Origin of the sequence: Mycobacterium sp. DBP42, assembly GCF_005924235.1 — a bacterium.
GTDB classification, from domain to species: Bacteria; Actinomycetota; Actinomycetes; order Mycobacteriales; family Mycobacteriaceae; genus Mycobacterium; species Mycobacterium syngnathidarum.
Genome location: NZ_VCMY01000011.1, coordinates 1 through 111121, shown reverse-complemented (window position 1 = coordinate 111121; position 111121 = coordinate 1). Strand labels below are relative to the sequence as shown.

The window sequence follows — 111121 nt, the reverse complement described above, 5'->3', positions numbered from 1 at the left end:
GCCTCGGTATCCCCACCGTGGCCACGGTGCCGTGGACCACAGATCGGCTGCTCAATGTGCTGACCAGAGAGACCGAGACCACCAAGTGGCGGGATCCGTCGGGCAATGTGGGCGTCGCCGAACTTCCGCTGCACCAGGATTGGGCCGGGCACCTGGTCACCGACCTGGAAGCGGCCACGGGTGGGCGGGTGGCCTTCATGATCCGGTTCGGCAACGGCTATCTGCCCGAACCGAAAACCGTGATCCAGGCCGGCGACCAGGTGTACGTGGCCGCGGTGTCCGGGCACATCGCCGAGGCACTGGCCATCGCGGCGCTGCCGCCGAGCGAGGACCTCGGATCCGAATGACAGCCATCATCCCTGCCAACGACGATTCTCAGGAGATGTCGCGCCGATGAAAGTTGCCATCGCCGGGGCCGGGGCGGTCGGTCGCTCGATCGCCCGCGAGTTGCTCGACAGCGATCACGACGTGACGCTGCTGGAGCGCAATCCCGACCACATCGACGTCGACGCCATACCGGCCGCGCACTGGCTGCTCGGTGATGCCTGTGAGCTCACCCTGATGGAATCGGTCAAGCTCGAAGAGTTCGACGTGGTGATCGCGGCGACCGGTGACGACAAGGTCAATGTCGTGGTCAGCCTGCTGGCCAAGACCGAATTCGCGGTACCCAGGGTGGTGGCACGCGTCAACGATCCGCGCAACGAGTGGCTGTTCGACGAGAACTGGGGCGTGGATGTCGCGGTGTCGACGCCGCGCATGCTGGCCTCACTGGTCGAGGAGGCCGTTGCCGTCGGCGATCTGGTGCGCCTGATGGAGTTCCGGAAGGGACAGGCCAACCTGGTCGAGATCACCCTTCCCGACGACACCCCGTGGGGCGGACGTCCGGTCAAACGCCTCGAGCTGCCACGTGACACCGCTCTGGTGACGATCCTGCGCGGGGCCAGGGTGATCGTGCCCGAATCCGACGAGCCACTGGAGGGTGGCGACGAGTTGTTGTTCGTCGCTGTCACCGAGTCCGAGGACGAACTGCGCGAACTGCTGCTGCGTCCGGAGCCGCGCTAGCCCGGCGCACGCCGCTCAGTCGTCCAGGCTGCGGCTGGAGTCCTCGGCGTGTACGGCGCGTTGTGCGGCCCGGATGGCCAGATAGGTCACCAGCGCCGCGACGGCGGTCAGCGGCCAGCCCATCGCGATCCGCGCGAAGCCCAGCCAACCCGTCTGATCGGAGTCATAGAGGTACTGCTGCACCAGGAACCGCGACGCGAACACCGCGACCCAGGTGAGCGTGGCGACGTCGAACGCCAGCACTGCTTTACGGACGTCGCGCCAGGCCCGGTCGTGGGTGTTGACCCAGCCCCAGATGTAGCCGACCACCGGACGGCGGATCACCACCGAGACCGCGAACAACACGGCGTACAACAGTGAGCTCCAGATACCAAGCAGGAAATAGCCTTTCGACTCCCCCACCAGGTAGGCGATGAGCGCACTGACGCCGACGGCGAAGAATCCCGACACCGCGGGCTGCACGGATTCCCGGCGGACCAGCCGCCAGATCAGGATCAGTGTCGCCACGCCGAGCGCGGCAGCGATCGCGGGCACCAGCCCGAACATCGTCGACACCGGAACGAACACCACCACCGGCAGGGACGAGTAGATCAGCCCGCTGACGCCGCCCATCTGCTCGAGCACCGCCCGGCCGCCTCGGTGGGCAGGGGGCGACGCCGGATCACTCTCGGGGGATTGAGGGGCGCTGCCGGTGTCGTTTTCGGCCTGGCTCACTTCTGGATTTCGTAGCGGGGGTTGTAAATCGCCTTGGCGCCGTTCTCCAGCTTGCCGACCCGGCCGTGCACCCGCAGGGTGCAGCCCGACTCGATACCCGGAATGCGGCGCTGCCCGAGCCACACCAACATCACCGTGTCGGTTCCGTCGAACAGTTCGGCTTTGATGCCGCCGGAACACCCCTTGCCATTACATTCGACGCTGCGCAGGGTGCCGACCATCGTCACTTCCTGGCCGCGCTGGGCGTCGATCGCCTTGAGCGCGCCGGTATTGACGGCTTCGTCACTGAGCTCTTCGACATCGAGCTGTTCGGGGTCTTCCGTCAGGCGTCGCGTAAGCCGGCGCAGATACCCTTCGGCCGTAGCCATGGCCTCTCCTGACCTTCTGCGGATCCACTGTGAATCCGCCCAACCAACGCCACGGTAGACCTCTTGTTGACCGAATGCCACGTGGGGTACGGGTCGGCACGCCGACGATTTGACGGGGCAGGCACGATCATGTGATGAGCGTCATCCTTCGCGGTGTCCCAACCGTTTTGCTGCCCGGTACCGGATCCGACGACGACTACGTCTACCGGGCTTTTTCGGATGCGCTGCACGGCGCCGACGCACTCGTGGTGACCCCGCCGCCGACCCCGGAACGACTTGTCGCCGGTTACCTGCACGCCCTCGACGACGCGGCCCGGTCGGGGCCGATCGCGGTGGGCGGGGTGTCCATCGGCGCCGTCGTGGCGGCACGGTGGGCGTTGGACCATCCCAGCCGAACCGTGGCGGTGCTGGCCGCCTTGCCGCCATGGACGGGATCTTCTCAGCACGCCCCGGCCGCACTGTTGGCGCGGCACTCCGCCGAGCTGCTGCGCCGGGACGGGTTGGCGGCCACAGTTGCGCAGATGCGCGCCTCCAGCCCGCCGTGGCTGGCCGATGAGCTGGCCCGCTCCTGGGTGGGCCAGTGGCCGACGCTGCCGGATGCGCTGGAGGAAGCCGCCGGTTACCGCGCGCCCGGCAGTGCCGAGCTCGAACGACTCGGGGTGCCCATGGGCGTCGCGGTGGCCACCGATGATCCCGTGCATCCGGCCGAAGTCGGATACGAGTGGGTGGCCGCAGCCCCTCGATCGGCGCTGCGGTCGGTCACGCTGGACCAGATGGGGCTCGACACCGGCGTGTTGGGCGCGGCCTGTCTGGCGGCGCTGCAGGAGGCCGCCAGCGACACCGTGGCGGGTTGAGGGACTACTACCCGCCGGTGATGGTCCGCAGCTGCTGCATCGCCGAGCCCTGCACGCTTCGGCGCGCCACCGGGTCGGCCGGTGGCTCATCCTGCGGAGGCATCTGCGCCGCGGTGGTGAGCTGCTGGGCGGCCTGCTGCATCGCGGCCTGCTGCGCTGCAGCCCGCAGTTGGGCAGCCATCGGCTCGGGCAGCTGCACCTGCAGCGGTGTGCGCACCGGCATCGGCGTATCGCCGCGACGAATCACGCTGTCGGCCAACGAGGTCCGTGCCTCGTCGGCGAGGGCGTCGATGGTTTCGGGGGAACCGTTGACCACACAGCGCACCATCCAGCGGTAGCCGTCGACACCGATGAAGCGCACCACGCCGCCGTTACCCGCACCGACCACCTCGCGGCCCCACGGACCGTCCTGGATGTTCACCGAGCTGGCGTCCTTGCGCAGTGATTCGGCGAGTTCGCCCGCCACCTCACGCCACAGGCCCGCACTCTTGGGTGCGGCGTAGGCGGCGATGGTGAACCGCCCGTTCGGGGTCACCACCCACACCGCGCTGGGCGCACCGGCCTCGTTGAGCTCGACCTGGACCTGTCCACCGTCGGGCATCGGGATCAGGACCGAACCGAGATCCAGCCTGCCCTGCGTCGCCACCTCCGGATCGTCGAAGTCCTCGATGTCGAACGGGCCGTCGTCGGAACCCTCGTCGAAATCGGCCGGCTCCGCTGCGTCCGGTTGGTCGACGACCTGCTCGTCGTCGCTCTGACGAACCGGCTCGTCCGCCGATTCCTTGCTCTTGCGTTTTCCGAATGCCATCACAAACTCGCATGTCCGCCGGAGGAACCGTGGCCACCGTCGCCACGGGAGGTGTCGGCCAGGCCGGCCTCGTCGAACGAGGTCACCTCGACCAACTCGGGCAGTTCTACCCGCTGTACCAACAACTGGGCAATCCGGTCACCGCGCTTGACCACGATCGGCGTGCCGGGATCGAGGTTGATCAGCGAAATCTTGATCTCGCCGCGGTAACCGGCGTCTATCGTGCCCGGACTGTTGACGATCGAAAGCCCCACGCGGGCAGCCAGACCCGAGCGCGGATGGATCAGTCCCACCATTCCGTGCGGAATGGCCACGGCGACACCGGTGGGCACGAGCTCGCGTTGCCCGGGTGCCAGTTCGACATCGCGCGCGCTGTAGAGGTCTACGCCCGCGTCCCCATCGTGCGCCCGGCTGGGCATCGGTAGTTCGCGGTCCAATCGGACGACCGCCAGAGAGGTGGACACGACGTCACAGATTACTCTGAGCCGCGTGTCAGACACGCGCGCAACCACCCGAAGCGTTCCATACCGCGAACGGTTGTGGGTGCCTTGGTGGTGGTCACTGCCGGCTGCGGTGCTGGCAGGGGTGATCGCGTTCGAGGTCGGCCTGGCTGCCCCGGCCATTCCGGCATGGTTGCCGTACGTGTTGCTCTTCGGCGTGGCGGCGGCCGTGCTGATGTGGTTCAGCAAGACCGAATTGAAGGTGGTGCGTGACAGCGCCGGCGACACCGAGTTGTGGATCGGCGACGCGCACCTGCCGACGAGTGTGATCTCCCGGACCGCGGAAGTGCCGCGGTCAGCCAAGTCGGCTGCGTTGGGCCGTCAGCTCGATCCCGCTGCCTTCGTCGTGCACCGGGCCTGGATTGGCCCGATGGTGCTGGTTGTGCTCGACGATCCCGATGACCCCACCCCGTATTGGCTCATCAGTTCTCGTCGTCCGGATCGTGTCCTCGCAGCGCTGGGCGGCTGAAGCGGCTGAACCGCAAATCACCGCCGCAGCGGTCGTACCGCCGTCAGGCGGCGCAGTCGGTGCAGATCATCACGCCGTTCTTCTCGCTTGCCAGCCGGCTCCGGTGGTGCACCAGAAAGCAGCTGGAGCAGGTGAACTCGTCGGCCTGCTTCGGGACCACCCGCACCGACAGTTCCTCGCCGGACAGATCCGCGCCCGGCAGCTCGAACGACTCGGCCGATTCAGATTCGTCGACATCCACCACGGCGGATTGCGCCTCGTTGCGACGTGCCTTGAGCTCCTCGAGCGAATCCTCGGAAACCTCGTCTGCCTCGGAGCGTCGTGGAGCGTCGTAGTCGGTAGCCATCGTCTTTGTCCCCTCCCTTACCTTGCAGCAGAGCTTTGTACCAGCGTCGAACGCATTCCCCAAATGATTCGTGCCCGTATTGCCACACGTTTCAGTGTGATTTACATCACACTACCGTCTGAGCTCTGATGCATCAGCGAACACGTTTGCCCTTAGAGTGCACATGTGGTCGCGCAAATCACCGATGGCACAGCTTTCGACCGGCACGGTCGACCGTTCCGTCGGCGCAGTTTCGTTCCCGGCATCGTGCTCTTCGCCACGCTGGCGGTGGTGACGATGGTCGTCTGGATCGTCGCGCTCAGCCAGCCGACGGATGTGCATGAAGCCACGGTCTGCAACAACCCACCGCCGGCCACCGATCCGGCAGCACCCAAGCTCGGTGAGCAGGTCGCCAGCTCGGCGATGACAGACGTCACGCCGGCTCCGCTGGCCGAGACCCGGATCAGGGTGCTCAACGCCAGCGGACAGGGCGGCCAGGCCGGTGAGGTCGCCGGCGCGTTGCGCGATCTCGGCTTCGCCCAACCCGAGGCGGCGAACGACCCGATCTACTCCACCACGCGCCTGGAATGCCAGGGCCAGATCCGGTTCGGCCCATCGGGCCGGACTGCGGCCGCCGCGGTGTGGCTGGTGGCTCCGTGCACCGAACTGTTCCAGGACGAAAGGCCGGACGCCACAGTCGATCTGGCCCTGGGCACCGAGTTCAGCGAACTCGCCAGCAATGACGACATCAAGGCCGTGCTGGCCAGCCTGCGGCCCGACGCCACTGCTCCGTCGGATTCCGCGCTGCTGTCAAAGATCCACACCGGCACCTGCTAGCGCGTCGCACAGGGCGTCGGCAACGCCCGGCGCCGACGCAACCACCTGCTCGGAATCGGGTGTGGTGGGCAACCGCACCGTCGCCCCCGCCTCGGCGGCGATCAACGCCGCCGCGGCCCAATCCCAGACCTGAACGCCCTCCTCGTAATAGGCGTCCAACCGGCCCGCTGCGACCATGCACAGGTCCAGCGCGCACGAACCGATACGACGCACATCACGCACCGCGGGCAGTAGCTGGGCCATGACTCTGGCCTGCCGAGCGCGACGGCCGGGGTCATAGGCGAAGCCGGTACCCAGCAGCGCCATGGACAGATCCCGGACAGCGCTGCACCGCAGCGCTGTCCGCACCCCGTCACGCACCACCGCCGCACCATGGCCCAGGGCAGCCGAGTACACCTCACCGCCGGGCACGTCCGCCACGGCTCCGGCCACCGATCGCCCGTCGTACTGCACGGCCACCGACACCGCGTAGGCCGGGATCCCGTAGACGAAGTTGACCGTGCCGTCGATCGGGTCGAGCACCCAGCTCAATCCGGGGCGATCATCGCGCCGACCGCCCTCCTCTTCTCCGAGGATCGGCTCTGAGGGCCGCAACACCGCCAGCCGCTCACGTAACCACCGCTCGGTCTCGGTGTCGACGATGGTGACGGGGTCGGTCGGTGTGCTCTTCGATCTGACGGTCCGCACGTCGTCACGTACCGCGACTCCGTCGGAGCTGAACACCTCGGCGCGCCGGCGCGCGACGAAGGCGGCGGCCTCGGTAGCCAGCTGCTCGGCCACGACCCGCAAGGCGGGAGCATCGAAACTGTTGTCGGTCACTGCCCTATCGCAACATCTTCGGCCCGAAAAGTCGCTGTGCGACGGCGGGCCGGACCACACGCGGGTGCGATGTTCAGCGACTAGGGTGGGGCGCGCCTTGGTTTGTCCCTCGCCCCGTCCGACAGCGCACCGCCTGTCCCACAAAGGAGCACCCCATGACCGCAGCCGATGCACCAACGGCAGATCCGGTTCCGGCCGTCGAAGTCCAACGCCGAGGATTCGGCGTCGACGTCGGCGGCAGCGGGATCAAGGGCGGCATCGTCGACCTCGACACCGGGCTCCTCGTCGGCGAGCGTTTCAAGCTCGACACGCCGCAGCCGTCCACACCGGAAGCGGTCACGAAAACGGTGGCTGCGGTGGTGGCCGAGTTCGGTTGGACGGGCAGTGTGGGCGTCACCTACCCGGGCGTCGTGACCGAAGGCATCGTGCGCACCGCGGCCAATGTCGACAAAGGGTGGATCGGCGTGAACGCCGCCGAGGTGATCAGCACCGCACTCGGCGGGCGGCCGGTGCGTGTGCTCAACGATGCCGACGCGGCAGGTCTGGCCGAGGAGCACTACGGGGCGGGTAAGGACAACTCCGGTGTCGTGGTGCTGCTGACCTTCGGCACCGGTATCGGCTCCGCGGTCATTCACAACGGAGTGTTGTTGCCCAACACCGAATTTGGGCACTTGGAGGTGGACGGCAAGGAGGCCGAACACCGCGCTGCGTCCTCGGTGAAGGAGCGCAAGGACTGGAGTTACGCGCGGTGGAGCGAAGAGGTGAACAAGGTTCTGGTGACGATCGAGAACGCGATCTGGCCCGATCTGTTCATCGCCGGCGGCGGGATCAGCCGCAAGTCCGAGAAGTGGCTGCCACTGCTCAAGATCCGCACCCCGATCGTCCCCGCGGCGTTGCTCAACACCGCGGGCATCGTCGGCGCCGCCATGGCCAGCCAGCTTCCCGGCACCACCAACCCGCAAGCTACCGCCGGGTAACTTCGCTGAGTCTGCCGGGCGACGTGCCGAAATTTGCCGCTCGCGACGGTGAACACCCACAGTGTCGTTACAATGGTCCTCGGCGGCCGCCTACCGAATAGCGGTGAATATCCCAGCCGATAAGAACGCCAACATTCGATAGCAGACGCTTTCGGTGGAGTATGCCCATGCCCACCGTGAAATTTCGTGAGACCGAAAGGGTGTACGTGGCAGCGACAAAGGCAAGCCCGGCGACCGACGAGCCGGTGAAGCGCACCGCTACCAAGACTCCCGCCAAGAAGGCCCCGGCCAAGCGGGCAGCCAAGAGCACCGCGGGCAAGACTGAGGGCGGCACCGCCACCAAGCGCGCCCCCGCCAAGAAGGCGCCCGCCAAGAAGGCAGCCAAGGCCGCGGCGAGCAAGCCCGAAGACGTCAACGACGATCTTGAGACCACCGACGACCTGGAATCGGGCCCCGGCGACGATCTCGACGTCGAGGACACCGATCTCGAGCTCGACGACGATCTCGAGTCCGATGACGACGTCGAGGACTCAGCCGAGGACGAGGACGAGGACGAGGCGGAGTCCGGGGAAGGCAAGAACGCCAAGGCCGCCGCGCCGGCCAAAGAGGCGAAGGCCGACGAGGAGCACCCCGAGCCGTCGGAGAAGGACAAGGCCTCCGGCGACTTCGTGTGGGACGAGGAAGAGTCCGAGGCACTGCGGCAGGCACGCAAAGACGCCGAGCTGACGGCCTCGGCCGACTCGGTCCGCGCGTACCTGAAGCAGATCGGCAAGGTCGCCCTGCTCAACGCCGAGGAAGAGGTCGAGCTCGCCAAGCGCATCGAGGCCGGGCTGTTCGCCACCCAGAAGATGGCCGAGTTCGCCGAGAAGGGCGAGAAGCTCACCACCCAGGTGCGGCGCGACTACCAGTGGATCTGCCGTGACGGCGATCGCGCGAAAAACCATCTGCTGGAAGCCAACCTGCGCCTGGTCGTCTCGCTGGCCAAGCGCTACACCGGCCGCGGCATGGCGTTTCTCGACCTCATCCAGGAAGGCAACCTGGGCTTGATCCGCGCGGTCGAGAAGTTCGACTACACCAAGGGCTACAAGTTCTCCACCTACGCCACGTGGTGGATCCGCCAGGCCATCACCCGCGCCATGGCCGACCAGGCCCGCACCATCCGTATCCCGGTGCACATGGTCGAGGTGATCAACAAGCTGGGCCGTATCCAGCGTGAGCTCCTGCAGGACCTGGGTCGCGAGCCCACGCCCGAAGAGCTGGCCAAGGAAATGGACATCACGCCGGAGAAGGTGCTGGAGATCCAGCAGTACGCGCGTGAACCCATCTCGCTGGACCAGACCATCGGCGACGAGGGCGACAGCCAGCTCGGTGACTTCATCGAGGACTCCGAGGCCGTGGTGGCCGTCGACGCCGTGTCCTTCACCCTGCTGCAGGATCAGCTGCAGTCCGTGCTGGAGACCCTCTCCGAGCGCGAGGCCGGCGTGGTCCGGCTGCGCTTCGGCCTGACCGACGGCCAGCCGCGCACGCTCGACGAGATCGGCCAGGTCTACGGCGTGACCCGTGAGCGCATCCGCCAGATCGAGTCCAAGACCATGAGCAAGCTCCGTCACCCGAGCCGCTCGCAGGTACTGCGGGACTACCTGGACTAGACGCAGCCCCTCCTTCCGAAATCGGCACCGAGACCCAGCCCGGGTCCCGGTGCCGTTTTGTTGCGGGTCGCAACAGCTTGCGCCCAAGCTGAATTCGCCATCGCACCCCACATCGATACCGCTTCACCGCCGGATCTCCGGTGGACGGAGCGCCCCCAGCCAGTTAGTCGTACTCACCATTCACCGGCAGTCTCATTGAGCGGAACCGGCACTTCGGAGCCGCCCCGTTCGTGGCAGCGTGGACCTCCGGCGCGCGTGCCTGTGTTGCACATCACATATCGGCGCCATCCAGACGCACCGCAATGTGAATGAGGAGAGTCGGCATGGCCACAGTGGGACGGCGCCGTGATCAGTTCTGACACGGCAACCAAACCGGTCCGCGCGATCGGCGGCTTTTATGCGATGGCCCTGGACACGTTCGTGCTCATGTTCCAGCCACCGTTCGCTTGGCGGGAATTCCTGCTGCAGACGTGGTTTGTCGCCCGCGTGTCGATCGTGCCGACGTTGATGCTGTCCATCCCGTTCACGGTGCTCACCACCTTCACGCTCAACATCCTGCTGGTCGAGTTCGGTGCGGCCGACTTTTCCGGCACCGGCGCCGCACTGGGCGCCGTCACCCAGATCGGCCCGATCGTCACGGTGCTCGTCGTGGCCGGCGCCGGCGCCACCGCCATGTGCGCCGACCTGGGCGCACGCACCATCCGCGAAGAACTCGACGCGCTGCGGGTACTCGGTATCAACCCGGTGCAGGCCCTCGTGGTGCCGCGGGTACTCGCGGCCACCGTGGTGGCCTTCCTACTGTCGGGCTTGGTCACGATCGTCGGCCTGGCAGGCGGTTTCGTGTTCTCGGTGTTCATCCAGCACGTGACCCCGGGCGCGTTCGCCGCGGGTCTGACGCTGCTGGTCGGCTTGCCCGAGGTGCTGATCTCGTTGATCAAGTCGGCGATATTCGGCATCGCGGCAAGCCTGATCGCTTGCTACAAGGGCATTTCCGTTGACGGCGGACCCGCCGGCGTCGGCAACGCGGTCAACGAGACGGTCGTGTTCTCCTTCATCGCGCTGTTCGTGATCAACGTCATCGCGACGGCCGTCGGAGTGAAGGCCACCGCATGAGCAACCCGGTCGCAAAAATCCCCTTCCCGCGTGTTCGCCGCACAGTCTCATCTTGGGTCGACGAGTGGAACAAGGTCGGCCGACAGTCGCAGTTCTACGCCAAGACCATCGCGTCCATCGGCGAGGCGTTCGTCCACTACAAGCTCGAGATGGTACGGCTGATCGCCCAGATGAGCCTGGGCACAGGTGCTCTCGCGGTAATCGGTGGCACCGTGGTGGTGGTCGGGTTCCTCACCCTGTCCGGCGGTGCGCTGATCGCCGTGCAGGGATACAACTCCCTGGCCGGTATCGGTGTCGAAGCCCTGACCGGATTCACCTCCGCCTACCTGAACGTGCGCCTCATCGCACCGCTCAACGCGGGTATCGGCCTAGCGGCCACGATCGGCGCCGGCGCCACCGCCCAGCTGGGCGCAATGCGGATCGCCGAAGAGATCGACGCCCTCGAGGTGATGGGTATCCGATCGGTGACGTACCTGGCCTCCACCCGTGTGGTAGCCGGCGTGGTCGTGGTGATTCCGCTGTATTGCGTTGCGGTCCTTGCCTCTTTCGCTGCCGCACGCATCGGGACCACCGCCGTCTACGGCCAGTCGACCGGAGTTTACGACCATTACTTCAACACATTCCTGAACCCGACCGACCTCATCTGGTCGTTCTTCCAGGCCATCACGATGGCGATCGTGGTGATGCTGGTGCACACCTACTACGGATTCACCGCGAGCGGCGGTCCCGCAGGCGTCGGTGAGGCCGTCGGCCGGGCGGTCCGCACCTCCCTGGTCTCAGCCGTGTTCGTGACCTTGTTCGTCTCTCTGGCCATCTACGGCCAGTCCGGCAACTTCAACCTGTCCGGGTAGCGGCATGCAGAACAGACCTGGCGAATATCGCCTTCACCCCGCGTGGTGGACCGCAATCCTGATCGCCGCGATCGTCGCGATGATCTTCGTGACCATGTCCCTGTTCTCCGGATCGTTCCGGACCTATGTCCCCGTGACGGTCACGTCCGACCGCGCCGGCCTGGTGATGGAGAGCGGCGGCAAGGTCAAGATGCGTGGTGTCCAGGTCGGGCGGGTCGAACGGATCAGCAGTTCCACCGATCAGGTGAGCCTGCGCCTGCAAATCGAGCCCGACCAGATCAAGTTCATCCCGTCCAACGTCGAGGCGCAGATCAGGGCCACCAGCGTGTTCGGCGCCAAGTACGTCGATCTCGTCTACCCGGACCAGCCCAGCTCGTCGCGGCTGGCCGCCGGCGCCGTACTGCGATCACGCAACGTCACCACCGAGGTGAACACCGTCTTCGGCAACCTCGTCGACCTGCTCCACCAGATCGACCCGGCCAAACTCAACGCGGTCCTGACGGCCCTGGCCGACGGCGTGCGGGGCCAGGGCGAGCGGATCGGTCAGGCCACTACCGACGCGAATACCGTGCTGGCCGAGCTCAACCCACGCAACGAGACGCTACGCACGGACTGGCAGTCGCTCCAGGCGTTCTCCGACACCTACGGCGCAGCCGCCGCCGACATCGTCTCCACCCTGGATGCGGTGAGTACCTCCAGCGCCACGATCAGCAGCCACCCCGACGCGCTGGATGCATTGCTGCTCAACACGATCGGGCTCTCGAAGTCAGGGACGGCGCTGCTCGAACCCAACAGGCAGAACTTTGTCGACGGGATCAACACACTGGAACCGACCACCACCCTGCTGCACAAGTACAACCCCGAGTACACCTGCATGCTGGTGGGCGCCAAGTGGTATCTGGACAATGGCGGCTACGACGGGGCCGGTGGCATCGACGGTCGCTCCACAATCCTGGACACCGGCCTGCTGCTCGGCTCCGATCAGTACCGCTACCCGGACAATCTGCCGATCGTCAATGCCAAGGGCGGGCCCGGCGGTAAGCCCGGTTGCGGATCGCTACCGATCGTCGACAAGAACTTCCCGGTGCGCTATCTGGTCACCGACACCGGCTGGGGCACCGGCCTGGACATGCGGCCCAATCCGGGTATCGGGCATCCCTGGTGGATCAACTACTTCCCGGTGACCCGCGCCGCACCTGAACCTCCCGGCGTGCTCGGCATCGGCCCGCCCGCGATCGGCCCGGTCCCCCACCCGGACGCGCCGCCCTACGGCGCACCGCAGTACGGACCGGACGGCGCACCCCTGTATCCGGGCGTACCACCGGCCCCGGCACCTGAACCCCCACCCGCTCCGTAGAACCGCGACAGCAGAGGACCACGTTCGTGAAAGACAACCTGTCAGGCGCCGTCTGGCGCCTGGTCATCTTCGTGACCGTGTGTGTGCTCGGACTGGTGGCACTGCTGGCGGTGTTCGCCCAGCTGCGATTCCAGGACGAGAAGACCTACAACGCACTGTTCACCAATGCCACCGGGTTGGCGAACGGCAACTTCGTACGGATCGCCGGAGTGGAGGTCGGCAAGGTCAAGAAGCTGACCGTCCGGGACGACAACCTGGTCACCGTGGAGTTCTCCGCGGACGACACCGTGGTGCTGACCGAAGGCACCCGCGCCTCGGTGCGCTACGACAACCTGATCGGCGGGCGCTTTCTGGCGCTCGAGGAGGGCGCCGGTGACGTGACCCGACTCGAGCCGGGCGACACAATCCCCGTCGACCAGACCCAGCCGGCGCTCGACCTGGACGCCCTGATCGGCGGCTTCCGCCCGCTGTTTCGCGCTTTGGACCCCGAGCAGGTCAACGCGCTGAGTGGGCAGTTGATCAGCGCACTACAGGGCCAGGGCGGCACCGTCGGCTCGTTTCTCACCCAGACCGCTGCGCTGACAAGCACTTTGGCCGACCGCGATCAGTTGATCGGCGAGGTGATCACGAATCTGAACACCGTGCTCGGTTCGCTGGGCGAGCAGAGCGGGCAGTTCTCGGAGGCCGTGGACTCCCTGTCGCAACTTGTCGCCGCTCTGGCTGAACGCAAGACCGACGTCGGCAGCGCGGTCCACAACATCGACGACGCGACGGGTTCGATCACCGACCTGTTGGCCCGCTCTCGCGCGCCGTTCGGCAAGACGGTGCGAGAGGCCGACCGCGCCGCCGGAATCGTGGTCGCCGATCACGAATATCTCGACAACTTCCTCAACACCCTGCCCGACACGTTCCAGATGCTGGGGCGCCAGGGCATCTACGGCGACTACTTCAGCTTCTACCTCTGCGACATCGTGCTGAAGCTGAACGGTAAAGGTGGCCAACCGGTTTACGTGAAGATGGCCGGCCAGTCCTCGGGACGGTGCACACCCAAATGAAGACTTTCAGCGAGCGCAACCCCCTGGTGATCGGCGCAGCCGGCATCGCCACGACCGCGGGCCTGGTCATCGGCGCGATGCAGTATGACAAGTTGCCATTCCTGTCCGCCGGTGAGAGCTACTCGGCATACTTCGCCGAAGCGGGCGGACTGGCGTCGGGCGCAGCGGTGCAGGTGTCAGGTGTCCAGGTCGGTGAGGTGTCCGGGATCGAACTCGACGGGGCCCGGGTTCTGGTTTCCTTCCAGGTGGCCGACGACATCCGCCTCGGCGACCGCTCCGAGGCGGCGATCAAGACGAAAAGTCTGTTGGGCACAAAGGTCCTGGAGGTGACCCCGCGCGGCGACGGCCGGTTGCGCGACACCATCCCGCTGGATCGGACCATCTCCCCCTATCAGCTGCCCGACGCCCTCGGCGACCTGTCGGCCACCATCAGTGGACTCGACACCACCAAGGTCTCCGACGCGTTGTCAACGCTGTCGGAGACCTTCCACGACACCCCTCCGGCGCTCAGCGCGACCCTCAAAGGCGTTGCGCGGTTCTCCGATACGCTCAATCGCCGCGACGAGAGCCTGCGCACCCTGCTCGACAACGCGAAGAAGTCGACCGCCGTGCTGGCCGAACGTAGCGATCAGGTGGTGGGCCTGATCGCGAACAGCAACGCCCTGCTGGCCGAGCTGCAGGGCCAGAGCGCTGCCCTCGACCAGATCGCCACCAACATCTCGTCGCTGTCCCAACAGCTCTCGGCGTTCGTCGCGGAGAATCGCACTCAGCTCAAGCCGGCACTGGACAAGGTCAACGGCGTGCTGGCGATCGTGGACAACCGCAAGGACCGGGTACAGAAGTCCATCAAGCTGCTGAACGCGTACGCGATGTCCCTGGGCGAATCGGTGTCGTCCGGGCCGTTTTTCAAGGCTTACGTGTCCAATCTGCTGCCCGGACAGTTCCTGCAGCCATTCATCGATGCGGCGTTCTCCGATCTCGGCCTCGACCCGAACGTGCTGCCGCCCTCCGAGCTCACCGATCCCCCGACCGGCCAGCCCGGAATCCCGGCGATGCCGGTGCCGTTCCCGCGAACCGGCCAGGGCGGCGAGCCCCATCTGACGCTTCCCGACGCGATCACCGGCAATCCTGGCGACCCCCGGTACCCATACCGCGAACCACTGCCCGCACCGCCGCCGGGCGGCCCGCCACCGGGCCCACCCGCCCCGGCGCCGCCGGGCCTGGAATCTGTGCCGACGCCGTCCGGCGTGCACGTCAGCGACCCACTACCGGAGGCCGGACGATGACCGCTTCAGCACGGATGCGGATCGCGCTCAGTGCGCTGCTGGTGGGCTGCCTGATCGCTGGTGCTGTTGCGGTGCTGAGGATTTCGCCGAGCCTGAACCAGATCCACGTGGTCGGCTACTTCGACAACACCAACGGCATGTTCGTCGGCGACGAGGTGCGGATCCTCGGGGTGCCGGTCGGCACGATCGACAAGATCGAGGCCGAGCCCCACCGGGTCAAGGTCAGTTTCTCCTACGCTGCCAAGTACCGGGTGCCTGCCGACGCCAACGCCGCGATCCTGTCACCGTCGCTGGTGACCTCCCGCGCCATACAGCTCACCCCGGCCTACACCGGTGGTCCGGTGCTGGCGGACAATGCCGTGATCCCGCAGGAGCGCACCGCGGTTCCGGTGGAGTGGGACGACTTTCGCGTACAGCTGGAGAAACTCACCGAAAGTCTCAAACCCACCGGGCCCGGCGGGCTCAGCACGTTGGGCGAGCTGGTCAGTACCGGCGCGGACAATCTGCGCGGCGAGGGCGGCAATGTCCGCGACACGCTGATCAAGATGTCGCAGGCGTTCTCGGCACTCGGCGACCACAGCGAAGATCTGTTCTCATCGGTGCGCAACCTGGCCACCCTGGTTTCGGCGTTGCAGTCGAGCACCGACCTGATGAGTCGGCTCAACCGCAACTTCGCGGGGGTCACGGCGCTACTGGCCAACGACCCCGACGAGATCGGGAACTCCATGCGCGATCTCAACGTGGCGGTGGCCGACGTGCAGGGCTTCCTGGCCGAGAACCGCGAAACCCTCGGCACCACCTCGGACAAGCTGGCCTCGGTGAGTCAGGCTTTGAACGACAGCCTCGACGACATCAAGCAGACTCTGCACATCGCGCCGACATCGCTGGCCAACTTCCTCAACATCTACAACCCGGCGCAGAACGCACTGACGGGAATGCTCGCGGTGAGCAACTTCAACAATCCGGTGAGTTTCCTGTGCGGTGCGATCCAGGCGGCGTCGCGGCTGGGCGCAGAACAGTCGGCGAAGCTGTGCGTGCAGTATCTGGCGCCGATCATCAAGAACCGCCAGTACAACTTCCTGCCGTTCGGAATGAACCCCATCGTCGGCACACAGGCCAGGCCGAACGAGATCACCTACAGCGAGGACTGGATGCGTCCTGATCACGTGCCCGCGGCGGGCGCTCCGGAAACGCCGCGGGCCGCAACCGAACCCGCCCAACCTCAGCCGGGTGGCCCGCTGCCCGCCGAAGCCGTGTCCACCGACCCGGGCGCCGGTCTGTCCGGCCTGATGGTGCCGCCGACCGGAGCCGGCTCGTGAACCGGATCCGGCGGCGATGCACCGCCGCTGCGGTGCTCGCGTTGTCGGTCGCCACTTCGGCATCGGGTTGCGGATGGAAGGGGCTGAACTCGATACCGCTACCCGGCACTGCCGGCCAGGGCCCCGGGGCATACACCATCACCGCGCAGATGCCCGATGTCACGAATATTCAACAGAATTCGCGGGTACGCGTCGGTGACGTCACGGTCGGCAACGTCACCAAGATCGAGCGGCAGGGCTGGCATGCGTTGCTGACCATGCGCATAGACGGTGACGTGAACCTACCGGCCAACACGACCGCCAAGATCGGCCAGACCAGCCTGCTCGGCTCGCTGCATGTCGAGCTCGCATCACCGGACGGCGCTGCGCCCGCGGGCCGGCTCCACGAGGGCTCACAGATCCCGCTGACCAGTGCCGGCGCCTACCCCTCGACCGAGCAGACCCTGGCCGCGGCGTCGATGCTGCTCAACGGCGGCGGTATCGGCCAGATCCAGGAGATCACCAAGGCATTCAGCACTGCCTTCGCCGGCCGGGAGCACGATCTGCGCAGCCTGATACAGCAACTGGACACGTTCATCGCGTCTGCGAACGACCAGACCGACGACATCATCGCGGCGACCGAGGGCTTCAACAACATGATGAGCCAGTTCGCCTCGCAGAAGCCGGTTCTCGACCGTGCGCTGACCACGATCCCCGAAGCACTGACCGTTCTGAAGGACCAGCGCAACAATCTCGTCGAGGTACTCGATCGACTCGGCCGGTTCAGCAGCATCGCCGCCGGAGCGGTCGAGGAGTCCAAAGAAGCACTGATCAAGGAGTTCTCAGATCTGGGACCGGTGCTGGAATCGCTGGCCAACGCCGGTCCCGCGCTGACCCGGTCCCTGAGTTTCCTGGCCACCTTCCCGTGGCCGAAAGAGACGTTGGACAAGTGGGTTCGCGGCGACTACGCGAACCTGACGGCCGTGATCGACATGACACTGAGCCGCCTCGACTCGTCGTTGTTCACCGGCACTCGCTGGGAAGGCGACCTCACCGAGCTGGAAATGCAATGGGGCCGGACCATCGGCCAGATGCCCAGCCCATACACCGCGGGCAACCCGCTGGTGGTGCCATATCACCTGGATCAGGGGCCCTGACATGCATCTGAATAGACGAATCAAGATCCAGTTGGCGATCTTCGGTCTGGTCGCGATCGTGGCCGGTTCACTCATGGTGTTCGGCTACATGCGGTTGCCCTGGCTGATGTTCAATGCGGGTCACTACACGGTCCGCATGGAACTACCGCACACCGGTGGTCTGTACAAGAGCGGCAACGTCACCTACCGCGGTACCGAGGTGGGCCGGGTGATGGCGGTCAACCTCACCGACTCCGGCGTCGAGGCGGTGCTCTCGCTGCAATCCGACATCGCGATACCTTCCGACCTCGATGCCGAGGTACACAGTCAGAGCGCCGTCGGCGAACAGTTCATTGCCCTGGTGCCGCGCGACGCCCATGCCCGGCCGCTGCGCGACGGGGACGTGATTCCGTCGGACCGCACCTCGATACCGCCGGACATCAACACCCTGCTCGATGCGACGAACGCGGGTCTGAAGGCGATTCCGAACGACGACCTCAAGACCGTGATCGACGAAAGCTACACGGCGGTCGGTGGTCTCGGTCCGGAGATCTCGCGGTTCGTGAAAGGTTCCACGGCGCTGGCCATCGACGCCCGCGAGAACCTGGATCCGCTGACGGCGCTGGTGGACCAGAGCGCACCCGTGCTGGATTCACAGTCGAACACCAGCGATTCGATCCAGGCCTGGGCCGCCAATCTCGCGACGATCACCAAACAACTGCAGGCCAACGACGAAGCCGTGGCCGGAGTACTCAAGAACGGCGCGCCCGCCGCCGGCGAGGCCCGGGCGCTGTTCGAACGCCTGCAACCGACCCTGCCGGTGGTACTGGCGAACCTGGTCAGCACCGGAAAGGTGGCGGTCACCTATCAGCCCGCCATCGAACAGCTGCTGGTGCTGCTCCCACAGGGCACCGCCATCATGCAGGCGATCGGTGTACCCAACCGCAACATCGACTCTCCGTACCGCGGCGCCTACCTGAGCTTCAAGCTCAACTTCAACTTGCCGCCGCCATGCACCACGGGATACCTGCCCGCCCAGCAGCAGCGGGTCGCGACGTTCGAGGACTACCCGGACCGCCCGGCGGGCGATCTGTACTGCCGCGTGCCACAGGATTCCATGTTCAATGTGCGTGGCGCACGCAACATTCCGTGTATGACGGTGCCCGGCAAGCGCGCTCCCACCGTGAAGATGTGTGAGAGCGACGAGCAATACGTACCGCTCAACGACGGGCTCAGTTGGAAGGGCGACCCGAACGCCACCCTGTCCGGCCAGGATATCCCGCAGCTCCCGCCGGGCTCGCCACCACAACAGGCACCGGCGCCTCCCCCACCGATCACCGTCGCCGAATACGACCCCGCCACAGGCACATACGTGGCGCCGGACGGAAAGGTCTACACCCAGGCAGACCTGGGTCAGAATGCAGACAAGGAGCAGACGTGGCAGTCGATGATGATGCCTCCCACGGCGAACTGAACGAACACGGGCCCGACGGAGCCGAACCGGAGCACACCGAATCGCCAGGCACCGAACCGGACCGAGCCGATGCCGGGAAATCCGCGAAGGCCGATGCCACCCCTGACGCTTCGGCCACGCCCGGTGCCCGATCCGGACTGCGCACCGCGCTGGTCGCCGGCGCGGCCACCGTGGTGGCGCTGACAGGTGTGTCGGGCTGGCTGGGGTTCCGGTCGTACGAAACACATCAGGCCGACCAGCAGCGCGAGCTGTTCCTGTCGGTCGGCCGGCAGGGGGCGCTGAATCTGACGACGCTCAAGCACACCGAGATCGAGGCCGATGTGCAACGCATCCTCGACGCCGCAACCGGCGGGTTTCACGACGACTTTCAGAAGCGGGCTCCCGCATTCGTCGAGGTCGTCAAGAAGGCTCAGTCCACCTCGGAGGGCACCATCACCGAGGCGGGATTGGAATCACAGACGCCCGACAGCGCCCAGGTGCTCGTCGCGGTGTCGGTGAAAACCTCCAATGCCGGTGCACCCGAGCAGGATCCGCGCGCGTGGCGGATGCGGATCGGGGTCCAGAAGGTCGGCGACGAAACCAAAGTATCGAATGTGGAGTTTGTACCGTGACCCAGCTCGACGTCACCCCGCAAGATCTCGCTGTTGTCGACGACGACATCACTGAGCACGACACGACCGGCACCACCAACGATGCGACCGCCGTAGATCGGCCCGGGACAACCGGAACCGACAGACGGTGGCCTAAGCGGCCCATCGCCTGGAGCCGGCTCGTCGCCTTCGGCGTGCTACCCGGCGCCGCGCTGACGCTGACGCTGGGCGCGGCATATCTGAAGTACCAAGATGATTCGAACCGGCGCACAGATGCCGCACGCGTCGAATCGGTCCAGGCAGCGACACAGAACACCATCAAAATGCTGTCGTATCGCGCCGACAACGTGGCGCAGGACCTTGAATCGGCGAAGGACAACCTCACCGGTGAATTCCGGGACTCCTACACATCGCTGATCCACGACGTGGTGATCCCGGGTGCGAGACAGAAGCAGATCTCTGCGGTGGCGACCGTTCCGGCCGCGTCGCCGGTGTCCGTCGCGCCCGATCACGCCGTGGTGCTGGTGTACGTGAACCAGTCGATCATCATGGGTGCCGAGCCACCCACCAGCACGGCGTCCAGTGTGCGGGTGACCCTCGACCAAGTCGACGGCCGCTGGCTCACCTCCGAATTCGACCCGGTCTGATCTGTCACCCTGCGTGGACTCACGATCTGGCCGGTACCCGCGTCAGCGAAAGGCGGTAGCACCACAAGTGACAACGGTTTCCAGCGGACGCCGAACGCCCGTCCTGCTATTGGCCTCCTGCGCGGTGGCCGGGGCGTTGGGCTTGGCCCTCGCGCCCCCCGCGGCGCGAGCCGACGCAGTGGCCTACCTGGTGAACGTCACGGTGCGACCGGGTTACAACTTCGCCGGCGCCGACCACGCCCTGGCCTACGGGCGCGGCATCTGCGGCAAGGTCAACGCCGGGCTGCCCTACGGCGACCTCATGCAGGATGTCAAGCACGATTTCGGCAACCCCGACGAATATCAGGCCGGGTACCTGATCAATCAGGCCGTCAACGAACTATGCCCGGCAGCGATCTGGCAGCTGCGCAACTCGGCTGTCGGTTACCGGGCACGGCCCAACTGAACGGGACTGACCGAATGGACGACGATATGGCCAAGTGGCACAAGGTGAAGCGCCGGGTGAGCCAATACAGCGTGGCGTGTTTGGTTCCCGCCGCATTGATCACCATGGCACCGGTGGTACATGCGGACAACAAGCGGTTCAACAAGAGTGTGGAGTCCAACGTCTTCACCATCAGGCGCCAGGCCGGCTGCCCGGTCGACATCAAGGCCGACCCGCAGCTGCGCCTGGCCGCCCAGTGGCACACCAACGATGTACTGAACCACCGCGAACTCGACGGGGACATCGGCTCAGACGGCTCCACACCCCAGGACCGCGCCGAGGCAGCGGGCTTTGGCGGCCGAGTCGCCGAGACCGTGGCGATCAACCCCGCCATGGCGATGAGCGGAATCGAGTTGATGAACCGGTGGTTCCACAACCCCGCGTACCTGGCGATCATGCGGGACTGTGCCAACACCAAGATCGGGGTCTGGTCGGAGAACAGCCTGGACCGAACCGTGGTGGTCGCCGTGTACGGGCAAGCCGGATAAGCCGATATGGACGTCGATCCCGAAATCGCAGCACTGCTCCCGGCTCTGAACACCGGATTTCCCGCCGTCGAGACGATGAGCGGCGCCGAGGCGCGGGCTGCCGTACGGGCGCGGTACCGGCCCGCGGAGCGGCCGCAACCCATCGGGGCGGTCGAGAACCGCGTGATTCCCGGCGACATCCCGGTGCGGATCTACCGGCCGGCACCGGAATCGGCGTTGCCGGACTCCGGAAGAGCGCTGCCGATCGTCGTGTTCGCGCACGGCGGTGGATTCGTCTTCTGCGATCTGGACACCCACGACGACCTGTGCCGGTCGATGAGCAACGGGGTCGGCGCGGTGGTGATCGCCGTCGACTACCGGCTCGCACCGGAGTTCCGGTGGCCCACCGCGGCCGAGGACATCTACTCCGCACTGTGCTGGGCCGCGGCGTCGGCACGAGACCTCGGCGGTGACGCGACCAGGATCGTCGTCGCCGGCGACAGCGCCGGCGGCAACCTCGCCGCGGTCACCACGATCCTGGCCCGTGATCGTGGCGGTCCGCAGATCGCCTGCCAGGCATTGCTGTACCCGGTGATCGCCGCGGACTTCGGCACCGAGTCGTACCGCCGGTTCGAGACCGGGTTCTACAACACTCGTGCCGCCATGGCCTGGTACTGGGATCAGTACGTACCGGACGTCGCCGACCGCGGCCATCCCCACGCCTCGCCACTGCAGGCGAAGCTGGGTGGGCTACCACCGGCAGTGGTGGTCACCGCGGGTTTGGACCCACTGCACTCCGAAGGCTCGGCTTACGCCGAAGCACTTGTGGCCCAGGGGGTGCCGGTGGCGTACCGCGACTACGCCGGCGCCATCCACGGGTTCATGACGATGCCGTCGCTGACGCTGGCCGGCAAGGCCACACGTCAGCTGTGCTCCGATATCCGCAGCGCGCTCGGCCGCTAGGCCGGCAGATCCTGGTGAATGTCGAAGCCCTTGTAGCCGGCCGCTGCGACGTCGGCGATGATCTCGCCGTAGACGCCGAAACCGCCGACGAACGGCATGAATACCCGCGGTTTGCCTGGGATGTTCGCCCCGAGGTACCACGAATTGGCCTGAGGCATGAGCGTTGCAGCGGCACGTCGAGTGCATTCGGCCACCCACTCGGCCGCGGAGTCCTCGCGTGCCTCGATCGCGGGCGCGCCCTGGGCATCGAGGTAAGCGATCGCGTCAGCCACCCAGTTCAAGTGCAATTCGGAGTGCAGCACCATGTTGGCCAGCACCGAAGGGGCGCCGGGGCCTGCAATGTTGAACAGGTTCGGAAAGCCCGGGACACCGAGACCCAGGTACGTCACCGGACCTTCACCCCACGCCTCGTTCAGGGTCCGGCCGGCACGGCCCACGATGTTGAGCTTCTGGACCGATCCGGTCATCGCGTCGAACCCGGTGGCCAGCACGAGTGCGTCCAGGTCGTAGTGCGCGTCGGCGGTGTCGATACCCGAAGGGTCGATCCGCTCGATCGGCGTGGCCCGCAGATTCACCAACGCAACATTGTCTCGGTTGAAGGTCTGAAAGTAGTTGTCGTCAGTGCAGATTCGCTTTGCGCCGATCGGATGGTCCTTCGGGATCAACACGTCGGCGACCGCGGGATCGTCGATCACGGCTCGCACCTTCTGCTCCCAGAACCGTCGCGCGGTGTCGTTGGCCTCGAGGGTCACCAACTGGTCCGGGAAGGCCTTGGAGAACAACACGCCGCCCAGTTCCCAGCGGCGTTCGTAGGTCTGTTGCAGTTCCTCGGCCGAAACCTCAAGGGCGGACTTGGGATGCGGCTGGTGCGGTGAACCGCCGCCGCTGAGCATCGAGAGCCTGCGCCGCTCGGCGTAGCCCGCCTTCTGCGCGGCCCGCGTCTCGTCGTCGAGCGGGATGTTTCCGGCCGGCACGCTGTAGTTCGGGGTCCGCTGGAAGACGAAGAGTTGTTCGGCTTCCTTGGCGATGCAGGGGATCGCCTGGATACCAGAGGACCCGGTACCGATCACCCCTACCCGCTTGCCCGTGAAATCGACGCCTTCGTGCGGCCAGTGCGCGGTGTGGTAGACCTCGCCCGCGAACGAATCGAGGCCCTCTATCGCCGGGATGTTCGCGTTCGACAGCGGGCCGACCGCCAGGATGCAGAAGCGTGCGGACACCGCGTCGCCACGGTCGGTGCGGACCTGCCAGCGCAGCGTCTTCTCGTCCAGCACCATATCGGTCACGCGAGTCTCGAACGATATGTCGCGCCGCAGGTCGAACCGGTCGGCGACGTGGTTGAGGTAGGCCAGGATCTCCGGCTGGGTGGCGTACTTCTCGGTCCAGTTCCACTCCTGCTCAAGATCGGAGTCGAACGAATACGAGTAGTCGACACTCTCGACGTCGCACCGGGCACCGGGATACCGGTTCCAGTACCAGACACCGCCCACCCCGGCGGCGGCCTCGAACACCCGCACCGAAAGCCCTTGCTGCCGCATGCGATGCAATGCGTATAGCCCGGCGAATCCGGCCCCCACCACAACCACGTCCACCGTGGCGGTGGTTTTTCCGGCGGTACCTGACGGAGCTTGCTGGGCTGTCACTGTCGATGCCTTTCGCTTCAATGTTCGGTGCGTCACGTTACGAACGACCGCATGAAGCGAACACCGGGTGTCTCACTCACCGGTACGAGGCTGACGGTCCGGAGCGGCGCGGCAGCGATTCGTGCCCTTCGCCCCCGGCGCGGCGGAGTCGCGTCGACCGCACCTGGCGTGCCTCGACCCTAACCACCAGCCGGCCATTCGAACTGGATATCTGCGACCGCTCCTCGACAGCCGTTCCGCTGAAGCGATCGCCCGGCGGCGGATACATCCTGCTGAGTGAGACTCACACCCGAACGTCCGCCGCCGGGATTATCGTTGCGGTCACACCACGGCAACGCTGCGGCTGGATCGACGCTGGCCCCAGCCCGGCTTCACCTCGAAAGGAAGTTGTTGGGATGCAAGAAGATTCGGATAGCTTGTCTGACGTCGTAGCGATCGTGACCGGCGGCGCACGCGGCCTCGGCGCGTCGTTCGCTCAGCACATCGTCAGGCGCGGCGGCAAAGTGGTGGTCTCCGACGTGCTCGACGACGACGGCGCGGCGCTGGCCGCCGAGCTGGGTGACAACGCCCGCTACGTCCATCTCGACGTGACCGACGCGGCGCAGTGGAAATCCGCTGTCGAGCTGACGCTCTCCGAATTCGGCAAGCTGAACGGCCTGGTGAACAACGCGGGCATCTCGACCGGCCAGTTCATCGAGCACGAACCGCTCGATCACTTCCGCACCGTGCTCGAGATCAACCTGGTCGGCGTCTTCAACGGCCTTCAGGCGGCCATCGCACCGATGCGCGCCACAGGGGGAGGTTCCATCGTCAACATCTCCTCGGCCGCCGGCCTGATGGGCCTGGCACTGACCGCCGGATACGGCGCGTCCAAATGGGGTGTGCGCGGGCTGAGCAAGATCGCCGCGGTCGAACTCGGTCCGGACCGCATCCGGGTGAACTCGGTGCATCCCGGCATGACCTACACGCCGATGACCGCCCAGATCGGCATCCAACAGGGTGAGGGCAACTACCCCAACACCCCGATGGGCCGCGTCGGTGAGGCCGACGAGATCGCGGGTGCGGTGTGCTACCTGCTGTCCGGCGCCTCCAGCTACGTCACCGGCTCCGAGATCGCCGTCGACGGCGGATGGACGGCCGGTCCGACCGTGAAATACGTGATGGGACAGTGATTGTGAGCAATAGGCTGCAAGGGCGCCGGATCCTGGTGACCGGCGCGGGTTCGGGCATCGGGCAGGCCACCGCACTGCGACTGCTCGACGAGGGGGCGGTCGTGATGGGCGCCGACATCTCCGTCGAGGGCCTGGAATCCACAAAACAGAACGCCCGGCAGGCCGACACGGCAGACCGGCTCAACGCGGTGACGATGGACATCGGTGACGAGTCATCGGTGGTGGCCGGCGTGCGAAACTCGGTCGAGACACTCGGCGGCCTCGATGCGGTGGTCAATGCCGCGGGCATGCTGCGCGCGGTGCACACACACGAGATGAGCCTGCAGCAGTGGAACCAGATCATCGGGGTGAACCTCACCGGAACGTTCTTGGTGATCCGCGAGACGCTGCCGGCGCTGCTGCAGAATCCGCGGAGCGCGATCGTGAACTTCAGTTCCACGTCGGCCGCATTCGCTCATCCGTACATGGCGGCCTACGCGGCGAGCAAGGGCGGCATCCAGTCGATGACCCATGCACTGGCCCTGGAGTACGGCAAGCAGGGGCTGCGGGCGGTCAGCGTCGCGCCGGGCAGCATCAAGTCCGGAATCACCGACGCCACACCGGGACTCGTTCCCTCCGACGCCGACTGGTCGTTGTTCGCCAAGCTGTCGCCCATCATGCCGACCGACCTGAGCTCCGGCGGCGCGGGCATGGGTGACCCGTCCGCCGTCGCGGGCGTGATCGCGATGCTGGTATCCGACGACGGCGCCTTCATCAGCGGCACCGAGATCCGTATCGACGGCGGCACCCACGCCTGAGGGGCCTAGGGAGCCACGGTCTTCGACTCGCCCACCACCATCGCAAACCCGACGTGGGCATCCCGCCAGAAGCGCTGCAGCGGACTCGTCCGGTGCAGCGCTTCGACACTCGACTGGCACACGATCTCGTCGACCGCACGCACCGCGCGGCGCGCCGCGGCTATCTGGTCGCGGCGCGCCCGCGCGCGCATACCCGGGTCGATCGGGCCGTCCAGAACCCGGTTGAACGATGCGGTCAGTGTGTCGAGCAACGCCAGCCGCGACGCCCTGATCTCGGCGGCGGCGTGTTCCTCGACCGGACCTTCGACGCCGATCGCCTCGACATGGTGGGCCAGTGCGCCTTCGGCCATCCCGATCACCGCAGCCGTGATCCCGAGCGGCGCAATGGTACTCAGCGGAATGTGGTAGATCGGATTGCGCAACCCGGCGTGCCCCGCGGCGGTGCCGTCGACAATGCTGTTGTGGTTGAGCAACCGATGCCCCGGGATGAACGCGTCATCGATCGTGATGCTCTTGCTTCCGGCGCCGATCAGCCCGATCGCATCACCGGATTCCTCGATGATGTGCAGATCAGCCCGTGGCACAAGCGAATACCCGAGTCCGTCGGCGTCGCCGGTACCGACCACGCGGGCACCGACGACAACCCACTCGCAGTGGTCGATCGCCGCGACCGAGCGCCACTCGCCAGAGAGGCGGTAGCCACCGTCGACGGGCAGCAACACCCCGGCCGGCGTGTGCGCCGACGCGATCCAGACGTCAGAGTCGGCCTCCCACACCTCGTCGCGCAGACGCCGGTCAGCCGAGGCCAACGCCCACGGCGGCACGCCGACCGAACCGGCCACCCAACCCGCGGCCCCGTCCAGGCGGGATATTTCCAGGACAGCCTCGGCGAAGTCGCCGGGATGAGTCTCGATGCCGCCGAACTCCGCAGGCTGCAACATGTGCATCACCCCGGACTCACGCAGCGCGTCGACCGTCCGGATGTCGAGCCGGCCCAGCGTCTCGTTGACGAGTCCGAGCGCCTGCAGCCGTTCGGCATTCTCGTCGATGCCGTCCAGAACGTCCCCGGTCATCTCCACACCACGCATCGAAAACTCCCTTGTCGCGCATATCGCGTGCCGACCACCATGGTCGGACACGTGCCCAAGTGGTTGCGGCAGCATCCCGCTGAGTGAGATCGTGAGTGCTTCAATGTCCGACGTCCCAGGGGGCGCAGGTGCCGACATCCGCCAGCAAGGCGACATCCCGACCGAGTGCCGAACAACGCGACACGGCTGTGTCGATGGTGGATCGCGTGGCCTTGATCCTCAATGTCTTCGACGAACCCGGCAAACACCTACGGTTGGATCAGATCGCGGGACGCACGGGTCTGCCCCGGTCTTCGGTACACCGGATTCTCAAACAGTTGCACCGCGCCGGGCTCCTGCAACACCGCCCCGACGGCTACGCACTGGCCGCCTCTCCGCTGCCCGTGACCAGGATGGTCGACCACTCGCAACTGCGCAGCGTGGCATCGCCGACCCTGTCCCGTCTGCATGCCGACACCGGACTGGTGGTGCACCTGGGGGTGCTCTTCGGGGGCGACGTGGTTTATCTCGACAAGGTGGCCGGCCGTAACAGCGCCGTGGTACCCACCCGCGTCGCCGGGCACTCGCCCGCGCATGCCAGCGCGCTCGGAAAGACCATGCTGGCCCAACTCCCGGCCGAGGAGGTGGATGCCGTGCTGGGACCCAAACTGACCCGGTCCACCCGGTCGACCATCAGCGATCTGGAAACCCTGCACCGGGAACTGGCCCGGATCCGGTCCCGGCATGGCCTCGCCTACGACAACGAGGAATTGGCGATCGGGCTGACCAGCGTGGCGGCCCCGCTGCGGTCGACCGACGGCGAGGTGGCGGGCCTGTCCCTGACGGGCGCGGTGCCGTTGCACCGGTTGCAGCGAACTGCCCCGTTCGTGATCCGAGCCGCCCGGCATATCTCCGAGCAGTTGGGCACCGGACGCGATACCGCCTCGGCCTCCCCGGCTCACGCGCAGGCAACCGACAACCTGTTGTCCCGTGTGTTGCGCACGCTGACCTCAGACGCCTGGGTCTGAATCCGGCGGCTACCAAACTATCTCGTCGACCTCCATGCCGAACGAGTGGCGGCCGACCAGGGCCAGCACCTGTTCCACGTTGCTGGCGACGTGCGTCTGCGCAGTCTGGACATCACGCCACACCCGTTCCACCAGGAGGTCCTCGGCGTCGCGGCCGTCCGAGTGGGCGATGAACGTCCGGATCGCCGCGACCGCACGTTCGGAGGCCAGCACCTGGTCGCGCCGCGACCGCAGCACCAGATCGGTGTCTGCGGCCTGCCCGGCGCCCGCGCATGCCATGAGATCGCCGAGATTGCGGTCGATCTGGGCGATCGACAACTCAAGATCACTGCACGCCATGGCAACCGGATCCGCCGACGAGGTGGCCTTCGGCCGCAATACCGAAAGGATGTTCTGGGCGGCACCGAGCAGAGGAGCCGTTCCGGTGTGGGTGTACATCGTCGGTTGCGGCAGTCGGTACAGCGGCGCCAGCCTGCCCAGCTGATCGTCACTGACCCAGCCGAACGTGCGATACCGCGGTACCACCGCACCGGAGACGACGACGTCGTGCGCGCCGATACCGCGTAATCCCACGCTGTCCCAACTCGATTCCACGACATAGTCGGCCCGCGGCACCAGTGCCACCAGGAAATCCTGGGCGGCACCGTCCTCACCTACCAGCACCGCGGCGGCCATGAGCCACGACGAGTGCAGGATGCCGGTGCACCGGCTCCACCTGCCGGACAACCGGAAGTCGTCTCCGACACGTTCGAGGCGGCCCGTCGGGGCGTACGACTCGCAGAGCAAGGTCCGCCGATCCTGCCCCCACACGTCGCGCTGGGCGCGCTCGTCGAACAACGACAGATGCCAGGTGTTGACCCCCAACCACCCGGCCAGCCAGCCGGTGGAGGTACACGCCGCAGAAAGGTCGCGGGTGACGGCGAGATACTCGGCCGGGTCTACCTCGATGCCGCCGAACGCCTTGGGTTGCAGCATCGCAAAGAAACCCGCCTCGTGCAGGCCGGCGATCACCGCGGGATCGACGGCCCCGCCGCGGTCGACGTCGGCGGCGGCTTCGGCGATCGCCGGCAGTGCCTGGCGCACCGCGGCGCGCACATTCTGCGTCATCAGTGCCGCCCTATCCTGCCCGTCGGGTATGTCACCATCGTGGATACCATCCGTCGCCCCTCTCAGGAGGTCATATGGCCGAGCCGCCCGGTGCACCCGGCGTCGATCCCGGTGTCTCGGTTGCTGAATCGATTGCCGTCCGTAGCGATCCGTCGTTCCGGTTGTTGCAGCCGGTCCGCTGCGGCGGGCGTGCGGTGACCGGATCAAGCTCGGAGGCAGTCGATTTCGTCGCCGCGGTGGCCGCGCTCGCCGAGCGCGACGGGTCGGGCGGGTGGTTGGCCGCGGCGGTCAACACCGCGGCTCACCTGGTTGCGGGCCTGGGCGACAGCGCCGCCGAGCGGGTGTGGGGCGCCGATGCCGGTGCACTGGTCACCACCGGCGAGGAGCACACGGGTGTACTGACGGCCGACCGCGGGAGCTTCCGATTGACCGGTCACTGGCAGGCGGTATCCGGCGCCCTTTTCGCGGACTGGCTGCTGGTGAACGCCCTGGACGGCGATTCGGTCCGGCACGTGCTCGTCCCCCGGGGTGCGGTGCGACTCGACCGCCGCACCGGCCCGCGTGGCCTGGATGCGGCCGGGATCGCCGACGTCACGGCCTCCGGCGCGCTCGTCGACGCGCAGGACGTGTTCCCGGTCCCGGCCGACGGTTCGGGTGACACTGCCGATTCCGGCAAGACCCGGCCGCCCTACGAGGTCCTCGCCGGTGCCGGGCAGGCCGCCGCCGTGGTCGGTGCCGCCGCAGGTGTGTGGCGGGCGCATGTCGGCCAGGTCCGGCAGCGGCTGGCCACGTCGTACGGAAGCGAGGACACCACCGAGCTGACATCGTCGGCGGTGCTGGTGGCCAGGGCGGAATCGGACATCGACGCCGCACGGCTTCAACTTCTGACGTCTGTGAGCACCGATGGACCCGCCGCGGCGACCGCCCAATTCCAGGCCGTGACCCGCGCCCGCAACGCCGCCGACCAACTTCTCAGCAGCGGCAACCGTCACGCGCTCGATGCCACGGATCCCGTGGCCCGCCTCTGGTTCGACGTGCTAGCCGGATACCGATTGACGATCCGACGCGTCGCGCACCCCACCGCCGGCTGAATCCGCCCGAGCCGCAAGCTCGGCCAGTGCCCGCGGTACCCGGTCGGCGATGCCGTACGGATCAGACACCTGGTCACCACAGGTGAGCACACAGATCGCCATCTGATCGCGGTAGCTCCAGCCGGTGAAGTTCAGCCCCATCGGGAACACGATCGGTCCCGACGAGATGAGCTGCTCGATTGGGGCCCCGCCCCAATACAGCGTGCTCTGCGGCCCGCGCATGTTCGACGCGATCAGGCTGAACATCGGGCGGCGCTTCATCTTCGCACCAAGGATCGGCAACACCCGCGAGTACAGCCAGAACAGCGGCCAATACTCCATCCAGTCGTGCTGCAGCCAGGCGTCGCGCTCAGTCTGCACCTCGCGCGCGGTGCGGGTCGCCGAGGCTACCGCGGTCAACCGCTCCACCGGATCGGCGATGTGCGTCGCGAGGTCGACGTTCCAGCGGGCAACCTTGTTACCCCACTCGGCCTCGGTCTCGGCCGGGCGCATCGAGACCGGCACCACCGCGGTCATGCTTTCGTCGCCGAGCTTGCCGTTCTCGGCCAGGTAGTCGCGCAGCGCGCCACCGCAGATCGTGAGGAAGACATCGTTGACGGTGACGCCGAAAGCCTTTGAGACACGCCTGATCTCCGTCACATCGCAGCGGCGGTAGGCGAATCGGCGGCGGGCCGAGAACGGCTCGTTGAACGGCATGGCCGGCGCGGCGAACGCTTCTGCGTACCCCGGCTTCCCGGCCTTCTGCCTGCGTCGGATCACCCTGGTGACCGCCACGGTGCGAGCGATGATGCTCGGGAATCGGGCCAGTGCGGCGATCTGGTGACGCAGGACCAGCGGCCACCAGATCCATGGTGCCGGGCGTCGCTCGTTCGGCAGCGGTGACGAGAGTGGCTGCGGCAGCGGGGTCTGCGGATCGGAGCTGTACAGGGTTTCCAGCAGCCGCAGCGATGCGGTGCCGTCGGCGACCGCGTGGTGAATCTTGAGAACCAGTGCGATGCGGCCGTCAGCCAGCCCCTCGACGAACCACAACTGCCAGGCCGGACGGTCGCGGTCCAGCCCGACTTCGAAGATCTCACCGATCGTCGCGGCCAGCTCGTCGTCGCCACCGGGCGCGGGCGCAGTGGTCCGCTGCAGGTGGTACTGCATGTCGACCTGTGGCCGCGAAACCCACCACGGCCGGCCGAAGCCCACCCGCGGGGACAGCAGCTGCCACTGCAACGGCTCGATGTGATCGACCCAGCCCTGCACGGCCGACTTGAGCCGGTCGAATGAGAGTGGCTCGGACATCTGGCTCGGATCGAGCACGACGGCCTTCATCGTGTGCTGTGGTTGCACCGAGCTCTCCCACGCCAGGAAGCTGTTGTCCTCGCCCTTCAAACGCCGCATTTCCAACCTCGCTTGTCCTCACCGCCGTTACGGCACTGTCTGTGGCTGTCATCACTCTTATCCGACCGTGTGTCCCAAGAGACAAGCTGTCCCAATCAGCGAGACTCAACGGTCCGCAGCAGGCTCGACGGCCCCTACGGTTTGCGCCATGAAGCGAGCCATTCCGCGCCCTGCCAGCCTCGTAGCCACGGCCAATCGGTTCCGGGTGATCGCCCGCAGCATCGCCGTGCTTCGCGAGTCTGGCCTGTCCGGTGGAGCGGCCGACGGCATCCGCCAGGCCAAGCTGGTCCGCCAGTTCGGGGGGTTCGCCGCCGTCATCGAAAGCGCCGCCAACCGTGACCCCAACGCCATCGCCATCACCGACGAATGGGGCGACGTGACGTTCGTCCAGCTCAACGACCGGGTCAATGCCCTGGCCAGGGCCTGGAACTCGCGGGGAATCGGCGCGGGTTCGGTCATCGCCGCCCTGTGCCGCGATCATCGCGGGTTGGTCACCATCTTGGCCGCGGCCGGCAAGGTCGGGGCCCAACTGCTGCTGATGAACACGGGCTTCGCCAAGCCGCAGCTGGCCGATGTCGCGGCCCGCGAAAAGGTGAACGTGCTCATCTACGACGAGGAGTTCGCCGACCTGGTCGGTGCCATCGATCCCGGTGTACGGCGCTTCCTGGCGTGGACCGACGAACGCTCAGCCGCTGATGTCGAAGGTTCGCTGGAAGGCCTGATCGCGCACACTTCCCCCGCGCCGATGGCCGCTCCGGCCAATCCCGGCGGCATGACCCTGCTCACCAGCGGTACCACCGGCACCCCCAAGGGTGCCCCGCGCGGCAAGACCTCTCCCCTGTTCTCGGCACAGCTGCTCGACCGAGTGCCGCGCCGCCGCGGTCAGACCTGCATGCTGGCCGCGCCGATGTTCCACGGCACGGGACTCGGCCAGGCGGTGCTGTCGCTGGCGCTGGGCAACCGCCTGGTGCTGCGACGCAAGTTCAACCCCGAGGAAACCCTGCGCTCGGTCCAGAATCACGGCTGCGACGTGCTGGTGGTCGTACCGACCATGCTGCAGCGAATCCTCGCCCTGCCCAAGGACGTTCGTGACAAATACGACACCTCGTCACTCAAGATCGTCTTCGTTTCCGGCTCGGCCATGCCACCCGACCTGGTCGAGCGGACCCTGGCCGAATTCGGTCCGGTGCTCTACAACCTCTACGGCTCAACCGAACTCGCGGTCATGACCGTGGCGATGCCCGAGGATCTGCTCCACGATCCGCGGACCGCGGGCCGGGCACCGGTCGGATGCGTGGTGCGCCTCTACGACGATGCGGGCAAACAGATCACCGAACCGGGCGTGATCGGCCGGGTCTTCGCCGGCAGCGACGTGAGCTTCGCCGGCTACACCGACGGCCGCACCAAGGAGTCCATCGACGGATTGCAGAGCAGCGGCGACGTCGGCCACTTCGACGAGACCGGCCGGCTCTACATCGACGGCCGTGACGACGACATGGTGATCTGCGGCGGCGAGAACGTCTATCCGCTGGAGGTCGAAAACCTGATCACCAGCCATCCCGAGGTCGACGAGGTGGCCGTGATCGGGGTCAGCGACAACGATTTCGGCCAACGGCTCAACGCCTATGTGGTGCTGGTCGACGGAGCCACCCTGGCCCCCGACGACATCAAGGACTACGTACGGGCCAACCTGGCCCGCTACAAGATCCCCCGCGACGTCGAGTTCCTGACCAAGCTGCCCCGCAACGCCACCGGCAAGGTGCTGCGCGGCGAGCTGACCGGGGGTGCGCGGTGAGCGATCACGAGTCGATGAAGCGCGAGGTCGCCGGCCGGATGGGCGATGCGTTCGCACCGATCCTGTCCAGTGACCTCGACCCCATCGCCGCCGCGGCCGAGGTCCGGGCCCGGCTCAAGGCCAGCCGCCGACCGGCTCAGCCGGTAGCAGTGGCCAAGGTCGAAAACCGCGCCATCCCAGGTCCCGCCGGTGAGGTTCCGGTGCGGATCTACCACCCGCTGGACACCGAGGCCGACACCTGCCTGCCTGTGCTGATCTATTTCCACGGCGGCGGATTTGTCCTGTGCGACCTGGACTCACATGACTCGTGCTGCCGCCGCCTCGCCAACGGCATCGGTGCAATAGTGGTTTCCGTCGACTATCGGCTGGCGCCCGAGCATCCGTATCCCGCCGCGGTCGAAGATGCCTGGGCGGCAACGCAATGGGTGGCCGACCATGCCGGCGAGTTCGGTGGCGACCCGGCCCGGCTCGTGGTCGCAGGCGACAGCGCGGGTGGCAACCTGGCGGCAGTTGTCGCGATGTCGGCACGGGACCGCAATGGCCCACCGATCGCATTCCAAGTGCTGATCTACCCGGTCGTCGACCAGCGCCGCAAGTCATCGCTGTCCAGCCCGCACACCCGCAGCGGGGTGCTGACCGCCGAGCACATGCAGTGGTTCACCGCGCAGTACCTCGGGGCCGGCGGCGCCCATGCCGACGTGTCCGCCTCGCCGATTCTCGGTGACATGACCGGACTTCCGGATGGGCACGTGCTCACCGGGGCCTTGGATCCGCTGTGCGAGGAAGGCGAGGAGTACGCCCGCAGGCTCGCCGCCGGCGGCGCGAACGTCAGCGTCCGGCGCTACGAGCGCGGCTTCCACGGATTCTTCAACCTCGCCGACCATCTCCCCGCTGCCGCAGAGGCCACCGAAGACGTGTGCGCCGTCGTGCGCGACGCCCTGAACTCCACCACTGCATCCCAAAATCAATGAAAGGCAACCCATGAAGCTTCGGAACACCCGCGCTCTGGTCACCGGCGCGAGCCGCGGACTGGGCAAGAGCATCGCCGAGGTGCTGGCCGCACGAGGCGTCGATGTTGCCGTGGTGGCGCGCGACGCCGAGTCTCTCAACCTGCTTGCCAAGCAGGTTGAAGGCAAGGCCTACCCGACCGACCTGTGTGAGCCGGAGGCCGTGGAAGGCCTCATCGACCGCGTCGAGGCCGACGGACCCATCGACATCGTGATCAACAACGCCGGTATCGACCACGTCGGCCGGTTCCACCAGGTCAGCCCGGAGCAGATTCGGAACCTGCTGCAAGTCAACCTCGCTGCGCCGATGGACATCTGCCGCCAGGTGATACCGCGGATGGTGCAGCGCGGTCGCGGCCACATCGTCAACGTGTCATCGATGGGCGCGATCTCGCAGGGGCCGGGACTGACCCTCTACGGCACGTCGAAGGCCGGATTGAGCCATTTCACCGCAGGCATTCGCGGCGAGTTGCGGGGCAAGCCGGTCGGCACCACGCTGGTGCAGATCGGCGAGGTCAAAACCGACATGATCGACCACATTCGCGCGTTCGGGCCGGCCAGGCGCACCATCGAGCGCTCGATCCGGTGGCGGATGATCCCGCGCGAGTCGCTGGAACCGGTGGACGTTTCCGTGGCCATCGCCGAGGCCATCGAGCACAACCGCCGCCACGTCATCCTGCCGCGCAACATCGTTCCGATGGCGAAGTTCACCGAGTTCCCCCGCCGCATATCCGAACTCATGCTCACCGGCATCGACCAGGACAACGACTGATGGCCGGCGTCGACCTGTCCGGCAAGGTCGCGATCGTCACCGGTGCCGCCCGCGGCCAGGGTGAAGCCGAGGCGCGGTTGTTCGCGGCCCTCGGTGCCCAGGTGGTGTTGACCGACGTACTCGTCGAGGATGGTGAGCGGGTCGCCGCGTCCATCGGCCCCGCGGCCCGCTTTGTACGTCACGACGTCGGCAGCGAAAATGATTGGCGCGCAACGGTTGACACTGCCATGGCGGAGTTCGGCCGGATCGATGCGCTGGTCAACAACGCCGCGATCTGCAGGGTGGTGCCGCTTGCCGAGCAGGACCCTGCGGGGTTCGAGCAGATGCTGCGGGTCAACCTGATCGGCGCCTTCCTGGGCATGCAGGCCGTCACCGAACCGATGAAGGCCGGCGGGGGTGGGTCGATCGTCAACATCTCGTCGCAGGCCGGCGTGCAGGGACTCGCCGGCTACACCGCCTACGGCGCCTCCAAGTGGGGTTTGCGCGGCATGTCGAAGGTGGCGGCCATCGAGCTGGGCCCCTTGGGCATCCGCGTGAACACGGTCTATCCGGGCATGATCGACACTCCGATGATCGCTCATCTGGAGGTGGAGCGCGGTCTCGGGGGCCACCCCGGTGCCCCGCTCACCCGGGTCGGCACTCCCGAAGAAGTCGCCGAAGTCGTCGCATTCCTGGCCTCGGACGCGTCGTCGTACATCACCGGCGCGGACCTGACCGTCGACGGCGGAGCCAGCGCCGGGCGGATCCCGGTGACACCGGTCCACGCCGACTGAGCGCAGTGCCCAAGCGTGCGGTGCCCTGCTGCTGCAGGGCACCGCGCACCCGCCACAACCTCACCGCCCGGGCAGCACCAGGATCTTGACGTGCGCCTCGGGGTCACGCAGTGCCTCGAAAGCGTCGTCGAGACCGTCGAGTCCGACCCGGCCCGTGATGATCGACTCGGCATCGATGTCGCCTGCCGCCAGCCGCGCCAGCACCTTCTCGTAGGCCTGGTCGTAGGGTCCGTGGCCGAAGTTGATTGCGATCTGCCGCATCTGGGCCACCACCGGGATGATGGTCTCCTCGGCGAACGGCGAGGCCACCACCTGGATGCGCGAACCCCACGGCAGGGTATGGGTCAGCGTGTTCAAGGTGCCCACCCGGCCGCTGCACTCGTAGGCGATCAGGAGGCCGCCACCGGTCTTGCCGCTGCCCAGCAGCTCGTTGTACAGCGCGATCGGATCCTGATCGTTGGGGTCGACGACGATGTCGGCGCCCATCTTGGCGGCCAGCTCACGGCGTTTGGGTGACGGCTCTGAGGCGATGACGGTGTGCGCGCCTGCCGCCTTCGCGGCCAGGATCGTGCCCAGCCCGATCGATCCACACCCGATCACCAGCGCTGTGTCTGCAGGCGTGAGGCCGGACTGCTGCATGTGCATCTCACCGACATGGAGTGGCTCGGCCAGCGCGGCGTGCTCCAGGGACAGGCCGTCGGGCACGTGCCGGACCCAGAAGGCATCGACGAGGATGAATTCGCCGAAGGCCCCGTGATATCGGTTCGAGTAGCCGATGATCGTCGGCAGTCCGGTGTCTTGCTCGGTGGTGATGCCAAGCCCGGTGACCCGGTCGCCTTCAGCGAAATCCTCGACGCCCGGACCGGTTTCGACGACGGTGCCGGCCCACTCGTGACCGAGTACCACTGGGCGGCCGGCGTCGAACACCGCGAACGGGTAGCCCGCACCGGCGGCCACTTCCACGAACCGGCACGGGTCTTTCGACATGCTCAGATCACTGCCGCAGATGCCGCAGACCGCGACCTTGATGCGCAGTTGGCCCGGTCCGGTCACCGGCGGTTCGGTCACGTCGGCGACGGTGAACTGACCCTCGAAGTACTCCGCAGCACGCATCAGGCCTCCTGCCCGGCGAGCTGCTCGGCAGGCCGGCCGTAATAGTCGGTGTGCGCCTTGGTGATCGCACCGATGAGGCCGCCGAGTAGGTACTGGCTGTTGTCCTCGGCGAATTGCAGGCTGGCCTGCCGGCCCACGTTGCGTTTCTTGAAGTGCGGCACGACTTCGGAGGCGAACAGTTCGTAGCTACGCAAGGTCTCCTCCCAACCGGCCATGTCTACGTGCAGGATCAGCAGGGTGCCGAATCCGCCGGTCTTCTCGATGAGCCGCTCGATCTGCGCGATCGCATCCTCGGGGGTGCCGATGATCACCTGGCCGAATTCGCCCAGGTTGTCGGTGCGCCACTGGTTGATGATGCCCTCGGGAGTCTGCGCCCACTCGGGGTTGATGCCCTGCTGCCGGTTGACGTATTCGGCGATGGCATGGATCCGGCGACTGACGGCGCGTTCGGCCTCGGCCCGGGTCTCGGCGATGAACATCGGATTGACCAGGCGCCAGGTGGAGCGGTCGGCCTGATGGCCGTGTTCGGCCGAAACCTGTTCGTAGACACCCCAGTTTCGGTCGAGCACGTCGAATCCCGTCGGCGAGCTGGCCGCAAGTGACAGCAGTGACAACCCGTGCGTGCCGGCCAGGACCGAGCCGTTCGGTGAGATGGTCGATGCAGTCGCGACCTCGATACCTGCCGGATCGTAGGTGGGCAATTGGGCGCGGGCATCACGCAGGGTGAACCAGTCGGTCTCCATGTTGACGACTTCGCCACGCAGCAGCCGAAGGACAGCCTCCAGCGCCTCGCCCTGCATCCGGCGCTGGTCGAGGGGATCGATTCCCATCATGTGCGCGTCCAGCGGGATCTTGCCCGGCCCGGTGCCCACGATCAGCCGACCTCGGGTCTGCAGATCGAGTTGGGTGATGCGGTCGGCGGTGACCAGCGGATGGTGGTACGGCAACGACATCACGCCGGTGCCGAACCGGATCCGTTCGGTGCGCTCGGCCGCCGCGGCGATGAACACATCTGGCGCCGGGACGATTTCGGATCCGGTCGAATGGTGCTCGCCCATCCAGGCCTCGTCGAATCCGAGATGGTCGAGGTGGCACATCAGGTCGATGTCGCGGCGCAGCTGCAGCGCTGGGTCGGCGTTGAGGGGGTGATAGGGGGCCAGGAACGCCCCGAACTTGATCGAGCTCGAATTCCACATGCCGGGGACGCTATCTGGATCGAATGATTGGATCAAGTGATCCATAAATTAGGCCTGCAAAGGCTCCCGCTGGGTGGGACGGATCCGTCAGGAACCGAGCAGGCGATCGACCCCGCCGACGACGAAACGCACCAGGTCGTCGTAGAAGTCACGCAGTTCGGTCTCGCCCAGCCGGCTGCCGTTACGGCGCCATTCGTCGGCTCGGCTCAGCGCCTGGATGAAGTTCATGATCGAGATCGCCCAGCGCAGTTCCAGACGCGCCGGATCGGAGTCGGGAAAGGCCCGCTGCACCTGGGCGAAAAGTTCGTCGGGCAGATGCTGCTCGGTGTCCAGCAGAACCGGATTGTCCTCTTGCGAGATCTGCGCGATGATCTTGATCCAGCGCATGCCGCGGACCCGGTGACGCAGTAGCAGTTTCAGATACGGCTCGGTGACCGCGCGGACCAGGGCGTCGGGTCCCGGCGCGACCGGATCGGCCGCGAGCACCGCCACGTTGGCCGCGATCTCGTCGCGCACCGGTGCGCCGATGTCGGTGAGCACCGCCCGCAACAGCTCGTCTTTGGATCCGAAGTGATAGTGCACCGAGGCCGCGCCCAGGCCCGCGGCGGCGTTGACTGCCCGCACCGACACCGCATCCACCCCTTGGGCGGCGAACAATCGTTCGGCAGCCTTCACCAGGCGCAGCCGGGTGGCCGCGCCCTGCCGATTCTGGGCTGCGCCGGACACCTGACGAGCATGTCACGCGCCGCGCCGGGCTGCCGACCTGCGCTCTACCCCGACGGCGTGTCGCCGACCAGCGGCGCGAACCGGCCCTGATCGTCGGGCACATAGGGCGCGGTGGCCGTCACAGCGGTCAGCGGCAGCGGGCCGTACAGATGCGGGAAGAGCATCGCGTCGGGATCCGTCGGGACCCCCGGCTCCCAGCGCACCGGATCGGTCAGCTTTTCCGGGTCGATGTGCAACAGAACCAGGTCGCCACGTCCGGAGTAGAGCCGGTTGGCCGGCAGATGCACCTGTTCGGGAGCCGAGAGGTGGACGAAGCCCTGCACACCGAGCGAGTCCGGACGATGTTCGCCGCTACGCTGGGCCCGGCGCCAGTCCTCGACGCTGCACAGGTGAACCAGGACACGCGGCGACGGGTGCATACCGTCAGCTTGCCGGTCCAGCAACGCTGCGGCCAAGTGAGACACGACACACCGGTGAACCCTTGGGGAACAAGGCCGGAATCCAAAACGTCTGACAGAGTAGACATACGCAATCGAGGCGCCTTTGCCGAGATGCGCAGAGCAGAAGACGGAGGAGCCATGAACGCAACTCTGACAAGCCCGGAGCTAACCAGAGCCGATCGCTGCGATCGCTGCGGCGCGGCCGCACGCGTGCGCGCGAAGCTGCCCTCAGGGGCCGAGCTGCTCTTCTGCCAGCACCATGCCAACGAGCACGAAGCCAAGCTGGTCGAGCTGGCCGCGGTGTTGGAAACCAGCACGGCAGAGGTCTAACGGCTGCTGTCGCGCACCCTTCACGGCCTCCGACACCACCCGCCTGGGCAGGAGCACGTTTCGTCAGTAATGCTTGACTGGTCATGACTGGCCAGCCGCTTCCAGTACCACCATCACGCCACCACATCTGGCATATCACTCGACGCACATTGTCGAAGAGCTGGGACGACTCCATCTTCTCGGAGTCGGCACAGGCGGCGTTCTGGTGCGCGTTGTCATTGCCTCCCCTACTACTGGGGATGCTCGGCAGCCTGGCCTACATCGCACCGTTGTTCGGGCCGGACACTCTGCCGACGATCCAGGATCAACTGATCAACGCGGCGAACAGCTTCTTTTCACCCAACGTCGTCAACGAGATCATCGAGCCGACGATCCGCGACATCGTCAGGGGCGCCCGGGGCGAGGTGGTGTCGGTGGGCTTCGTGATCTCGTTGTGGGCCGGCTCGTCGGCGGTCTCGGCGTTCGTGGACTCGATCGTGGAGGCCCACGGCCAAACTCCGTTACGGCATCCGGTGCGCCAGCGTTTCTATGCGCTCGGGCTCTACGTGATCATGCTGGTGTTCGCGATCGCGGTCGCGCCGCTGGTGGCGCTGGGGCCCCGGGCGGTCGCCGAGCACATTCCGGACAGCTGGGACAACGTACTGCGCTACGGCTACTACCCGGCGCTGTTCCTGGCGGTTTTCGTCGGGGTGACCATCCTCTACCGGGTCTCGCTGCCGGCACCGATCCCGACCCACCGCCTGGTGCTCGGAGCGGTCCTGGCCACCGTGGTGTTCCTGGTCGCCACCTTCGGGCTGCGGATCTACCTGACCTGGATCACCAGCACCGGCTACACCTACGGTGCACTGGCAACACCGATCGCTTTCCTGCTGTTCGCGTTCTTCCTGGGTTTTGCCGTCATGTTCGGCGCCGAACTCAATGCGGCCATACAAGAGGAGTGGCCCGCGGCGGACACCCACACCAGGAGACTGCGGGAATGGCTTGAGTACAAAGCCCTCAACGCCGGCTTCAGCGGCGGCGCCCCGGCACCGGCCGAAAGCCGTGTGCCCGAGCACGTCGAACCGCCGGTACCGCCACCTACTTCTTGAGCTGCTCGTAGATCTTCTTGCAGTCCGGGCACACCGGAGAACCCGGCTTGGGCGACTTGGTCACCGGAAACACCTCGCCGCACAGCGCGACGACATGCGTGCCCATGACGGCGCTTTCGGCGATCTTGTCCTTCTTGACGTAGTGGAAGAACTTGGGGGTGTCGTCGTCGGTCCCGTCGTCGACGCGTTCGTCGGTGTCCGGGCGCTCGATGGTCTGGGTCTGCATGTTCTCATTGTGCCTGGGTGCGGGCCATAGGGAAATCCACCTGCCACCACCGGCGCCAGGTGTGGAACAGTAGAGGCATGAAACAAAGCCACGAGCTGAGTTTCGACGGCGATTTCGGCGACGATTTCGGCAAGGAAGCCCGCCCGGTTCTCATCACCAAAGCCGCACCCGCATACGAAGTGCAGCATCGCCAACGTGTCCGCAAGTACCTGACGTTGATGGCCTTCCGTATTCCGGCGCTCATCCTGGCGGCCGTCGCCTACAACATCTGGCAGAACGGCCTCATCTCGCTCGCGATCATCGTGGCGTCGATACCGCTGCCCTGGATGGCGGTTCTGATCGCCAACGACCGTCCCCCGCGTAGCGCCGAGGAACCGCGACGCTACGCCGGCCGCGGCGAGCGGATACCCCTGTTCCCCACCGCGGAGCGCCCGGCGTTACAGCCGGCGTTACAGAAGGAGCCGAACGTGGCACCGCAACCGGAGTCAGCGCGGCCGGGCGATGATGCTCCCAGCTGAGCGGCTTCTTTAGCCATTCTTAGGACATTCTCAGGTCGGTCCGGAAAAACTGCAGCTCAACGGGCATGAATCTCCAGATCGGCGGGAACTCTCATGGGGTCTACGACGTTGTACTTCATGACAGTTCGAGCCGATCAGGAGGCCGTCATGGCAAATGCCACCACAAGCCGCGTCGACAGTGATCTGGACGCCCAGAGCCCTGCCGCCGACCTCGTGCGCGTGTATCTGAACGGCATCGGCAAAACGGCGTTGCTCAACGCCGCCGATGAGGTAGAGCTCGCAAAGCGCATCGAGGCAGGCTTGTACGCCCAGCACATGCTGGACACCAAGAAGCGTCTCGGCGAGAACCGCAAACGCGACCTGGCTGCCGTCGTCCGCGATGGTGAGGCCGCCCGCAGGCACCTGCTGGAAGCCAACCTGCGCCTGGTCGTGTCGCTGGCCAAGCGCTACACCGGCCGCGGCATGCCGCTGCTGGACCTGATCCAGGAAGGCAACCTGGGCCTGATCCGCGCGATGGAGAAGTTCGACTACACCAAGGGCTTCAAGTTCTCCACGTACGCCACGTGGTGGATCCGCCAGGCCATCACCCGAGGGATGGCGGACCAGAGCCGCACCATCCGCCTGCCCGTCCATCTGGTCGAGCAGGTCAACAAGCTGGCCCGGATCAAGCGTGAGATGCACCAGCACCTGGGCCGCGAGGCCACCGACGAGGAACTGGCCGAAGAGTCCGGTATTCCGGTCGAGAAGATCAACGATCTGCTGGAGCACAGCCGCGACCCGGTGAGCCTGGACATGCCGGTCGGCACCGACGAGGAAGCCCCGCTCGGCGACTTCATCGAGGATTCCGAGGCGATGTCGGCCGAGAACGCCGTCATCTCCGAGCTGCTGCACACCGACATCCGCCACGTGCTGGCCACGCTCGACGAGCGCGAGCAGCAGGTGATCCGGTTGCGGTTCGGCCTCGACGACGGCCAGCCCCGCACCCTGGACCAGATCGGCAAGCTGTTCGGGCTGTCCCGCGAGCGTGTCCGCCAGATCGAGCGTGAGGTGATGGCCAAGCTACGCAACGGCGAGCGTGCCGATCGGCTCCGCTCCTACGCCAGCTAGTCCTCCTGTCGATGTGCCCCGCCGGTTTCCGGCGGGGCACATCGCTTTGGCCTGGCGTTTTACCTCGCGGTGTGAGGTGCCCGACGCCCCGATGTTGCGCCGCAGTTCAAGAGCCGGAAACGGTAGACTGTGCGGTGACGTTTGGGCTGGGAAGGCGCGCATGAACGATCTGGTCGACACCACCGAGATGTACCTGCGGACGATCTACGACCTCGAAGAAGAGGGCGTGGTGCCGCTGCGTGCCCGCATTGCCGAACGGCTCGACCAGAGCGGTCCGACGGTCAGCCAGACCGTGTCGCGCATGGAGCGCGACGGCCTGCTGCACGTGGCCGGTGACCGCCACCTGGAGCTGACCGACAAGGGCCGCGCCCTCGCGGTCGCCGTGATGCGCAAGCACCGGCTGGCCGAACGGTTGCTCGTCGATGTGATCGGGCTGCCGTGGGAGGACGTCCACGCCGAGGCATGCCGCTGGGAACACGTGATGAGCGAGGACGTGGAGCGGCGCCTGGTCCAGGTGCTCGACAACCCCACCACCTCACCGTTCGGCAACCCGATCCCGGGCCTGGGCGATCTCGGCGTAGGAGCGACGGGCTACGACGATGTCAGCCTGGTCCGGCTGACCGAGCTCCCGGTCGGATTGCCGGTGGCGGTGGTGGTGCGTCAGCTCACCGAACACGTCCAGGGCGACACCGAACTCATCGGCCGGCTCAAGGACGCCGGGGTGGTGCCGAACGCGCGCGTCACCGTCGAGGCCAACGACCACGGCGGCGTGATGATCGTGATCCCGGGGCACGAGCAGGTCGAGCTGCCCCATCACATGGCGCACGCCGTCCGCGTCGAGAAGGTCTAGCCGGCTCAACTGGCCCTACGCCCCCACGGCTTTCGCCGTGGCAACTGCACGCCCAGCTGCTGCGCCAGCCGGTACCCGGTGCCCGCCAGTTCGCGGATCCGCTCGGGGTGCATCCCCGATTGCAGTGCGGTGTCGAGCATGCCGGCCATCCGGTGCGTCGGCCGCGCCTGCAGGGCCGCATCAAGCGACACCCCTGCCAGCGGCCCGTCGCCGCGTGCGTACGCCGAAAATGCCAGCAGGACAAGCGCTTCCACGCGCCACGGGTCAGGGAGCGTGCGGGCCAGCAGCGCCCACAGGGCTTCGGCTTGCTCGGCGCACTCCCCCGCCGCCAGCGCGTAGAGCGTGTCACGCACCCGCGGGTCGGCCAAACCCACGGCCAGCCGCGCCAACTCAGGGTGGCCGGGCAGCGTTCCCTCGGCCAACTGCAGGGCCGCCGTCATCGCGGCTTCGACGTCGCTGCGCACCTCGGCGTCGGGGCGGGGATCCGGGCATCCGGGCCGCTGCGACGCGAGCGCCAACCGCCGTTGTGTCGAGTCGACGGTTACCGGATCCGGCCGGATCACCGCGAGCAGTTCGTCACGGCTGGCGTAGAGCCGGCGGCCGTCCAGTACCGCGGCTGCCGCCAGCGGCGACGCACCCGGATCATCCACCCAACCCTGCTCGCCGCAGCTGTCGGCGCAATGCCAGAACCCGCCGGCAGCCACCTTGTCCACGACATGCGCTGCATACAGTTCGATGTCCTCGACAGCAAGCGCCTGGTCCAGCACCGATGCCAGGTCGCGGTAGCGGTCATCGCACGCCCGGCAGTCCCTACTGTGGTCATCCACCATCACGGCGATCGCCGCGTCCGCGCCGGCGGTGGCCGCGAGGCTGACCAGATGCGCGACGCGTTCGGTCATGTCGTCGGCCAGATCAGCACGCATGACGCAGCCCAGCTCACCGTGGTTGACGGTGACCAGGACGAGGCTGAATTCCGGGACGAACCCGAGCACGGCGGGAAGTGCGGCGATCAGCGCACCGGGACGGTTGAGATGGAAGTCGAACTCTGACGAGGATGGCGATGGCGTGGTCATGGTCTGACCGTGCCAACCGGAGCCGTCAGGAACCGTCGCCCGAACCAGCCCGCCGCCGGTGGTTGGGGATGGATTCTGCGCTGGGGATAACCCGGTCGCCCTTGTTCACCGCGTATTCGGCGTCAGCCGCATGTGCCAGACGGCAACGATCAGCAGTCGGAGGCGAGGGCCTCGGGCGCCGCGTCGCCGGGTCCGCCCGCCTCCGCCCGGACCAGCAGCCGGGCGATGCGGTCATCGAAAACCGGCGAGTAGGACACGTCGTCATCGCATCCGCCTCCGTCGAGGCCACCGACCAACCCGGTCACCGTGGACCCCGACACCCACGGAGCGCCGCTGAAACCGTCGGTCAGGCCGCCACAAGCCAGGGACGGGAATCCTTGCGACGACGTTGCCGTGCCCCGGCAGGCCAGCGCGCCGCCTCCCTCGCCCATCTGGTAGCCCGTCACGGTCACCGAGCTTCCCGGCGCAGGCGCCGAACCCAGGGTCAGCCCACCCTCGGCCTCCGCGAGCAGCCCGGCGCCTTTCCCGCCCGCGACCCGCACGATGGCGTAGTCGGCCCGCGGATCCTGGTCGGCGATCCAGCGCGGGTCCAGATACACGGCCTCGACGTGCCAGGCATCACCACCGCCTTCGCCGAAGCCGGGAACGAAGGCGGCGTCCACCCCGTCGAGCAGACAGTGCGCAGCCGTCAGGATGAGGTCGCCGGTTGTGCTGGCCAGGACCGAACCGCTGCAGGTGTGCGTCGTGGTGTCACCGAGGAAAAGTGCCCCCACCCGCGGGTCCGGGGTCACGGACTCGGCGCCCGCCTGCGACAAGGGGCGGGCGGAGTCCCGTGCGCTGGTCGGCGGGACCGTGGTGGGGCCGGCTGTCCCGGAGCCGGCCGCGTCGCCCGGCCCGGTGCAGGCCGCGACCGCGGCCGTCGTCAACGCCGCCGCGAGTGTGAGCTTCACCATCCGGGCCACCTGCACCATCACGATTTTGCCTGATCGCGCGGACCATGGCCGGAATGCCGACCGCACCCCGGCGCGTTCGCACGCACAAGCGGGGCGGAACCAACCCGCGGTGCGGGTATGCGAGACACTAGACAGAACGGTGGTAGGCCGTCACAGCGTGCTACCGCAGCGAGGAGACGAAGCGAGATGACCGACAGCAGCGATACCCCCGAGCAGCACTACCAGCCCGACCAGAGCGGCATGTACGAGCTTGAGTTCCCGGCTCCACAGCTGTCGTCTTCGGATGGCCGCGGCCCGGTGCTGATTCACGCCCTGGAGGGGTTCTCCGACGCCGGTCACGCCATCCGGCTGGCCGCGGAGCATCTGAAGGACACCCTCGACACCGAGCTCGTGGCATCGTTCGCCATCGACGAGCTGCTCGACTACCGGTCGCGGCGGCCGCTGATGACATTCAAAACCGACCATTTCACCAGCTACGACGAACCCGAGCTGAACCTGTACGCGCTGCACGACGGCGTGGGGACACCGTTTCTGCTGCTGGCCGGCCTCGAGCCGGACCTGCGGTGGGAGCGTTTCATCACCGCGGTGCGGTTACTGTCCGAGCAGCTCGGGGTCCGACGGGTGATCGGGCTGGGCACCATTCCGATGGCGGTGCCGCACACCCGCCCGGTGATGTTGACCGCGCACGCCAACGACAAGGAGCTGATCGCCGACCACACCCCGTGGGTCGGCGAGGTCCAGGTGCCGGCGAGCGTTTCCAACCTCCTCGAGTTCCGCATGGCTCAGCACGGCCACGAGGTGGTCGGTTACACCGTGCACGTCCCGCACTACCTGGCTCAGACGGCTTATCCGCCGGCCGCCGAGGCACTCTTGGCCGAGGTGGCGCGAACCGGTTCGCTACAACTGCCGTTGGAGAAGCTTTCCGAGGCCGGCGCCGAGGTGTACAGCAAGATCAACGAGCAGGTAGAGGCCAGCACCGAGGTCGCCCAAGTGGTGACCGGGCTGGAGCGCCAGTACGATGCATTCGTTGCCGCACAGGAGAATCGGTCCCTGCTGGCGCGTGATGAGGAACTACCCAGCGGTGACGAGCTGGGTGCCGAGTTCGAACGGTTCCTCGCTCAGCAGGCCGGTGACAAGCACAAGGACGACAGGTACCGGGACGGACGGGACGGCTTCGGCGACGGATTCCCGAACGGCGACACCCACTCATAGGGGCCCGATGCCGGGCCGAGAGCGAGGTTGACCAGTATGACCGAGCGCAAATCCCATCTGCGGACCGTTCGCGAGCTCACCCCAGCACTCGAATACCGCACGATCCACGGGTACCGTCGGGCCTTCCGGGTCGCCGGATCGGGACCGGCGATACTTCTGATCCACGGCATCGGTGACAACTCCACAACCTGGCACACGGTGCAATCGGCCCTGGCACAGCGGTTCACGGTGATCGCCCCGGACCTGCTCGGCCACGGCAGCTCCGACAAACCGCGCGCGGACTATTCGGTGGCCGCGTACGCCAATGGGATGCGCGACCTGCTCAGCGTGCTCGACATCGATCGGGTGACGGTCGTCGGGCATTCCCTGGGCGGCGGCGTGGCGATGCAATTCGCATACCAGTTCCCGCAGTTGGTGGACCGCCTCATCCTCGTCGGCGCCGGTGGCGTCACCAAGGATGTCAACATCGCCCTGCGGGTCGCGTCCCTGCCGATGGGCAGTGAAGCCCTGGCGCTGCTGCGCCTGCCCCTGGTGCTGCCTGCGTTGCAGCTGGCCGGCCGTGCCGCCGGCGCGGTGCTTGGCTCGGCCGGTCTCGGACACGACATCCCGGACATGTTGCGTATCCTGGCCGATCTGCCCGAGCCGACGGCATCGTCGGCCTTCGCGCGCACGCTGCGCGCCGTGGTGGACTGGCGTGGTCAGGTCGTCACCATGCTGGATCGCTGTTACTTGACTGAATCCGTTCCCGTGCAATTGATCTGGGGTGACTCCGATTCGGTGATCCCCGTCAGCCACGCCCGGATGGCCCACGCCGCGATGCCCGGTTCCCAGTTGGAGATTTTCTCCGGATCCGGGCATTTTCCGTTCCACGACGATCCTGACCGCTTCGTCGAGGTGATAGAACGCTTCATCGACACGACCGACCCCTCGGTCTACGACCAGGATGAACTCCGCAGCCTGCTGCGCAGCGGGCGGACCGGAGCGACGATCAGCGGGCCCTTCGATACTCAGATCGCGGTACTCGACGCGATGGGCGCCGACGAGCGCAGCGCCACCTGACCTTCTCCCGCGGGCGGATCGGCCCGGGGTGCGCGGGGGCGACGTAGCATCGGTCTATGGCCATCGATGTCACCGTATTGCGCGTGTTCACCGACTCCGAAGGCAAGTACGGCAACCCGCTGGGGGTTGTTGACAACAGCACGGTGGCGCCCGACGACCGGCAACGGATCGCCACCGAATTGGGTTACAGCGAAACTGTATTCATCGATCTGCCGCAGCCCGGTGGCAACTCGGCCGGCGTTCACATCTTCACCCCGACTGTCGAGCTGCCGTTCGCTGGACATCCGACGGTCGGTGCGTCGTGGTGGCTGCGCGAGTTGGGGCTGCCGGTCCGTACCCTGCGCGTACCCGCGGGAATCGTTTCGATCGAGTACGACGACGATCGAACCATTGTGAATGCCCGCTCGGAATGGGCCCCTGAATTCGCCATCTACGATCTGGCCACGGTGGAGGAGGTTCTCGCCGCCGAACCCGACGATTTCGACAATGCCTACCTGTGGGCCTGGATCGACGAGGCGAACGGCACGTTGCGCTCCCGGTCATTCGCCTCACATCTGGGGATTCCCGAAGATGAGGCCACCGGAGCAGCTGCGGTGCGGATGACCGACTATCTCAGCCGGGATCTGACGATTATCCAGGGCAAAGGCTCGGTGATCGAGACCCGATGGAGTCCGGAGGGCTGGGTTCGCGTGGCCGGCCGTGTGGTCAACGACGGCAACTCCCGACTGGACTGACGCCGGCCTGGCGCGGACTACGCCTCGGCACGGTGGGCGCGCAGCGCCTCGATCTCACGCTCGAAATCCTCAGCCGACGTGAACGACCGGTACACCGACGCGAACCTCAGGTAGGCGACCTCGTCCAGTTCGCGCAGCGGCCCGAGAATCGCCAAGCCGACCTCATGGCTGGGGATCTCCGGTGTACCGAGCCCACGGACCGCGTCCTCGACCTTCTGCGCCAAGACATTGAGCGCGTCGTCATCGACTTGCCTGCCCTGACAGGACCGGCGTACCCCGCGAATGACCTTCTCGCGACTGAACGGCTCGGTTACCCCGCTGCGCTTCACCACGGCCAGCACGGCGGTCTCTACAGTGGTGAATCGACGTCCGCACTCGGGGCAGGACCGACGGCGTCGAATGGCCTGCCCTTCATCGGTCTCGCGTGAATCGACCACACGCGAATCGGGGTGACGGCAGAACGGACAGTGCATTACCGCTCCTTCGTCATGCCGCCGGACAACTAGTTCGAGCGCTCTTGAGCGTACCCGCGATGCCCGCGGCAGATTCACCGCCGGGTCCAGTGGTGCGTAGATGCTCATGCCGACGCCGACCAGTGTCGCTGGCGGCCAGGACGATTCAGCGGACATCGCCCTGCTCAGCCAACCGGCGCGAGCAGCGTCTGCCCTGCGTCCAGCGCCGCGGATTCGAGCTGGTTGAGATCGCGGATCTGCTCGACGACCCGGGCGACCGGGGCGTCGGGGGCGACGCGCCGGGCCACCTGCTGCAGCGTCTCCCCCGACTTCACCTGCACCACCGCGAGTTCGGTCGGAGTCGTGCCGGGGTCGGTTCCCATCACCCCGCCGAGTTGGGCCACCAAACCCAGCCAGATCGTGATGCCGGCTGCCACCAGTGCCAACAAGACGGTCGTCACAGGGGTGATGGGCCGGCTGCGGTGGGACGCCCGCGACATCAACACCCCGGTCCCGCGGTAGCGAACCGAACCGCCGGCGGGACGCGTGGGCGAGGGCCGCTGGACCCGGCGCAACGGCCTGGGAGCACCAGCGCCGAACTGGGCGCGGGGGCCCTGCGACCGCGGAGTGGCCCGAACAGCGCGGGAACGGCTATCGGCGGGGATATCGATGATCGCCATCTGACTGCCTTTCGGTGAGACGTTTCGCTCTTGTGTTCGAACATAGTCGCTCAAGTGTTCGATTGATAGAACATGTGATCGAACTGTTGCCAAACGATAGAACAGCCCACCGACAAGTTCGGGCCACCAGGCCCGCCCACCCCTTGACAGCGGCGCACGCCGCACCCACCTGCAGACACGCCCACAACACACGTCGAACACATGTTTGATTAATGTTCGAACAACGACTACATTCGGCCTCATGAGCGACGACCGCAGCAGGGACGGCAGCACCGACACCCCGGCCGAATCGGACGGCGCGGGTCCACGCCGGGCCGAGGGGGGCCTCACCGACCGGCAACGGACGATTCTCGACGTCATCCGCGCATCGGTGACCAGTCGCGGCTACCCACCCAGCATCCGCGAGATCGGGGACGCGGTCGGCCTCACCTCGACCTCGTCGGTCGCCCATCAGTTGCGCACCCTGGAACGCAAGGGCTATCTCCGACGCGACCCCAACCGGCCGCGTGCGGTCGACGTGCGCGGTGCGGAGGATCCGGCCGCCGCGGTGGTCTCGACCGACGTGACCGGTTCCGATGCACTACCCGAGCCGACCTTCGTTCCGGTGCTCGGGCGCATCGCCGCGGGCGGTCCCATCCTGGCCGAGCAGGCCGTCGAGGATGTCTTCCCCCTGCCCCGCGAACTGGTCGGTGAGGGCTCGCTGTTCCTGCTCAAGGTCGTCGGAGACTCGATGGTCGATGCGGCCATCTGCGATGGCGACTGGGTGGTGGTGCGCCAGCAGAGCGTGGCCGACAACGGTGACATCGTGGCAGCCATGATCGACGGCGAAGCCACCGTCAAGACGTTCAAGCGGACCCGCGGTCAGGTCTGGCTGATGCCGCACAACCCGGCATACGAGCCGATCCCCGGTAACGACGCAGCGGTGCTCGGCAAGGTCGTCACCGTGATTCGCAAGATCTGACGGACCGATGGCCGGGCCGGCCGCACCGAAAGGCGGCCGGAGCCCGGTAGCTCAGCCCGTGGACGCTGGGTCAGTCGGTTCGGACAAAACCGTTGGTGCGCGCGAATTCCTCACTGGCGAACCAAATCTCGGCGACCGCATCGTCATACTCACTACTGTCGGGTGCCCAGTATCGGCCGGTCTTGGTGTCGGCCTTGATCGGGTAGCCCTCCGGCGCACGATTCGGGTCGTCCAGCGGTAGGTGAATGGCCGTGGCGCTCGGGATCTCGTCCAGTTCGATGGCGGCATGGCGCCCGCTGTGGGGCTCGGTGCTGCTGTATGCCTCGGCCTCGGTGATCACCCGGGTGGGCGCAGTGTCGACATTGTCCTGGTCGCTCGGCGGGGCCATGCCGCTCAGCGTCGAGAAGCCCGGCGCCGCGGGGACACCGCCGGTCGCCCCCGCGAACGCCCCGGTGTCGAACGTGTCGTCTGCGAGCTCCGCTTCGATTTCGCCGTCGGTGTCCTCGCCCTCGGCAACTTCTTCGAAGTCCGCATCGATGGGCGTGTCGAGATCCTCGTCGCCGAAGTCGTCGTCCTCGTAGTCGTCGTCCTCGTAGTCCTCGTAGTCGTCGAAGTCGTCATCGTCGTCGAAGCCGCGCTCCCCGACCAGCTGTGCGGAATCCTCCGGCGGTTCCTCCTCCTCACCCGGGACTCCGTAACCGATGGCGGGGCCGCGGGGCGCGGCCCACTGGCTGACCGGGATCGCGGTGTCGGTGGGGCCGTCATACGGCGACGCCGCCGCACTCGCCACGTCCTCGCCCGGCCCGCCGAATCGCGCTGTCGCGGCTTCGCCGGCACCGTAGGCAGTGCTCGGCGTGTAGCTGCCCGACGTATCGGCGCCGTGGTCATCGGCGAATTCGTCGTGGTCGTATCCCCGCGATTCGTAGCGCGCCTCGTCGTAGCGACCGTCGTCGTAGTGCGGTGGGCCGGGTGCCTCGTCGTAATCGTCGTCGAATGGATCGTGTTCGAAGTCGTCGTCGCCGCCGGCCCGGCGGCGGTGCCACAGTGCCGCCCCCACGATGAGCCCCGCCAGCAGCAGCACCGGGACCACTGCGATCAGCCACCACCAGCTCCAATGCCAGGAGAATGGCTTCTCGGTATCGGCTGTCGACGGCTGCGGACCACCGGCATGGGGCTGACCGACTCCCGGAACCTGCAGTCCGCTCAGCTCGGAGGCCAGTTTCGACGGCTCGGTGGTGAACTTGTTGGCGTCGCGATCCCACGAGATCGCTCCCCCGCTGAACCGCTGCGTGATGACCGAGCCGTCTTCGGTCTGGTCGGCCATGGGGGCGCCCAGTGCGCCCTTGGCGCCGCCGAGCTTGTCCCAGGCCGCTTTCATGGCTCCCCGGACGATCACCGCACCGTAGTCGGGGGTCCAGAAGATGACGGGGTTGTCTGCCGCGGCGAAGGTGCTGATGCGGCTGTTCGGGCCCAGCCCGCCTTCGGACTCGCTGGCGGTGGGGAAGCCCAGATCGCCTTCCGGTCCACCGACGCTTTCGTATTTCTCCAGCAGCTGGCCGGTGATCGCGTTGGCGCCGGTGGCCGGGCTGTAGAAAATCTTGCCGCCGGCGTAGTTCTGCCCGACCCCGTCGGCGCCGATCGGGTACTGGTCGCCGTCCTTGGCCCCCAGCGGCCCCATCGGCCCGCCTGCCGCGCGACGAGCCGCCGCGATCGCCGCGGCAGCATCCGACGGCACGTCCAGTCCCGCCAGCTGATCGGCCAGCTCCGGCGGAACCGTGGTGAACGCTTTGGTCTTGCGGTTCCAGGAAATCTCACCGCCGGTGAACTTCTGGGTGCTCACGTCGCCGTCGAACGACTCGTCCTCGGCTGGAACGCCCAACACACCCGCCGAACCGCCGAGCTTGTCCCACGCGGCGTTGATAGCACCCCGGACAACGCGGGCACCGGTGGCAGGAGTCCAGAAGATGACGGGCTTGTCTGGCGCGCTGAGCGTCGAGTTGCGGCTGTCGGCGGCCAGCCCGGGTCCCTCGTCGATGGTCGGGAATCCCAGATCCCCGTCCGCGGCGCCGCCCAGCGACTCGTACTTCTCCAGAATGGCGCCCTGCATGAAATGAGCGCCGGTCGCCGGGGTGTAGAACATCTTGCCCCCGGCGAAGTTCTGCGCGAAGCCCGATCCGACCGCGTAGACCCCGCCCTGGCGTGGCCCCAGCGGCCCGCCGTCACCGCCGCTGGCCTGCCAGGCGGCCGTGACCGCCGCATCGGCATCCGACTCCGGGGTGGCCGACGCCACCGCCGGCCCCATCAAAGCAGCGACCACGAGTGCGAGCAGGCCGACCGCCAACCGCCACACGGTCGCGTCCAGCCTCGCTCCAGGCCTAGTCATGCGCTCTCCCCGCTCGTTCGGCAAAGTTTCCTCAGAAATGTCCCGCCCCGACAACTTTGCTTCAGCAGGTGACGATAACCAAGGAACGTGGCCGATCATGGCCAAAAAAGCCCCAATATCTGGGTCCAAGGACCCAGATTTGGGCTTCTCGGGCCGTCACACGGGGTGATCCGGACTCGTCAGACGCCCAAACTGCGTCCGATGATCTCCTTCATGATCTCGGTCGTACCGCCGTAAATGGTCTGCACCCGCGCGTCCAGGTACGCCCGTGCTACCGGGTACTCCCGCATGTAGCCGTAGCCGCCGTGCAGCTGCAGGCAGCGGTCGATGAGCTCGACCTGCTTCTCGGTCGAATACCACTTGGCCATCGCGGCCTGCTCCACGGTGAGCTTCTCGTCGAGGTGCAACCGGAGGAACTCGTCGACCATCATCCGCACCACGGTGGCCTCGGTCGCCAGTTCGGCCAGCAGGAACCGGCTGTTTTGGAAGCTGCCGATGGGCTTGCCGAACGCCTTGCGCTCCTTGGTGTACTGCACCGTCTGCTCCAACACCGCCTCCATCGCAGCCGCGGCCATGATGGCGATCGAGATCCGTTCCTGCGGCAGGTTCTGCATCAGGTAGACGAAGCCCTGGCCTTCCTCGCCGAGCAGGTTCTCGACAGGCACCTTGACGTCGGTGAACGACAGCTCGGCGGTGTCCTGGGCGTCCAGACCGATCTTGTCGAGGTGCCGGCCCCGCTCGAAGCCTTCCATGCCGCGCTCCACCACCAGCAGGGAGAAGCCCAGCGCGCCCTTCTCGGGGTCGGTCTGGGCGACGACGATCACCAGGTCGGAGTTGATGCCGTTGGTGATGAAGGTCTTCGACCCGTTGAGCACGTAATGGTCGCCGTCGCGGACGGCACGGGTCTTGATGCCCTGAAGGTCGCTGCCGGTGCCGGGTTCGGTCATTGCGATCGCCGTGATCAATTCACCCGTGCAGAACTTGGGCAGCCAGCGTTGCTTCTGCTCCTCGTTGGCCAGCCGCAGCAGATAGGGCGCTACGACGTCGTTGTGCAGGCTGAAGCCGATGCCGCTGTAGCGGCCGGCCACCGTCTCCTCACAGACGATCGTGTTGTAGCGGAAGTCGTCGTTGCCGCCGCCGCCGTACTCCTCGGGCACCGCCATCCCGAGAAAGCCCTGCTTACCGGCCTCCAGCCAGACCCCGCGGTCGACAATCTTGTCTTTCTCCCACTGGTCGTGGAACGGCGCGACATGCTTGTCCAGGAACGCCCGGTACGACTCGCGGAACAGCTCGTGCTCCGGCTCGAACAACGTGCGGTCGTACTTCACAGCACTGCTCATGGTGTGACCTCCGGTACTGGTTACATAGTTGGGGCCAACCTATACCAACCGGGTGGTTGGTCAGCCGTGGGGAGGGCCGTACCGCCCGTAAACTCGGGCCATGCCGCAGTCCCCCACGAGCCTCGCGCACTGGGGTGGCTTCACCGCCGACGTGGCGGAAGGTGACATCACCGCCGTCGCCCCCATGGTGGGCGACACCGACCCTTCACCGTTGCTCGGCAACCTCGCAGGTTCGATCCGACACCGCTCGCGGGTCGCCGGGCCCGCCGTGCGGCGCGGCTGGCTGCGTGACGGCCCAGGCCCCAGTACCGATCGCGGCGCCGACGAGTACGTGGCAGTGTCCTGGGACGAGCTGACCGAATTGCTGGCCGACGAGCTGCGACGGATCGTCGACGCCCACGGCAACCAGGCGATCTACGGCGGATCCTATGGGTGGGCCAGCGCCGGACGCTTCCACCATGCCCAGAGCCAGGTGCATCGATTTCTGAAGATGCTTGGTGGCTATACCTCTTCGCGCCACTCCTACAGCCTTGGCGCGACCGGGGTGATCATGCCCCGGGTGGTCGGCACCCACGACGACCTGTTCAAGCGCTCCACCGACTGGGATGTGATCGCCGCGAACACCGATCTGCTGGTCTGTTTCGGGGGCCTCGCGCTGAAGAACACCGGTACCAATCACGGTGGCACCACCGCACATCCGGCCCGCGACGCGCTACGCCGGTTGGGCGCGCGCGGCGGGCAGATCGTGTCATTGAGCCCGCTGCGCGACGATGTCGACGGCAACTGCCAGTGGCTGGCCCCGGTCCCGGGCACCGACGTGGCGGTGATGCTCGCGCTGGCCTACGTGTTGGCCACCGAAGGTCTGGCCGACCTCGATTTCCTCGATACACACTGCACCGGCTACCGCCGGTTCGAGCGCTATCTGCTGGGTCGCGATGACGGCGTCGCCAAGAGCCCGCAGTGGGCGTCGACGCTCAGCGGCCTGCCCGCCGAGGAACTGACCACGCTGGCCCGGCGGATGGCCGCATCGCGGACCGTCGTCACCGTCAGCTGGTCCCTGCAACGGATCCGCCACGGAGAGCAGGCCCCCTGGATGGGGCTGACCCTGGCCGCGATGCTCGGCCAGATCGGGCTGCCCGGTGGAGGTTTCGGGCACGGCTACGGGTCGATGAACGAGCCGGGACTGCCGCCGCTGCGGTGCGGCCTGCCCACCCTGCCCCAAGGCCTCAACCCGGTGCAGACGTTCATCCCGGTCGCCGCTGTCACCGACATGCTGCTGCACCCCGGGCAGCCGTTCGACTACAACGGCATGCAACTGAGCTACCCCGACATCAAGTGCGTGTACTGGGCCGGCGGCAATCCGTTCCACCATCACCAGAACATTCCCCGGTTGCGCCGGGCGCTGTCGCGGGTGGACACCATCGTGGTGCACGACCCGTACTGGACGGCGATGGCCAAGCATGCCGACATCGTGGTGCCCTCGACCACCGCCTATGAGCGCGAGGACTATTCGGGCTCGCGCAACGACCCACTGCTGGTCGCGATGCCCGCGCTGGTGCAGCCGTATGCCGATTCCCGCGACGACTACACCACGTTCTCGGCGCTGGCGGACCGTCTTGGCTTCGGCGCGCGGTTCACCGAGGGCCGCACGGCTCGGCAATGGCTGGTCCACATGTATGAGAAGTGGTCGGCCGGGCTGGATTTCGACGTTCCCGGGTTCGACGAGTTCTGGGGCGCAGGCAAACTGCGCCTGCCCACCGAATCGGGGCTGACGCTGCTCTCCGATTTCCGGGCCGATCCGATCGAGCACCGGTTGGGCACCCCGAGTGGGCGCATCGAGATCTTCTCGCACACCATCGACGGGTTCGGCTACGACGACTGCGCCGGCCATCCCCGGTGGTACGAGCCGACGGAGTGGCTCGGCGGACAGCGGGCCCGCACCTTTCCGTTGCATCTGCTGGCCAACCAGCCCGCGACCCGTCTGCACAGCCAACTCGACGGTGGCGCCGCCAGCCAGGCATCGAAAGTTATGGGGCGAGAACCGATCCGGATTCACCCCGATGACGCGGCGGCCCGCGGGCTCAGCGGTGGCGAGGTGGTACGGGTATTCAACGACCGCGGGGCGTGTCTGGCCGGCGTGGTAATAGACGATCGGGTGCGCCGGGCGGTAGTGCAATTGTCGACCGGGGCCTGGTTCGATCCGGCCGACCCGGCCGACCCCGATTCGATGTGCGTGCACGGCAACCCCAACGTGCTCACCGCGGACATCGGCACCTCCTCGCTGGCCCAGGGTTGCACCGGCGCGCACGTCCTGGTGGAGATCGAGAAGTTCGACGAAGCGCTTCCCCCGGTGCGCGCGCACCAGCCGCCGGTGCTGCGCCCGCGCCAGATCGATTGAGAGGTCACTACTTCGGGCGTTTGCCACCTAGCGGCCGCGCGCCGATGCAAAGATCCCTTCAGCGCTGACGGGGCCGTCAGCAGAAGGAGATCCCGGCCGATGCGATTCTCACCCCGTGCTGCCGCCAGGTCACTGCTGGTCGGCGCGGTAGCTGTATCCGGTTCGGTGGTTATCGGGCTGGCCCCGGTCGGTACCGCAGCAGTCGGCCTGGTCGTGGCAGTGACACCGCTCATCGTGCCCGGAACCGGAACCCCGAACCCGGCGAGCTCCAACAACTACATGGCCAACGCAGTCTCCTACTACGTCCAACCCAGCGGCAGTTGCGGGGCCGAGGACTGCGCGGCGCCGGTGGCTGTCCCTTACATCGCTCAGTTCTGGCCCATCCCGCTGCCAGGCTGGGGCGGTTTGGAGGGCGCCAAATGGAATGTATCGGTGGCCAGCGGAGTCACCCAGCTGACCAGCGAACTCGTCGGCTCCAACAACCCCAGTGCGCCCCACCCCGTGGCCGTCTTCGGATATTCGCAGGGCGCCACCGTCGCCAGCATCGTCAAAGGCAACCTGGCCGACCTGACCGACGAGCAGAAACAGAACCTGAGCTTCGTCCTGATCGGTAATCCGAACCGCCCCGACGGCGGACTCTTCGAGCGGTTGGCGATCCTGGGCACCGTGCCCATCCTCGACGCGACATTCGGCCAACCGACCCCGACGGACACGGGCATCGAGACCTACGACATCGCCCTTGAGTACGACGGCGTGGCCGACGCTCCGTCCTGGCTGCTCAATCCGCTCGCGCTGCTCAACGCACTGGCCGGATTCCAGTACGTACATGGCACCTACCTGGATCCCAGGGGCGACGATCCGGCCACGGCGACACCCTACGGATACACGCCGGAGCAAGTGCAGGCCGCGATCGAGAACGCCCAGCAGAGCTGCACCGCCGAAACCCACTGCCAGAAAGTCGACGGCAGCGACACGTACTACATCACGCTGCCGGCGAAGACCCTGCCGATCATGCAGCCGTTCCTCGAACTGGGCGCGGCGACCGGCACGTCGGCCCTGGTGGTTCCGCTCGTCGACCTGATCTCACCGATGGCGCAGACCCTGATCGAAACCGGTTACACCAGAACGGATTACAGCACACCCACGCCGTTTCAGCTGCTCCCTAGATTCAACCCCGTGACACTGGCGACCGACCTCGTCAACGACATCCCCGAGGGCATCCAGGCCGCGCTCAACCCCGGACTCGACCCGCTGCCCGGATGGTCCGATCCGACCGAATCCGGCGATACCGTCACAGTCGAAGGCACACCCGAGAACACCGTCGCCGACACGAAGATCGCAGCGAAGCCCGACCGCCGACCGCTGTCGCGACTGAAGACCGCCACCAAGGGGACTGCGACGCTCACCACAGCTCCCGACGCCGACGACCCCACGATCAGCGAGCAACACCGTCCGTCGGAGCTGAAAGCCTCGCCGGTCAAGGCACATCCGGCGCGCGATGTGGCGAAGTCGCTCCGCAGCACCGTGCGCAAAGCGCTGGGCGGCCCGCACCGCAAGACAGCAGGCACCACCCGGGTCAAGGACAAGTCGGCCGGGGCCAAGGACAAGAAACCGGCAGCCTGAGGCCCGCCTCGCCGAAGCGTTCAGAAGGCCGAACGTTCAGAAGGTCGTGAACTCGCTCAGACCCGCGGCGAGCGCCATGGGTACCCGTGCCTTGATGCGGGTGCCTTCGGCGGTGTGTTCGGTGGCGTCCACCCGGCCCTCGGCGTGCACCCGCGCCACCAGATCCCCACGATCGTAGGGAATCGTCACGTCCACCGTCGCATCGGTTGGAGGGATCATCTCGGCCATGCGAGCCCGCAGCCGGTCCAGCCCGTCGCCGGTGTGCGCCGAGACGAACACCGCGTCGGGCAGCGCCCGGCGCAGCGTGGCCAGCCCGAGGCCGGTCGCCGCGTCGATCTTGTTGACCACCAACAACTCCGGCGGTGGGGCGATGCCGTATTCGACGACTACGTCGTTGACCACCTCGCGTACCGCGTTGATCTGTGCCAGCGGATGCTCGTCGGAGCCGTCCACCACGTGTACCAGCAGATCGGCATCGACCACTTCTTCCAGGGTGGACCGGAACGCTTCGACGAGCTGGGTGGGCAAGTGCCGGACGAAGCCGACGGTATCGGTCAGCACGAAAGGCCGGCCGTCGTCGAATTCGCCTCGGCGCGTTGTCGGTTCGAGAGTCGCAAACAGCGCGTTCTCTACCAGCACCCCGGCCCCGGTCAGGCCGTTGAGCAGGCTGGACTTGCCGGCGTTGGTGTAGCCGACGATGGCCACCGAGGCGGCGTCTGAAGACAGCCGGCGGCTGCGCTGAGTGTCGCGGATCTTCTTCATGTCGCGAATCTCGCGGCGCAGCTTGGCCATCCGCTCACGGATGCGGCGGCGATCGGTTTCGATCTTGGTCTCACCTGGCCCGCGGGTTCCCACGCCGCCGCCTGCCCCGCCGGCGCGACCGCCGGCCTGCCGCGACATCGATTCACCCCAGCCGCGCAGCCGGGGCAGCATGTACTCCATCTGAGCCAGCGACACCTGTGCCTTGCCCTCTCGGCTGGTGGCGTGCTGGGCGAAGATGTCCAGGATCAGCGCGGTCCGGTCGATGACCTTGACCTTGACCACCTTCTCCAACGAGTTGAGCTGCGCGGGTGAGAGCTCACCGTCACAGATCACGGTGTCGGCGCCGGTCGCCAGCACGATCTCGCGCAGTTCGGCCGCCTTGCCCGAGCCGATGTAGGTCGATGGATCGGGTTTGTCGCGGCGCTGGATCAGGCCCTCGAGCACTTCCGAGCCCGCGGTCTCGGCCAGCGCGGCCAGCTCGGTAAGGCTGGCATCGGCGTCGGCCGCACTGCCCTCGGTCCACACGCCGACCAGGACGACGCGCTCCAGCCTCAGCTGGCGGTATTCGACCTCGGTGACGTCGGTGAGTTCGGTGGACAGCCCGGCGACGCGGCGCAATGAGGCGCGGTCTTCCAGCGCCAGCTCGCCGGTGCTCGGAGTGAGGGGATGTTCTGGATGAGTCATATGTACTTACAGGTTGTCACGTGCATCGTTGCGCGCGCACCCCAATTACGCGTGGGCGGCATGCCACCACTGCTCGGACAGCTCTCCCCTGGCGACCAGCACCGATGGTCCTCGCAGGTAGCTGGTGGACTCGGTGATCGTCACGGTGACCTCCCCACCCGGGATCCGGACCTGCAAGGTCCCGGTGTCGGCACCTTGGTGGGCCAGCGCCGCCAAGGTGGCCGCGACCGTGCCGGTACCGCAGGACCGCGTTTCCCCGACGCCACGTTCGTGCACACGCATCGACACTGCGCCGTCCACCGGAGCCGTCAGGACCTCGACGTTGACGCCCTCGGGGAACAGCTGCTCGTCGAAGGACACCGGGCAGCCCACGTCGAGGGCAGCCAACTCGTCCTCGGTCAGGCCGACACACGCCAGGTGCGGGTTGCCCACGTCGACGGCGATACCGCTGACACTGCGGCCACCGACCACCGCGGTTCCGGTGCCGAACCGGTTCGCCTTACCCATCTCGACGGTGACGTCCGCGGTGGTCGGGTCAGCGCTGTGCAGCACCACGGGACGGGGGCCGGCCAACGAGCCCACCACGAACTCGTCGGCGGATTCCAGGCCTGAGGCGCGCAGGTAATGGGCGAATACACGTACCCCGTTGCCGCACATCTGCGCGATGGAGCCGTCGGCGTTGCGGTAGTCCATGTACCAGTCGGTGGCCGCCACCCCCTCCGGCAGCCGCTCGAAAACGCAGGCAGCCTGCGCAGCACCGGCCGTCGTCACCCGCAGTACGCCGTCGGCCCCGATGCCACGGCGGCGGTCGCACAACGCGGCCACGGCGGCAGGCGTCAGCGACAGCGCAGCGTCGAGGTCGGGCAGCACCACGAAATCGTTCTGGGTGCCATGTCCCTTCGCGAAAGGGATCGAGCCGAAGATCACCTGTTCAGGATACGTGCCGCCACGCCCGCAGCGCGTCGTGCACCAGTCCGTCGGCGGCCCCATCCAGCCACACCACCCGATGGTCGCGACGGAACCAGGACCGCTGCCGGCGCACATAGCGGCGGGTGCCGATGAATGTGGGCTCTCGTGCCGCCGCACCGTCTCCCCCGGCATCCAGGTCGGCGAGCACCTGCGCGTAACCGAGAGCGCGCGCGGCGGTGACCCCGTCCCGCAACCCGCGGCCGATCAGCGTGCGCACCTCGTCCACCAGCCCCGCGGCGAACATCGAGTCGGTACGTTGTTCCAGCCTTATGTCGAGAGCGGCTGTCTCCCAATCCAACCCGATGATCGCGGTGTCCCAGCGTGGAGTACCGATACTCGGCGCCGACGCGGCGAACGGCAGGCCGGTGAGCTCCACTACCTCCAGAGCCCGCACGATCCGCCGGCCATCGGTCGGCAGGATCGACGCCCCCGCGGCAGGGTCCACCCGGGTCAGCTCGGCATGCAACGCGGCCACCCCCACCTCGGCCAGCCGCTCCTCCCATCGGGCCCGCACCGTCGGATCGGTCGCCGGAAACGTCCACTCGTCCAGCAGCGACTGGATGTAGAGCATCGAACCGCCGACGATCACCGGAACCGCGCCGCGGGCCGCGATGGCCTCCACGTCGGCGGCGGCGTGCTGCTGGTAGCGGGCCACCGTCGCGGTCTCGGTCACCTCGAGGACATCGAGCTGGTGGTGCGGGACGCCGCGTCGCTCGGCGACGGGCAGCTTGGCGGTGCCGACGTCCATGCCGCGGTAGAGCTGCATGGCGTCGGCGTTGACTATTTCGACGCCCCGTGACCCACTCAATTCCTCGGCGATCGCCAGCGCCAGGGCCGATTTCCCGGTCCCGGTCGGCCCGATGACCGCGATGGGCCGGGTCATGGCAGCCATTCGCCGACGAAGTAGCCGACTCCGTAGGGCGCGCCGCAGTAGAGCTCGCGGGCGGTGCCCGGCTCGGGCCAGGCCAGTCCGGCCAGCACCTGAAAGGCCACCCGCCCCAGCACGGTGTCGGGCAGCTCGGCCAGCCCGGCGAGGTCGCCGGTGGCCAGCGCGTCATCGAGATCCTGCTGTGTGGCCACCGAATCCGGCAGATAACCGCCGGGCGCGGAGGGGGTGAGCGTGTGCAAGCCGTCGGCGACGACGAGTACGCCCATGGGGTCCGGGGATTCCTCCATACGGGCCCGCAGGGAGCGTCCGAAGCTCAGTGCCTGCGCCACCGGTTGTGATGCGGCGTAGGCATGCACCTCGATGGCGGCATCCGGTGCGACGTGTCCGCGGATCCACCCGGCGATCAGGGCACACAGCGGCAGTTCCACCGGCCCCCCGACTGGTCCGGGGCCGAGTGCCACCGGGACGTCGACGCCGTAGCCGGCGAAGGTCCCGGCACAGTCCGGTCCGTAGACCGCGTCGCAGGGGCCGACGCCGACCGCCAGCCAATGGGGCGGCAACGAGGTTGCTGCCGCGGTCACCGCCGCGCGCAGTCCGGCCACCTCGACCGCGGCCGAACCCACCAGTTCGGGCACGAGAACCGGGGTTGCGGGGACGATCGCGATGGCGCTGAGCACGTCACCAAACTAGTTTGTCGGGGCATTGAGCCTAAAGCCATGGGCACGGCACAGCACGACCTGCTTGAATAGCGGACAAAGCGACAGCATCAGGCGCCGCGTCGCGCGGCAGATGCGCGGGTGGACCGCGCGGAGTACGAGGAGCGGATATGACAACCAGTGAGCCAGGCGGAGCCACCCCACAGCCGACGTCCGGGCCCACGCCGAGGCCCACTCCTTCACCTGCCCCGAGACCGGGGCCGCCCCGCCCCGTCCCCCGCCCCGGCCGGTTTGCCCCGGTCGTCGCGGTGGCGCCGACCAGCGATCCGCACCGCTTCGGGCGGGTGGACGACGACGGCACGGTGTGGTTGATCAACGGATCCGGTGAACGTGTCATCGGCTCGTGGCAGGCCGGCGACACAGAAGCGGCATTCGCCCACTTCGGCCGACGCTTCGATGACCTGCACACCGAGGTGGCGCTGCTGGAACGTCGACTGTCCTCGGGTACCGGTGACGCCCGCAAGATCAAGTCGGCTGCCGCTGCGCTGGCCGAAAGTCTGCCCACCGCAGCGGTTCTCGGCGACGTCGACGCGTTGAGCACCCGTCTGGCAGCGATCGTGGACCACGCCGACGAGGCCGCCAAGACCGAGCGCGCCCAACGTGACGAGCACCGGGCCGCCCAGACCGCGCGGAAAGAGGCACTGGCCGCCGAGGCCGAGGATCTGGCCGCGAACTCCACGCAGTGGAAAGCCGCCGGGGATCGCCTACGCGAGATTCTCGACGAATGGCGCACCATCACCGGGCTGGACCGCAAGCTCGACGACGCCCTGTGGAAGCGCTACTCGACGGCGCGCGAGACCTTCAACCGTCGGCGCGGATCGCACTTCGCCGAACTCGACCGTGGCCGCGCCGGCGCCCGCCAGGTCAAGGAGGCGTTGTGTGAGCAGGCCGAGCAGCTGTCCGGCTCGACCGATTGGGGCGCCACCGCGGCCGCCTTCCGCGACCTGTTGACGCAGTGGAAGAGCGCGGGACGCGCCGCCAAGGACGTCGACGACGCGCTGTGGCACCGGTTCAAGGCTGCTCAGGACACGTTCTTCGGGGCCCGCAACGCCGCCAACGCCGAACGCGATGCCGAATTCAAGGCCAATGCCGCCGCCAAGGAGGCGCTGCTGGCCGAGGCCGAAAAAATCGACACGACCGACCTCGACGCCGCCCGCGCGGCCTTACGCACCATCGGCGACAAGTGGGACGCGATCGGCAAGGTTCCCCGCGAACGCGCTGCCGATCTGGAACGCCGGCTGCGTGCCGTGGAAAAGAAGGTTCGCGATGCCCCGGCCGGTGGTGTCGATCCCGAGGCCAAGGCTCGGGCGGATCAGTTCCGCTCACGTGCCGAGCAGTTCGAACGGCAGGCGGAGAAGGCCGAGGCGGCCGGGCGGGCCAAGGATGCGGCCGAGGCCAGGGCCAGCGCCGAGCAGTGGCGTCAGTGGGCCGACGCGGCGGCAGCCGCGCTCGGAGAGCGCAAATAGCCGCGGCTAGGTCTGGTCCGGCTGGTCGGGCTTCGTGTCCGCGGGGCCGGTCTCGGTGACGTCGGTTTTCTTCGTCGAGTCACCGTTCGGGAGGTCGAGCACGCCGCGCTGCTGATGCTCGGCGGCCTGGCGACGCCGGTCCTCCTCGGCGGCCAGCTGCATCGCGGTGCGCGACCACACGACCCGCGCCCAGTGGAACGTCAGCACGATCACCGCCAGCCAGCCGATGATCAGCCCGACGCCCGGGCCGGGATGCCCCACGGCGGTCTGACGCGACCACACGGCGAGCATCCCGAGCGCGCTGGCCACTGCGGAACCCGCCAACGCCACCCAGGCCAGTGCCCAGCGGCGGGTGATGAGCGCCAACGTCGAGAACCCGACCGAAAACACCAGCGCCAGCCAGGTGAACACCCGTGACGGCAGGGAGATGCCGTCGGCCACGGCCGTGGCGTCACCTACCAGAACGTCGAAGCCCTTGCTGGAACCGGTGTGCGGCAGCACGAACGACAGCAGCACCACGAAGACCAGGATCGCCACGACCATCGCGCGCGGACCCGAGTCGAACTCGCGGGTGACCTTGCGTTCGACGGCGGCGAGATCGTCCTTGAACCGCTCGAAGTCGCTTTCCTTGCTCAACAGCCACATCCTTCTGATGACGGCGGGGTCTGGGGCGCACCGATCCGGGGCAGCCCCAGGCCTACGCCGGTGCGGGGCCGCTGCCCGGCCGCATGGGCGTCACCGGCACGGGTCCTCCGGTGTGTGGCCAACGCAGCGTCGGCGATCAGGTGATGCGGCGCGGCGCCGGTCACCGTGGTGGTCACGATGTCACCGGGCCGAATGCTGTCGGCGCCGGGGCCGGGGCTGAAGTGCACCAGCCTGCCGTCGCGGGCCCGCCCCGACATCCGGGCGGTGGCGGCGTCCTTGCGTCCCTCGCCCGTGGCAACCAGCAGTTCGACCGTCCGGCCTATCTGAGCTTGGTTCTCCTGCAGCGAGATTCGCTCCTGCAGCTCGATCAGTCGCTGATAGCGTTCGGTGACAACCGCTTTCGGCAACTGATCGGGCATTTCGGCAGCCGGGGTACCGGGCCGGATCGAGTACTGGAAGGTGAACGCGCTCGCGAACCGCGACTGTGCGACCACATCGAGGGTGGCCTGGAAATCTTCCTCGGTCTCACCCGGGAAACCGACGATGAGATCGGTGGTGATCGCGGCGTCTGGGATCGCGGCGCGCACCTTGTCGATGATGCCCAGGTAGCGCTCAGCCCGGTACGAGCGCCGCATCGCCTTGAGGATGCGGTCCGAACCGGACTGCAGCGGCATGTGCAATGTCGGGCACACGTTCGGAGTCCGCGCCATCGCCTCGATCACATCGTCGGTGAACTCGGCCGGGTGCGGTGAGGTGAACCGCACCCGCTCCAGCCCGTCGATGTCGCCGCACGCGCGCAGCAGCTTTGCGAAGGCACTGCGGTCGCGCGGCACCTCCGGGTCGGCAAACGAGACGCCGTAGGCGTTCACGTTCTGGCCCAGCAGAGTGACCTCGAGCACACCCTGATCGGCCAAGGTCTGCACCTCGGCCAGGATGTCGCCGGGCCGCCGGTCCACCTCTTTGCCGCGCAGCGAGGGCACGATGCAGAAGGTGCAGGTGTTGTTACAACCGACCGAGATCGACACCCAGGCCGCATAGGCGGATTCGCGAGTCGCCGGAAGCGTGGACGGAAACTCCTGCAGGGCCTCGACGATCTCGACCTGGGCGGTGCGGTTGTGCCGCGCCCGTTCCAGCAGCACGGGAAGCGACCCGATGTTGTGCGTACCGAACACCACGTCGACCCACGGGGCGCGCCGCAACACCGAGTCGCGGTCTTTCTGCGCCAGGCATCCGCCGACGGCGATCTGCATGTTCGGATCGGACTGCTTGCGCGGGGCCAGGTGGCTGAGGTTGCCGTACAGCTTGTTGTCGGCGTTCTCCCGCACCGCACAGGTGTTGAACACCACGATGTCGGCGTCGGAGCCGTCGGGCGCCCGCCGGTATCCGGCATCTTCCAGCAGGCCCGACAGCCGCTCGGAGTCATGTACGTTCATCTGGCAGCCGTAGGTGCGGACCTGATAGGTGCGCACGTCGCGCTGTTCCTGTACCGACGACTCTTCGCGCGAGCGCTCGTCCGGCGCCGTCGCGTCCCGGTTCACCATCGTCGTCACGGCCTCAATGGTACGGACGGGTCCGAAACGTTAACGCGGCGGATTCATGAGATCCGGGCAGGCCGGACGTTCCCTGGGTAAGGTCACCTGCCATGGGAAGCCCCGGCGAGCAGCCGCAGGTCGACAATGCCGCACGACCAGATGTGCCGATGATCGCGCTGTCGGGGGTCAACAAGCACTTCGGCCCGCTGCACGTTCTCAACGACATCAACCTCGAAGTGGGCCGGGGCCAGGTGGTCGTGGTGCTGGGCCCGTCGGGTTCGGGCAAGTCCACGCTGTGCCGCACGATCAATCGGCTGGAGACCATCGACTCCGGCAGCATCGAGATCGACGGCCAGACCCTGCCGGCCGAGGGGCGCAAGCTGGCCCAGCTGCGCTCGGACGTCGGCATGGTCTTCCAGTCCTTCAACCTGTTCGCGCACAAGACGATCCTGGAGAACGTCACCCTCGCCCCGGTGAAGGTGCGCCGGAAGTCCAAGGCCGCAGCACGCGACAAGGCGATGGCCCTGCTGGATCGCGTCGGGGTGGCCAACCAGGCCGACAAGTACCCGGCCCAGCTGTCCGGTGGGCAGCAGCAACGCGTGGCCATCGCTCGGTCGTTGGCGATGGACCCGAAGGTGATGCTGTTCGACGAGCCGACCAGCGCGCTGGACCCCGAGATGATCAACGAGGTGCTGGCGGTGATGACCTCGTTGGCTTCCGAGGGCATGACGATGGTGGTGATCACCCACGAGATGGGTTTCGCCCGCCGGGCATCTGACCGGGTGGCGTTCATGGCCGACGGCGCGATTGTCGAAGACGCTCCACCGGCCGAGTTCTTCGACAATCCGAAATCCGAACGCGCCAAAGATTTTCTCGGCAAGATCCTGCACCACTGACCTCCGCACTAACGCTGCACCCGAAAGGAACCCGAACATGCCATCAGCGCCGTTCAAGTTGGTCGGTACCCTCGCGCTCGCGATCGCCCTCCCCTTCGCCGCGACCGCCTGTGGCGGTGGTGGCGACTCCGGCAAGATCGTCATCGGTACCAAGTACGACCAGCCCGGGCTCGGCCTGAAGAAGCCCGACGGCACCATGTCCGGGTTCGATGTCGACGTGGCCAAATACGTGGCCAACGAACTCGGCTACCCCGAGGACAAGATCGAGTGGAAGGAAGCGCCCTCGCCGCAGCGCGAGACGCTGATCCAGAACGGTCAGGTCGAATACATCGCGGGGACCTACTCGATCACCGATGCGCGCAAGGAGAAGGTCGACTTCGCGGGCCCGTACCTGCTCACCGGGCAGAGCCTGCTGGTGCGCGCCGACAACACCGACATCACCGGGGCAGCTTCGCTGGAGAACAACAAGAAGCTGTGCTCGGTGTCGGGGTCGACCCCGGCGCAGCGGATCAAGGACGAGTACCCGAAGGTGCAACTGCAGCAGTACGACACGTACACGCTGTGCCTGGACGCCCTCAAGAGCGGTGCCGTGGACGCGTTGACCACCGACGAGGTAATTCTGGCCGGCTACGCCGCGCAGAGCCCGGGCACGTTCAAGATCGCCGGTGACACCTTCTCCGAGGAGCGTTACGGCATCGGTCTGAAGAAGGGTGACACCGAGCTGCGCAACAAGATCAACGACGCGCTCGAGAAGATGGAATCCAGCGGAGCCTGGAAGGAAGCGTTCGAGCGCAACCTCGGCCCCGCGGGTATCACCACCCCGGCGCCGCCCGCCGTCGACCGCAACTGAGCCGGGTAGCGCGCCGATTGTGGAGATATTCGACGCATACCGCGACCAGATATTCGCGGCGTTCTGGACCACGATCCAGCTGACGGTGTACTCCGCGATCGGTGCGCTGATCCTGGGCACGGTGCTGGCCGCCATGCGGCTGGCACCGGTGCCGGTGCTGAACTGGCTCGGCGCCGCCTACGTGAACGTCATCCGCAACACTCCCCTGACCCTGATCATCGTGTTCTGTGCACTCGGGGTCGGTCAGACACTACGGATCACGCTGGTGGACCCGCATTCACCGACATCGATCGCCGACAGCAACTTTCGGCTGGCCGTACTCGGATTGACGGTCTATACCGCGTCTTTCGTATGCGAGACGGTGCGATCCGGGGTCAACACGGTGCCCATGGGTCAGGCCGAGGCGGCCCGGTCGCTGGGCTTGACCTTCGGGCAGAACCTGCGACTGATCCTGCTGCCCCAGGCATTTCGCGCAGTGATCATCCCGCTCGGATCGGTGTTGATCGCATTGACGAAGAACACCACGATCGCCTCGGCGATCGGCGTGGCGGAAGCGGCGCTTTTGATGAAGGAGATGATCGAGTCGACTGCCGCAGTGCTCACCGTCGGCGCCATCATGGCCGCCGGGTTCATCCTGCTGACCTTGCCGATGGGGCTGTTGTTCGGCTGGTTGGGTAAGCGACTCGCGGTGGCACGGTGATGAGCGCTTGCGCGAAGAACGGACCCACACCGATGAGCGCTTGCGCGAAGAACGGGCAGGCGCCGATGAGCGCTTGCGCGAAGAACGGGCAGGCACGGTAATGGCCGCATCGGTGCTGTTCGACGCCCCGGGTCCCAGGGCACGGGTACGCAACAACGTCCTGACGGTGCTCGCCGCGTTTGCCGCGCTCGCACTGATCGCCTTCGTGCTCTTCCGGTTGTGGGAGAAAGACCAACTCCAGCCCGCGAAGTGGAAGCCGTTCCTCACCTCGGATCCGTGGGTCACCTACGTGTTGCCCGGCATCGAGGGAACGTTGACGGCTGCGGCGATATCGATCGTTCTGGCCCTGGTGCTCGGCTTGATGCTCGGTATCGGTCGCCTGGCGCCGATCGCGCCGATCCGATGGACCTGCGCGGTCATCGTGGAGTTCTTCCGCGCCGTGCCGGTGCTGATCATGATGCTGTTCGCGTTCTTCCTCTACAGCATGCTCGACTTCGGGACATTCGACGAGTTCTTGACCAGGCACGTGGCGCTGGCCGGCGTGGTGACCGGGTTGACCCTCTACAACGGCGCGGTGATTGCCGAAATCGTTCGGGCCGGCGTCCATTCCCTTCCTCGTGGCCAGCAGGAGGCTGCGTGGTCGCTGGGATTGACGTGGACGCAGACCATGCGCCTGATCCTGTTGCCGCAGGCCATCACCGCGATGCTGCCGGTGCTGGTTTCGCAACTGGTCGTGGTGCTCAAGGACACCGCAATCGGTTATCAGATCACATTCGTGGAGATGGTTCGCCAGGGCACGAACATCGGGTCGGCCTACGGCAACATCCTGCCCGCACTGATCGTCATCGCGATCTTGATGATCAGCGTCAACATGGCATTGTCGTCGTTGGCCACCAGGATCGAGCAGCGCTTGCGTCGTTCCAGCCGCGGGCCCGCGCCACTGGAGCCCGAGGAGGTCGAGCAGGAGGGCGCACCGGGCGCACAGATGTTGCACCCCCCACGCGACTGATCACACCCGGCGGCGCTCCCGTTCGGCGGCAAGCTCGACACTGACGACGTCGAAGGCCATCGACTGGTTGTAGCCACGACGGGCCAGCATGCCGACCAATCGGCGAGTCACCTTCACATCGCCGTCCTCGTCATCGAGCCGTTCACGACGCAGCTTGTCGCGGACCAACTGCTCGGCCCGTTGTCGCTCGGCCGCCGGATCCAGATCGGCCAGTGCAGCGTCGATGACGTCATTGTCGACGCCCTTCTTGCGGAGTTCGACGGCCAAGGCGCGCTTGCCTTTTCCCGCGTTGGCGTGCCGTGACCGCACCCACTGCTCGGCGAAGTCCTCGTCATCGATCAGCCCGACCTCGGTGAGCCGGTCGAGCACTTTGGCGCTGAGGTCTTCTTCGTAGCCCCGTTTGGTGAGCTGCTCGGTCAACTCGGCGCGGGTGCGGGCCCGTACGGTGAGCAGGCGCAGACAGACGTTCTTGGCCTGTTCCTCGCGTTTGCGAGGATCCTGCGCCTGCTCCCCCTCGGGCGTACCCGACGGCTCAGAAATCAACCGGGGCGGGAAGGACGTCATCAGCGGTCGCCTCGGCGGTCACAACGGCACCGATACCGAGCTTTTCCTTGATCTTCTTCTCGACCTCGTTCGCGACGTCGACGTTTTCCAGCAGGAACTTGCGGGCGTTCTCCTTGCCCTGGCCCAGCTGCTCACCCTCATAGGTGAACCAGGACCCGGACTTGCGGATGAAGCCGTGCTCGACACCCATGTCGATGAGCGAACCTTCGCGGCTGATGCCCTGGCCGTACAGGATGTCGAACTCGGCCTGCTTGAACGGCGGCGACACCTTGTTCTTGACGACCTTGACGCGGGTGCGGTTACCGACCGCGTCGGTGCCGTCCTTGAGTGTCTCGATGCGACGCACGTCCAGGCGTACCGAGGCATAGAACTTCAAAGCCTTACCGCCCGTGGTGGTTTCGGGCGAGCCGAACATCACGCCGATCTTCTCGCGGAGCTGGTTGATGAAGATCGCGGTGGTACCCGAGTTGTTCAGCGCGCCGGTCATCTTGCGCAGCGCCTGGCTCATCAGGCGGGCTTGCAGGCCGACGTGGCTGTCACCCATCTCGCCCTCGATCTCAGCGCGGGGCACCAGGGCGGCCACCGAGTCGATCACCAGGATGTCCAGCGCGCCCGAGCGCACCAGCATGTCGGCGATCTCCAGCGCCTGCTCGCCGGTGTCCGGCTGGCTCACCAGCAGCGAATCGGTGTCCACACCGAGCTTCTTGGCGTACTCGGGATCCAGGGCATGCTCGGCGTCGATGAACGCCGCGATGCCACCGGCGGCCTGGGCGTTGGCCACCGCATGCAGCGCCACAGTGGTCTTACCCGAGGATTCCGGGCCATAGATCTCGACCACCCGGCCGCGCGGCAGGCCGCCGATGCCGAGGGCCACATCCAGGGAGATCGAACCGGTGGGGATCACCGAAATCGGCTGGCGCACCTCCTCGCCGAGGCGCATCACCGAGCCTTTACCGAAGTTCTTGTCGATCTGGGCCATCGCCAGTTCGAGCGCTTTTTCGCGATCAGGGGCCTGCTGCGCCATGATGGTGCCTCTCCAAGTAGTCGTGTTGACCGGTGTTCCGATCGGTTGGCCGTGACGCTAGGCCAGGGCACCGACAAGTCGGTCGAACACCGCCCACACTAGACGAACATCTGTTCGACTCAAGTAGACACGCCGTGTCCGCGGCGAAACGGGCCTATCGTGAGAAGCATCCGGCCCGGAGACGGGGCAGCGATGCATGAGATGGCGATCACCCAGAGCGTTGTCGATGCGGTGTGCGAGCACGCCGCAGGCCGGCGTGTGCACAGCGTGAAGCTCGAGGTGGGCGCCTTGTGCGCGGTCGTTCCCGACTCCATGCTGTTCTGCTTCGACCTGGTCACCCAGGGCACGATTGCCGATGGCGCCCGCCTCGACCTCGACATCCAACCGGGTGCGGCGCACTGCCGCAGCTGCGGAGCGCAGTTCGACCTGCCCGATCTGATCCTGTTGTGCCCGTGCGGAAGCGCCGACGTCGAGGTCACCGCCGGCCGGGACCTGCGGATCCTCTCGATGGAAGTGAGCTGACATGTGCGCAACCTGCGGCTGCGGCCAGGACGGTGCGGTCATCACCCTCGCCGGTCATGACCACCAACACCCCCACGACCACCAACACCCGCACCCTCACAACCACGACCACGACCACGACCACGACCACGACCACGACCACACCGAGACCATCTCGCTGGAGCAGAAGGTGCTGGCCAAGAACGACCTCGTCGCCGAACAGAACCGGCAGTGGCTCGCCGAGCGCGGCATCCTGGCGCTCAACATCACCAGTTCCCCGGGTGCGGGCAAGACGACGTTGCTGGAACGGACCATCCGCGAGCTCGGCAAGACCCGCGTGGTCACGGTGATCGAAGGAGACCAGGAGACACTGCTCGACGCCGACCGGATCCGGGCCGCGGGAGCCCGCGCGGTTCAGGTCAACACCGGCGCGGGGTGCCACCTGGACGCCGCGATGATCAGGCGGGCACTCGAAAGCCTCGATCCCGATCCCGGGTCAGTGCTGTTCATCGAGAACGTCGGCAACCTCGTCTGCCCTGCACTGTTCGACCTCGGTGAACACAGCAAGGTCGTCGTCGTATCGGTGACCGAGGGCGCCGACAAACCGCTGAAGTACCCGCACATGTTCGCCGCGGCGGGCCTGGTCGTCCTCAACAAGGTCGACCTGCTCCCCTATGTCGACTTCGATCTTGAAACGTGTTGTCGCCATGCACGATCCGTCAATCCTGAGGTCACGATCCTGCCCACCTCGGCGACCCGCGGCAACGGCCTCGACGCCTGGTATGCCTGGGTTGACACACAGGTAAACACTGCCGCACCGGGCTAACCCGTTGACAAGACAACCACCCAGGAAACTATCCCGGAGTTTGAGGTCTCGAGCAGGCGGTGCACGGCTAAGCTCGAGCCATTGGGGCCGTCAGCCCTGGCCCCGGAAAGCTGTGACATATGCCAACCGAGGTAGCAGTCAAAGCGGAAGAGGCACTGATCCACGTGCTGTGGATCAACGCCGGTCTGAGTTGTGACGGTGATTCGGTGGCGTTGACTGCCGCCACCCAACCGAGCATCGAGGAGATCGCCCTCGGGGCGCTTCCCGGTCTGCCCAAGATCGCCGTCCATTGGCCCCTGATCGACTTCGAGTGCGGTCCGAGCGGGGGCGCCGACGATTTCCTGTCGTGGTTCTTCAAGGCCGAACGAGGGGAACTGGAGCCCTTCGTCCTGGTCGTCGAGGGGTCCATCCCGAACGAGCAGGTCAAGGAAGAAGGCTATTGGTGCGGGTTCGGCAACAACCCCGCGACCAATCAGCCCATGACCACCAGCGAGTGGCTGGACCGGCTCACACCCAAGGCCACCGCCGTCGTCGCCGTCGGTACGTGCGCCACCTATGGCGGCATCCATGCGATGGCCGGTAACCCGACCGGCGCGATGGGTGTTCCCGACTATCTGGGTTGGGACTGGAAGAGCAAGGCAGGCATCCCGATCGTCTGTGTCCCGGGCTGTCCGATCCAGCCGGACAATCTCGCCGAGACCCTGACCTACCTGCTGTACATGGCCACCGACCAGGCTCCGATGATCCCGTTGGACGAAGAGCTTCGTCCCACCTGGCTGTTCGGCAAGACCGTCCACGAAGGATGCGACCGGGCGGGCTATTACGAGCAGGGCGACTTCGCGACCGAATATGGATCGCCGAAATGCATTGTGAAACTGGGCTGTTGGGGTCCGGTCGTCAAATGCAACGTCCCCAAGCGCGGCTGGATCAACGGTATCGGCGGTTGCCCGAACGTCGGCGGCATCTGCATCGGGTGCACGATGCCGGGATTCCCGGACAAGTTCATGCCGTTCATGGACGAGCCGCCGGGCGGCAAGGTGTCGACCGCGGCGTCAGGCCTTTACGGCTCGGTGATCCGCAGCCTGCGGCATGTCACGGGTCACACCGTCGACAAAGAGCCCAAGTGGCGCCATCGCGGCACCAAGCTCGACACCGGAGCGACCCGCACCTGGTGAGCCGGGCGGGCCGCTGGTCCGCCCACGCCCGTCCTCGACGGCATTGCACACGTCGGAGCCCGTTGCAGTACAGCTGTTTACACGAAAGTGAAGTTCGATGACCGGAACAATCATCCCCGAACCCTCACAAGTGAAGCGCGAGCCCGGTCAACTGGTGGAGATGGCGTGGGACCCGATCACGCGCATCGTCGGCAGCCTCGGCATCTACACCAAGATCGACTTCGAGAACCGCGAGGTGGTCGAGTGCCACAGCACGTCGTCGATCTTCCGCGGCTACTCGATCTTCATGAAAGGCAAGGATCCTCGCGACGCACACTTCATCACCAGCCGCATCTGCGGTATCTGCGGCGACAATCACGCCACCTGTTCGTGCTACTGCCAGAACATGGCCTACGGGGTCAAACCCCCGCACCTGGGCGAATGGTTGGTCAACCTGGGCGAGGCCGCGGAATACATGTTCGACCACAACATCTTCCAAGAGAACCTGGTCGGCGTGGACTACTGCGAAAAGATGGTGTCGGAGACCAATCCGAGCGTGCTGGCCAAGGCCGAGAACACCCCCGCACCCCATGCCGACGCACACGGCCACCGGACGATCGCCGACATCATGCGTGCGCTCAATCCGTTCACCGGCGAGTTCTACCGCGAGGCACTGCAGGTCAGTCGGTGGACCCGGGAGATGTTCTGTCTGATGGAGGGCCGCCACGTCCACCCGTCGACCCTGTACCCGGGCGGTATCGGCACCACGGCGACGATTCAGCTGATGACCGACTACATGACCCGGCTGATGCGCTATGTCGAGTTCATGAAGAAGGTCGTGCCGATGCACGACGACCTCTTCGACTTCTTCTACGAAGCGCTCCCCGGCTACGACAAGGTCGGCCTCCGGCGCACGCTACTGGGCTGCTGGGGGTCCTTCCAGGATCCCGAAGTCTGCAACTTCGCCTACAAGGACATGGAGCGCTGGGGTGACGCCATGTTCGTCACCCCCGGCGTGGTGGTGGACGGCAAGTTGGTGACCCATTCGCTGGTCGACATCAACCTCGGGATCCGAATTCTGCTGGGCAGCAGCTACTACGACGACTGGACCGACCAGGAGATGTTCGTCAAGACAGACCCGCTCGGCAACCCGATCGACCGGCGCCACCCGTGGAACCAGCACACCAACCCCAAGCCGCAGAAGCGGGATTTCGACGAGAACTACAGCTGGGTGATGTCGCCGCGATGGTTCGACGGCAAGGACCACCTGGCGCTGGACACCGGGGGCGGTCCGCTGGCCCGCCTGTGGTCCACCGCGCTGGCCGGACTCGTCGACATCGACTACGTCAAGGCCACGGGCACCAGTGTGCAGATCAACCTGCCCAAGACTGCACTCAAGGGCCCGGTCGAACTGGAATGGAAGATCCCGGCCAAGGGCAGCAACACCATTGAGCGCAACCGGGCCCGCACCTACTTCCAGGCCTATGCCGCGGCCTGCGCGCTGCACTTCGCCGAGAAGGCCCTGGTGGAGATCCGGGCCGGCCGCACCAAGACCTGGGAGAAATTCGAGGTGCCCGACGAAGCCATCGGCTGCGGCTTCACCGAGGCCGTGCGCGGAGTACTCAGCCACCACATGGTGATCCGCGACGGCAAGATCGCCAACTACCACCCGTATCCCCCGACTCCGTGGAACGCCAATCCGCGCGACAGCTACGGCACCCCTGGCCCCTACGAGGATGCGGTACAGGGTCAGCCGATCTTCGAGGAGAACGATCGGGAACATTTCAAAGGCATCGACGTCATGCGGACAGTCCGCAGCTTCGATCCGTGTCTGCCCTGTGGGGTGCACATGTACCTGGGCAACGGAAAGTCGTTGGAGCTGATGCACTCTCCCACTCAATCCGCCACCGGGGAATAACATATGACGCCCGCCGCTGAGTCAGTCCCGGACCTCCCCGAGGAAGACACCCGATGGCGCACGGCGGGCGATCGTATCGAGGACCTGCTGCAGGCTTGTGGCGCAGGCGGTTCGGTGGCCCTGGATCGGGCCGAACAACTCGTCCGCGAGGTGACCGACCTCTACGGTGCCGCGCTGGCGCGGTTGCTACGGATGGCCACGGACACCGACCCCTCGCTGGCGGAGACCGTCGCCGCCGACGATCTGGTGGCCAGCCTGCTGTTGGTGCACGGTCTGCATCCACATCCGGTCGAGCGGCGAATCGCCGATGCGCTCGACGGGGTCCGCCCGTACCTCGGCTCCCACGGGGGCGATGTCCACGTGCTCGAGGTCGCACCGCCCGTGGTCCGGCTGCGGTTCGCCGGAAGCTGCAAGAGCTGCCCGTCTTCGGCGGTCACGCTCGAGTTGACGATCGAGGACGCCATCATGGCGGCCGCACCCGAGATCTCGTCGATCGACGTCGTCACCGACGATCCTGGAACACAGGTGATACCCGCCGAGTCGTTGTTGACCCGGCTGCACGGCGACGGCCACCGCCACGCCAGCTGGCAACCCGTCCCCGCGCTCGCCGAACTTGCGCCGGGTGCGGTCGGCGGATTCGAGGTGGCCGGTGCCCCGGTGCTGGCGTGCCGGATCGGTGACGAGTTCTTCGCCTACCGGGACCGCTGTCCGAGCTGTGGCGGCCGATTTGCCGGGGCCGCGCTGGCCGGCGCCGAATTGCGCTGCCCGCAATGCGGTACCGGTTTCGACGTCATCCACGCCGGCGTCGCGGTCCACGACGCCACCGGCCTGCATCTGGAGCCCATCCCGGTTCTGCTGCGAGACGAAGTCCTGTCGATGGCGATGGCGACGGAGATCGCCTCATGACCGGGCCGCTGGACGTACTGGCGCGTATCCGGGCCGACCGGGGCACGCCCGCACAGGTCGGCCAGCAGTGTGAGATGTGCAGCGAACAGATCGCCGACGAGCACCAGCACGTGGTCAACATCGAAGGCCGCCAACTACTGTGCGTGTGCCGTGGCTGTTATCTCCTGTTCACCGACGCCCGCGCCGAGCTGCGCTACCGCGCGGTGCCCGACCGCTACCTGACGTTCGAGGATTTCGCCGTCGGCAGGCGCGAATGGGAGTCCCTGCAGATTCCGGTCGGACTCGCGTTCTTCCTCCGAAACTCGGTACAGGATCGCGTGGCGGCGTTCTATCCGGGCCCCGCCGGGGCCACCGAGTCCGAGCTCGACCTCGACACCTGGAACTCCGTCCGGGCCGCCGACGCCCGGGTGGATCTGCTGGCCGAAGACACCGAAGCTCTCATCTTCCGGGTCACCGATGACGAAAGCCGGCCGCCGGCCTGCCATCTGGTGCCGATCGACGCCTGCTACGAGTTCGTCGGCCGGCTTCGGGCCCTGTGGCGCGGCTTCGACGGCGGGCAGGATGTGCGCAAGTACGTCGACGAGTTCTTCGGCACGCTCGTCGACCGCGGCAAGGTGGTGGCGCGATGACCGAGCCCGCCTCGCCCACCACCTCGGTGACCTTCTCCGTGCTGGACATCACGCCCGAACCGTATGCGGTGACGCCGACCCTGTCCGCCAGGGTGGGCGTCGCCGCGGTCGGTGAGGATCCCGTTCACGCCATAGCGCTGCGGTGCCAGGTGCGGATAGAACCACTGCGGCGCAACTACAACGATGCCGAAGCGGCGGGCATGCTGGACCTGTTCGGCCCGCGGGAACGCTGGGGCACCACGCAACGCAGTTTCCTGTGGCAGCACAGCACCGCCATGATCCCCGGGTTCACCGGCACCACCCAGGTCGACATGCCGCTGGAGTGCACCTACGACCTGGAGGTGGTGGGAGCCAAGTACCTGCACGCACTCGACGACGGCACGGTGCCGCTGCAGTTCCTGTTCAGCGGAACGGTTTTCACCCGCGGATCTCGCGGCTTTGCCGTCCAACAGGTGCCATGGGACCGAGAAGACCATTTCGACATGCCGGTCTCGGTGTGGCACCAGCTGATGGCCCAGCATTTCCCCAACACCGGCTGGCTGCGGCTGCGCCACGACATCCTCGACGAGCTGGCCAACTACAAGTCACGTTGGGGCATGCTGTCTTTCGAGGCCGCGATCGACAACCTGTTGACCAGACAGGACATTCGATGAGCCGCAATCTGGATCAGGTTTTCGCGGTCGCCGACGCCGTCCTCTACGAGGGGTATCTGCTCTACCCCTACCGGGCCAGTTCGGGTAAGAATCAGTCCCGCTGGCAGTTCGGCGTGCTGGGCCCGGCCGGTGCCGAGCCGGCCGGCCTCGGCGAGGACAGCGTGCTGTCCACCCAACTCCTCGTGCGGCCCGGGAAACGCGCGACGCTCGCGATCGTCACGCGCTTTCTGCAGTTGCAGCACCGGGGCGTCGAGCGCCGAACTGGCGACGACGGGTACGAGCCGGTCGACGAGCTGACCACGGCTACCCAGTCGTGGCTGAGCTGGGATGAGGCGGTCGAGTGCGAGATCGATTCTGGGCCATGGGCCCTGGCTGATCTGATTGTCCCGCAAGGGGATTCCTTCGCCATCACATCCGGCACCGACATCGAGGATGTCGAGGGCGGCAGGTTGGTCCGCTCCCGGCGCGAGCTGCTGGGCGAGCTGACCATCGGCGCGGAGGCCGACGGTGATCTCCTGCGGGTGAGCCTCACCGTCCGCAACATCGCACCGCCTGTCGCCGACAAGCAGGACGCGATCGCCGTGTCGTTGATCGGCACCCACCTGATCGTCGAGGTCACCGACGGCGAGTTCGTCTCCCTGCTCGAGCCGGACGCGGCCGCGGCCGCCGCGGCGGCGCGGTGTCGCCACCATCGGTGCTTCCCGGTGCTGGCCGGCCGGGCGGGCGAACACCACCTGATGTTGGTATCGCCGATCATCCTCTACGACCATCCCGAGATCGCCGACCAGAGCGCCGGTGCGCTGTACGACTCATGCGAGATCGACGAAATCCTCACCCTGCGCGTCATGACGATGACCGATGAGGAGAAGGCGCAGGCTCGCGCCACCGACGCCCGGGCGGCGGACATCATCGACCGCTGCGATTCGATGTCTGCCGAGGCGATGCTCAACCTGCACGGGGTGCTGCGTGATCCACATGCCGCCGCTCCAAACCTGATTCCCGAAGTGCCCGAGGGGATCGACTGGTGGGATCCGTTGGCCGACACCGCAGTCGATCCAGGATCCGACGCTGTCATGGTCAACGGCGTACGGGTCAGCCGGGGCAGCCGGGTGCGCCTCCACCCGCTGCGACGCGCCGACGCCCAGGACCTGTTCTTCGCCGATCGGCTGGCGCGGGTGACCTCGGTGCACGAGACCGTCGACGGCGAGCGGCATGTCGGCGTGGTGCTCGAGGACGATCCGGCGGCTGATCTGCACGAGTGGTACGGCCGCTATCTGTACTTCGCCCCGGATGAAGTCGAACCGGTGGTGCAGTGAGAGGAGTTGGAGATGGAAGTTGTGGGTTGGATCGCTGTGATCGCCGTCGCGGCAGTCGCGGTCGCCGGAGTGGTGGTCGGGGTCCGGTCTATTCCCGACGCCCGGCGGTACCTGAAGATGCGACGCATGTAGGGGGTGGATCACGCCTTCAGTTCTGATAGCCGGTATCGGCAACATCTTCCTGGGTGACGACGGATTCGGTCCCGAGGTCATGCGGCATCTGCCGCCGAACCTGGCGGGGCCGGATGTCCGGTTGTGCGACTACGGGATACGTGGGGTGCACCTGGCCTACGACCTGCTCGACGGCTGGGGTGCCCTGATCCTGGTCGATGCGTTGCCCAGCCGGGACCGGCCCGGCACGCTGCACGTCTTCGAGGCCGATCGGGACAACCTCTCGCCGGGCTCTGGTCTGGACGCACATGCGATGGATCCCGCCGCGGTGTTCGCCAGCCTGCACGCGCTGGGTGGCACCCTGCCGTACACCGTCGTCATCGGTTGTGAGGTGGCCACGGTGGCTGACGGCATCGGACTCTCGGAACCCGTTGCCGCGGCTGTCCCCGATGCGGTACGGGCGGTGGAAGCCGCCGTGGCGCGATTGTCGACCACGGTCGGGCAGGGCTGAGTCATGTGCCTTGGAATCCCTGGCCAAGTGGTCCGAATGTTGCCGGGATACGGCGACCAGTTGGCGCTGGTCGATGTCGCCGGCGAGCAACGCAAGGTCAACGTCGGCATGCTGCCCGAACAGTCTTTCTCCCCCGGCGACTGGGTGATCATCCACATGGGCTTCGCAGTCGAGAAGACCGACCACGCCGGCGCCGAGGCCGCGATGCGGGGCCTGGAGTTGCTGGGGCGCGGACGAGACCCCGAGGCGGCACCGTGACCGCGCGGCGCCGGATGCGCATCGGCGTACACGGAGTCGTCCAGGGCGTGGGGTTTCGTCCCTTCGTCTACACCACCGCGGCCGCACTCGGGCTGACAGGCTGCGTCCGCAACGACAGTTCCGGTGCCGTCATCGAGATCGAAGGTGCTCCGGGCGATCTCGACGCCTTCCTGGATCGGCTGCGTACCGACCCGCCGCCGCTGGCGATGATCGAATCGGTCGACACCCGCACGATTCCCCTGGCAGGCGGGACGGGATTCACGATCGCCGACACCACTCGCGCCGGCGGTGGTCGCACCCTGGCCTCCCCCGACGTGGCGATGTGTCCGGAATGTACTGCTGAGCAACGTGATCCGTCCAATCGACGGTACCGCCACGCCTTCGTCAACTGCACCAACTGCGGGCCCAGGTTCACCATCATCGCCGCACTGCCCTACGACCGCGACGCCACCACGATGGCAGGTTTCGCGATGTGCCCCGAATGTGCGCGCGAGTACGGCGACCCCGCCGACCGCCGCTTCCATGCCCAGCCCGTGTGCTGCCCGAATTGCGGGCCGACGCTGCGGTTCCGCGATCGCTCTGGCGGGTTCATCGACGGTGAAGCCGGCCTGCGGCACGCCAGGCGGCTACTGGTAGACGGTGCGGTACTCGCGGTCAAGGGCATCGGCGGCTATCACCTCGCCTGTGCCGCCACCGACGCCGCCGCGGTCACCGAACTCCGCAGCCGTAAACGCCGCGGCGACAAGCCGTTCGCGGTGATGGTGCCCGATCTGCTCACCGCACGCGAGATCGCCGAAGTCGATGCGACCGCGGCTCGGGTGCTGTGCGGACCGCAACGGCCGATCGTCCTCCTGCCCCGGTCGGTCGGTGCGCCGGTCGCCGAATCGGTGGCACCCGGCAGCCCGGATCTCGGCGTCCTGCTCGCCTACACGCCGCTGCACACCCTGCTTTTCGGACTTCCCGGTGATCCCCCGGGCCCGAGAGTTCTGGTGATGACGTCGGCCAACGTCAGTGGTGAACCGATCTGCTTCTCGGATGGCGATGCACTGCAGCGGCTCTCACACATCGCGGACGGATGGCTGATGCACGACCGCGCGATCCTGGTGCCCTGCGACGATTCGGTCGTCCGAGTCGCCGACGGCGAAGAGCTGGCCATCCGCAGATCCCGCGGATACGCACCGCTGCCGATCGCCCTGCCGGTCGCGGTGCCGCCGACCCTGGCGGTGGGCGCCGATCTCAAGAACACGATCGCGGTGGCCGAGGGCGGGTACGCCTGGCTGAGCGCCTATATCGGCGACATGGACAGCCTGGCCACCTTGTCGGCGTTCGAGCGCGCAGTTCCGCACCTGGAAGCCCTGACCGGCGTGGAGCCCGAGACCCTGGTCTGCGACGCACATCCGGGGTACCGGTCCAGCGACTGGGCTCATCGCCGGGGCGGGCCCCGCCCGGTGCGCACGGTCCAGCACCACCACGCCCACATCGCCGCGGTGATGGCCGAACACGGCCTGGACGGCGCGCGGGAGGTGCTCGGATTCGCCTTCGACGGAACCGGTTACGGCCCCGACGGCACGGTGTGGGGCGGTGAGGTACTGGTCGCCGACTACAAGGGCTTCCGGCGGGTTGCCCATCTCAGGCAGGTACCGCAGGCCGGCGGTGACATCAGCGTGCTACGGCCCTACCGGATGGCGCTGTCGCACCTGTGGGCAGCCGGACTGCCGTGGGATCCCGATCTACCGCCGGTCCGCGCCTGCCCCGACGACGAACAACGGACCCTGGCTCATCAACTGACAATCGGTGCCGGCTGCGTGCCGACGTCGAGTATGGGCCGGTTGTTCGACGCGGTGTCGGCGCTGATCGGGGTGCGGCAGACGGTTGCCTACGAGGCCCAAGCGGCCATCGAGCTGGAAGGGATGGCGCGCAGCACCGAGCCGGGCGCCCACCGTTACGCGTTCGACGTGGACTCCGGCACGGCACCTGCCGTCATCGACCCGGCCCCGGTGCTCGCGACGATCATCGCCGACCTGCGGTCCGACGTGCCACCGGCGGTGATCGGGGCCCGATTCCACCGTGCGGTCGCCGAACTCATCGTCGAACTGGCGCTCGCGCTATCGGAGGCGGACGGCGCTGCGGGGTATCCGGTGGCGTTGACCGGTGGGGTTTTCCAGAACCTTCTGCTGCTACGCCGCACTGTGGCCGGGCTGCATCGGCACGGGCTGACGGTGATCACCCACCGCCGGGTGCCGCCGAACGACGGTGGAATCGCGCTGGGCCAACTGCTGATCGGGAATGCGGGGTGACACCATGACCGCACCTCCGAGACAGCACCTGCCCGCCGGATACGAGTTGTTCGGCCGCTACGCCTTCCCCCCCAACGAACTCGGGTATTGCGGGCCCGCGGGCCCGGCTGTCGTGCCCGAGCACAACCCTGCCGAACTCGCCTCCCATGCACGGGAGTTCGACGGCGCCTGGCCCTATCTGCGGTCCATCGCCGACACGATCGGCGCAGATCCCCTTGACGTGGACGTGGTTCGCAGCTACTGGGTCGGCGGACCGCACCTGGACCGGGTGGACCCTGGCGGCCTGCTGGCCCAGTTACGGGCGGCGTTCCAGGGGCAGGTGACCGGTGCGCTCGACACCGTGGCTGCCGCGGGAACTTCGGGCAAGGTACTGGCACACCACAGCTTCCACGTGTTCGTCGTCTACCCGTGGATCCGATTTCTGGATCGGGATCCGGGCACCGCCCTGCATGTCCTGCAGAACTGCCGGATCCGTTGGGGCACAGTCACAGCGGTCGAGGACGAGCACATCTTCATCGAATCCTGCCCGTTGGCGATGGAACACAGTCGCCTCACGCTCGGTGCCCCCGTCATCCAACGGGTCCGGTGGAGCCGCGACGGGAAATCCCTGACGCACCTGCCCACCGTGGGAGACACCGTATCGGCACACTGGGATTGGGTGTGCGACACGTTGACGTCCGAGGGCACCTCGGCGTTGACCGACGCCACCCGCGCCACCCTCGACCTGGTCAACACAGGAGGTCGATCATGAGTACCACGACACCTGCCGTCACACCCACCATGCCCGGGCCGCCGGGGACCCCGTTCGTGGATCCGGACCTGGCCGCCGATCTGGCCGTGGCAGCCCTCGATGTGGCCCGCAAGTTCCACGATGGTGCCACGCTGTGGGTGATTGCGCCGCAATGGGAACCGCATGCACATCACGTGGCCGTCGAGTTCGTCCACCCGGTGATCGTCGGGAAGCGCGCGCTGCCCTCGGTCGCGCTGGTGGAGCCCGATCCCGTGGCCCAGGCCCGGGTGGCCGCCCAGCCCGGGGACCTGCTGCTGGCGGTGGCCACGGCCGATCAACCGGCCGCGGTCGACGCCATGCGGCGGGCGGGCGCCTGGGGCGTCACGACGTTGTGGATCGGCTGCGGCCCACGGCCTCCGACCGGCGCCGCCCACCACGTCCTGTGGGTCGACTCCAACGACCCGATGGTCCCGGCCACCGGCCGGTTCGTCCTGATCTACCACCTGTTGTGGGAGCTCACCCATGTGTGCTTCGAACATCCCGGCCTGTTGACGGCCGAGCCCGAAGACACCGGACCGTCCTGCGTCACGTGTGGCGACGAAGGCCGCTTGGCCGAGATCGTCCTCGCGCCCAACGAGGCAGCTGGGCAAGCGCTGGTCCGCAGCGCCGCCGGGGAGGAATGGGTGGACACCGCGATGCTCGACCACGCCGCAGTCAACGACCTGGTCCTGGTGCACGCGGGTACCGCGATCGCGTCGATGGATGAAGGCAGGTGAAACCATGAGCCAAACAGAGAGCACCGGATTCCTCTACCCGTTCATCGAGTCCGAGGAGACCGATGTCCGGCCGCTGCTCGACGACCTGGCCGCCTCGGCGCGCGGCAAAGCCACCGAAAGTGCCCGGTTACAACAGGAATCGCTGCGGGAGTACGCCACGGACCTGACCGCGGCAGGGGCCGCGATGGCCGACCGGTTCCTGCGCGGCGGCCGCCTGTACACCCTGGGAAACGGCGGCAGCTCGACCGACGCGGCCACGCTGGCCTCGCTGTTCAGCCGGCCCGCGGTGGGCAGACCGGTGGCGGCCTGGTCCCTGGCCGCCGACGAGGCGGTGGTCACCGCGCTGGGTAACGACGTGGGTTTCGATCTGATCTTCAAACGCCAGATCATCGCCCACGCCCGGAATCGCGACATCGCCATCGCCCTGTCCACCTCGGGCAACTCCGAGGATCTGATGACAGCCATCGCCGAGGCCAGACAGCGCGGTGTACTCACCATCGGTTTCTCCGGGCACGACGGCGGGCGGATGGCCATCGTGTCCGGTGAGAACGGCGATCTGGACTTCTGTTTCACCGTGCACAGCCAGAGCATTCATCGCATCCAGGAGAGTCACGCGATGCTCGGTTACCGGCTGTGGACAGTGGTGCAAGAACAGATGTCGCGAGCGTACGCATCATGAGCACCGTCGCCGCCTCGACCGCAGCCCAACGCGAGGACCGCGTGCTCGAGCGGATCGAGAAGTTCCGGCAGCGGCGGCCGCGCCTGCTCGACGAGGTGGTGACCCTGGCGCACGGAGCCGGCGGAAAGTCCTCGGCGGCACTGGTCGACGCCGTCTTCGTCGAGGCGTTCCGCAATCCCGAACTCGAACAACTCGGGGACGCGGCGCTGCTGCGCACCCCGTCGGGCGACACCCTGGCGTTCTCGACTGATTCCTATGTGGTTGCGCCACACCGCTTTCCCGGCGGATCGATCGGGCACGTCGCAGTGCACGGAACCATCAACGACCTGGCGGTCTCGGGTGCTCGGCCGCAATGGCTGTCCGCGGGCTTCGTCATCGAGGAGGGTTTCCCGATCGCCGAATTGCGGGAGATCGTCGCCGACATGAGCGAGGCCGCCGCGCGTGCCGGTGTCCAGATCGTCACCGGCGACACGAAAGTCGTCGGCAAGGGTGCCGCCGACGGCATCTACATCTGCACGGCGGGCGTCGGCGTCGTGCCGGCGGGCAGACGGCTGTCGCGCGAGAAGGTGCGCATCGGGGACCAGGTCCTGCTGTCGGGCACCATCGGTGACCACGGAATGGCGGTCATGCTCGCCCGAGGCGATCTGGCCATCGACGCCGACATCGCCTCTGACACCGCACCTGTGCACGAACTCGTCGAGTCGCTGCTGGCCGCCGCACCGTCCACCCGGTGGATGCGCGACGCCACCCGCGGCGGGGTCGGCACAGTGTGCAACGAGCTGGCCAAGGACTCACCGTTCGCGGTGATCCTCGACGAGGACCGCATACCCATAGAGCCACAGGTCGCGGGAGCCTGCGACCTGCTGGGCATCGACCCCCTCTACGTCGCCAACGAAGGGAAATTCCTCGCGGTCGTCGCCCCCGAGGAGGCCGACGCGGCGGTAACCGCATTGCACACCCATCTGCAGGGCGCCCGGGCCGCGGTGGTCGGTGAGATCGTCGCCGCACCGCCCGGAATCGTCGCGCTGCGTACCGCTTTCGGCGGCAGCCGGATCGTCGACATGCTGGTGGGCGATCCGCTCCCCCGGATCTGCTAGGCGAAAGGAGCAGTTCCCATGTGTCTGGGCATTCCCGGTCAGGTGGTCGACATCGTCGACGCCGAGGCCCACCTCGCCAAGGTCGACGTCAACGGCGTGCGCCGGGTGATCAGCGTGCGTCTGCTCGCCGACGACAACCTGCGGGTCGGCGACTGGGTCCTGGTGCACGTCGGGTTCGCGATGGCCAAGATCGACGAGCGCGAGGCGACGCTGACGCTCGATCAGGTGCAGAAGATGGGCGCCGACTACACGACGGAGATCGACGCCTTCAATTCCTCCGAAATCGCTTGACGCAAAGAGGTGTTCGCATGAAGTTCGTCGACGAATTCCGGGACCCGGCGGCCGCCCGGGCCCTGGTCAAAGCGATCACCGAGCTCGCCGCCGGTGACGAGTTCAAGTTCATGGAGGTCTGCGGCGGCCATACCCACACCATCTACCGGCACGGGATCGAGCATCTGCTGCCGGAGTCCATCGAACTGGTCCACGGGCCCGGATGCCCGGTGTGCGTCATCCCCATGGGCCGGGTGGACGACGCGATGTGGCTGGCCGAACAGCCCGGCGTCATCTTCACCACCTTCGGCGACATGATGCGGGTGCCCGGGTCCAACGGAAACCTCATCGAGGCCAAGGCCCGTGGCGCCGACATCCGGTTCGTCTACTCACCCCTGGACGCACTCAAGATCGCCCGTGACAATCCCGACCGCCGCGTGGTGTTCTTCGCAGTCGGGTTCGAGACAACGGCACCGTCGACCGCTGTCACGCTCGTGCGCGCCCGCGCCCTCGGCGTCGACAACTTCAGCGTGTTCTGCAATCACGTCACCATCGTTCCGCCCATCAAGGCCATCCTGGAATCACCGGATCTGCGACTCTCAGGGTTCCTGGGGCCCGGCCACGTCTCGACCGTGGTGGGTCTGCGCCCGTATCGCTTCGTCCCGGCCGTCTACCACAAACCGATCGTGGTGGCGGGCTTCGAACCGCTCGACATCCTGGCTTCAGTGCACATGCTGCTGCGCCAGATCCGCGACGGCCGCTGCGAGGTGGAGAACCAGTACACCCGGGTGGTGCGTCCGGAAGGCAACACCGCGGCGCTGAAACTGATGGCGGAGACGTTCGAGTTGCGGCCGCACTTCGAATGGCGCGGACTCGGCTTCATCTCCCAGAGCGCGCTCAAGATCCACCCCGACTACGCCGCCCACGACGCCGAGCTGATCTTCGAGATGCCCGGGGTGCGAGTCGCCGATCCCAAGGCCTGCCAGTGCGGTGAGGTGCTCAAGGGTGTCATCAAGCCGTGGGAGTGCAAGGTGTTCGGGACGGCCTGCACACCGGAAACCCCGATCGGCACGTGCATGGTGTCACCGGAGGGCGCCTGTGCGGCCTACTACAACTTCGGCAGGCTGCACCGCGAAACCGCGCAGCTCTTGCTGAGGCGCTAGCGGGACGGGGTCAACGACGCCAGTTCGGGAAGTTGTCGAGATCCCGCAGCGTCAGGACGAACCCGAATGCGCCGACGGCGAGGGCGAGGAAATACCCGAGGGCAGCCTGCCATCCACTCAGCGTCGACGCGACCAACCAGCACAGCAGCACTGCCGCGATCACCAGCAGCACACCGTAGAGGGGTGTCCGCATCGGATGGTCGCCGAGACCCATGTCTCCGGTATACGCCGAAAATGTGCGCAGGGGAAGCGGTGCACTCACCGCGCAGTCACCGCTGACGGCTCACCACTGGTCGCGGGGGACGTCGAAGTCCGCACACAGCGCCCGCCAGACATTGCGCGGCTCCTCCCCGTCCTCGATGGCCTGTGCGGCCGTCCGGCCGTCGAGGGCCCCGAGCACGTGGTCGACGAGCAGCGAACGGCCCCGCATCGTGCCGAACTGGCCGTCCACGAGCTCATTGAATTCCGTCAGCCGCACGAGCCCAACCTACCCAGTGCGCACGAGTGCGTCATGGCACACCCGTACCGGATCTGCCAACCCGTCCGCCGAGGTTCCGGCGCGCCGGGCGGCCGCGCGGTATGACGGTGAAGCGAGCACGGTACCGACGGCGGCCGTCAGCGCCTCGCCCGAAAGGGGGCGCACCAGCTGCCCACTACCTTGGCGCACAACGCGATTGGCGAGCTCCCACTGATCACCGCCACCGGGCACCACGACCATCGGCACACCGGCCAGAAGTGCCTTGGACACCAGGCCGTGCCCGCCGCCGCAGATCACCAGGTCGGCCCGCGACAACAACTCGTCCTGCCGGCCCAGGCCCACCGCCGCCCACGGAGGCACCTCGAGTTCGACGCCACCCAGTCGCGACACCACCACCCGGGAGCCCGCCGGCAGCGTGTCACCGGGGCGCAACGATTCCAGGACCAACTCGGCCATCCCCTGCGTACCGGTGGTCGCAGTAGACGGCGCCACCATCACGACCGGTCCCGATCCTGGCGGCACGGTCAGCACCGCGTCGGTGGGCTCGAAATGCAACGGGCCCACCACCACGGCCTCGGCCGGCCAATCCGGACGCGGCACCTCAAGCGCGGGCAGGGTGGCGATCAGCCGGCGCCGCGGCCCGGGATCGACCGGTGGAAGGCCGATGTCGGCCCGTACCGCAGCCCGCTGGGCCAGACCGGCCCGGATCGATCTCGCGGTCAGGGCGCGCATGACGGTGTCGCGAAGACGTCCACGCAGACCGACACCGGGCGCCAACCCACTGCCGATCGGCGGCAACCCCTTCGACGGCAGGTACAGCGGATGCGGATTCAGCTCGACCCACGGCAATCCGAGCAGTTCGGCGGCCATGCCCCCACAGGCGGTGATGACGTCGGAGACGACGAGATCCGGTTGCAGCTCCCGCAGGCCGGGGAGGTTGAGCTGGGCCATCCGCGCGGCACGCTGGTGGATCTTGGCTCCGGCATCGGCATCGTCGTCGGCATCGGTCACATCGAGGCCGACGAGTTCGGCCGCCTCGACCCCGGCCGCTCGCGCGGTATCGAGCCATTCGACGCCGGTCAGCAGCGTCGGGACATCCCCCGCGGCCAGGAACTTCAAGCACAACGCCAGGGCCGGGAACGCATGCCCGGGATCCGGCCCGGCGACCACTGCTACGCGCACCGGGCTACCTTGCCACAGCCTTCCCGCACTAGGCTTCGGGCATGGCTGACCAATCCACCACCGCAGCTGCGTCGCAGACCAGCACGGTCGAGACGTTCCTCAACGCACTGCAGGAACAGGATTTCGACACCGCCGAGAACGCATTGGCGCAGAACCTCGTCTACCAGAACGTCGGCCTGCCGACGATCTATGGGCGTAATCGCGCGATAAAGCTGTTTCGCTCCATGGAGGGGCGAGCCGGTTTCGAGGTGAAGATCCACCGGATTGCCGCCGATGGTGCGGCCGTGCTGACCGAACGCACCGATGCGCTGGTGTTCGGCCCGGTCCGTCTGCAGTTCTGGGTGTGCGGTGTCTTCGAGGTGCACGAAGGCCGAATCACCCTGTGGCGGGACTACTTCGACTTCCTCGACATGTTCAAGGCCACGCTGCGCGGGCTGGCCGGGGTGGTCGTACCGTCGTTGCGGCCCTCGCTGTAGCGCCGGGTCACGCGCGGCGCAGCTGACCGAGTTCGTCGAACGCCTGCGCCCAGCCGATCAGACGATCGGTGGCGCCGGTCAGCTCGCTGCGGTAACGCTGCTGCGCCAACGGCGACGCCGCGCCCTGGCCGCTGTTCACCGTCGACACCAGCTGGGCTGCGGCGGTGACCATCTCGTTGTATTGCCGCACACCTTGACCGAGTTGGGCGGTGAACGCGTTGATGGTCGGCACCAGATGCTGGCGCGACTGCGGGGCGTTGCTGATCGCCCGCTCCATCGACACCACCTCGGTGGCGGTGGCCGCCATCGTCCGCGCCGTGTGATTGGCCACCGCGGTCAGCTCACGCAGTTCGTCGGCCGGAAGCATCCGACCGCGCTCCAGCACGCCGAGCAACGAGAACATGCCGCGTTCGGAGGCCATCAGCGCCGCCATGGGCTGACGCGCCGCCGAACCCCACGGCGGCAACCGGCGTCCGGCCACGGGTCGCTGCGCCGGAAGCGGTTCCGCGCGCAGCCACCGGTAGCGCAGCCAGAACAGCGTGGCCGGGAAGGCCGCACCGGCTGCGAGCGCTCCACTGATGATCAGGCCCCAGACGGGTGTGCTCCACGACGCCAGCAGCGCCGTCACCAATACCCAGAACACGCTGGACAAGGTGAAGAACACCCCGAAGCGCAGTGCCCACCGCCGCTTGCGCAACAGCTTTGCGCGCGGATCGGCGGCGGCACTGAGCTTTTCGGTCAGCGCACCGGACAGATCGGCCGCGGTGTCGATGGCCCGCTGCGCCAGCGATCTCCAGGTGTCCGGTCGTCCGGTCTTGACAGCCATGATCTAACCCACTCGAATCGTTATTGGCCGAGCGGGTTTTCGGGCGTGGCAGAGGTTTGGTTGGTCGACGGCGAGGCGGGCGTGCCCGGAGAAGCGTCGCCGCTGGGCAGGGCGTCGCCGCGCATCGAGGCACGGATCTGCTCGAGCCGTGAGTGCCCGGCCATCTGGACGCTGGCCTGCTGCACCTCCATCATGCGGCCCTGGACCGAGTTCTGGGCCAGCTCGGCCTGCCCGATCGCGTTGGCGTAGCGGCGCTCGATCTTGTCGCGCACCTCGTCGAGGCTGGGGGTGTTGCCGGGCGCGGCCACCTCGCTCATCGACCGGAGCGAGGCACTGACCTGCTCCTGCATCTTGGCCTGCTCCAGCTGCGACAGCAGCTTGGTGCGCTCGGCGATCTTCTGCTGCAGCATCATCGCGTTCTGCTCGACGGCCTTCTTGGCCTGCGCGGCTGCCTGCAGGGCCTGGTCGTGCAGACCCTTGAGGTCCTCGACGCTCTGCTCGGCGGTGACCAGCTGGGCGGCGAATGCCTCGGCGGCGTTGTTGTACTCGGTGGCCTTGGCCGCGTCACCGGCAGCCGTGGCCTGATCAGCCAGCGTCAGCGCCTGACGGACGTTGACCTGCAGCTTCTCGATGTCGGCCAACTGGCGGCTGAGCCGCATCTCCAACTGGCGCTGGTTGCCGATGACCTGGGCGGCCTGCTGGGTGAGGGCCTGGTGCTGACGCTGGGCGTCCTCGATGGCCTGCTGGATCTGCACCTTCGGATCGGCGTATTCGTCCACCTTGGAGCTGAACAGCGCCATCAGGTACTTCCACGCCTTGACGAACGGATTGGCCATTGGTTCGTTCCGCCTTATCTGTCGGGCTTGTCGGGCCCTTGATGGGGCCTCGTCATTCAGATTTCCGCAATTCCTCTGATGCCAACTTATCGGTTCCGGACAAGCAGCCACAGCCCCGCGCACTGTTCGCGTGGGCGTTTTGCGAAAATTCGCGCCGCGGGCACGAACAGCGCAATCAGACCGGGGCCGGGTTCATGTCACGCGACGGCCATCGACACGGCGTGCGGGATGACGACCTTGGTGGCCGCATCGATGTGGGCGACGTTGGCGTGAGCCGACGCCGGGACCGCCGCGTCGACGTGCTCACGTTCGGCCATGTTCTCGCCCGCGTCGGTGAGTACCCGTGACAGTGGCACGTCCAAGGCGTCGCAGATGGCGCCGAGCAGTTCGCTGGAGGCCTCCTTGCGGCCCCGCTCCACCTCGGAGAGGTATCCGAGACTCACGCGGGCGGCGTCGGAGACTTCACGCAACGTGCGCCCCTGCTCGGTGCGGGCGTTACGCAGTACGTCGCCGATCACCTCGCGCAGCAATGTCGTCATCGCACTCTCCTTCGCCTCGCCCGTCACAGGTCGCTAACAGACCAACGCCGGCGATCTTCGCAAGGTTCCCGGGCGGAACGATTGACGGGATTTCGGTTACTGGTTCTCGACCAGGAAGCGCAATCGGGCGATCGCCTCGTCCACGGCCGCGCGCCGGATGTCCCAGCGTGAACCGGTCAGTGACAACTCGACGACCTGGGTGTCGACGGGCCCGGCCAGGCCGATGAACACCGTGCCCACCGGGTGTCCACCGTGCGGCTCCGGCCCGGCCACACCGGTCAGGCCGACACCCCAAGTCGCTGCACAGCGCTGCCGGGCTCCGACTGCCAGCGCCCGCGCGGTGGGTGCGGCGACCGGTCCGACCGCGTCGAGCACCTGCGGGGCCACGCCCGCCAGCCAGACCTTGGTGTCCTCGTTGTAGGTGACCAGGCCGCCCTGCAACACGGCACTGGCCCCGGAAACCCCGGCCAGCGTCGCCGCGAGCAGCCCGCCGGTGAGCGACTCGGCGGTGGCCACGCTCTGGGAGCGCACCGTCAGATCGGCGACCAGCGCCCTGGCGTCGTCAGTGAGCAGCGGATCGTCCACGCGAATCCCTGATCGCGGAGATGACGTAATCGGCGCCGGTGAGCACGGTCAGGACCACGGCGGCCCACATGGTCACCCATGCGACGTTGAGCCAGATGTCGGGCCAGGCATGCAACGGCAGGATGAACAGCCCGATGGCCACGGCTTGCACGAGTGTCTTGAGCTTGCCGCCGCGGCTGGCCGGGATCACGCCGTGGCGCAGCACCGCGAACCGCAGGACCGTGATACCGATCTCACGGACCAGCACCACCGCAGTGATCCACCACGGCAGGTCGTGCAGCATCGACAGCCCGATCAACGCCGCCCCGATCAGCGCTTTGTCGGCGATCGGATCGGCCAGGGTGCCGAACTCGGTGATCATGCCGTAGCTGCGGGCCAGTGCCCCATCGAAGTGGTCGGTGATCACCGCTATCGCGAACACCGTGAAAGCGGCGATCCGCCAGCCGGTTTCATGGCCGTCGCCGGCGAACAGAAAAACCAGGAACACCGGAACGAGCACCATGCGCACACCGGTGAGCACGTTGGCGAGGTTGGCCACGCGCGCACGCGGAACCACCGGATCGGTAGAAGGTTGGCCCGGCACCGCAACAGAATATCGGTTGCCGAAACGGATACTCTTGCGCCTGTGAACGCAGGCAGTGCCGAGTCGCGCAAACACCCTGTGGTGCGGCGGGCCCGCACGTCCGATGTCCCGGCAATCAAGTACCTGGTGGACGTCTATGCGGGCAAGATCCTGCTGGAGAAAAACCTGGTGACGTTGTACGAGGCGGTCCAGGAATTCTGGGTGGCCGAGCTCGACGGCGAGGTGGTCGGTTGCGGCGCGTTGCATGTGCTGTGGGCCGATCTCGGCGAGGTGCGCACCGTGGCGGTGCATCCGAAAGTCCGGGGCACCGGCGTCGGGCACGTACTCGTCGAGCAGTTGCTCGACGTCGCCCGCGAGCTGCATCTGAGCCGCATCTTCGTGTTGACATTCGAAGTCGGCTTCTTCGCCAAGCACGGCTTCGAGGAGATCGACGGCACCCCGGTGACCGCCGAGGTGTACGAGGAGATGTGCCGCTCGTACGACACCGGTGTGGCGGAGTTTCTCGACCTGTCCTACGTCAAGCCCAACACTTTGGGCAACACCCGGATGTTGTTGACGCTCTAGTTCTTTCCGCCGAAATGGCATTCCGGAAGGCCGTCGCTGGCAGAGTTCTGCCGGAATGCCGTTTCGGCGCAGAAGTCAGAACTCCTCGGTGTCGTCGTCGGCGTCCCCGCCGACGGCGTCCGACCCACCGCGAATCAGCGCGAGCGTGCCTGCCAACTCGTCTGGCTTGACGAGCACCTCGCGTGCCTTCGAACCCTCGGACGGACCGACGATGCCGCGGGTCTCCATGAGGTCCATGAGCCTGCCGGCCTTGGCGAACCCGACGCGCAGCTTGCGCTGCAGCATCGAGGTGGACCCGAACTGCGAGGACACCACCAGCTCGACGGCCTGCAGGAGGACGTCCATGTCATCGCCGATGTCGGGGTCGACGTCTTTGCGCTCGCCGGCCTTGACCGCGGTGACGCCCTCGACGAACTCGGGTTCGGCCTGGGTCTTGGTGGCCTCGACGACGGCGTGGATCTCCTCGTCGGTGATGAACGCGCCCTGCATGCGCAACGGCTTGTTGGCGCCCATCGGCAGGAACAGGCCGTCACCCATGCCGATCAGCTTCTCGGCGCCGGGCTGGTCCAGGATGACGCGGCTGTCGGTCAGCGACGAGGTGGCGAATGCCAGCCGGGAGGGCACGTTCGTCTTGATCAGACCGGTGACCACGTCCACCGACGGTCGCTGGGTGGCCAACACCAAGTGAATACCGGCCGCACGCGCCTTCTGGGTGATACGCACGATGGCGTCCTCGACGTCACGCGGCGCGGTCATCATGAGGTCGGCGAGCTCGTCGACGATGGCCAGGATGTACGGGTAGGGCTTGTACACCCGCTCACTGCCCAACGGGGTGGTGATCTCGCCGGACCGCACCTTCTCGTTGAACACGTCGATGTGACGGACCCGGGACGCCTTCATGTCCTGGTAGCGCTGCTCCATCTCCTCGACCAACCAGGCCAACGCCGCCGCGGCCTTCTTGGGCTCGGTGATGATCGGCGTGATCAGGTGCGGAATGCCTTCGTAGGGCGTGAGTTCCACCATCTTGGGGTCGATCAGGATCATCCTGACCTCTTCGGGGGTGGCCCGCGCCAGCAGCGACACCAGCATCGAATTGACGAAGCTGGACTTGCCGGAACCGGTGGAGCCGGCGACCAGCAGGTGCGGCATCTTGGCCAGGTTGGCCGAGACGAAGTCGCCTTCGATGTCCTTGCCGAGGCCGATCACCAGCGGGTGATGGTCGCGACGCGTGGTGGGGGCGGTGAGCACATCCGACAGTCGCACCATCTCGCGGTCGGTGTTGGGCACCTCGATCCCGACGGCCGACTTGCCGGGAATGGGCGCGAGCATGCGCACGCTCTCGGTGGCCACCGCGTAGGCGATGTTGCGGTGCAGCGCAGTGATTTTCTCGACCTTGACGCCGGGCCCGAGCTCGACTTCGTAGCGCGTGACGGTCGGACCGCGGGTGCAACCGGTGACGGCTGCGTCGACCTTGAACTGTTCCAGCACCGAGGTGATGGCGTCGGTCATCTGGTCGTTGGCCGCCGTGCGGAGCTTGGGCGGATCACCGGCGACCAGCAGATCCAGGGACGGCAGCGTGTAGGGGCCCTCGACCACCCGGTCCATCACCAGGGTGTCGTCAGTCTTGGGCTTGCTCTCGGCCTTCTTCCGGCGCGGTTTGACCGCGGGCTCCGGGACGGTCGGTGCGTCGGCGTCATCGGGCAGCGGGTAGTTGTCCATCGGGGTGCCCGCGGGTTTGGGTGCCTCGAGCGCTGCCGTCGGCCAGTTCTGGGCCTGCGTGTCCCCACGTGCGGAGTCGTCGTCGTAGTAGCCGTCGGACAGATCGTCGTAGCCGTCATCCCCGTCGTAGTCGTCGGCGTACTCATCGTCGTACTCGTCGTGGAAAGCCCGGGTACTGAACATCGTGCGCAACGTCGAGGGCACTTCGCGGATCGTCGTCCCGGTCACCAGCAGCACGCCGAAGAGCACCGCCATGAACAGCAGCGGCGCAGCGATCCACTCGGTCAGCCCGTCCGACAGCGGTCCGCCGATGGCGAAGCCGATGAACCCGGCCGCGTGCTGACGTGCCGTCGGATCCTGCGGGGAGCCCGACCACAGGTGCCACAGACCCAGCATCGGCAGCGCGATCATGGCCGAGCCCAGGATCAGCCGGGGGCGGGATTCGGGGTCGGGTTCAGTGCGCATGAGCACCACCGCGATGACGCCGAGTACGACGGGCGCGAGCACCACGGGACCGCCGATCATCGTGCGCAGCGCGGTATCGATCCAGTGCCCGACCGGCCCGGCCGCATGGAGCCACGAACTGGCGGCGACGACGACGGCGATGCCCACCAGGGCGAGCGCCAGGCCGTCGCGGCGGTGGCCGGGCTCGATGTCGCGGGCCCGGCCCACCGAACGGGCAGTCGAGCCGGCCCCCTTGGCCAGCATCAGCCAGCCCGCGCGGGCTCCCTGGCCGAGTTTCTGGCCGGCAAGGGCCACGGGCGAGGCCTGAGGCCGGCGCGCGGGCTTGCGCCTAGGCGCAGGCGGGCGGCTCTGACGACCCTGGCGAGCCGGCGCCTGGCGCCGCGACCCGCCCCGCGAGCTGGCGTTTGACCTGCTCGAACGCGCTCCGGATCGGCCGGCGGTCTTGTTAGCCATGACCGCAAGCCTAGTCGCATATGCCCCACAATCACCATCTGCCACACGGGTCACAAGACGGTCTCAATTGACACTTAGCCATACGAACCGAATTCACCGGACTATCGCCTAGGGTGGACACTCGTCCAGTTTCGGCACTCACCGAGGAGTTCTGCCCGTATGCCCGTTGTCGTTGTCGCCACCATGAAGGCCAAGCCCGAGTCCGTCGATGCGGTGCGCGAAGCCTGCACCAATGCCGTCGCCGCTGTTCATGACGAGCCGGGCTGCCAGCTGTACTCACTGCACGAGGCCGACGGCACCTTCGTCTTCGTCGAGCAGTGGGCCGACGCCGACGCACTCAAGGCGCACAGCACCGCCCCGGCGATCGGCACCCTGTTCGGCTCGATCGGTGAGCTGCTCGACGGCGCTCCCGATATCAAGATGTTGCAGCCCGTCGTGGCAGGTGACCCGGCCAAGGGTCAGCTGCGTAGCTGATGAGCGCCGAGGCTCCCCTGGCCGGGAAGGTCGCGTTCATCACCGGCGCCGCCCGCGGCCAGGGGCGAGCCGAGGCCCTGCGGTTGGCCGCCGACGGGGCCGACATCATTGCGATCGACCTGTGCGGGCAGATCGCATCGGTGCCCTATCCCCTGGCCACTCCCGATGATCTGGCCGCCACGGTCAAGCTCGTCGAGGACACCGGCGCCCGAATCGTCGCGCTGCAGGCAGACGTCCGCGACGAGGAGGCGCTGAGGGCGGCTTTGCAGACCGGCATGGATCAGCTCGGCCGGCTCGACATCGTCGTCGCCAACGCCGGCATCGCCCCGATGCAGTCCGGGCCCGACGGCTGGCGCGATGTCATCGACGTCAACCTGACCGGTGTCCACCACACCGTGGAGGCAGCGATTCCGCACCTGGTCGCTCAGGGCGATGGCGGATCGATCGTCCTGATCAGCTCGGCTGCCGGGCTGATCGGAATCGGCGGCGGCGACCGCGGGTCGATCGGCTACACCGCGGCCAAGCACGGAGTGGTAGGACTGATGCGCGCATACGCCAATTTCCTTGCTCCGCACAGCATCCGGGTCAACTCCATCCACCCCACCGGGGTAGACACGCCGATGATCAACAACGAGTTCACCCGGGATTGGTTACGGCAGGTCTCCGAAGAGTCGAACGCGCCAACCGATTTCGCGAATGCGCTCCCGGTGCAGGTGGTGCAGGCCGAGGACATCGCCAACGCAGTGGCCTGGCTGGTGTCGGATCAGGCGCGCTACGTCACGGGTGTGACACTTCCGGTGGATGCCGGCATCGTCAACAAGCGATGAGTGCACCCGTCACGGCGACCGCGATCGGCCCCATGGTGCTGGCCGCCGTCGAACAGTACGAGCCGATCCGGCGGCGGCTGGTCGACGACGAACTGGCGGGCGCGTTCCCGCCCGCCGGGCTGGGTGCGTTCACCCGGACCATGCGCTAGTCGATTGCCCGAAGACAACTGATCCAGGCCACCGAACCTGACCTGCCGCAAGCGCTAGCAGGCAGCCAGAGCGTCGAGCTCGGCGGCATCGACACCGGCCAGTCGCCGGTGCATGGCCTTGGCGATACGCCCGGCCTGCAGCTTGGCCCGCTCGGCGTGCGGGCCCGCGAACAGCTCGTCAACGGTGTCGGTCCACAACGTCAGCCACCGCACGAAGTGTTCGGCCGACAACGGGTGACGGGCGTGCAGCTCGCGGTGCACGATCAGGGCGCTGCGCCGGTAGAGCCCGGCACGGAACAGCACGGTCTCCCAGAAGTCGCACATGACAGGCAGATGGGAGCGCAGACCTTTGGCTCGCAGCTCTGCGAACGGCTCGGCCAGCACCGGATCGGACAACGCCTTGTTGTAGAAGCACCACAGCAACAGCTCGACATCGTCGTGGCCAGACAGGTCTTCAGCCATCGGACAGGTCCCTTCCCGGGCCGGTGGGGCGCGCTCTAGTTTCTACAAACGCTGTTTGTATAAACTCTATCTATGATCACCGCGATCGGGAAGCGCCGAGTCGACGTGCTGAGCACGCTGAAGGCCTCGCCTACGCCGATGACCATCGCGCAGCTCGCGGCCGAACTCGCAGTTCACCCCAACACCGTGCGGTTCCACCTGGACCATCTCGAGGCCGACGGCCACGTGGAACGTGTCCAACCTCACCACCGCAGCCCCGGTCGCCCCCCACAGCTCTACCGGGCGGTGCGCCGGATGGACCCGTCCGGCCCGAGGCGCTACCGGATGCTGGCCGAAATTCTGGCCAACGGATTGGCCGCCGACGACGATCCAGCCACCAAGGCCCGGGAGATGGGGCGCGCGTGGGGACGCACGTTGCCGCGCCCGGCTACCGACTCCCCTGTTGACGCCCTCGTTCAGACACTCGACGACATCGGCTTCGCACCCGAACCACCCGACGATGACCGGCTCCGGTTGCGCCACTGCCCCTTTCTCGACCTCGCCCAGACGCGCGCCGCTCTGGTGTGTCCGATCCACCTGGGCTTGATGCAGGGCGCGTTGGAAAGCTGGCAAGCACCCGTTGCGGTCGAGCGGCTCGACGCGTTCGTCGAACCGGATCTGTGCGTGGCCCGTCTCGGCCCGAGAGGAGATTCATGATGAATGCCGGTACGGCTGTCGCGGTCGCGGTGACCTTCTGCTGGCTGGGCATGGTGCTGGCGATCTCGTTCATCGAGGCGCCGCTGAAATTCCAGGCGCCGGGCGTGACGCTGCAGATCGGGCTCGGCATCGGGCGCAAAGTTTTCCGTGCCCTCAACACCGTGGAAACTGCGTTCGCCGTGGTCGTCGTCGCGGCCCTCGCCACGCATCGCCCGTCAGCGGCGACCATCGCGGTCTTCGCGATTGCCGTCGCAGCGCTGGCCGTGCAGCTGATCGCCGTGCGGCCCAAGCTGACTCAGCGGTCGAACGCAGTGTTGGCCGTCGCTCCGGGACAGGAAGTGCACGGCCGGTCGCAGGCGCACTACGTCTACGTCGCGTTCGAGCTGATCAAGGTCGTCGCCCTGCTGACCGGTGGAGTCCTGCTATTTGCCGACTGACTCCAGGCTCGGCGTGTTGACCTGAACCACAAGGCCATTCGAATACGGCCGGTGCGGGTCGCGCGGATTCGCCTCGGGAAGAATCAGACGCCAGCCCTTGTGCGGATTGTTGTCGCGGGCCACGAGGAATCCACCACTGGCGCCCAGGCCCGCGAGCTCGTCGGCACTGCGAATCTGACTGTCGGCGAACAGGTCTCCGGCCTGCGCGTGGGCCGCCGGCTCCGAAGACATCCGCCCGAGCCAGGAGGCGATCGCATCATGCACGTACGCCGCCTGGGCGTCCGACAACCGCACATCGATCAGGATCGCGGTGTCGGAGTGGGGAAAACCGGCCGGGTACACGTCGCACAGGATTCCGCCGCGCAGCACCCGGGCGTAGAAGCGGCGCATCAGCACCGAGGGCATCAGCTTGGTGGCTCCGAACAACAACGCGAACCACACTGCCACAAGCACTGTGAAGACAGCCATGTTCTGGTGATCACGGGTGGCGATCGCGTAGGCCGCCACGGACAAGAGGTAGACCGCGCCGACGGCCATCATCACCACGAACACACGGATCGTGTACGGGTACTCCACGGCGCGCTTGACTTCGTCCACCGAGTTGAGCGCGGGAATCGGACGACGTCGCTCGAATGGCACCTGAGGTGCAGGGCGGCTCACCGACCCAATCTAACGGCTGCAGAGACCCGCTCAGCGCACCAATTCGGCTAGATCTCGATGACGGTCGGGACGATCATCGGCTGACGCCGGTAGGTTTCGCCCACCCACTTGCCCACGGTGCGCCGCACCGCCTGAGCGATGCGGGTCGGGTCGGTGATGTTGTCGGCGGCAAGGCTTTCCAGTTCCCGTTCGACGTTGCGGGCCACCGGCTCCAGTGCTTTCGGGTCCTCGGAGAAGCCACGGGAGTGCAGGTGGGCCGGAGCGGCCGGCTTCCCGGTCTCGCGGTGCACCACCACCGTCACCGCCACGAAACCCGAAGACAGGATGAGACGTTCACCGAGCGTGGCGTCGCCGACATCGCCGGTGATCAACCCGTCGACGAACATCTTGCCCACGGTCACCGCGCCGGCGATCGAGGCCTTGCCTGCCACCAGGTCCACGCTCACACCGTTCTCGGCCAGCACGATGTTCTCCTGAGGCACTCCGGTGCTGGCGGCCAGCGCCGCGTTCGCGCGGAGGTGGCGCCAGGTGCCGTGCACCGGCATGACGTTGCGGGGCCGAACCCCGTTGTAGAGGAAAAGCAGCTCACCGGCATAGGCATGGCCCGAAACATGAACGCGCGCTTGGGCATTGGTGACGACTCGGGCGCCGATCTTGGCGAGGGCGTCAATGACGCCGTAGACCGCTTCCTCGTTGCCCGGGATCAGCGACGAGGACAGGATGATCAGATCGCCTGCGGTCAGCGTGATGCTGCGATGCTCACCGCGAGACATCCGCGACAGCGCGGCCATCGGCTCGCCCTGCGTGCCGGTGGTGATCAACACGACCTTCTCGGGCGGCATCATCTCGGCCGCACCGATGTCGAGGATGTCGGCATCGGTGACCCGTAGGTAGCCCAACTCACGGGCGATGCCCATGTTGCGCACCATCGAACGCCCGACGAACGAAACCCGCCGCCCCAGCGCCACCGCGGCATCGATGATCTGTTGCACGCGATCGACGTTGGACGCGAAGCACGCGACGATCACCCGGCCCTCGGCCCCGCGGATCAGCCGGTGCAGCGTAGGGCCGACCTCACTCTCGGACGGACTGACGCCAGGGTGTTCGGAGTTGGTCGAATCACACAGGAACAAGTCCACCCCGGCGTCGCCCAGGCGCGACATACCCGGCAGGTCGGTGGGACGGCCGTCGAGCGGCTGCTGGTCGAGCTTGATGTCCCCGGTGTGCAGGACGGTGCCTGCACCCGTGTGGATCGCAACGGCCAGACATCCCGGGATCGAGTGGTTGACCGCGAAGTACTCGCATTCGAAGACACCGTGCTGGCTGCTCTGCCGCTCGGCGACCTCCACGCACACCGGCTTGATCCGGTGCTCGCGGCACTTCTCGCGGATCAGCGCGATGGTGAACTTCGAGCCGACCACCGGGATGTCGGGGCGGAGCTTGAGCAGGAACGGGATCGCGCCGATGTGGTCCTCGTGGGCGTGCGTGACGACGAGCGCCTCGACGTCGTCGAGCCTGCCCTCGACGTGACGCAGGTCCGGCAGGATCAGGTCGACGCCGGGCTCGTCGTGCCCGGGGAAAAGTACCCCGCAGTCCACGATGAGCAACCTGCCCAGGTGCTCGAAGACCGTCATGTTGCGGCCGATTTCGCTGATTCCGCCCAGGGCGGTAACTCGCAGACCGCCGGGGGCCAGTGGCTTGGGGGGCGCGAGTTCGGTGCTCACTATCGCAACACCGCAGCCGCACGCATATCGACGGCCAGCGCCTCGATCTCGGCCAGGGACGCCGGGATCTGCGGCAGCCGTGGCTGACCGGCATCGAATCCCTGCAACCGCAGGCCTTCCTTGGACATGGTCACCCCACCGAGGTGGGCCTGGGCCCGGGCCAGCGGGGCCAGCGACACGTTGATCTTGCGGGCCGTGGCGATGTCACCAGAGTTGAACGCGGTCAACATGTCTCGCAACTGCCCGGCGGCCAGATGCCCCCAGACGCTGACGAATCCGACCGCGCCCATGGCCAACCAGGGCAGGTTCAACGTGTCGTCACCGGAGTAGTACGCCAGACCGGTCTCGGCGAGAATCTGGCCACCACCGTGCAGATCTCCCTTGGCGTCCTTGACGCCGACGATGTTCGGGTGCGCGGCCAGTGCGCGGATGGTCTCCCACGCGATCGGAATCGAGGACCGCGGCGGGATGTCGTAAAGCAAGTTCGGCAGACCGGTGGCATCGGCGACCGCGGTGAAGTGCGCCAGCAGACCCGCCTGCGGGGGCCGCGAGTAGTACGGCGTCACCACGAGCAGTCCGTGCGCGCCTTCGGCGGCACTGGCCTTGGCCAGCTGCACGCTGTGGGCGGTGTCATAGCTGCCCGCGCCGGCGATGATGCGGGCCCGGTCCCCCACGGCCTCCAGCACCGTGCGCAGCAGTGCGAGCTTCTCGTCATCGGTGGTAGTCGGCGATTCACCGGTGGTGCCAGAGAGCACCAGGCCATCGCAGCCCGCGTCGATCAGGTGATTGGCCAGTCGAGCGGCGGCATCGAGATCGAGCGAGCCGTCGGGCTTGAACGGCGTCACCATTGCGGTCAACACCGTGCCCAACTGCGCTGTTACATCGATTCCGCTCGTACTCACGCGCCAAGATTACCCCGGACCGATCGGACTTCCGTCGCCGTCCTGACCGCGACTCCGTCAAGCCTCCGTCGCCAATGGGGAGGTAGCCACCTCACTACCATCCGCGAGCGTCGAAATCTCGAAATCGGAGAACACCGCCGGAGCCGCCTCTACGAGCTCACGCAGGCAGGCGATCGCCAGCCTGCGGATCTCCACATCGGCGTGTTCGCTGGCGCGCATCGCGATGAAATGGCGCCAGGCGCGGTAGTTGCCGGTGACCACGATGCGGGTCTCGGTGGCGTTGGGCAGCACCGCCCGGGCGGCCTGTCGGGCCTGCTTGCGCCGCAGAACGGCGTTGGGCTGGTCGGCGAACTTGGCTTCCAGGCGGGCCAGCAGTTCGGTGTAGGTGGCCCGGCTGGCGTCGGCGGCCGCGGTGAAGATCTCCACCAACTCCGGATCGTCCTCGAATCCGGACGGGACCACCACCTCGGCGTCGTTCTCGGGCACGTAGCGCTGCGAGAGCTGTGAGTAGGAGAAGTGCCGGTGCCGGATCAACTCGTGGGTGGCCGACCGGGAGATGCCGGTGATGTAGAAACTGACGCTCGCGTGCTCCAAGACGGAGAAATGCCCGACGTCGATGATGTGCCGGATGTAGCTCGCGTTGGTCGCCGTCTTCGGATTGGGCTTCGACCAGCTCTGATAACAGGCCCGGCCGGCGAACTCGGTGAGCGCGGGCCCGCCCTCGGCATCGGTGCTCCACGGCACGTCAGAAGGTGCCTGAAATTCCGTCTTGGCGATCAGCTGCACGCGCAGCGGCGCGATCTCGGCCACGCGCCCACCCTACTGTCGAGCCGTCACCACCGACTCGGCACCGCGCCGAGTTCTACCCCTGGGCTGTCCATCGTCGGGCACGACGACCTTGCCGTGGGAATCGGCGACAGATCACCCGAGCGGGACCGGTCGCGCTCCTACAATCGCCTGATGTCGGGCGGTTCGCAGTGCTGATCGGCGTGGCCGCCGCGCTACTGGCGTGTGCCGGTTATGGAACGGCTTCCGTGCTGCAGTCTTATGCCGCGGGGCGTTCCGGTGCGGCGGCGGGCGCTGTTGACACCGGCCCCACGCTGCGGTCGACGATCACCGCAATGCTCGCACCGATCTTCATCGCGGGAATCGCGCTCGATCTTGTCGGCTTCGCGGGCAGCCTGGTATCGGCGCGGCTGATTCCACTGTTCCTGTCGCAGACGATCATCAGCGCCAACCTCGTGGTCACCGCCGTGTTGAGCATCTTTGTGCTCAGTGTCCGGCTACATCGACGGGACTGGACTGCGATCGCCATAGTGCTTGTGGCGCTGTGCATCCTGGGCGCCACCGCCGGCCGTCTGGGCGACCGCGACCCCGGCGCGATGATGCATTGGGGCGTCCTGGTGGTGTCGGCGATCATTCTGGGCCTGGGCGCTGCGCTGGTCCGACTGCTCGGCCAGAAGGCTGCGGTTCCTGCCGGCCTGATCGCCGGGGTGCTGTACGGCGCCATGGCGGTTGCGGTACGCGTCGTCGATGGTCTCGAGCCGCTGAACGTGGGGATACTGATCGCCGACCCGGCGCTGTGGGCGATTCTGGTCGCCGGCCTCGGCGGGTTCTATCTGTTCACCGTTGCTCTCCAGATCGGTTCGGTCAACGGTGTCGCCGCAGCCTTGGTGGTCGGCGAGACCGTGGTCCCCGGCATCGTGGGCGTGGTGCTGCTGGGCGACGTCTCACGACCGGGATACGAAGCCCTGGTGGTCATCGCGTTCATCGCGGCCGTCGGCGGAGCCGTCGCGCTTGCCTTCTCCAGCGCTGTCGAATACGAGCGGGCGCACGAAACCTCACGAGAGTGACATCGTCCAATTGTGGGCCATGCCAGTGCGCCATTTGGCAAATTTTCTCTCGACCGGAACGGCCCGCCCATTCGCGCCCGATATCGTGAAGAAGCCCCCGGCCCCACCACCAATCTTCCGTACCACCACGAAGTGGGCATGGGTGGACGTGCCTTCGCACCATTCGACTCGGGCGGGTGGAATCCCCGTTATGACGTGCCGGTTCCGCTGCCATCCACCGAATTCGGTCCCGTAGACAGTCCACCATCTGTACCTCAAACTCGAGCACCGAGCGGGCCAACACAATTTTGATCCGAGGGGACGCAAAACCTGTGCCAACTCTCGCGCGAATAAGCGAGCTAGACGCCCGCGCCTGGTCCACGGCCACCTGCTCGGCACCGTTCATGACCCAATTAGTGTTGGGCGCGACGCTCAGCCTCTGGTGGCTATTGGGCAAACAACATTTCGGGTTGCATGGATCCGCGCTGTTCTTGACCATCGCGGTCATCGTCATGCTCGTCGCCCTCCTGGCATCCGGTTCACTTCTCATATCGCAGTCGTCGCGTGCCCATGGTCTTGCCCTCAGCCTCACCGGATCGTCAGCCGTCGTTCTTCTTGGCGGAATGGTCTATGGCTTCTGGATAATCGGATGGTGAACGACATCGCGCCCGACACATCGAAGGACCGCTACGGCCCGGTCGGCTTCCTAGCCGCTATAGTGGCCATCCTCGTCGTCGAATACGTTACGTGGCTGCTTCTTCCATGGATAGTCGTAGCGATCTTTTTCCTCGTTCCACTGTTCCTGATCACACTGGGTGTGGCCGCCGTTCTCACACGACGGCCCGGAAAGCTGGGGCAGGTGAGCCGAGGAGTTTTCATCGGCACGCTGTCGGGGCCACTATCGCTACTCATATTCGTTCCCGTCTTTCTCCTAGCAGGAACGATGGGGGCGTTTTAGTCTCGATACTTCATCTGGCGGTTGTGACGACGTGACACCGTCGAGTTACCAGGCTTGTCCGTGTCCGGGTGGGCCGACAACAAACTCCCGTGAATCTTGATAGGTGGTTGCGATGTCAACCCATTGTTCGAAATGGCACTCGCGGGAGAACTCCCGACCGTCACGGCCGAAGGCGATCTCGTTGATGCGCAACACCGTTGGCCATTTCCACTGTGCCATCTCTTCCACAACCTCGCGGACCGAATTCTGGCACTCCGCGCGATCATCGTCACCGCCGTCTTCGGCGTGCGCCTCGCACGGTTCGAATTCCGTCCGATAGACGCTGCCGGGACGAGCAAAGATCGCCGAACCGCGCAGCCCTTGCCGCGACACTCCTCACCGCCGCGCTCGCCCTGGCCGGCTGTGTTTCACCGGACCGGGTCTCGACGAATCCCGCTGACACACCGCGCTGGGATGCCGCAGTGTCGTCGTCCTTCACGCCGTCCCCGGTGGCCACACCGCCCACTGCCGCCGACTTCGTCGTCGGCGTGGTGGTCACCGAGCAGAAGTGCTTCGGCTCGGCCGGCTGCATCTATCACTACACGATCAACCCGCAATACCTCAGTACAAAGCCGTTGCCGGACAAGACAACTGTGATCTTCAAGGTCACCGGCGGTGATCAGGATCAGGTCGGCAACTTCACCATCGACGACGGTGGCACGGCGACCTTTGACCGCGAGTCGACCATCGATGGCCCCGAGGGTGCCGATTTGCAGGCCACCGTCACCCAGGTGCTACCCGGGCGCTGAGGCGTCGCCCAGACCGACGAATTGGTCGCTGATCGAGGGGCAGCGACCAATTCGTCCTCCCCCGATCCGTGGCCCATCGGCAGGCTCGGGCCAAACCGACCGATCCGGGTCCGCTCGGAGAAGTTTGCTGCCATTCTGTTCAGCTATGGGCGACTTTGGGGTGGTCGGCGCGTGGATCATGCTGGCAGTGGTCGTCGTCGGCGCCGTGGCACTGGCAGTCGGCAGCGTGCTACTGGCCAGCCGGGTCATCGCCCGGGACACGCGGCCGGAACACAACGGGATCCTTTCGCCATTCCTCACCGTCGTCGGCCTCGTCTACGGTGCCCTCCTGGGCTTCACCGTCGTCGTCGGTTGGCAGCAGTACCTGTCAGCACAGACCAACGTGTCGAACGAGGCCTCGACATTGGTGACCATGTACCGCCAGACCGTAGCCATGCCGCAACCGGAACAGGGGCAGGTGCGCGAACAGCTCCGGCGGTATGCGGCCGCCGTGCAGGGGCCCGAATGGGGCAAGGAGGAGTTCGGCAGCATCAGCAACAACGGTCGGCACGCCCTCACCGAGATGTACCGCATCGTCGGCACCGCCGGATCCGACTCGAGCGCGAGCCAGATCAACAGCCAGTTTCTGAGCCAATTGGCGGCCCTGACCTCGGATCGCAGTGCGCGGATTCTCAATTCGAGTCCCCGGATACCCCCGCTGTTGTGGTGCGCCCTGGTATTCGGCAGCTTGGTGCTCATCAGCCTCGCCAGCTTCATGCGGCTCGAGAACAACCGGGCGCACATGATCCTGGTGAGCTCTGTGACCGTGCTGCTGGCGCTGCTGCTCTCCCTGGTCTTCATGCTCGACCACCCGTACGGCCAGGTTGGCGTGACCCCACATCGGTTTGCGCATGCCGTGACGGTGTTCGACCTGATCGATCAGGGAACCTGACCGGGCTCCCCACCGTGTCGCCGCGCCGGTTTCGACCGCGGGGCTGTTGCGCGACGACGGCCGCGACCCAGGTGCCGAAAGCCGCGAGCCCAGACACCAAACTCACCCTTGACTCAATTACGTGACACATCGTAATTTAACGGTGTGTCCTCGATCACAGGCCCTGGCCGGCCGCGTGACCCTCAAACCCAGCGCGACATCATGCGCGCCACCCGTGACCTGCTGGCGCGTGACGGGTATGACCAACTGTCCATCGAGGCGATCGCCCGCGAAGCCGGAGTCAGCCGACCCACCGTGTACCGACGGTGGCCCTCGAAGGCGCACCTGGTCTTCGATGCCGCCTTCGAGCAGCCGCCCGGCGGCGAACTCCTGTCGGTATCAGGAGATTTCGAGGACGATGTGCGCGCCTTCGCTCGGGCAGTACTCACGTTCTGGCTCGACCCCGTGGTCGAGGCCGCCGCCCTCGGCATCCTCACCGAACGCCGTCGCGACCCAGAGCTGCACATCCGCACCCAACAACTGCTCGATGAGCGGACCAAGGACGCCTTCGGCGCACTGGTCTCCTCCGGCATCGAGCAAGGCCGGGTCCAACCCGACGCCGACGTCGCCATGCTCTACCAGACGTTGATCGGCACCGCGTTCTACACCGCCCACATGGAACCCGACGTCGATGTCGACGAGACCGCAGATCGCCTGTGCTCCTTGCTGATCAAAGGAGCCGAACGAACCCACCCCCGAAGAAAGGACCATCCATGACCGACAAGACCGAGCTGTCCGCAGCGTTCAACGGGCTGCTCGACGAGGTTCGCGCCATCGAGCGGAAACTGCTCGATGCCGACCCCGCGCTCAGCGAGCCCGACCTGCTCGATGGGTACCGGCTGGCATTCAGCGTGCTGCGCGTCGCCGTCGACGCGTATGTCTGGGGCGACCGGGACAAGCCGATCCTGGTGGATGTCATCAGCCCGTACCTCAAATGGGGTGGTGACAATTCCGACGCGTTCTATCAGCTCGCACCACTCGACCCGGCCCGTACATACCGGGTCACCGGCAACCGAGGTGACGCGGTGTACCTGTCGATGACGGTGTACGGCGGGCCGGGCGAAGGCCGCTACAGCGACCGTATCGTCGGCACGATCAACAATCGCGACCTCGAATTCGACGAAGACGGAAACTTCGAGTTCGTGATGAGCCCCGACCCTCAGCCGGGGGCCTGGCTCAAGCTCGATCCCGACACCGAATTCGCCTTGACCCGCGACTATCTGAACGATCCGAACACTGATCGTCGACCGACGTGGCGGATCGAGACTCTCGACCCGCCGGCGCGGCGCACCGACAGCGCCGCCGAGTTGGCCCGTCGCCTCCAGTACGCCAGAAACTGGTTGCACGAACAGGTTTCGTTCCTGCCCACCAAGGTCGAGCCGGCCAACCAGCTGCACCCTCCGTTCCCGGTGCCGCAAAACGCCTACGGCTGGTCGGCTGCCGATGCGGCGTACGCGATGGGCGCCTACGATCTCGCACCGGGTCAGGCCCTGGTCGTCGAGGGCACCTCCCCCGACTGTGCGTTCTGGAACCTGTGCCTGTGGAATCCGTTCCTGCACACCTACGACTACACCCACGAGCGGGTGACGATCAACGGCGCCCACGTGACCTACGAACCGGACGGATCCTGGCGCATCATCATCAGCGACAAAGATCCCGGCCACCCGAACTGGGTCTCCACGGCCGGACGCTCCAAGGGCCTCATCTGGCTGCGGTGGTTCCTGCCCGACGAGACCCCCGCACACCCGCAGTGCCGAGTGGTCGACGTGACCGAGGTAGCGGCCCGGTGACCACCAGCACGCAGCGTCCCGCCCCGATCCGATTCGACGACCTGGCCAGCCCGGTGTATCCCCCGGCGGCCCAACCGATTCGCGACGGACTTGCCGCGTACGGCGCGAATCTCGACCTCGACCCGGACGCGCTGCTGACTGCGGCCATCGAGCGGACCGGACTGCGCGATTTCGGAGACCCGGGGTTCCGGGAGCGCCTCGAGGTGCTCTGTACCGCACTGCGCGCCGAAGCAGGTCTGTCCGACACCGGTCTGGCGATCGCGTTCGAACAGCTGGTGGGCAGCTTGGTCAACCGGCTTCGACTGGAGGCACTGATCGCCGACCATCCCGAGATCGAGGACATCGAGATCGATCGGCCGATCATCATCTGTGGCCTCCCTCGGACCGGGACCACGCACCTGCACAACTTGCTCGCCGCCGATCCCGCCCTGCGCCACCTGCCATATTGGGAGAGCCTGGAACCGATACCGGGACCGGGTGAGGACACCCCGCAACCGCGTCGCGATCGGTGCGGCGCCGGACTGGACCTGGTGCACACCACGATGCCGGAATTCCGGCGCATGCACGACATGACCGTTGAGCACGCGCACGAGGAGATCCAGCTGCTGGCCAATGACATCTCCGGCATGCTGTTCGAAACAACTTATTACGTGCCGAGTTTCGCGGCGCACTACAAGTCGCACGACCAAGCGGCGTCCTACGCGTACGTCAAGCGCAGCCTCAAGGCCATGCAATGGCTGCGCGGCGGCACCCGCTGGGTCCTCAAATCACCTCAGCACCTGGAGCAGTTCCCCACCCTGTCGGCCACGTTCCCGGATGCGACTTTTATTGTCACCCATCGTGATCCGGTCGAGGTGACGCTGTCGATGATGACCATGATCTGCTACGCCACGCGAATGGCTGTGTCCCGTCCCGATGTGGCGCAGCTGACCGAGCACTGGCTGGGCCGCATCGACGATCTGCTCGCCGGCTGCATCCGCGACCGCGACGTGCTGCCCGCCGGACAATCCATCGATGTGCGGTTCGACGACTTCATGGCCGACGAGGCGGGCACCCTGGCTGCCATCTACCGCCTCGCCGACCAGCCGTTCGGCGACGATGTGCGGGCCGCGATGACCGATTTCCTCACCGAGCACCCGCGCGGACGGTACGGCGGCGTCATATACGACGCGTCGAATCTTCACCTCGATCCGGCGGCGCTGGCCGAACGTTTCCGGGACTACCGGGAGCGGTTCCTCGGCTAGATTCCGCCCGCCGCCCGTCAGTCGATCAGACCTCCGGCGCGCCGCAACGCGGCCGCGATGTGTTCGAAGTCGATCGCCAGGTGTGCGCGTGCCAGCGCTTCGGCGTCATCACCGCGCCGCCCGGCGATCGCGTCGATCAGCTGTTCGTGCTCCCGCAGGGCCCGTAGCTCCATCTGGCGCATGGTCGCCGAGTCACCCCACATGTGGGCCGGTGCGGCGATACTGACGGAGGATTCCAACTCGAGCAACGTCTGTTTGAGCACGGTGTTGCCGGCCGCGTCCATGATCGCCAGGTGCAACGCACTGTCGGCCTCCTGCGCGGCCCGGCCGCTGTCCGCACAGCGGTACGCCTCCAGCCGTTCGCGGAGCACCGCGAGGTCATGATCGGTCCGGGCCTCCGCGGCCGCGCGGCATACCGCACCGTGGATTCGGCACACGGCATCACAGCGGTCCCGAAGTTCATCAAGGCGCATGGTCAGGGTGCGCCCAACGGCGTCGGTCGACGATTCCGGCCATTGCTGCAGCACATAGGTGCCGCCGCCGCGGCCGCTGCGCCTGGTCTCCACCAATCCCAGCTCGACCAGCCGGGCCAGGGCTGCTCGTACCGTCATCCGACCGACCCGCAGGGACGCGGCGAGCTCACGCTCGGCAGGCAGGCGCGATCCGGGGAGGTACTCGCCGATCGCCACCGCGGTGACGAGGCGGTCGGTGATCTCATCCACCCGCGATGGTGTTTCGAGTTCACGCTCCAACAGCCCGGGCGTTGCGCCCACGGACTCGGTGGTCGGCGGATCGGGTGTCCCCATGAACACACAGTATCGACGGACGGCGTTAAATCCTGATTAATGGTCTTGTCACGAGACCATTAGTAGTTCATGCTGACGGCCATGCCTTGCACCACCCGCACAGTGCCCTTCCGCGGTCACGAGACCTGGGTTCAGATCACCACGCCCGAAACCCCCCAGCCCGGCGCTCTGCCCTTGTTCGTGCTGCACGGCGGGCCCGGCATGGCCCACAACTATGTCGCCAATATCGCTTCCCTCGCCGACGAGACCGGCCGCGTGGTCATCCACTACGACCAGTTGGGCTGCGGCAACAGCACCCACCTGCCAGACGCACCAGCCGATTTCTGGACGCCCCAACTCTTCGTCGATGAGTTCCACACCGTCCGCCAAACCCTCGGAATCGACCAGTACCACGTCCTCGGACAATCCTGGGGCGGCATGCTCGGCGCCGAGATCGCCGTCCGCGTCCCGGCGGGACTGGCCTCGTTGTCGATCTGCAACTCCCCCGCCTCGATGCAGTTGTGGGTCGAGGGCGCAGCCGAACTGCGCGCCCAGTTGCCGCCCCATGTACAGGCCGCGCTGCAGCGACACGAGGCCGACGGCACGGTCACCGACCCCGAATACCTGGCCGCCACCCGGGAGTTCTACCGCCGCCACGTATGCCGGGTCGAGCCGGTACCCCAGGACTTCGTCGACACCGAGGCCCAGATGGAAGCCGAGCCGACGGTGTACCACACCATGAACGGCCCCAACGAGTTTCACGTTCTCGGAACCCTGCGCAACTGGAGCATCATCGACCGGCTGCCATCCATCACTGCGCCCGCCCTCGTCATCGCCGGAGAGTTCGACGAGGCCACCCCCGCGACCTGGCAGCCATACCTCGACCACATTCCCGACTCCCGCGGCCACGTGTTCCCCGATACCAGCCACTGCACCCACCTCGAGAAGCCCGAAGAGTTCCGAGCGGTGATCGCGGAGTTCCTCCAGGAACACGACCCGGCCGCCGCCGGCCC

The 111121-nt window shown here is 66.9% G+C and carries 122 protein-coding genes (1 of these 122 cut by a window edge); 78 read left to right on the top strand and 44 right to left on the bottom strand.

Annotated features, from left to right (window positions below; translation table 11 throughout):
- On the top strand, nt 1-347 hold the 3' portion of the coding sequence (locus tag E0T84_RS13765; RefSeq protein ID WP_200806128.1) for a TrkA family potassium uptake protein. 328 nt of this gene lie to the left of the window's left edge; the window shows 347 of its 675 coding nt (coding positions 329-675); its start codon lies beyond the left edge, outside the window; its stop codon occupies nt 345-347.
- Between the two features lie 46 nt (nt 348-393).
- Nucleotides 394-1062: a TrkA family potassium uptake protein gene (locus E0T84_RS13760; RefSeq protein WP_070187018.1), complete on the top strand. Its 669-nt coding sequence runs from the start codon at nt 394-396 to the stop codon at nt 1060-1062.
- 15 nt (nt 1063-1077) lie between these two features.
- Here the strand turns inward: E0T84_RS13760 and E0T84_RS13755 are convergent, their stop codons facing one another.
- Both E0T84_RS13755 and E0T84_RS13750 read right to left on the bottom strand, forming a co-directional pair.
- Nucleotides 1078-1674, bottom strand: coding sequence for a DUF3159 domain-containing protein (locus E0T84_RS13755; RefSeq protein ID WP_110765044.1), 597 nt, complete (start codon nt 1672-1674; stop codon nt 1078-1080).
- Nucleotides 1675-1772: 98 nt separating this feature from the next.
- Complete coding sequence (locus E0T84_RS13750) at nt 1773-2144, bottom strand: OB-fold nucleic acid binding domain-containing protein (RefSeq protein ID WP_019344631.1); 372 nt, start codon at nt 2142-2144, stop codon at nt 1773-1775.
- A 134-nt stretch (nt 2145-2278) separates the two neighbouring features.
- Between E0T84_RS13750 and E0T84_RS13745 the strand changes: the two genes are divergently transcribed.
- Complete coding sequence (locus tag E0T84_RS13745; RefSeq protein ID WP_070187020.1) at nt 2279-2998, top strand: alpha/beta fold hydrolase; 720 nt, start codon at nt 2279-2281, stop codon at nt 2996-2998.
- 7 nt (nt 2999-3005) lie between these two features.
- On the opposite strand, the gene E0T84_RS13740 is transcribed toward E0T84_RS13745, so the two are convergent.
- Both E0T84_RS13740 and dut read right to left on the bottom strand, forming a co-directional pair.
- On the bottom strand, nt 3006-3806 hold the full coding sequence (locus E0T84_RS13740; RefSeq protein ID WP_070187021.1) for a DUF3710 domain-containing protein: 801 nt from the start codon (nt 3804-3806) through the stop codon (nt 3006-3008).
- Nucleotides 3806-4270, bottom strand: a complete 465-nt coding sequence (gene dut / locus E0T84_RS13735) for a dUTP diphosphatase (protein ID WP_070187022.1) — start codon at nt 4268-4270, stop codon at nt 3806-3808. Before dut ends, E0T84_RS13740 begins: the two co-directional genes overlap by 1 nt.
- Nucleotides 4271-4295: 25 nt before the next feature.
- Between dut and E0T84_RS13730 the strand changes: the two genes are divergently transcribed.
- The gene (locus tag E0T84_RS13730; protein ID WP_070187023.1) at nt 4296-4775 is read left to right on the top strand and encodes a DUF3093 domain-containing protein; all 480 of its coding nucleotides are present in this window, start codon (nt 4296-4298) and stop codon (nt 4773-4775) included.
- Nucleotides 4776-4818: 43 nt separating this feature from the next.
- Here E0T84_RS13730 and E0T84_RS13725 read toward each other — a convergent pair whose 3' ends face one another.
- Nucleotides 4819-5121 carry a DUF4193 domain-containing protein gene (locus tag E0T84_RS13725; protein ID WP_019344626.1) on the bottom strand — a complete coding sequence of 101 codons (303 nt, stop codon included), beginning with the start codon at nt 5119-5121 and terminating at the stop codon, nt 4819-4821.
- Nucleotides 5122-5286: 165 nt separating this feature from the next.
- On the opposite strand from E0T84_RS13725, the gene cei reads away from it, so the two are divergent.
- Nucleotides 5287-5937: an envelope integrity protein Cei gene (cei, locus tag E0T84_RS13720; RefSeq protein ID WP_070187024.1), complete on the top strand. Its 651-nt coding sequence runs from the start codon at nt 5287-5289 to the stop codon at nt 5935-5937.
- Here the strand turns inward: cei and E0T84_RS13715 are convergent.
- Nucleotides 5911-6756 carry an inositol monophosphatase family protein gene (locus E0T84_RS13715; RefSeq protein ID WP_070187025.1) on the bottom strand — a complete coding sequence of 282 codons (846 nt, stop codon included), beginning with the start codon at nt 6754-6756 and terminating at the stop codon, nt 5911-5913. The genes cei and E0T84_RS13715 overlap by 27 nt on opposite strands.
- 155 nt (nt 6757-6911) lie before the next feature.
- Here E0T84_RS13715 and ppgK point away from each other — a divergent pair, with 155 nt between their 5' ends.
- The 15 genes from ppgK to E0T84_RS13640 all read left to right on the top strand — a co-directional run bounded on the left by ppgK (nt 6912) and on the right by E0T84_RS13640 (nt 22103).
- Nucleotides 6912-7733, top strand: a complete 822-nt coding sequence (ppgK, locus tag E0T84_RS13710) for a polyphosphate--glucose phosphotransferase (protein WP_070187026.1) — start codon at nt 6912-6914, stop codon at nt 7731-7733.
- A gap of 206 nt (nt 7734-7939) precedes the next feature.
- Nucleotides 7940-9382, top strand: a complete 1443-nt coding sequence (locus E0T84_RS13705; protein WP_110765045.1) for an RNA polymerase sigma factor — start codon at nt 7940-7942, stop codon at nt 9380-9382.
- A 402-nt stretch (nt 9383-9784) separates the two neighbouring features.
- Nucleotides 9785-10495, top strand: coding sequence for an ABC transporter permease (locus E0T84_RS13700; RefSeq protein ID WP_171055020.1), 711 nt, complete (start codon nt 9785-9787; stop codon nt 10493-10495).
- A complete protein-coding gene (locus tag E0T84_RS13695) occupies nt 10492-11346 on the top strand; it encodes an ABC transporter permease (RefSeq protein ID WP_138744701.1) in 855 nt (284 codons plus the stop codon). Before E0T84_RS13700 ends, E0T84_RS13695 begins: the two co-directional genes overlap by 4 nt.
- A gap of 4 nt (nt 11347-11350) precedes the next feature.
- A complete protein-coding gene (locus tag E0T84_RS13690; protein WP_070187030.1) occupies nt 11351-12703 on the top strand; it encodes an MCE family protein in 1353 nt (450 codons plus the stop codon).
- 26 nt (nt 12704-12729) lie between these two features.
- Nucleotides 12730-13758 (top strand): MCE family protein, encoded by a 1029-nt coding sequence (locus tag E0T84_RS13685; protein WP_070187031.1) that lies wholly within the window; start codon nt 12730-12732, stop codon nt 13756-13758.
- On the top strand, nt 13755-15044 hold the full coding sequence (locus E0T84_RS13680) for an MCE family protein (protein WP_138744700.1): 1290 nt from the start codon (nt 13755-13757) through the stop codon (nt 15042-15044). The genes E0T84_RS13685 and E0T84_RS13680 overlap by 4 nt, the downstream gene beginning before the upstream one ends.
- Nucleotides 15041-16363 (top strand): MCE family protein, encoded by a 1323-nt coding sequence (locus tag E0T84_RS13675; RefSeq protein WP_070186562.1) that lies wholly within the window; start codon nt 15041-15043, stop codon nt 16361-16363. The genes E0T84_RS13680 and E0T84_RS13675 overlap by 4 nt, the downstream gene beginning before the upstream one ends.
- Before the next feature lie 5 nt (nt 16364-16368).
- Nucleotides 16369-17499, top strand: a complete 1131-nt coding sequence (locus tag E0T84_RS13670; protein WP_305801190.1) for an MCE family protein — start codon at nt 16369-16371, stop codon at nt 17497-17499.
- 1 nt (nt 17500) lies between these two features.
- Nucleotides 17501-18952 carry an MCE family protein gene (locus tag E0T84_RS13665; protein WP_070186518.1) on the top strand — a complete coding sequence of 484 codons (1452 nt, stop codon included), beginning with the start codon at nt 17501-17503 and terminating at the stop codon, nt 18950-18952.
- Nucleotides 18916-19563, top strand: coding sequence for a hypothetical protein (locus tag E0T84_RS13660; RefSeq protein ID WP_083284179.1), 648 nt, complete (start codon nt 18916-18918; stop codon nt 19561-19563). Before E0T84_RS13665 ends, E0T84_RS13660 begins: the two co-directional genes overlap by 37 nt.
- Nucleotides 19560-20189: a hypothetical protein gene (locus E0T84_RS13655; protein WP_234998294.1), complete on the top strand. Its 630-nt coding sequence runs from the start codon at nt 19560-19562 to the stop codon at nt 20187-20189. The genes E0T84_RS13660 and E0T84_RS13655 overlap by 4 nt, the downstream gene beginning before the upstream one ends.
- 103 nt (nt 20190-20292) lie before the next feature.
- On the top strand, nt 20293-20634 hold the full coding sequence (locus tag E0T84_RS13650) for a DUF732 domain-containing protein (protein ID WP_110765008.1): 342 nt from the start codon (nt 20293-20295) through the stop codon (nt 20632-20634).
- 26 nt (nt 20635-20660) lie between these two features.
- A complete protein-coding gene (locus E0T84_RS13645; RefSeq protein WP_070186565.1) occupies nt 20661-21161 on the top strand; it encodes a CAP domain-containing protein in 501 nt (166 codons plus the stop codon).
- Nucleotides 21162-21167: 6 nt separating this feature from the next.
- Complete coding sequence (locus E0T84_RS13640; RefSeq protein WP_070186520.1) at nt 21168-22103, top strand: alpha/beta hydrolase; 936 nt, start codon at nt 21168-21170, stop codon at nt 22101-22103.
- Here E0T84_RS13640 and E0T84_RS13635 read toward each other — a convergent pair.
- Entirely contained in the window at nt 22100-23746 is a 1647-nt protein-coding gene (locus E0T84_RS13635; RefSeq protein WP_070186521.1) for an NAD(P)/FAD-dependent oxidoreductase, read from the bottom strand. The two genes, E0T84_RS13640 and E0T84_RS13635, sit on opposite strands and share 4 nt — an antisense overlap.
- 395 nt (nt 23747-24141) lie before the next feature.
- On the opposite strand from E0T84_RS13635, the gene E0T84_RS13630 reads away from it, so the two are divergent.
- Nucleotides 24142-24918 (top strand): glucose 1-dehydrogenase, encoded by a 777-nt coding sequence (locus tag E0T84_RS13630; protein ID WP_070186522.1) that lies wholly within the window; start codon nt 24142-24144, stop codon nt 24916-24918.
- Between the two features lie 32 nt (nt 24919-24950).
- A complete protein-coding gene (locus E0T84_RS13625) occupies nt 24951-25715 on the top strand; it encodes an SDR family NAD(P)-dependent oxidoreductase (RefSeq protein WP_234998304.1) in 765 nt (254 codons plus the stop codon).
- Nucleotides 25716-25720: 5 nt separating this feature from the next.
- Here E0T84_RS13625 and E0T84_RS13620 read toward each other — a convergent pair whose 3' ends face one another.
- Nucleotides 25721-26803 carry a hydroxylase gene (locus E0T84_RS13620; protein WP_159437527.1) on the bottom strand — a complete coding sequence of 361 codons (1083 nt, stop codon included), beginning with the start codon at nt 26801-26803 and terminating at the stop codon, nt 25721-25723.
- 206 nt (nt 26804-27009) lie between these two features.
- On the opposite strand from E0T84_RS13620, the gene E0T84_RS13615 reads away from it, so the two are divergent.
- Complete coding sequence (locus E0T84_RS13615; RefSeq protein ID WP_234998295.1) at nt 27010-27810, top strand: IclR family transcriptional regulator; 801 nt, start codon at nt 27010-27012, stop codon at nt 27808-27810.
- Nucleotides 27811-27819: 9 nt separating this feature from the next.
- On the opposite strand, the gene E0T84_RS13610 is transcribed toward E0T84_RS13615, so the two are convergent.
- Entirely contained in the window at nt 27820-28917 is a 1098-nt protein-coding gene (locus E0T84_RS13610) for an acyl-CoA dehydrogenase family protein (RefSeq protein ID WP_070186524.1), read from the bottom strand.
- Nucleotides 28918-28991: 74 nt separating this feature from the next.
- Between E0T84_RS13610 and E0T84_RS13605 the strand changes: the two genes are divergently transcribed.
- Nucleotides 28992-30008 (top strand): hypothetical protein, encoded by a 1017-nt coding sequence (locus E0T84_RS13605; protein WP_138744699.1) that lies wholly within the window; start codon nt 28992-28994, stop codon nt 30006-30008.
- Here the strand turns inward: E0T84_RS13605 and E0T84_RS13600 are convergent.
- Entirely contained in the window at nt 29955-31394 is a 1440-nt protein-coding gene (locus E0T84_RS13600; protein WP_070186526.1) for a wax ester/triacylglycerol synthase family O-acyltransferase, read from the bottom strand. The two genes, E0T84_RS13605 and E0T84_RS13600, sit on opposite strands and share 54 nt — an antisense overlap.
- 148 nt (nt 31395-31542) lie before the next feature.
- Here E0T84_RS13600 and E0T84_RS13595 point away from each other — a divergent pair, with 148 nt between their 5' ends.
- From E0T84_RS13595 to E0T84_RS13580, 4 genes are read left to right on the top strand one after another with little or no spacing between them, the layout of a single operon-like run.
- Nucleotides 31543-33189 carry an AMP-binding protein gene (locus tag E0T84_RS13595; protein ID WP_110765006.1) on the top strand — a complete coding sequence of 549 codons (1647 nt, stop codon included), beginning with the start codon at nt 31543-31545 and terminating at the stop codon, nt 33187-33189.
- Nucleotides 33186-34160, top strand: a complete 975-nt coding sequence (locus E0T84_RS13590; protein WP_249383637.1) for an alpha/beta hydrolase — start codon at nt 33186-33188, stop codon at nt 34158-34160. The genes E0T84_RS13595 and E0T84_RS13590 overlap by 4 nt, the downstream gene beginning before the upstream one ends.
- Before the next feature lie 10 nt (nt 34161-34170).
- Nucleotides 34171-34968, top strand: coding sequence for an SDR family oxidoreductase (locus tag E0T84_RS13585; protein WP_070186527.1), 798 nt, complete (start codon nt 34171-34173; stop codon nt 34966-34968).
- The gene (locus tag E0T84_RS13580) at nt 34968-35741 is read left to right on the top strand and encodes a glucose 1-dehydrogenase (RefSeq protein ID WP_070186528.1); all 774 of its coding nucleotides are present in this window, start codon (nt 34968-34970) and stop codon (nt 35739-35741) included. Before E0T84_RS13585 ends, E0T84_RS13580 begins: the two co-directional genes overlap by 1 nt.
- A gap of 60 nt (nt 35742-35801) precedes the next feature.
- Here E0T84_RS13580 and E0T84_RS13575 read toward each other — a convergent pair whose 3' ends face one another.
- From E0T84_RS13575 to E0T84_RS13560, 4 genes are all read right to left on the bottom strand, one after another.
- Nucleotides 35802-36854: an alcohol dehydrogenase catalytic domain-containing protein gene (locus E0T84_RS13575; RefSeq protein WP_138744698.1), complete on the bottom strand. Its 1053-nt coding sequence runs from the start codon at nt 36852-36854 to the stop codon at nt 35802-35804.
- Complete coding sequence (locus E0T84_RS13570) at nt 36854-38050, bottom strand: LLM class flavin-dependent oxidoreductase (protein ID WP_070186530.1); 1197 nt, start codon at nt 38048-38050, stop codon at nt 36854-36856. Before E0T84_RS13570 ends, E0T84_RS13575 begins: the two co-directional genes overlap by 1 nt.
- Before the next feature lie 87 nt (nt 38051-38137).
- On the bottom strand, nt 38138-38776 hold the full coding sequence (locus E0T84_RS13565; RefSeq protein WP_070186531.1) for a TetR/AcrR family transcriptional regulator: 639 nt from the start codon (nt 38774-38776) through the stop codon (nt 38138-38140).
- Between the two features lie 44 nt (nt 38777-38820).
- A complete protein-coding gene (locus E0T84_RS13560) occupies nt 38821-39195 on the bottom strand; it encodes a DUF952 domain-containing protein (protein WP_070186532.1) in 375 nt (124 codons plus the stop codon).
- A gap of 159 nt (nt 39196-39354) precedes the next feature.
- Between E0T84_RS13560 and E0T84_RS13555 the strand changes: the two genes are divergently transcribed.
- Nucleotides 39355-39546, top strand: coding sequence for a hypothetical protein (locus E0T84_RS13555; protein WP_070186533.1), 192 nt, complete (start codon nt 39355-39357; stop codon nt 39544-39546).
- An 83-nt stretch (nt 39547-39629) separates the two neighbouring features.
- Nucleotides 39630-40634, top strand: coding sequence for a YihY/virulence factor BrkB family protein (locus tag E0T84_RS13550; RefSeq protein WP_070186534.1), 1005 nt, complete (start codon nt 39630-39632; stop codon nt 40632-40634).
- Here E0T84_RS13550 and E0T84_RS13545 read toward each other — a convergent pair.
- Nucleotides 40624-40860 (bottom strand): DUF3039 domain-containing protein, encoded by a 237-nt coding sequence (locus E0T84_RS13545; RefSeq protein WP_070186535.1) that lies wholly within the window; start codon nt 40858-40860, stop codon nt 40624-40626. The two genes, E0T84_RS13550 and E0T84_RS13545, sit on opposite strands and share 11 nt — an antisense overlap.
- Before the next feature lie 59 nt (nt 40861-40919).
- Between E0T84_RS13545 and E0T84_RS13540 the strand changes: the two genes are divergently transcribed.
- The 3 genes from E0T84_RS13540 to E0T84_RS13530 all read left to right on the top strand — a co-directional run bounded on the left by E0T84_RS13540 (nt 40920) and on the right by E0T84_RS13530 (nt 43335).
- Entirely contained in the window at nt 40920-41378 is a 459-nt protein-coding gene (locus E0T84_RS13540) for a DUF3099 domain-containing protein (protein ID WP_234998299.1), read from the top strand.
- A gap of 117 nt (nt 41379-41495) precedes the next feature.
- A complete protein-coding gene (sigB, locus tag E0T84_RS13535) occupies nt 41496-42485 on the top strand; it encodes a sigma-70 family RNA polymerase sigma factor SigB (RefSeq protein WP_255741598.1) in 990 nt (329 codons plus the stop codon).
- Between the two features lie 160 nt (nt 42486-42645).
- Nucleotides 42646-43335 (top strand): metal-dependent transcriptional regulator, encoded by a 690-nt coding sequence (locus tag E0T84_RS13530; RefSeq protein ID WP_070186537.1) that lies wholly within the window; start codon nt 42646-42648, stop codon nt 43333-43335.
- Between the two features lie 5 nt (nt 43336-43340).
- Here the strand turns inward: E0T84_RS13530 and E0T84_RS13525 are convergent, their stop codons facing one another.
- Both E0T84_RS13525 and E0T84_RS13520 read right to left on the bottom strand, forming a co-directional pair.
- Nucleotides 43341-44408, bottom strand: coding sequence for a DUF4192 domain-containing protein (locus tag E0T84_RS13525; protein WP_138744697.1), 1068 nt, complete (start codon nt 44406-44408; stop codon nt 43341-43343).
- Between the two features lie 149 nt (nt 44409-44557).
- A complete protein-coding gene (locus E0T84_RS13520) occupies nt 44558-45361 on the bottom strand; it encodes a serine protease (protein WP_249383636.1) in 804 nt (267 codons plus the stop codon).
- A gap of 186 nt (nt 45362-45547) precedes the next feature.
- On the opposite strand from E0T84_RS13520, the gene E0T84_RS13515 reads away from it, so the two are divergent.
- From E0T84_RS13515 to E0T84_RS13505, 3 genes are read left to right on the top strand one after another with little or no spacing between them, the layout of a single operon-like run.
- On the top strand, nt 45548-46573 hold the full coding sequence (locus E0T84_RS13515; protein WP_070186538.1) for a proteasome assembly chaperone family protein: 1026 nt from the start codon (nt 45548-45550) through the stop codon (nt 46571-46573).
- A 36-nt stretch (nt 46574-46609) separates the two neighbouring features.
- Nucleotides 46610-47632 carry an alpha/beta fold hydrolase gene (locus tag E0T84_RS13510; protein ID WP_070186539.1) on the top strand — a complete coding sequence of 341 codons (1023 nt, stop codon included), beginning with the start codon at nt 46610-46612 and terminating at the stop codon, nt 47630-47632.
- Nucleotides 47633-47688: 56 nt separating this feature from the next.
- The gene (locus E0T84_RS13505) at nt 47689-48366 is read left to right on the top strand and encodes a PhzF family phenazine biosynthesis protein (protein ID WP_070186540.1); all 678 of its coding nucleotides are present in this window, start codon (nt 47689-47691) and stop codon (nt 48364-48366) included.
- 17 nt (nt 48367-48383) lie between these two features.
- Here E0T84_RS13505 and nrdR read toward each other — a convergent pair whose 3' ends face one another.
- Both nrdR and E0T84_RS13495 read right to left on the bottom strand, forming a co-directional pair.
- Entirely contained in the window at nt 48384-48839 is a 456-nt protein-coding gene (gene nrdR, locus E0T84_RS13500; protein WP_070186541.1) for a transcriptional regulator NrdR, read from the bottom strand.
- Between the two features lie 164 nt (nt 48840-49003).
- Nucleotides 49004-49498, bottom strand: a complete 495-nt coding sequence (locus tag E0T84_RS13495; protein WP_070186542.1) for a LysM peptidoglycan-binding domain-containing protein — start codon at nt 49496-49498, stop codon at nt 49004-49006.
- A gap of 241 nt (nt 49499-49739) precedes the next feature.
- Between E0T84_RS13495 and lexA the strand changes: the two genes are divergently transcribed.
- Nucleotides 49740-50459 (top strand): transcriptional repressor LexA, encoded by a 720-nt coding sequence (gene lexA, locus E0T84_RS13490; protein WP_070186543.1) that lies wholly within the window; start codon nt 49740-49742, stop codon nt 50457-50459.
- A 70-nt stretch (nt 50460-50529) separates the two neighbouring features.
- On the opposite strand, the gene E0T84_RS13485 is transcribed toward lexA, so the two are convergent.
- Nucleotides 50530-52842, bottom strand: a complete 2313-nt coding sequence (locus tag E0T84_RS13485; protein WP_138744695.1) for an LGFP repeat-containing protein — start codon at nt 52840-52842, stop codon at nt 50530-50532.
- 179 nt (nt 52843-53021) lie between these two features.
- Nucleotides 53022-54182 carry an acyl-CoA dehydrogenase family protein gene (locus E0T84_RS13480; protein ID WP_070186545.1) on the bottom strand — a complete coding sequence of 387 codons (1161 nt, stop codon included), beginning with the start codon at nt 54180-54182 and terminating at the stop codon, nt 53022-53024.
- Between the two features lie 100 nt (nt 54183-54282).
- Here E0T84_RS13480 and E0T84_RS13475 point away from each other — a divergent pair, with 100 nt between their 5' ends.
- Both E0T84_RS13475 and E0T84_RS13470 read left to right on the top strand, forming a co-directional pair.
- Nucleotides 54283-56580, top strand: a complete 2298-nt coding sequence (locus E0T84_RS13475; RefSeq protein ID WP_138744694.1) for a molybdopterin-dependent oxidoreductase — start codon at nt 54283-54285, stop codon at nt 56578-56580.
- Nucleotides 56581-56679: 99 nt separating this feature from the next.
- Nucleotides 56680-58203 carry a PE-PPE domain-containing protein gene (locus E0T84_RS13470; protein ID WP_138744693.1) on the top strand — a complete coding sequence of 508 codons (1524 nt, stop codon included), beginning with the start codon at nt 56680-56682 and terminating at the stop codon, nt 58201-58203.
- A gap of 36 nt (nt 58204-58239) precedes the next feature.
- Here the strand turns inward: E0T84_RS13470 and hflX are convergent, their stop codons facing one another.
- From hflX to E0T84_RS13450, 4 genes are read right to left on the bottom strand one after another with little or no spacing between them, the layout of a single operon-like run.
- Nucleotides 58240-59649: a GTPase HflX gene (hflX, locus tag E0T84_RS13465; RefSeq protein ID WP_138744692.1), complete on the bottom strand. Its 1410-nt coding sequence runs from the start codon at nt 59647-59649 to the stop codon at nt 58240-58242.
- 45 nt (nt 59650-59694) lie between these two features.
- On the bottom strand, nt 59695-60561 hold the full coding sequence (gene dapF, locus E0T84_RS13460; RefSeq protein ID WP_138744708.1) for a diaminopimelate epimerase: 867 nt from the start codon (nt 60559-60561) through the stop codon (nt 59695-59697).
- A 19-nt stretch (nt 60562-60580) separates the two neighbouring features.
- Complete coding sequence (gene miaA, locus E0T84_RS13455) at nt 60581-61501, bottom strand: tRNA (adenosine(37)-N6)-dimethylallyltransferase MiaA (protein ID WP_138744707.1); 921 nt, start codon at nt 61499-61501, stop codon at nt 60581-60583.
- On the bottom strand, nt 61498-62184 hold the full coding sequence (locus tag E0T84_RS13450) for a hypothetical protein (RefSeq protein ID WP_138744691.1): 687 nt from the start codon (nt 62182-62184) through the stop codon (nt 61498-61500). Before E0T84_RS13450 ends, miaA begins: the two co-directional genes overlap by 4 nt.
- A 149-nt stretch (nt 62185-62333) precedes the next feature.
- On the opposite strand from E0T84_RS13450, the gene E0T84_RS13445 reads away from it, so the two are divergent.
- Nucleotides 62334-63689: a DUF349 domain-containing protein gene (locus tag E0T84_RS13445; RefSeq protein WP_138744690.1), complete on the top strand. Its 1356-nt coding sequence runs from the start codon at nt 62334-62336 to the stop codon at nt 63687-63689.
- A gap of 6 nt (nt 63690-63695) precedes the next feature.
- Here E0T84_RS13445 and E0T84_RS13440 read toward each other — a convergent pair whose 3' ends face one another.
- Nucleotides 63696-64334: a hypothetical protein gene (locus E0T84_RS13440; RefSeq protein WP_138744689.1), complete on the bottom strand. Its 639-nt coding sequence runs from the start codon at nt 64332-64334 to the stop codon at nt 63696-63698.
- On the bottom strand, nt 64322-65875 hold the full coding sequence (gene miaB / locus E0T84_RS13435; RefSeq protein ID WP_138744706.1) for a tRNA (N6-isopentenyl adenosine(37)-C2)-methylthiotransferase MiaB: 1554 nt from the start codon (nt 65873-65875) through the stop codon (nt 64322-64324). The genes E0T84_RS13440 and miaB overlap by 13 nt, the downstream gene beginning before the upstream one ends.
- A 158-nt stretch (nt 65876-66033) precedes the next feature.
- Here miaB and E0T84_RS13430 point away from each other — a divergent pair, with 158 nt between their 5' ends.
- The 4 genes from E0T84_RS13430 to E0T84_RS13415 all read left to right on the top strand — a co-directional run bounded on the left by E0T84_RS13430 (nt 66034) and on the right by E0T84_RS13415 (nt 69321).
- Nucleotides 66034-66762 (top strand): amino acid ABC transporter ATP-binding protein, encoded by a 729-nt coding sequence (locus E0T84_RS13430; RefSeq protein ID WP_171055018.1) that lies wholly within the window; start codon nt 66034-66036, stop codon nt 66760-66762.
- Between the two features lie 37 nt (nt 66763-66799).
- On the top strand, nt 66800-67612 hold the full coding sequence (locus tag E0T84_RS13425; protein WP_070186555.1) for a glutamate ABC transporter substrate-binding protein: 813 nt from the start codon (nt 66800-66802) through the stop codon (nt 67610-67612).
- Nucleotides 67613-67631: 19 nt separating this feature from the next.
- Entirely contained in the window at nt 67632-68312 is a 681-nt protein-coding gene (locus E0T84_RS13420; protein ID WP_070944018.1) for an amino acid ABC transporter permease, read from the top strand.
- Between the two features lie 100 nt (nt 68313-68412).
- Complete coding sequence (locus tag E0T84_RS13415) at nt 68413-69321, top strand: amino acid ABC transporter permease (protein ID WP_070186557.1); 909 nt, start codon at nt 68413-68415, stop codon at nt 69319-69321.
- Here E0T84_RS13415 and recX read toward each other — a convergent pair whose 3' ends face one another.
- On the bottom strand, nt 69322-69885 hold the full coding sequence (recX, locus tag E0T84_RS13410) for a recombination regulator RecX (protein WP_070186558.1): 564 nt from the start codon (nt 69883-69885) through the stop codon (nt 69322-69324).
- Nucleotides 69854-70909: a recombinase RecA gene (gene recA, locus E0T84_RS13405; RefSeq protein ID WP_070186559.1), complete on the bottom strand. Its 1056-nt coding sequence runs from the start codon at nt 70907-70909 to the stop codon at nt 69854-69856. Before recA ends, recX begins: the two co-directional genes overlap by 32 nt.
- A gap of 192 nt (nt 70910-71101) precedes the next feature.
- Here recA and E0T84_RS13400 point away from each other — a divergent pair, with 192 nt between their 5' ends.
- The 18 genes from E0T84_RS13400 (at nt 71102) to hypD (ending at nt 86704) form a co-directional block, all read left to right on the top strand.
- The gene (locus tag E0T84_RS13400; RefSeq protein ID WP_070186560.1) at nt 71102-71431 is read left to right on the top strand and encodes a hydrogenase maturation nickel metallochaperone HypA; all 330 of its coding nucleotides are present in this window, start codon (nt 71102-71104) and stop codon (nt 71429-71431) included.
- A 1-nt stretch (nt 71432) separates the two neighbouring features.
- On the top strand, nt 71433-72236 hold the full coding sequence (hypB, locus tag E0T84_RS13395) for a hydrogenase nickel incorporation protein HypB (RefSeq protein WP_138744687.1): 804 nt from the start codon (nt 71433-71435) through the stop codon (nt 72234-72236).
- A gap of 119 nt (nt 72237-72355) precedes the next feature.
- A complete protein-coding gene (locus E0T84_RS13390) occupies nt 72356-73411 on the top strand; it encodes a hydrogenase expression protein HypE (protein ID WP_138744686.1) in 1056 nt (351 codons plus the stop codon).
- 97 nt (nt 73412-73508) lie between these two features.
- The gene (locus E0T84_RS13385; RefSeq protein WP_138744685.1) at nt 73509-75308 is read left to right on the top strand and encodes a nickel-dependent hydrogenase large subunit; all 1800 of its coding nucleotides are present in this window, start codon (nt 73509-73511) and stop codon (nt 75306-75308) included.
- Between the two features lie 3 nt (nt 75309-75311).
- Nucleotides 75312-76214, top strand: coding sequence for a NifU family protein (locus E0T84_RS13380; RefSeq protein WP_138744684.1), 903 nt, complete (start codon nt 75312-75314; stop codon nt 76212-76214).
- Entirely contained in the window at nt 76211-76843 is a 633-nt protein-coding gene (locus E0T84_RS13375) for a DUF5947 family protein (protein WP_138744683.1), read from the top strand. Before E0T84_RS13380 ends, E0T84_RS13375 begins: the two co-directional genes overlap by 4 nt.
- Complete coding sequence (locus E0T84_RS13370) at nt 76840-77496, top strand: DUF6084 family protein (protein WP_138744682.1); 657 nt, start codon at nt 76840-76842, stop codon at nt 77494-77496. The genes E0T84_RS13375 and E0T84_RS13370 overlap by 4 nt, the downstream gene beginning before the upstream one ends.
- Nucleotides 77493-78812: a hypothetical protein gene (locus E0T84_RS13365; RefSeq protein WP_138744681.1), complete on the top strand. Its 1320-nt coding sequence runs from the start codon at nt 77493-77495 to the stop codon at nt 78810-78812. Before E0T84_RS13370 ends, E0T84_RS13365 begins: the two co-directional genes overlap by 4 nt.
- 12 nt (nt 78813-78824) lie before the next feature.
- Entirely contained in the window at nt 78825-78944 is a 120-nt protein-coding gene (locus E0T84_RS32725; protein WP_138744680.1) for a hypothetical protein, read from the top strand.
- Nucleotides 78945-78951: 7 nt separating this feature from the next.
- Nucleotides 78952-79434 carry a hydrogenase maturation protease gene (locus E0T84_RS13355; protein WP_138744679.1) on the top strand — a complete coding sequence of 161 codons (483 nt, stop codon included), beginning with the start codon at nt 78952-78954 and terminating at the stop codon, nt 79432-79434.
- 3 nt (nt 79435-79437) lie between these two features.
- Complete coding sequence (locus E0T84_RS13350; protein WP_138744678.1) at nt 79438-79692, top strand: HypC/HybG/HupF family hydrogenase formation chaperone; 255 nt, start codon at nt 79438-79440, stop codon at nt 79690-79692.
- Nucleotides 79689-81989, top strand: a complete 2301-nt coding sequence (gene hypF, locus E0T84_RS13345; protein ID WP_138744677.1) for a carbamoyltransferase HypF — start codon at nt 79689-79691, stop codon at nt 81987-81989. The genes E0T84_RS13350 and hypF overlap by 4 nt, the downstream gene beginning before the upstream one ends.
- Nucleotides 81990-81993: 4 nt before the next feature.
- Entirely contained in the window at nt 81994-82740 is a 747-nt protein-coding gene (locus tag E0T84_RS13340) for a DUF6390 family protein (RefSeq protein ID WP_138744676.1), read from the top strand.
- 29 nt (nt 82741-82769) lie between these two features.
- A complete protein-coding gene (locus tag E0T84_RS13335; RefSeq protein WP_138744705.1) occupies nt 82770-83495 on the top strand; it encodes a hydrogenase assembly protein HupF in 726 nt (241 codons plus the stop codon).
- Nucleotides 83496-83499: 4 nt separating this feature from the next.
- The gene (locus tag E0T84_RS13330; RefSeq protein ID WP_138744675.1) at nt 83500-84174 is read left to right on the top strand and encodes an SIS domain-containing protein; all 675 of its coding nucleotides are present in this window, start codon (nt 83500-83502) and stop codon (nt 84172-84174) included.
- Nucleotides 84171-85271, top strand: coding sequence for a hydrogenase expression/formation protein HypE (hypE, locus tag E0T84_RS13325; RefSeq protein ID WP_138744674.1), 1101 nt, complete (start codon nt 84171-84173; stop codon nt 85269-85271). The genes E0T84_RS13330 and hypE overlap by 4 nt, the downstream gene beginning before the upstream one ends.
- 18 nt (nt 85272-85289) lie before the next feature.
- Nucleotides 85290-85562 carry a HypC/HybG/HupF family hydrogenase formation chaperone gene (locus tag E0T84_RS13320; RefSeq protein ID WP_044517788.1) on the top strand — a complete coding sequence of 91 codons (273 nt, stop codon included), beginning with the start codon at nt 85290-85292 and terminating at the stop codon, nt 85560-85562.
- Between the two features lie 17 nt (nt 85563-85579).
- A complete protein-coding gene (gene hypD / locus E0T84_RS13315; RefSeq protein ID WP_138744673.1) occupies nt 85580-86704 on the top strand; it encodes a hydrogenase formation protein HypD in 1125 nt (374 codons plus the stop codon).
- A 10-nt stretch (nt 86705-86714) separates the two neighbouring features.
- On the opposite strand, the gene E0T84_RS13310 is transcribed toward hypD, so the two are convergent.
- Genes E0T84_RS13310 through E0T84_RS13300 form a run of 3 tightly spaced genes read right to left on the bottom strand, consistent with a single transcriptional unit; the run spans nt 86715 to nt 88364 of the window.
- Nucleotides 86715-86966, bottom strand: a complete 252-nt coding sequence (locus E0T84_RS13310) for a hypothetical protein (protein ID WP_249383635.1) — start codon at nt 86964-86966, stop codon at nt 86715-86717.
- A 21-nt stretch (nt 86967-86987) separates the two neighbouring features.
- Nucleotides 86988-87182: a DUF3046 domain-containing protein gene (locus E0T84_RS13305; RefSeq protein WP_138744672.1), complete on the bottom strand. Its 195-nt coding sequence runs from the start codon at nt 87180-87182 to the stop codon at nt 86988-86990.
- 9 nt (nt 87183-87191) lie between these two features.
- Entirely contained in the window at nt 87192-88364 is a 1173-nt protein-coding gene (locus E0T84_RS13300; protein ID WP_138744671.1) for a glycosyltransferase, read from the bottom strand.
- A 41-nt stretch (nt 88365-88405) separates the two neighbouring features.
- Here E0T84_RS13300 and E0T84_RS13295 point away from each other — a divergent pair, with 41 nt between their 5' ends.
- On the top strand, nt 88406-88840 hold the full coding sequence (locus tag E0T84_RS13295; RefSeq protein WP_070944024.1) for a limonene-1,2-epoxide hydrolase family protein: 435 nt from the start codon (nt 88406-88408) through the stop codon (nt 88838-88840).
- A gap of 7 nt (nt 88841-88847) precedes the next feature.
- Here the strand turns inward: E0T84_RS13295 and E0T84_RS13290 are convergent, their stop codons facing one another.
- The 5 genes from E0T84_RS13290 to pgsA form a co-directional block, all read right to left on the bottom strand.
- Nucleotides 88848-89666 (bottom strand): hypothetical protein, encoded by an 819-nt coding sequence (locus E0T84_RS13290; RefSeq protein ID WP_075910003.1) that lies wholly within the window; start codon nt 89664-89666, stop codon nt 88848-88850.
- Nucleotides 89667-89686: 20 nt separating this feature from the next.
- The gene (gene pspA / locus E0T84_RS13285) at nt 89687-90502 is read right to left on the bottom strand and encodes a phage shock protein PspA (RefSeq protein ID WP_075910004.1); all 816 of its coding nucleotides are present in this window, start codon (nt 90500-90502) and stop codon (nt 89687-89689) included.
- Nucleotides 90503-90699: 197 nt separating this feature from the next.
- On the bottom strand, nt 90700-91041 hold the full coding sequence (gene clgR, locus E0T84_RS13280; protein WP_075910029.1) for a transcriptional regulator ClgR: 342 nt from the start codon (nt 91039-91041) through the stop codon (nt 90700-90702).
- A gap of 96 nt (nt 91042-91137) precedes the next feature.
- Nucleotides 91138-91626: a CinA family protein gene (locus E0T84_RS13275; protein ID WP_075910005.1), complete on the bottom strand. Its 489-nt coding sequence runs from the start codon at nt 91624-91626 to the stop codon at nt 91138-91140.
- On the bottom strand, nt 91604-92209 hold the full coding sequence (gene pgsA / locus E0T84_RS13270) for a CDP-diacylglycerol--glycerol-3-phosphate 3-phosphatidyltransferase (protein ID WP_120765000.1): 606 nt from the start codon (nt 92207-92209) through the stop codon (nt 91604-91606). The genes E0T84_RS13275 and pgsA overlap by 23 nt, the downstream gene beginning before the upstream one ends.
- A gap of 42 nt (nt 92210-92251) precedes the next feature.
- On the opposite strand from pgsA, the gene E0T84_RS13265 reads away from it, so the two are divergent.
- Entirely contained in the window at nt 92252-92773 is a 522-nt protein-coding gene (locus E0T84_RS13265) for an amino-acid N-acetyltransferase (protein ID WP_171055017.1), read from the top strand.
- Nucleotides 92774-92848: 75 nt separating this feature from the next.
- On the opposite strand, the gene E0T84_RS13260 is transcribed toward E0T84_RS13265, so the two are convergent.
- Nucleotides 92849-95410: a DNA translocase FtsK gene (locus tag E0T84_RS13260; RefSeq protein WP_171055016.1), complete on the bottom strand. Its 2562-nt coding sequence runs from the start codon at nt 95408-95410 to the stop codon at nt 92849-92851.
- A gap of 159 nt (nt 95411-95569) precedes the next feature.
- Between E0T84_RS13260 and E0T84_RS13255 the strand changes: the two genes are divergently transcribed.
- From E0T84_RS13255 to E0T84_RS13245, 3 genes are read left to right on the top strand one after another with little or no spacing between them, the layout of a single operon-like run.
- Nucleotides 95570-95884, top strand: a complete 315-nt coding sequence (locus E0T84_RS13255; RefSeq protein ID WP_075910008.1) for a putative quinol monooxygenase — start codon at nt 95570-95572, stop codon at nt 95882-95884.
- Nucleotides 95884-96711, top strand: a complete 828-nt coding sequence (locus E0T84_RS13250) for a mycofactocin-coupled SDR family oxidoreductase (RefSeq protein WP_070944031.1) — start codon at nt 95884-95886, stop codon at nt 96709-96711. Before E0T84_RS13255 ends, E0T84_RS13250 begins: the two co-directional genes overlap by 1 nt.
- Entirely contained in the window at nt 96708-96860 is a 153-nt protein-coding gene (locus tag E0T84_RS13245; RefSeq protein WP_371725901.1) for a hypothetical protein, read from the top strand. The genes E0T84_RS13250 and E0T84_RS13245 overlap by 4 nt, the downstream gene beginning before the upstream one ends.
- 54 nt (nt 96861-96914) lie before the next feature.
- Here E0T84_RS13245 and E0T84_RS13240 read toward each other — a convergent pair whose 3' ends face one another.
- Entirely contained in the window at nt 96915-97322 is a 408-nt protein-coding gene (locus E0T84_RS13240; RefSeq protein WP_138744669.1) for a group III truncated hemoglobin, read from the bottom strand.
- A 72-nt stretch (nt 97323-97394) separates the two neighbouring features.
- Here E0T84_RS13240 and E0T84_RS13235 point away from each other — a divergent pair, with 72 nt between their 5' ends.
- Nucleotides 97395-98018 (top strand): metalloregulator ArsR/SmtB family transcription factor, encoded by a 624-nt coding sequence (locus tag E0T84_RS13235; protein WP_138744668.1) that lies wholly within the window; start codon nt 97395-97397, stop codon nt 98016-98018.
- Complete coding sequence (locus E0T84_RS13230; RefSeq protein WP_138744667.1) at nt 98018-98455, top strand: hypothetical protein; 438 nt, start codon at nt 98018-98020, stop codon at nt 98453-98455. Before E0T84_RS13235 ends, E0T84_RS13230 begins: the two co-directional genes overlap by 1 nt.
- On the opposite strand, the gene E0T84_RS13225 is transcribed toward E0T84_RS13230, so the two are convergent.
- From E0T84_RS13225 to thyX, 4 genes are read right to left on the bottom strand one after another with little or no spacing between them, the layout of a single operon-like run.
- Nucleotides 98441-99115, bottom strand: a complete 675-nt coding sequence (locus tag E0T84_RS13225) for a hypothetical protein (RefSeq protein WP_138744666.1) — start codon at nt 99113-99115, stop codon at nt 98441-98443. The two genes, E0T84_RS13230 and E0T84_RS13225, sit on opposite strands and share 15 nt — an antisense overlap.
- A 47-nt stretch (nt 99116-99162) precedes the next feature.
- Complete coding sequence (locus E0T84_RS13220) at nt 99163-100839, bottom strand: ribonuclease J (RefSeq protein ID WP_070944036.1); 1677 nt, start codon at nt 100837-100839, stop codon at nt 99163-99165.
- On the bottom strand, nt 100839-101741 hold the full coding sequence (gene dapA / locus E0T84_RS13215) for a 4-hydroxy-tetrahydrodipicolinate synthase (protein WP_138744665.1): 903 nt from the start codon (nt 101739-101741) through the stop codon (nt 100839-100841). The genes E0T84_RS13220 and dapA overlap by 1 nt, the downstream gene beginning before the upstream one ends.
- A gap of 57 nt (nt 101742-101798) precedes the next feature.
- Nucleotides 101799-102551, bottom strand: a complete 753-nt coding sequence (thyX, locus tag E0T84_RS13210) for an FAD-dependent thymidylate synthase (protein WP_138744664.1) — start codon at nt 102549-102551, stop codon at nt 101799-101801.
- A gap of 167 nt (nt 102552-102718) precedes the next feature.
- Between thyX and E0T84_RS13205 the strand changes: the two genes are divergently transcribed.
- From E0T84_RS13205 to E0T84_RS13165, 8 genes are all read left to right on the top strand, one after another.
- Nucleotides 102719-103594: a hypothetical protein gene (locus E0T84_RS13205; protein WP_138744663.1), complete on the top strand. Its 876-nt coding sequence runs from the start codon at nt 102719-102721 to the stop codon at nt 103592-103594.
- A gap of 383 nt (nt 103595-103977) precedes the next feature.
- The gene (locus E0T84_RS13195) at nt 103978-104229 is read left to right on the top strand and encodes a hypothetical protein (RefSeq protein WP_138744661.1); all 252 of its coding nucleotides are present in this window, start codon (nt 103978-103980) and stop codon (nt 104227-104229) included.
- Nucleotides 104226-104531 carry a hypothetical protein gene (locus E0T84_RS13190; protein WP_138744660.1) on the top strand — a complete coding sequence of 102 codons (306 nt, stop codon included), beginning with the start codon at nt 104226-104228 and terminating at the stop codon, nt 104529-104531. The genes E0T84_RS13195 and E0T84_RS13190 overlap by 4 nt, the downstream gene beginning before the upstream one ends.
- A 461-nt stretch (nt 104532-104992) precedes the next feature.
- A complete protein-coding gene (locus E0T84_RS13185; RefSeq protein ID WP_249383634.1) occupies nt 104993-105319 on the top strand; it encodes a hypothetical protein in 327 nt (108 codons plus the stop codon).
- Nucleotides 105320-105464: 145 nt separating this feature from the next.
- Nucleotides 105465-106250: a DUF4239 domain-containing protein gene (locus E0T84_RS13180; RefSeq protein ID WP_138744659.1), complete on the top strand. Its 786-nt coding sequence runs from the start codon at nt 105465-105467 to the stop codon at nt 106248-106250.
- A gap of 144 nt (nt 106251-106394) precedes the next feature.
- Nucleotides 106395-107006, top strand: coding sequence for a TetR/AcrR family transcriptional regulator (locus tag E0T84_RS13175; RefSeq protein WP_070944042.1), 612 nt, complete (start codon nt 106395-106397; stop codon nt 107004-107006).
- Complete coding sequence (locus tag E0T84_RS13170; RefSeq protein WP_138744658.1) at nt 107003-108079, top strand: DUF1214 domain-containing protein; 1077 nt, start codon at nt 107003-107005, stop codon at nt 108077-108079. The genes E0T84_RS13175 and E0T84_RS13170 overlap by 4 nt, the downstream gene beginning before the upstream one ends.
- Nucleotides 108076-109323, top strand: coding sequence for a sulfotransferase (locus E0T84_RS13165; protein WP_138744657.1), 1248 nt, complete (start codon nt 108076-108078; stop codon nt 109321-109323). Before E0T84_RS13170 ends, E0T84_RS13165 begins: the two co-directional genes overlap by 4 nt.
- 17 nt (nt 109324-109340) lie before the next feature.
- On the opposite strand, the gene E0T84_RS13160 is transcribed toward E0T84_RS13165, so the two are convergent.
- Nucleotides 109341-110129 (bottom strand): FadR/GntR family transcriptional regulator, encoded by a 789-nt coding sequence (locus tag E0T84_RS13160; protein WP_138744656.1) that lies wholly within the window; start codon nt 110127-110129, stop codon nt 109341-109343.
- 69 nt (nt 110130-110198) lie between these two features.
- Here E0T84_RS13160 and E0T84_RS13155 point away from each other — a divergent pair.
- Nucleotides 110199-111121 (top strand): proline iminopeptidase-family hydrolase (locus tag E0T84_RS13155; protein WP_138744655.1); only part of this gene is annotated, 923 nt, incomplete at its 3' end.

Bases quoted from the DNA above. Each gene is read 5' to 3' on its own strand.
- E0T84_RS13665 (WP_070186518.1), top strand. From the start codon at position 17,501: ATGCATCTGAATAGACGAATCAAGATCCAGTTGGCGATCTTCGGTCTG.
- E0T84_RS13440 (WP_138744689.1), bottom strand. From the start codon at position 64,334: ATGTGGCTGTTGAGCAAGGAAAGCGACTTCGAGCGGTTCAAGGACGAT.
- miaB (WP_138744706.1), bottom strand. From the start codon at position 65,875: ATGGTGAACCGGGACGCGACGGCGCCGGACGAGCGCTCGCGCGAAGAG.
- hypB (WP_138744687.1), top strand. From the start codon at position 71,433: ATGTGCGCAACCTGCGGCTGCGGCCAGGACGGTGCGGTCATCACCCTC.
- E0T84_RS13250 (WP_070944031.1), top strand. From the start codon at position 95,884: ATGAGCGCCGAGGCTCCCCTGGCCGGGAAGGTCGCGTTCATCACCGGC.
- E0T84_RS13585 (WP_070186527.1), top strand. From the start codon at position 34,171: ATGAAGCTTCGGAACACCCGCGCTCTGGTCACCGGCGCGAGCCGCGGA.
- miaA (WP_138744707.1), bottom strand. From the start codon at position 61,501: ATGACCCGGCCCATCGCGGTCATCGGGCCGACCGGGACCGGGAAATCG.
- E0T84_RS13380 (WP_138744684.1), top strand. From the start codon at position 75,312: ATGACGCCCGCCGCTGAGTCAGTCCCGGACCTCCCCGAGGAAGACACC.
- E0T84_RS32725 (WP_138744680.1), top strand. From the start codon at position 78,825: ATGGAAGTTGTGGGTTGGATCGCTGTGATCGCCGTCGCGGCAGTCGCG.
- E0T84_RS13605 (WP_138744699.1), top strand. From the start codon at position 28,992: ATGGCCGAGCCGCCCGGTGCACCCGGCGTCGATCCCGGTGTCTCGGTT.
- E0T84_RS13400 (WP_070186560.1), top strand. From the start codon at position 71,102: ATGCATGAGATGGCGATCACCCAGAGCGTTGTCGATGCGGTGTGCGAG.
- E0T84_RS13600 (WP_070186526.1), bottom strand. From the start codon at position 31,394: ATGCGGCGTTTGAAGGGCGAGGACAACAGCTTCCTGGCGTGGGAGAGC.
- hflX (WP_138744692.1), bottom strand. From the start codon at position 59,649: ATGACTCATCCAGAACATCCCCTCACTCCGAGCACCGGCGAGCTGGCG.
- recA (WP_070186559.1), bottom strand. From the start codon at position 70,909: ATGGCGCAGCAGGCCCCTGATCGCGAAAAAGCGCTCGAACTGGCGATG.
- E0T84_RS13530 (WP_070186537.1), top strand. From the start codon at position 42,646: ATGAACGATCTGGTCGACACCACCGAGATGTACCTGCGGACGATCTAC.
- E0T84_RS13675 (WP_070186562.1), top strand. From the start codon at position 15,041: ATGACCGCTTCAGCACGGATGCGGATCGCGCTCAGTGCGCTGCTGGTG.
- E0T84_RS13690 (WP_070187030.1), top strand. From the start codon at position 11,351: ATGCAGAACAGACCTGGCGAATATCGCCTTCACCCCGCGTGGTGGACC.
- E0T84_RS13515 (WP_070186538.1), top strand. From the start codon at position 45,548: ATGACCGACAGCAGCGATACCCCCGAGCAGCACTACCAGCCCGACCAG.
- E0T84_RS13610 (WP_070186524.1), bottom strand. From the start codon at position 28,917: ATGACGCAGAATGTGCGCGCCGCGGTGCGCCAGGCACTGCCGGCGATC.
- E0T84_RS13160 (WP_138744656.1), bottom strand. From the start codon at position 110,129: ATGGGGACACCCGATCCGCCGACCACCGAGTCCGTGGGCGCAACGCCC.
- E0T84_RS13480 (WP_070186545.1), bottom strand. From the start codon at position 54,182: ATGAGCAGTGCTGTGAAGTACGACCGCACGTTGTTCGAGCCGGAGCAC.
- E0T84_RS13235 (WP_138744668.1), top strand. From the start codon at position 97,395: ATGATCACCGCGATCGGGAAGCGCCGAGTCGACGTGCTGAGCACGCTG.
- E0T84_RS13390 (WP_138744686.1), top strand. From the start codon at position 72,356: ATGCCAACCGAGGTAGCAGTCAAAGCGGAAGAGGCACTGATCCACGTG.
- E0T84_RS13260 (WP_171055016.1), bottom strand. From the start codon at position 95,410: ATGGCTAACAAGACCGCCGGCCGATCCGGAGCGCGTTCGAGCAGGTCA.
- E0T84_RS13180 (WP_138744659.1), top strand. From the start codon at position 105,465: ATGGGCGACTTTGGGGTGGTCGGCGCGTGGATCATGCTGGCAGTGGTC.
- E0T84_RS13575 (WP_138744698.1), bottom strand. From the start codon at position 36,854: ATGCGTGCTGCGGAGTACTTCGAGGGTCAGTTCACCGTCGCCGACGTG.
- E0T84_RS13295 (WP_070944024.1), top strand. From the start codon at position 88,406: ATGGCTGACCAATCCACCACCGCAGCTGCGTCGCAGACCAGCACGGTC.
- E0T84_RS13695 (WP_138744701.1), top strand. From the start codon at position 10,492: ATGAGCAACCCGGTCGCAAAAATCCCCTTCCCGCGTGTTCGCCGCACA.
- E0T84_RS13170 (WP_138744658.1), top strand. From the start codon at position 107,003: ATGACCGACAAGACCGAGCTGTCCGCAGCGTTCAACGGGCTGCTCGAC.
- E0T84_RS13510 (WP_070186539.1), top strand. From the start codon at position 46,610: ATGACCGAGCGCAAATCCCATCTGCGGACCGTTCGCGAGCTCACCCCA.
- E0T84_RS13365 (WP_138744681.1), top strand. From the start codon at position 77,493: ATGAGCCGCAATCTGGATCAGGTTTTCGCGGTCGCCGACGCCGTCCTC.
- E0T84_RS13645 (WP_070186565.1), top strand. From the start codon at position 20,661: ATGGCCAAGTGGCACAAGGTGAAGCGCCGGGTGAGCCAATACAGCGTG.
- ppgK (WP_070187026.1), top strand. From the start codon at position 6,912: ATGACCGCAGCCGATGCACCAACGGCAGATCCGGTTCCGGCCGTCGAA.
- E0T84_RS13335 (WP_138744705.1), top strand. From the start codon at position 82,770: ATGCCCGGGCCGCCGGGGACCCCGTTCGTGGATCCGGACCTGGCCGCC.
- lexA (WP_070186543.1), top strand. From the start codon at position 49,740: ATGAGCGACGACCGCAGCAGGGACGGCAGCACCGACACCCCGGCCGAA.
- E0T84_RS13550 (WP_070186534.1), top strand. From the start codon at position 39,630: ATGACTGGCCAGCCGCTTCCAGTACCACCATCACGCCACCACATCTGG.
- nrdR (WP_070186541.1), bottom strand. From the start codon at position 48,839: ATGCACTGTCCGTTCTGCCGTCACCCCGATTCGCGTGTGGTCGATTCA.
- E0T84_RS13350 (WP_138744678.1), top strand. From the start codon at position 79,438: ATGTGCCTTGGAATCCCTGGCCAAGTGGTCCGAATGTTGCCGGGATAC.
- E0T84_RS13595 (WP_110765006.1), top strand. From the start codon at position 31,543: ATGAAGCGAGCCATTCCGCGCCCTGCCAGCCTCGTAGCCACGGCCAAT.
- E0T84_RS13760 (WP_070187018.1), top strand. From the start codon at position 394: ATGAAAGTTGCCATCGCCGGGGCCGGGGCGGTCGGTCGCTCGATCGCC.
- E0T84_RS13725 (WP_019344626.1), bottom strand. From the start codon at position 5,121: ATGGCTACCGACTACGACGCTCCACGACGCTCCGAGGCAGACGAGGTT.
- E0T84_RS13320 (WP_044517788.1), top strand. From the start codon at position 85,290: ATGTGTCTGGGCATTCCCGGTCAGGTGGTCGACATCGTCGACGCCGAG.
- E0T84_RS13495 (WP_070186542.1), bottom strand. From the start codon at position 49,498: ATGGCGATCATCGATATCCCCGCCGATAGCCGTTCCCGCGCTGTTCGG.
- E0T84_RS13745 (WP_070187020.1), top strand. From the start codon at position 2,279: ATGAGCGTCATCCTTCGCGGTGTCCCAACCGTTTTGCTGCCCGGTACC.
- E0T84_RS13680 (WP_138744700.1), top strand. From the start codon at position 13,755: ATGAAGACTTTCAGCGAGCGCAACCCCCTGGTGATCGGCGCAGCCGGC.
- E0T84_RS13195 (WP_138744661.1), top strand. From the start codon at position 103,978: ATGACCCAATTAGTGTTGGGCGCGACGCTCAGCCTCTGGTGGCTATTG.
- recX (WP_070186558.1), bottom strand. From the start codon at position 69,885: ATGACGTCCTTCCCGCCCCGGTTGATTTCTGAGCCGTCGGGTACGCCC.
- sigB (WP_255741598.1), top strand. From the start codon at position 41,496: ATGACAGTTCGAGCCGATCAGGAGGCCGTCATGGCAAATGCCACCACA.
- E0T84_RS13640 (WP_070186520.1), top strand. From the start codon at position 21,168: ATGGACGTCGATCCCGAAATCGCAGCACTGCTCCCGGCTCTGAACACC.
- E0T84_RS13580 (WP_070186528.1), top strand. From the start codon at position 34,968: ATGGCCGGCGTCGACCTGTCCGGCAAGGTCGCGATCGTCACCGGTGCC.
- E0T84_RS13555 (WP_070186533.1), top strand. From the start codon at position 39,355: ATGAACGCAACTCTGACAAGCCCGGAGCTAACCAGAGCCGATCGCTGC.
- E0T84_RS13370 (WP_138744682.1), top strand. From the start codon at position 76,840: ATGACCGAGCCCGCCTCGCCCACCACCTCGGTGACCTTCTCCGTGCTG.
- E0T84_RS13545 (WP_070186535.1), bottom strand. From the start codon at position 40,860: ATGCAGACCCAGACCATCGAGCGCCCGGACACCGACGAACGCGTCGAC.
- E0T84_RS13470 (WP_138744693.1), top strand. From the start codon at position 56,680: ATGCGATTCTCACCCCGTGCTGCCGCCAGGTCACTGCTGGTCGGCGCG.
- E0T84_RS13290 (WP_075910003.1), bottom strand. From the start codon at position 89,666: ATGGCTGTCAAGACCGGACGACCGGACACCTGGAGATCGCTGGCGCAG.
- E0T84_RS13620 (WP_159437527.1), bottom strand. From the start codon at position 26,803: ATGCGTGGTGTGGAGATGACCGGGGACGTTCTGGACGGCATCGACGAG.
- E0T84_RS13375 (WP_138744683.1), top strand. From the start codon at position 76,211: ATGACCGGGCCGCTGGACGTACTGGCGCGTATCCGGGCCGACCGGGGC.
- E0T84_RS13430 (WP_171055018.1), top strand. From the start codon at position 66,034: ATGATCGCGCTGTCGGGGGTCAACAAGCACTTCGGCCCGCTGCACGTT.
- pspA (WP_075910004.1), bottom strand. From the start codon at position 90,502: ATGGCCAATCCGTTCGTCAAGGCGTGGAAGTACCTGATGGCGCTGTTC.
- E0T84_RS13560 (WP_070186532.1), bottom strand. From the start codon at position 39,195: ATGCACCCGTCGCCGCGTGTCCTGGTTCACCTGTGCAGCGTCGAGGAC.
- E0T84_RS13570 (WP_070186530.1), bottom strand. From the start codon at position 38,050: ATGTGGAATTCGAGCTCGATCAAGTTCGGGGCGTTCCTGGCCCCCTAT.
- E0T84_RS13505 (WP_070186540.1), top strand. From the start codon at position 47,689: ATGGCCATCGATGTCACCGTATTGCGCGTGTTCACCGACTCCGAAGGC.
- E0T84_RS13525 (WP_138744697.1), bottom strand. From the start codon at position 44,408: ATGACCACGCCATCGCCATCCTCGTCAGAGTTCGACTTCCATCTCAAC.
- E0T84_RS13425 (WP_070186555.1), top strand. From the start codon at position 66,800: ATGCCATCAGCGCCGTTCAAGTTGGTCGGTACCCTCGCGCTCGCGATC.
- E0T84_RS13485 (WP_138744695.1), bottom strand. From the start codon at position 52,842: ATGACTAGGCCTGGAGCGAGGCTGGACGCGACCGTGTGGCGGTTGGCG.
- E0T84_RS13415 (WP_070186557.1), top strand. From the start codon at position 68,413: ATGGCCGCATCGGTGCTGTTCGACGCCCCGGGTCCCAGGGCACGGGTA.
- E0T84_RS13385 (WP_138744685.1), top strand. From the start codon at position 73,509: ATGACCGGAACAATCATCCCCGAACCCTCACAAGTGAAGCGCGAGCCC.
- E0T84_RS13245 (WP_371725901.1), top strand. From the start codon at position 96,708: ATGAGTGCACCCGTCACGGCGACCGCGATCGGCCCCATGGTGCTGGCC.
- E0T84_RS13630 (WP_070186522.1), top strand. From the start codon at position 24,142: ATGCAAGAAGATTCGGATAGCTTGTCTGACGTCGTAGCGATCGTGACC.
- clgR (WP_075910029.1), bottom strand. From the start codon at position 91,041: ATGACGACATTGCTGCGCGAGGTGATCGGCGACGTACTGCGTAACGCC.
- E0T84_RS13255 (WP_075910008.1), top strand. From the start codon at position 95,570: ATGCCCGTTGTCGTTGTCGCCACCATGAAGGCCAAGCCCGAGTCCGTC.
- E0T84_RS13750 (WP_019344631.1), bottom strand. From the start codon at position 2,144: ATGGCTACGGCCGAAGGGTATCTGCGCCGGCTTACGCGACGCCTGACG.
- E0T84_RS13700 (WP_171055020.1), top strand. From the start codon at position 9,785: ATGGCCCTGGACACGTTCGTGCTCATGTTCCAGCCACCGTTCGCTTGG.
- E0T84_RS13755 (WP_110765044.1), bottom strand. From the start codon at position 1,674: ATGGGCGGCGTCAGCGGGCTGATCTACTCGTCCCTGCCGGTGGTGGTG.
- E0T84_RS13740 (WP_070187021.1), bottom strand. From the start codon at position 3,806: ATGGCATTCGGAAAACGCAAGAGCAAGGAATCGGCGGACGAGCCGGTT.
- E0T84_RS13520 (WP_249383636.1), bottom strand. From the start codon at position 45,361: ATGGTGAAGCTCACACTCGCGGCGGCGTTGACGACGGCCGCGGTCGCG.
- E0T84_RS13475 (WP_138744694.1), top strand. From the start codon at position 54,283: ATGCCGCAGTCCCCCACGAGCCTCGCGCACTGGGGTGGCTTCACCGCC.
- E0T84_RS13445 (WP_138744690.1), top strand. From the start codon at position 62,334: ATGACAACCAGTGAGCCAGGCGGAGCCACCCCACAGCCGACGTCCGGG.
- E0T84_RS13330 (WP_138744675.1), top strand. From the start codon at position 83,500: ATGAGCCAAACAGAGAGCACCGGATTCCTCTACCCGTTCATCGAGTCC.
- E0T84_RS13340 (WP_138744676.1), top strand. From the start codon at position 81,994: ATGACCGCACCTCCGAGACAGCACCTGCCCGCCGGATACGAGTTGTTC.
- E0T84_RS13230 (WP_138744667.1), top strand. From the start codon at position 98,018: ATGAATGCCGGTACGGCTGTCGCGGTCGCGGTGACCTTCTGCTGGCTG.
- hypE (WP_138744674.1), top strand. From the start codon at position 84,171: ATGAGCACCGTCGCCGCCTCGACCGCAGCCCAACGCGAGGACCGCGTG.
- E0T84_RS13240 (WP_138744669.1), bottom strand. From the start codon at position 97,322: ATGGCTGAAGACCTGTCTGGCCACGACGATGTCGAGCTGTTGCTGTGG.
- hypD (WP_138744673.1), top strand. From the start codon at position 85,580: ATGAAGTTCGTCGACGAATTCCGGGACCCGGCGGCCGCCCGGGCCCTG.